The sequence below is a fragment of the Microbacterium forte genome, from assembly GCF_031885415.1.
GTDB lineage: Bacteria > Actinomycetota > Actinomycetes > Actinomycetales > Microbacteriaceae > Microbacterium > Microbacterium forte.
In genome coordinates, this window is sequence record NZ_CP116871.1 from 1,824,548 (window position 1) to 1,939,890 (window position 115,343).

A 115,343-nucleotide genomic window follows, 5' to 3' on the forward strand; every position below is an offset into this window, starting at 1 on the left:
CGGCGCGGGAGGCGGAGGAACGGGAGCCGCGAGATCGGGAGCCGCGGTGTCCGCCCCGGCGCCCGGGTACCCGGGAACCTGCGCCCCCTCGGCATCCGTCACGTACTCACCCCATCGATGGGTATGATCGCGCGCTGCGGCGGCGACCGCTGCCGAGCTCACGCCATCGAGGAGATACAGAGCGTCGTCGCGCTCGAGACCCGACAGATACCCCGTGATGAGGCCCTGCACGGAGTGCACCTGCGCACCTGAGACACGCTGCGCGCGATCGATCGGTCCCTGAGAGAGCGACACGCCCTGCAGTCGTGCCAGCGGGAAGATGGCCAGCTTGCGCCAGACGACTCCGCGCCTGAGCAGCAGTCCGAACTCGGTCAGCGCGAAGCCGTGCCGCTTCCACGACACCGGTCGGCGCCACCATGCGCGCCGCGGCATCGTCCGATAGGGATCGCCCTCGACCGGACCGAGGATGCCGTGCTCCCAGACGAGCGGGATGTCGGCGACCGGAGCATCCGGGAGGATCAGGGCGAGCACCCGTTCGACATCGGCGCGCTTGCCGACAGGAAGCACGACGTTGAACTGCTGTGCGGAGCCCGACGACTGCTGCGCGGCGCTCTTGCCGCTCATGCGGTTGATCCTGATGGTCCACCAGCCGAACGGACGCCACAGCAGCGACTGCGTGACCTCCACGGCGAAGATGCGCCCCGGCGGCAGCGTCTCGGTCACGGTCGTCAGCAGACCGTAGGTGATCCGCACGCCATCGGGCGTCGGAGCGATCGAATAGCGCAGCGACTTCGAGATCTGCGCCCAGGTGATTCCGACGATCGCGATGATCATGGGGATCCCGATGCCCAGCGTGATGCCGAGGCCGAGGAACCCGCCGATCGGATCGCCGTCGATCAGGGAGCCGATCGCGACGCCGCCGACCGCCACGCCGAAGATGATCCCGAAGAAGACGAACCAGATCACGCTCGAGATCAGCTGCGACCCGACCAGGCGACCGGTCGGGATCTTGACCACGCTCTCGGGCTCGACATCGGCGAGGTCGACGCCGCTGATCAGATCGTTGACCCCGGCGTTCACCGACCCGACGAGCTGCGCTCGCGCCGAACCAGGCGCACCGCCGGCGGCACCCGCGGCATCCGAGGGCCGCACTCCGGCTGCGGCATCCGCGGCTGTCAGTCTCGCCGCGCGCGCACCCGAGGCGAGACGCAGGATGTCGGTCCGCACCGCCTCTGCGCGCGGCGTCGCGAGGTACTCGAGCTCGACGTTGGAGTCTGTGCCCGCCCCGACGACCTCGAGCTTCGCGAGTCCGATGATGCGCGCGGGGAACGGGCGGGTGAGGTTGACGCCCTGAACCCGATCGAGCGGTGCGCGCCGGTGCGAGCGGAAGACGATGCCCTTGCGCACCTCGACATGATCGCCGGTGATCCGGAACTGCTGGAACCGCCACACGAACCAGAAGACGAGCACGAGCACGGCGACGAGCGCCAGCACGCTGAGCAGCACCACGATGAGCAGGTTGTTCTCGAAGACCCAGTCGACGGGATCCCCGCCCGAGTAGTCGTCGTAATGCACCTCATCGGGAGTGAAGAACTCGACGAACCAGGCGATGAGCCGATCACGCAGGTTGGCGATCGCGATACCCGCGATGATGATGAGCGCCAGCCCGCCCTTGAAGAGCGGGGTGAGCGGGTGCATCCGGTGCCACTCGCCGTCGGCGAGGGTCGCGTCCCGCTCCGGGGATTCGGCCGGTGCCGGGGGCGATGGGAAGGACTGATCGCTCACAGGCCCGTCCGGCGGGTCTCGGCGACGGCGATCAGGGTGTCGCGCAGCGCCTCGGCGGCAGCCTGGGCGAGTCCGGGGATCTGCACGCCTGTCGTCGCGGCGGCGGTGACCATCTTGAGCTGCGAGACGCCGAAGGCCCGGTCGAGGGGCCCCTGCGTGATGTCGACGAGCTGCATGCGGCCGTACGGCACCGCGATCATGCGCTGCCAGAGGATGCCCTTGCGGAAGACGATGTCGTCGTCGCGGAGCATGTACCCGATCGCCTTGGCCTGCCGGGGGAGGATCACCAGCGTGATCAGGGTGATGAGCACGATGACGCCTGCCGGGATCCACACCCAGGTCTGGTCGAGCACCAGCGCCAGCACGAGGGCGGCCGCCAGCACGAACGCGACGAAGATCAGATTCTGAAGGACCTGCGAGACCACGTAGCGCGGCGAGATCTGATGCCAGGTGCCGTCGAGCTCCAGCCTCGCCTCGTTGCGCACGGTGCGCAGCTGCGAGTAGGTGCCCTGGTCGAGGGCAGCGAGATCGGTGACCTCCGTCGAACTAAGCGGTGCCGGGGTCCCCGGCTCGATCTCTGGGTTCTGAGTCATCAGGATCCTTCGGCAGGGTGCAGAACTGTTCGGCGATGAGCGCGACGACCGCGAGCACGATCGCGCTTCCGATCAGTGCCACCATCGCCACAGTCGACCCTACCGGGGGATCGATCGGCCTGGAGAAAAGGAACGCCAGCAGCCCCGCACCGAACCCGGCCATGATCGCCCCGACCAGGCTCGATGCGCGGGCGAGCGTCACCGCACGGGTCGCGCGGAACGGATCGATGCGGATGCCGTTGCGAACGCTCGCACGCACCGGCCAGGCGACCCCCAGCGAGGCCCCGGCGATGAGCAGCAGCAAGACGGGCAGGAGCAGCGACGGTGTGAAGGTCGTGCGGCCCATCGCCGTCAGCATGTGGTCGAGGACGAAGCCCCCGGCCGCGGCGAGCACGGCGAGGACCGCGAGGAGTCCGAGGGAGGTGCGCTTCATGAGTGCTCCCGGCGACGCAGCCCGGCGACGAGCTCGGCCACGCGACCTCTGCCTGGCAGCACGGCGTCACTGTCGAGCTCGAGCCACGGTTCGAGCACGAACAGCCGCTCGAAGGCACGAGGGTGCGGCAGCTGCAGACCATCGCCGTCGGCCGACTCGTCGCCGTATGCGATCAGGTCGAGGTCGAGGGTTCGATCGCCCCAGCGCTCATGGCGCTCACGTCCGTGCTCGTCCTCGATCGCGTGCAGCATGCCGAGCAGGATCGACGGGGCGAGGCGCGTGGTCACCAGCGCGACCGCGTTCACGTATCCGGGGGCCTCCGGATCAGGCCCATCGAGCCGCAGCGCCACCGTCTCGAACAGCGACGACAGGCGCACGTCTCTGACCAGCGGCAGCCGCGCGATGCGCTCGGCTGCGGCGCGGATCGTGTCCTCGCGATCGCCGAGGTTCGCGCCGAAGGCGACGACGGCCACGGCCTCCTCCCGCCCGGGTCGGGGGCCGGGCAGGCTCGGCGGGTTGGCCAGGTTGCGACTCATCGCGATGCCTCCTCGGCGGATCGCTGCCGCGCCCGGCGCACCGTGACGGCGACATCGGAGAACGTGAGCGGGATCGGGGCGTGCGGCTTGTGCACGGTGACGGTGACCGAGTGCACCCGGGGGTCGGTGAGCGCGACTGCGGCGATGCGCTCCGCGAGCGTCTCGATGAGGTTCACCGGCTCGCCCGCGACGACCTCGGCGACCTTCTCTGCGAGCTCTCCGTAGTGCACGGTGTCGGCCACATCGTCCGATGCCGCGGCGTCGTTCAGCGGCATCCTGAGGCGAAGGTCGATCGTGAACTCCTGGCCGTTCTCACGCTCGTGGTCGTAGACGCCGTGCCGACCGAACACGGTGAGTCCTGTCAGGGCGATCTCGTCGAGGACATCCATGGTCCTACTTCCCCTCCCAGGCGTGCACGATGGCGAGAGCATCACGGGTGGCACCGACATCGTGCACCCGCACGGCCCACACCCCCGCCCGCGCGGCCAACGCGCTGGTGACGGCGGTCGCGAGATCGCGCCGCGCTTCCGAGACCTCCTCGGGGTTCACTCCGATGGTCTCCGCGAGGAATCGCTTGCGTGACGTGCCGATGAGCACGCGCGGGCCGAGCGCGACGATCTCGTCGAGTCCGCGCAGGACGCCCCAGTTCTGTCCGCCTCGCTTCGAGAACCCGATGCCCGGATCGAGGATCAGCCGCGACGGCGCGATCCCCGATGCCGCGGCCTCGCCCATCCGCTCCTGGAGCTCCCCCGCCACCTCGCGAGCAGTCCGACGGTAGATGGCGTTCGCATACATGTCTTCAGGGCTGTCGCGCCAGTGACCGATCGCGTAGTCGGCGCCGGATTCTGCGACCGCCGCGAGCATCTCGGGGTCGGCCAGTCCACCGGAGACATCGTTGACGATCCGTGCCCCCGCACGCACGGCTGCCGCGGCGGTGGAGGCGTTGATGGTGTCGATGCTCACGGGCGCTCCGGCAGCGACGAGGCGCTCGATGACCGGGAGCACGCGCTCCTGCTCGACCTCGACTCCCACCCGCTCGGCGCCGGGCCTGGTCGACTCGCCGCCGACGTCGAGCACGCTGGCTCCGTCGGCCCGCAGCCGCAGGCCGTGCTCGACTGCCCGATCGACGTCGAGATAGCGGCCGCCGTCGCTGAACGAGTCGGGCGTGACGTTGACGATGCCCCAGATGCCTGTCATCCGTGCGCCATCCCCGAGCCCGACGCCCCGATCAGCGCGATGAGCTCGGCCCGTGCGATCGGTTCGGTGTACTCGCCCCGGGCGGCGATCGTGAGCGTCGAGGCCTCCGGCTGTCGTCCGCCGCGCATGGTCACGCAGCCGTGGCTCGCGTCGAGCACCACGAGCACGCCACGGGTGTCGAGATGCTCGGCGATCGTGTCGGCGATCTGCTCGCCCAGGCGCTCCTGCACCTGAGGGCGACCGGCGAGGATCTCGACCACGCGCACGAGCGCCCCGAGTCCGACGACCTGCTCCCCCGGCAGATAGGCGATGTGCGCACGCCCGACGAACGGCAGCAGGTGGTGCTCGCACACCGACCGGAAGCGGATGTCCCTCAGCAGCACGGCACCCGACGGGAGGGTGTCGGGAGCAGGACCTCGAGCGACGCTGATCGTGTGCGCGAGAGGAGCCGCCGGGTCCTCTCCCACGCCCGAGAAGAACTCCGCATAGAGATCGCCCAAGCGGGTCGGTGTCTGCTTCAGTCCCGGACGATCAGGGTCTTCGCCGATCGCCTCGAGCAGTTCCCTGGTGAGCCGTTCGACACGCGCGCGGTCGACAGACACGGGTCAGGCCGTCGCGGGTCGAGCCTGGCCGGCTCCCGCCGATCCGGGCTGCGTGCGGGGAGCCGAAGTGGGCGCTTCGACCGAAGCCACCAGCGAGACGTCCTTCTTCGGGACCTCGATCGGAGGCCGCTCCGAGACGGGGCGGTCCTCGCTCGAGAGCCACAGCGGACGCTCGGGGAGCTTCTTCACCTCGGTGAAGATCTCCGCGATCTGGTTGTGATCGAGGGTCTCCTCCTCGAGCAGCGACAGGGCGAGGCGATCGAGGATGTCACGGTTGGCGCTGATGACCTCGTAGGCCTCGTTGTGAGCCTGCTCGATGAGCGCGCGCACCTCTGCGTCCACCCGCTCGGCAACCCTCTCCGAGTACTCGCGTCCCCTGCCCATGTCGCGACCGGCGAAGGGCTCGCCGCCCTCGCTGCCGAGCTTGACCGGTCCGACCTGGGTGGTCATGCCGTACTCGAGCACCATCTTGCGAGCGATCGACGTCGCCTTCTCGATGTCGTTCGAGGCGCCGGTGGTCGGGTCGTGGAACACGATCTCCTCAGCGACGCGACCGCCCATGGCGTAGGTCAACTGGTCCTGCAGCTCGTTGCGGGTGATGGAGTACTTGTCGTCGAGCGGCAGCACCATCGTGTAGCCGAGAGCCTTGCCTCGGGGCAGGATCGTGATCTTCGTGACGGGGTCGGTGTAGTTCATCGCCGCGGCAGCGAGAGCGTGACCGCCCTCGTGGTACGCGGTGATGAGCTTCTCCTTGTCCTTCATCACGCGGGTGCGACGCTGGGGGCCCGCGATCACGCGGTCGATGGCCTCGTCGAGCGCACGGTTGTCGACCAGCTGCGCGTTCGAGCGAGCGGTCAGCAGTGCGGCCTCGTTGAGGACGTTCGCGAGATCCGCTCCGGTGAAGCCGGGGGTCTTGCGGGCGACGACCTCGAGGTCGACGCTCTTCGACAGCGGCTTGCCCTTGCTGTGCACCTCGAGGATCTTCTGGCGCCCGCGCAGGTCGGGGGCGTCGACGCCGATCTGGCGGTCGAAGCGGCCGGGGCGCAGGAGAGCCGGGTCGAGGATGTCGGGGCGGTTGGTCGCCGCGATCACGATGACGTTCGCGTTCGGGTCGAAGCCGTCCATCTCGACGAGCATCTGGTTGAGCGTCTGCTCGCGCTCGTCGTTCCCGCCGCCCATGCCGGCGCCGCGGTGGCGACCGACGGCGTCGATCTCATCGATGAAGATGATCGCCGGCGCGTTCTCCTTGGCCTGGTTGAACAGGTCACGGACGCGGGAGGCGCCGACACCGACGAACATCTCGACGAAGTCAGAACCCGAGATCGAGTAGAACGGGGCACCGGCCTCTCCGGCGACGGCGCGGGCGAGCAGCGTCTTTCCGGTTCCTGGAGGGCCGTACAGCAGCACGCCCTTCGGGATGCGGGCGCCGATGGCCTGGAACTTGGCCGGGTCCTGCAGGAACTCCTTGATCTCGTGGAGCTCCTCGATCGCCTCGTCTGCACCCGCGACGTCGGCGAAGGTGACCGTCGGCGTCTCCTTGTTGACGAGCTTCGCCTTGGACTTGCCGAACTGCATGACCTTGCTGCCGCCGCCCTGCATCGACGAGAGCAGCCACCAGAACAGCAGGCCGAGCAGCACGAGGGGAAGAAGAAGGGAGAGGATGCCGTCGAACCACGTCGCGCGCGGCACGGCGTCGTTGAAGCCGTCCTTCGGTTCGGCGGCGTTGATCGCCGAGACGACCTCTTCGGCGCGCGCCTCGACGTAGTAGAACTGGACGTTCTCCGAGCCCTCGAACGCCTTCGACAGGGTCATGTCGACGCGCTGGTCTCCGTCGGTGTTCACGACCTCGGTGACCGTCTTGCCGGAGAGCAGCTCCAGACCCTCCTGGGTCGTGATCTGCTTCGGCGCGCCGAGGTTCGAGATCAGCAGGAAGCCGCCGAACAGCAGCAGACCGATCAGAGCGACGTAGATCAGCGGATTCCGAGTGAGCTTCTTGACATCCATGGTCGGATCAGCGTATCGCGCGGGCCCTAGGTGGCCGCTGTGCGTTCACCCACGGCGTAGCGGTGCGCCCCGAGCAGCCGATCAGCTGTAGACGTGGGGAGCGAGCACCGCGACATCGCGCAGGTTGCGGTAACGCTCGTCGTAGTCGAGGCCGTAGCCGACGACGAAGTCGGTGGGGATGTCGAAGCCGACGTACTTGCAGTCGATGACGACCTTCGCGGCCTCCGGCTTGCGCAGCAGTGCGAGCACCTCGATCGACTCCGCACCGCGCGACTCGAAGTTCTCGAGCAGCCAGCTGAGGGTGAGGCCCGAGTCGATGATGTCCTCGACGATCAGCACATGCTTGCCGTTCAGGTCGGTGTCGAGGTCCTTGCGGATCTGCACCACGCCGCTCGACTTGGTGCTCGCGCCGTAGCTCGAGACCGCCATCCAGTCCATCGGGGCGTGGAAGGGGAGAGCACGTGCGAAGTCGGCCATGACCATGACCGCGCCCTTGAGCACGCCGACGAGGATGATCTCCTTGCCCTCGTAGTCGGCCGCGACCCGAGTTGCGAGCTCATCGAGCTTGGCGATGATCTCCTCCTCTGTGACGAGGATCTGAGCAAGGTCGTCCTGGATCTCCGCGGCGCGCATGGATTGATTTTAGGTGACGCACCGGCATGGTCCCGCACAGGATCCGCAGATCGTCCACCAGAATTCCGGGTACAGGTCCGGCATCCGCACTACTGTGGCGCTTGAACGGGCGTGGGCCCGCAGACGGAAGGATTCACCCATGGCACTCGACGACATCCTCACGCAGGTCCCGATCGACGACATCGCCGCGAAGCTCGGAGTCCCCCCCCGACGTCGCCAAAGAGGCAGTCGAACAGGGCGGCGCCGTGCTGCTCGGCGGCCTCGCCAAGAACGCGTCCACCGCGGAGGGCTCTGCGGCGATCGAGAACGCTCTGAAGCGCCACCAGGGCAAGGCCGGGGCGGCGAAGGTAGACGACATCGATCAGGCCGATGGCGGCAAGATCGTCGCGCACATCCTCGGCGACGACGAGAAGCAGGTCACCGAGAAGCTGACGGAGTCGAAGGAGACCGCCGGCATCGACTTCGGCAAGCTCCTCCCGATCCTCGCCCCGATCGTGATGGGCCTGATCGCCAACGCCACGAAGGACAAGTCCGCGAAGCCCGACGCTGCAGAGACGCAGTCGGGTGGCGGCGGCATCGGCGATGTGATCGGCGGGATCCTCGGCGGCGGCAGCTCGTCGGGCGGCGGCGGCATCGGCGACCTGCTCGGCGGCATCCTCGGCGGCGGAAAGTCCTCGGGTGGCGGCGGCATCGGAGACCTGCTCGGCGGCCTGCTCGGCGGCAAGAAGTAGCAGCGGCCCCCGCCTGACCAGAACCCCTGCGGCCCCCGAGGACGGGACCGCAGGGGTTCTCTCGTCGCTGCGGGTCGCGGGATGCTGCGACTCAGCGCGCGGTGAAGACGATGCGTCCGCCCACCCGGGCCGCCGAGCACGACGGCAGGTCGATGGGTCCCTGACCCGCCCAGTCCGTGGCGAGCCGCGCGACCTCGAGAGTCTGCAGGCGCGTCAGGCTCACCCCGAACTCGCTGTCGACCACCAGTCGGATGATCCGATTGCGCAGAGCCGCCGGATTGGCGGCGAGAGCGGCGACGCTGACCGAGATCCCTGCCTCGGCATGCTCGACGATGTCCTCGATCGTCTCGTGGATCATCTCGTCGAACGCCTCGGCGTCTTCCCGCAGCTGTTCGGCCGTGCGCGCCAGAGCCTCGGCGATGCCGGGGCCGAGTTCCGCTTCGAGCACCGGCAGCACGCGGTCGCGCACACGCACCCGCGCGAATCGCTGGTCTGCGTTGTGCGGGTCGTCCCAGACCTCGAGGTCGGATGCCGTGCAGCACGCTCGTGTGGTCTCGCGCCGCACCGCGAGCAACGGCCGCACCCAGCGCAGCCCGTCGTCGTCTTCGCGCACCGGCGCCATCCCCTGCAGGCTCGCCGCCCCGGATCCGCGGGCGAGACCGAGCAGCACCGTCTCGGCCTGGTCGTCGAGCGTGTGTCCGAGCAGCACGGCTGAAGCGCCGGCATCCGCGGCAGCGTCCTTCAGCACCCGATACCGCGCGTCGCGGGCCGCGGCCTCCGGACCGCCGTCCTCGCCCACCTCGACCCGGACGATGAGAGCGTCGAGCCCCAGCGCCGCCGCCGTTCGCGCGGCGCGTGCGGCGACAGCATCCGATCCGTCCTGAAGACCGTGGTCGACCGTGAGACTCCCCGCTCGGAGTCCGAGCTTGGGGGCTTCGAACGCGGTCGCCGCGGCGAGCGCGAGCGAGTCCGCTCCCCCGGAGAGAGCGACGACGACGGTCGATCCCGCGGGCAGATCGGCGAGCGCGGTGCGCACGGCGAGGCGGATCTCGGCGATGGCGGGTGATAGCGACGGCACAGACCAACGGTAGATCACGAGGATGGATCGCCGCGCAGGTCTCGCGCTCTGCGGGCTCTGCGTCCTAACCTGGCGCCGTGACGGATCACCCAGTGCGTTTCAGGGCAGTGCGGTTCAGGACAGAGCGGTTCAAGGCGTTCGTCGATGCCGTCGTCGCGATCGCGATGACTCTGCTGATCCTTCCGCTCATGGAATCCGTGTCCGAGGCCGCCTCCGGCACGCTCAGCACGGCCGAGTTCTTCGTCGAGCATTCGGGTCAGCTGCTGAGCTTCGGGCTGAGCTTCGTCCTCATCGCGACGTTCTGGATGGGCCACCATCGGCAGTACCGCGACGTCGAGTGGGTCACGGGCCCGCTGCTCTGGATCAACATCGCCTGGATGGCGACGATCGTCTGGCTGCCCGTGCCGACCGCGATGATCGGACAGATGGAGACCGACTCTCTGCAGCCGGTTGTCTACATCGGCACGCTGATCCTCACGCAGATCACGACCCTGGCTGGGTGGCTCTATCTGCTGCGTCATCCCGACTTCACGACGACGCCGGTCGACGTTCTGCGAGCTGGCGTGATCGGCGACCTCGCCGCGATCATCCTGTTCCTGATCGCCCTCGCGATCGCGGTGTTCGTGCCGTCGCTCGGCTACGCCGGGCTCCTCGTGCTGCTGCTGACAGGGGTCGTGACGACGCTGCTGAGCCGGGCGTCGCGGCAGGCGCCCAGGCCATCCACCGGCCGCGGGTAGGCTAGTGCGCGGCATCCAACCGTCATTTCTGAGGAGCACACGCATGGGCGCACACGACGCCGTCATCGAGATCCCGCGCGGCAGCCGCGTGAAGTACGAGGTCGACCACGAGACCGGACGAGTGCACCTCGACCGCGTGCTCTACACGACCTTCGGGTACCCCGCCGACTACGGCTACTTCGACAACACCCTCGGAGAGGACGGCGACCCACTCGACGTGCTCGTGCTTCTCGACCACGCGATCTACCCCGGCGTCGTCGTCGAGGTGCGACCCGTCGCCGTGCTCAAGATGAGCGACGAGGCCGGCGGAGACGACAAGCTCGTCGCCGTGCTGTCGAAGGACCCCCGTTGGGCACACATCCAGGACATCGGCGACGTCGCCGAGTTCACCAAGAAGGAGATCGAGCACTTCTTCGAGCACTACAAGGACCTCGAGCCCAACAAGTGGGTCAAGGTCGACGCGTGGGGCGACGCCGCAGAGGCGCAGCGCATCCTCGACGAGGCGATCGTCCGCTTCGGCGAGCAGGGTCACTGACCCCTCGCTGCAACGAGGAAGACCCCCGGATCCGCACAGCGGTCGGGGGTCTTCCTCGTCGTGGACGCGGAACTCAGACCGAGACGCCGCGATCCGCGAGGAAGGTGATGGGGTTGGTGTACGCGCCGTTGATGTAGACCTCGAAGTGCAGGTGGCAGCCGACGGATGCTCCGGTGTTGCCGGCGTAGGCGATGACCTGACCGGAGTTCACCCAGGTGCCGCTGCGGACCGCGAATCCACCGTCCCTGATGTGCGCATAGCCGGAGGAGACTCCGCCGCCGTGCTGGATGCGGATGTAGTTGCCGTAGTTGCCCCGGGGGCCGGCGTAGTCGACGGTGCCGGACTGCGCCGCGTAGATCGCCGCTCCGCAGCCGTTCGCGAGGTCGACGCCGTAGTGGTAGCCGGAGCATGCCGCGCAGGGCTTGGGACGAGGGCCGAACCCCGCGCTGCGGTGGCCGCCGTGCGGTCGGACCCAGCCTCCCGATCCGGGTGACCCGCCGACTCCTCCGCCGCCACCGCCACCGCCGCCATTGCCTGCGGCGGCAGCAGCGGCCTCGGCCGCTTCGCGACGCTTGCGTTCTTCCTCCGCGACGCGCACGCCCTCCTGGTAGCCGGCCACGGTCGTCGCCGTGGCGTCCTTCAGGGCGGCGAGCTGCGCCTGCATCGTCGCGAGGTTGGCCGACTGCTCGTCGAGCGCCGCCTGGGCGGCGTCGGCTGCCGCCTGGGCCTCGATCATCTTCTGCTCGGCGATCTGCTGCAGACGGTCGCGCTCGGTGCGGGCGACGACGGCCTGATCGGTGAGCGCCTGGGCCGAGTTGCGTGCGGCGACCGCGTTGTCGTGCACCGTCTGGTTGTACTGGTAGACCTTGTCCATCGTCCCGAGACGAGAGAGCAGCTGGTCGGCGTTGTCGGCCGAGCCGGCGAAGAAGAGTTCGAGGGCGGTGTCATCGCCCCCGTTGCGATAGAGCTGAGCGGCGAGCTGGGCGGCCTTCTTGGTCGCGTCGTCGGCGACGAGCGCCTGCTCGTCGGCCTTTGACTGGAGCTCATCTGCGACGGCGATGGCGTCGAAGTACGCCAGCTGTGCGGCGTTGTACTCCTCGCCGGCGAGGACGGCCTTCGCCTGCGCGTCTGCCACCCGCTGCTTGAGCGACTGGATGAGCCCCTCGATGCGCGTGACCTCGCCTGCCTTCGCGGCCTCGTTGTTCATCGCGTTCTGGACGTCGTCCCAGCTGGGATACGTCGCCGCGTACGCGGCGGTCACGCCGTTGGAGACGCCGAAGGCGCTGAGGGCGACGACGCTGAGCGCGCCGAGAGTGAGGGCGCCGCGACGGGTGACCGAGCGGTCCTTCCAGAACGCACGGCTCTCCGCGGGCGTCGGCGCGCAGCCGCAGTCGTCGGATGCCGCCGCAGCAGCATTCGTCGTCGAGTCCTTGTCGTTCACTCGGCCCCTTCCGCCGGTTTCACAAATGCCACACTAACAACTTCTTTCACATCCGCACCAGGAGGCGGACAGCGCGAGAGGACACAGCGATACGGGTCCATCGTCCTCCCGAACACGCCCGGGGTACATCAGGCTCGCCCTCGATTCGCGTTTTGCTCAGATCTTCCCTTATGCTTGAGCGTCGGCAAGGAAGTCCTCCGGGACAGACTTCGGCCCCATCGTTTAGCGGCCTAGGACGCCGCCCTTTCACGGCGGTAGCACGGGTTCGAATCCCGTTGGGGTCACTCCTTCCGGTATAATTGAAAACAAGTATGGCCCTGTAGCGCAGTTGGTTAGCGTGCCGCCCTGTCACGGCGGAGGTCGCGGGTTCAAGTCCCGTCAGGGTCGCTCTAAGCGACGGGCCTTTCTCTTCGAGAAGGGCCCTTTCGTCTAGATGCGACAGGTCTAGCCCGTCGCACGGCTCTGTAGCTCAGTTGGTAGAGCGCACGACTGAAAATCGTGAGGTCACGGGATCGACGCCCGTCGGAGCCACAGGGTGATCATTACAGTCACCTTAGGAACCCTCGCCTAGCTTCTACATGGCGGGGGTTTCCGCTTTTCCCGGGCGGAGGCGATCTGAACGCCGGACAGCGCACTTGATACCGTCGATGACATGTTCGTCTTCGGAATCGCTGCCGCTGTCGTCGGGATCGCGATCTTCCACACCGCTCTCGGGATGACTCTTCGAGCCAACGCGACCACGCGAGTTCCGTTCGGCGGCAAGCCTCGGACGACGCCTGAGCGCTCGATCGCACTGCGGGCCGTGGGCGCCGGACTCATCGTGCTCGGCGCCGCGCTCGTGAGCACCGCGGGATGGCACTGGACGATCATGGTGGTTCTGGCCGGTCCCGTCGCAGCGCTCGTCGTGCTGACCCTCCACAACCGGCGCGTCAGCCGCGAGGCCTCGTTCACACGAGAGTGACGACCGCATGGATGCAGTCCATGAGTGCGGCTGCAGCACAGTAGACACGCAGGTCGTCTCTCGCGGTCGATATCCCACCCGACGTATGCGAAGTAATATATCGATATGGGACCTGACCTGCCGGTTGTGCCTGGGGCGCAGCGGAACCTCGGAGCTGAGGAGCTCTTCCGTCGACTGGCGACGTCGATCGCCGACGGCACTTATGCTCCGGGCGCGAAACTGAGCGACAAGGCGATCGCCGACGACCTCGGCGTCACCCGCACCCCGGTGCGAGAGGCAGTGCAGCGACTCGCGCGAGCCGGGCTGATGGAAGTCCACGCGAATCGCTATTCGATGGTCACCGACATCACCGACGAACGCTCACGCATCACCCGCGAGTTCGCCGCGTCTCAGGGCGGCGAGATCATCCGCGAGGCTGCACTCGCGCTGTCCGAGGCGGACCTCGCCATCGCGTGCGAGCTGATCGGCGCGGCGATCGAGTCGGTCGAGTCCGGCAAGGGCTGGATCGAGGCCCATGTCGAGCTCTTCGAATTCCTGACCGACCGTGCGCTGAACGATCTCTATCGACTGATGCTGAGCGACTTCTGGTATCTCGTGTTCCGCGATCTCTACCTCGGAGAGCCGCGAGTGAACACGCGGGAGTCTCTCGAGGAGCTCGAGTCCGCGATGCGCGCTCGCAGCGCGACCGCCGGCGTCAAGGCCGTGCAGAGGATGCTCCGCCTGAAGTAGCGGATCCACTCCGAGGAGTTGGTTCCGGTCCCCCGCGCCCGAACGGGGGGACCGGATCAGTCGATGAGAAGGTCCGCAAGCGCACCCACCCCCCAGTGGGCGCTCAAGACCGAGAGACTCGAGGGCACGTCTGGTTCGACCGACGGAGAGCAGCAGACTGCGGCTCGTCGTATTGCCAGCGTATTGGCGAGACGGGCACTGACGCTGATCGGGGCTCAACCATTGACGCCGAGACGCTCGAACTGCTATGCCGAGACACCCTGCCCGAGCCGCCGGTGACAATGGGGTGGGTCCGGGCTGGATACGCTCGAACCATGCTCGAGACGTTCACCGGATTCGCGGTCGTGGGGGTGGCGATCGCCCTCGGGTACCTGCTCGGGCGGATCGATCTGCTCGGCCCGCACGCCCGGCATGTGCTCGGCCGCCTGATCTTCTTCGTGCTGTCGCCGTTCCTGCTCTTCACCGTGCTCGCCCATGCCGATGCGAAGATGCTCTTCTCCTCGCTGCTCCCCGTCTCGGCGATAGCGGCCGTCGCGATCATCGCGATCTACACGCTGGTGGCGCGACTCTGGTGGAAGCGCCCCGTCGGAGAGACGCTGATCGGCGCCCTGTCGGCCGGGCAGGTCAACTCGAACAACATCGGCATCCCACTGTCTCTGTACCTGCTCGGCAGCGCCGCCTACCCCGCGCCGGTCGTGCTCATGCAGCTGCTGGTCTTCACGCCGGTCTCGCTGACGATCCTCGATGCCGTCACGAGCGACCGGGTCTCGCTGCGCAAGACCCTCGTGCGCACGGCGACCAACCCGATCATCATCGCCTCGCTCCTCGGAACCCTCGTCTCGGTGCTGGGCATCACTGTTCCGCCCATCGTCATGGAGCCCGCGCAGCTGATCGCCGATGCTGCCGTGCCGGTGCTGCTGATCAGCTACGGCATCTCGCTGCACGGCCAGCGCGTCCTCGGAGCCCCCGGACACCGCCGAGACATCATCGTCGCCACATCGCTCAAGCTCATCGCGATGCCTCTGATCGCCTGGGTCGTGGCGGAGTTCGTCTTCGGACTCTCTTCGGCCGAAGTGCTGATCGTCGTCATCCTCGCGGCGCTTCCGACCGCCCAGAACGTCTTCAACTACTCGCAGCGATACGACATCGGCGAGACCATCTCGCGTGACACCGTGTTCCTCACCACGCTCGGCTGCCTGCCCGTGCTGATCCTCATCATGTTCCTGCTGGGGTGAGCACCGCAGCATCCCGCCGGCCGCCGACGCCGGAGAGGGTCAGCGGGAGATCGCGCATCACGACGACGCTGTCGAAGACCGCAGCCCCGGCGGGAAGCGCCTCGAAGAACGACGACCGAAGGTGGTGCAGACGGGCACCTTCGACCTTCCACGAGTCGGACGCGAGCGCGACCGGTTCGACGGTGCGTCGGTCGCGCGCCAGTGACCACCCGATGCGACCGGAGCGGTAGAAGTCGGAGGCCTCGTCGACAGACGCGAACAGCGCACTCGACCATTCGCCGCCCACTTCGACATCGGCGTCGAGGCTGTGCCCGGCCGCCTCCATCGCGAGTGCGTAACGATCGCCGGATTCCTCGATCCGGAATCGCGCCCTCCGATGCACCCCGGGGAACAGTCGCCCACCGAACAGCACCGGATGCCATGCCGAACTGTGGCGTTCGAAGATGAAGACCCCCTGCTCGACGCCGTCGGGGCCGTCCCACTCGACGGCGATCCGATGAGCGGCGTTCTCGGAGCGGAGACCCCATCGACCGCTCGACCAGCCCGGGCGAATCGATTCCAGACCCAGCACGCACACGCCGGCGACCGCAGAGCCGTCGACGATTCGAGGGCGGAACCCCGCAGGCAGCAGCGAGACGGCGACGTCAGGGTCCACCCGGTAGCTGATCAGAAGTCGCCGGCGCAGCTGCGCCCGTACGTCGCGAATGATCCTCATGTTGTGAATCTAGCACTGTAGCTAAATTACTCCAAGGGTGTCGGCGTATCCGCCTCCCGTAGGTTGTATGCGTGGACAACGCGCTCATCTACGTCGCGGTGATCGCCGCGATCCTCGTGCTGGCGATCTTCCTCCCCCGCTGGGTGCGCCGCTCGACCGACGCGGCTGGAGGAAGAGAAGGGCGGCGCTACGCGACGACCCGCCTCACCGGGATCCTCGACGAACTGGACACGACTCTGGTGCTGCATGCGCCGGAAGCCACAGCACGCGAGGTCGTCGACGGTGTCGTGCTGCAGCAGCCGCGCAAGTTCACCCGGCTCGGGGGCGGGGGCTACGGCATCCGATTCATCGAGCCCGACGACGCGATCGTGCGGCTCGTCGACGATGAGCGCGGAACCCGGCTGGAGGTCGAGAGGGTCCGCGAGCACCTGGGCGTGCCGAACACCTCGGAGTTCTGGGCAGACCTGCGCTCCGGCGTCTCCGCGGCCGCGCACGTGAGGGGCATCGATGTCTCCCCGGGACGGCCGACCCACCACCGGCGCGACGAGGCGACGGGAACATGGATGCCGGTCTAGACCGACCGCACGTCGCGTACCGGAACACCGGGTGCATCTCACAGCCGCCGCAACTAGGCTGTGGTATTGCTGATGACGCACCGGCCCCACCACAGCCGGCCTCGCGACGGCACCATTTCTCATCACAGCCCTCAGTCCCTCTGTGACCTGCGCCGGAAAGGCCGACCAATGAGTGAATCCCCCAATAACGACCGGACTCCCGACTTCTTCGACAAGCTGATTGAAGAGACGCCCCGTGAGCAGTCCGGCTTCACAGCGTCGTTCCGCGGCTACGACAAGGCCGAGGTCGACTCGGCTCTGAGCGCGCTGCGCAATCAGCTGCAGCAGGCGAAGGCAGACCTCGCCGCCACCGAGGCGCGCCACGAAGACGCCGTCGAGGCGCTCCGCGAAGAAGAGCGCATCGCCCGCGAAGAACTCGAGGCCGAGCTTCTCGCCACCAAGGCGAAGGCCGCGGAGACCGAGCAGCAGGTCGCCACCCTGACCAACGAGCTCGTCGACACTCCGCGGGCGGACGGCCAGGAGGCGCCGTCGCGCGAGCAGTTCGAGGCCATCCTCCGTGTCGCCGAAGAGCAGGCGAACGTGCTCATCCAGAACGCCGCGGTGCAGGCGGACCGCCTGATGGCCGCAGCTCGCGAAGAGGTCACCACGCAGCGTGCCGAGGCCGATGCCGATGTCACCCGCATCATCGCCCACGCTCAGCACGATGCCGACCAGGTGCGCCTGAAGATCGACACCGAGTACACCGCGCACCAGGCGACTCTCGAGCGCGAGGCCGCGCACGCCGCCGAGCGGGTGCACCAGGCGACGCAGGAAGCCACGGCGATCCGCACCGAGGCCGAGAAGGGCGCTGCGGCGCTTCGCTCGCTCGTCACTCGCGAGACGACCCAGCTGCGTGCCGAGGCGGAGCGCGAGGTGCGCGAGATGAACGCGCGCGTGCTCGAGTTCGAGGAGACGCTCACCCGACGCCAGGACGACGCCCAGCAGGAGTTCCTCGTGCTGCACAACCAGGCCGTCGCCCACGCCGAGCGCATCACGAACGATGCCAACGAGCAGGTCGCCGCGTCGCTCGATCATGCACAGCGCATCTCCGCGAAGGCCGACGACTACGAGCGGCTGATGCGCTCGCAGGCGCAGACCATCGAAGCGGATGCCCAGGTGCGCGCCCGCGACACGCTCGACCGTGCGCGCGTGAAGTCGCAGAAGATCGTCGACTCTGTGACGAGTCACACCTCCGCAGTACTGCGGGATGCCGAAGACCAGGCGCGCCAGCTGCGCTGGCAGCAGCAGCAGCTCGCCAGCTTCATGGCCGAGGTGCGCGAGCTGATCCGCCCGGAGGGGATCTTCAGCGACCAGCAGAAGGAGGACGCCGTCGCGCCGGCGGCCGACGCTGACGACGACGTGCTCGACGTCGACACCCTCGATGCCGAGATCCTCGAAGACGACCAGGACGACACCGTAGAGCCCGTCGAGGAGTTCCGCGGGGACGAGGCCCTCGACGATGAGCTCCTCGATGACGACGCCGAGACCATCGACGGAAAGATCACCATCGAGGTCGTCGAGACCGATGAGAAGGCCTCACGCTGACCTCGATCTCCTGACGAACAGGGGCGTGGGCGGACATTCCGCTCACGCCCCTGTTCCGTCCTCAGCGGGCATCCACCGATCGGTGGATGCCCGAGTCCGTCGCTTGACGGCTACCGCGCGCGCTCTTCCGCGGGCACGCTGGGAACATGACAGACAGCGTGATCGAGGTGCGGGATCTCCGCAAGGACTACGGCGGGTTCGCCGCCGTCGACGGCATCAGCTTCGACATCGGCCGGGGCGAGACGTTCGCGCTGCTCGGCCCGAACGGTGCAGGAAAGTCGACGACCATCGAGATCCTCGAGGGATATCGACACCGCACGTCCGGCGAGGTGCGTGTGCTGGGCGTCGACCCGCAGCGCGGCGGGCTGGACTGGAAGGCACGCCTGGGGATCGTGCTGCAATCCACCGGCGAAGCGGGCAACTTCACCGTCCGTGAGCTGCTCACCGAGTTCGCCGGGTACTACCCCCGCCCTCGCGACATCGACGAGGTGATCGCCGCGGTGGGCCTCGAGCAGAAGCAGCGCTCCCGCGCAGGGAAGCTCTCCGGCGGACAGCAGCGCCGCCTCGACGTCGCACTGGGGATCATCGGTCGACCCGAGATGCTATTCCTCGACGAACCGACCACGGGTTTCGATCCAGAGGCGCGCCGCCAGTTCTGGGATCTCATCCGCTCGCTCAAGGCGGAGGGAACCACCATCCTGCTGACCACCCATTACCTCGACGAAGCGGCTCAGCTCGGCGACCGCGCCGCGGTCATCACAGGGGGGCGGATCGCCGCGATCGGGCCGATCGACGAGATCGGCGGCCCGGACGCACGCACACCGCTGGTGCGCTGGCGGGATGCGACGGGCACGCGTCATGAGCAGCGCACCCCGACTCCTGGAGCGTTCGTCTCGGGGCTGCAGACGACGATCGGCGAACCCGACGCCCTGGAGGTCGTCCGCCCGACCCTCGAGGACATCTACCTCGGCCTGATCCGAGAGCACGATGCCGCATCCGCCGCGGACCCCACGGCAGACGACAGCCTCACCGACCTGAAGGAGCCGGCATGAGCACCATGACCGCACCGACGCGCTTCGGCCTCCCCCGCACGATCCGACTCGGCGTGCGTCGCATCGGCTTCGAGCTGCGACAGTACTTCCGCGCGGGAGATCAGGTCTTCTTCACGTTCCTGTTCCCCACCGTGATGTATCTGATCTTCGCGACCATCTTCACCGGCGACGTCGGCGAGGGCGCTGACAAGGTGAGCATGGCGACGTACTACCTCCCCGGACTCATCGCGGGCGGCATCTTCCTCTCGGGAGTGCAGGGCCTGTCGATCGAGATCGCAGTCGAGAAGAGCGACGGCACGCTGAAGCGCCTCGGAAGCACCCCGATCTCGCCCGCGACGTATTTCATAGGCAAGATCGGCGAGGTGTTCGTGACCGCGATCCTGCAGATGGCGCTGCTCCTCACCGTCGCGGTCGTGCTCTACAAGGTGCAGCTGCCCGTGGATGCAGAGTCGTGGGGCCTGTTCGCCTGGGTGTTCGTGCTCGGTCTGCTCTCGTGCACGCTGCTCGGCATCGCCCTGTCGGCGCTCCCCCGTTCGGGCAAGACCGCGTCGGCCGTGGTGATCCCGGTCGTGCTGCTGCTGCAGTTCATCTCGGGCGTCTACATCGCCTTCTCAGCCCTGCCCGAGTGGCTGCAGAACGTCGCCGCCGTGTTCCCGCTCAAGTGGATCGCTCAGGGGATGCGCGCGGCGATCCTGCCCGACTCGTTCAGAGTCGCAGAACCGGGAGGCGAATGGAACCTCGGTCTCGTCGCGATCATGCTGGCGATCTGGCTCATCGCAGGCTTCATCCTCAGCCGCGCGACCTTCCGCTGGATCCGTCAGAGCGGATGACATCGGCATCGCGGTCGCCCCGGCGCACGGTTCGACGTCATCGCGGCGTCGGGCTGTGCGTCGGGCTGTGCCGAACAGTGGAAGAGTGGTGCGCATGAGCCGCGTGATCCGCCGAGAGCGCCTGGGGTGGGACATCGCCGCGACCGCGCTGCTGCTCGCGGTGGCCGGCCTCTCCCTCACCCTCCCGCAGAACTTCCCCGGGTCACGCTGGGTGCTCGTCGCCATCACCGTCGGGGTCTTCCTCGTCTACGCGTTCGGCGCCCGCTCCTATGTCGGGATTCATGAGGGCGTCGAGGATCCTGCGCCCGCTGTCTCGGCGCTGCTGCAGGTCGCGATGATCTCGCTTCTCGCGGTGGGCGTGGCGATCGAGCCGAACATGCTGCTGCTGCAGACCCTGGTGCTGCCGCTCATCTGGATGACGTCACGATCGACCCTGCAGGCCGTGCTGGTCACGGTGGGCAACGGCGTCGTGCTCGGTCTCGCCTACGGCTACTGGGGCGACTTCACCGCCGATGCGCTCAGCACCGGTTTCCTCTCGTCCGGTCTGTCGACCGCGTTCAGCCTCGCTCTCGGCCTCTGGATCACGCGCATCGCCGAGTGGGGCGTCGAGCGCCAGAATCTCCTGGCGGATCTGACCGACGCACAGGCGGGCCTCGAGACGGCGAGCCGCGAAGCCGGTGCGATCGAGGAGCGCGCTCGTCTCGCTCGCGACGTGCACGACACGATCGCCCAGAGCCTCGCGAGCATCGTCATGCTCGCTGAGCGCGCGCGTATCGACGGCTCGCCCGCCGCGATCGAGCTGATCGAGAGCGCGGCACGAGAGGCGCTCGTCGAAGCCAGGGCTCTCGTGGCCGTGACCTCGCCCGCGCCGTCCGCCGGCTCGCTCGGAGACGCGCTCCGCCGCCTCGGCGCCCGCTTCGCGAGGGAGACCGGCATGCGCGTCGACGTGTCGGCATCGGATGCTGTGCTGGCGCGAGACGTGCAGGTCGTCCTGCTGCGTTGCGCGCAAGAGGGCCTCGCGAACGTGCGCAAGCACTCCGGCGCCGCATCCACTCGGGTCACCCTCGCGATCGCCGATTCCGCGGAGCTCCGCATCCGCGATGACGGCCGCGGACTCGGAGGAGTCTCGATCGACGATGACCGCGGATTCGGTCTTGCGGGGATGCGGGAGCGGGTCTCCCTCGTCGGCGGCACCCTGACCGTCGCAGACGGAACGCAGACCGGCACAGACCTGACCGTGCGCATCCCGCTGCACGCCGAGGCCACGACCGAGGCCGAGTCCACGGCCGAGGCCGAGAAGGAGACGACGCCATGATCCGCGTCATCGTCGCCGACGACCATCCGATCGTGCGGTCCGGCATCGTGGGACTCATCGCCCTCGATCCGGGTCTCGAAGTCGTCGGGCAGGCGGCGAACGGCGCGGAGGCGGTCGACCTGGCCGCTCGTCTGCGCCCGGAAGTCGTGCTGATGGATCTCCGGATGCCCGGCACCTCCGGCATCGAGGCGACGTCGCGCATCGCTGCAGAGCTGCCCGAGGTGCGCGTTCTCGTGCTGACGACGTACGAGACCGACGACGACATCCTCGGTGCGATCGAGGCGGGGGCGAGCGGTTACCTCCTCAAGGCCGCCCCGCAGGAGGAGATCGTCGCGGGGATCCGGGCCGTCGCTGACGGCCATACGGTCCTCGCCCCGACGATCGCCGCCACGCTCGTCACGCGGATGCGCGGCGACCGACCGGGCAGACCTCAGCTGAGCCCGCGGGAACGCGAAGTGCTCCGCCTCGTCGCGGCGGGTCGCAGCAATCCGGAGATCGCCCGCGAGCTGTTCATCGGCGAGGCCACGGTGAAGACTCACCTGATCCACGTCTTCGAGAAGCTCGAGGTCTCCGACCGCACGCGTGCCGTGACGCGGGCGCTCGAACTCGGCCTGATCTAGACGACGACGGAGAACGCGAACGGCCCCCATCCCGAGGGATGAGGGCCGTTCGAATCAGCGATGCGGACTGTCTACGCGCGGACGAACTGCGTGGCTGCGGGGCAGTCGAAGGGATCAGCACCGGCGGCGAGGCCGACCCGGTTGAGGTACTCGATGACGATCGCGTACGAGCGCAGAAGGCTCGTCTCGGTGTAGGGCACGTCGTTCGAGACGCAGTAGTCGCGGACGATCTCGCGGGCCTTCGAGAGGTGCGGACGCGGCATGTTCGGGAACAGGTGGTGCTCCACCTGATAGTTGAGACCGCCCATGAGCCAGGTGGCCCACCATCCGCCGCGGATGTTGCGCGAGGTACGCACCTGCTTCGAGAAGAAGTCGAGGCGGGCGTTCGGGTCGATGATCGGCATGCCCTTGTGGTTCGGGGCGAACGACGCCCCCATGTAGACGCCGAAGACGGCGAGCTGCACGCCCATGAAGGCGAATGCCATGCCGAGCGGGAGCATCAGGAAGACCGGGATCAGAACGATCGCGAACCGGAGGGCGATCAGCCCCAGCTCGATCCAACGGCCCTTGGCCTTCTTGCTGGTCACCAGGTGCTTGACGCCGAGATAGTGGAGGTTGAGCCCCTCGAGCGTCAGCAGCGGGAAGAACAGCCATCCCTGCTTGCGCGTGATCAGGCGGACGATGCCGCGCGACTGCGCCGCATCCGTCTCGAGGAACGAGATCGTGTCGACCTCGATGTCGGGGTCCTTTCCGACCTGGTTCGGGTTTCCGTGGTGCTTGGTGTGCTTGGAGTCCCACCACGAGTAGCTGATGCCGACGACGCCGGCGGCCAGGATGCGAGCGAGGCGGAAGTTCGCCGGGCCCGAGGTGAGGATCTGGCGGTGCGCCGCCTCATGGGCGAGGAACGCCACCTGCGTGAGGACGAGGCCGAGGCCAGCGGCGATCAGCAGCTGGAACCAGCTGTCGCCGAGCAGGATGAAGCCGGTGATGAGTCCTCCGAGGGCGACGGCGAGGCCGGCGGCGACGAAGATGTAGAACCATCCGGCGCGCCGGAGAAGGCCCGTCTCCCGGACGACCTGCGACACCTGCTTGTAAGCGTGCGTCATCGGGGGGATGTCTGCGTTTCCGGAATACGTCTGGCGTACCGGTCCGAGCGTGGCCGCGGTCTTTTCGACCTGTGAAATGGAGATGTTGCTCTCCCGTCGATTGGAGCCCTTGAGCTGTGATAAGCCCAAGGCAGATCGCCCAACGCTTAACTCAACCTAACCCCCCGCACATGCGCCGTGGGGAATACATCGGCACCCCTTGACGATTCACAGGTCCTGTGAATGAAACGGTCAGGCGCGGGCTCGCCGAGGGCGTCTTCTCAGCGCCCGCGGGAGCGCGAACGAGAAGGTGCGTGCGCGGCGTTTCGGGGCGCACGCGCCCTCGAGTGCCTCGCGCGCGTCGTCGAGAGAATCGAAGGCGCCGAGCTCGGTCCCGCGCTGATCACGGGCGAGGTGGGTGGTGCCGTCGAACTCGATGAAACCGGCGAATTCGCCTGATCGGGTCGCGACGTGCACGTCTGCGTCGGCCTGTTTCCAGGTCAACGGGTCAGAAGGAGGAAAAGTGGTCATGCTCATGGTCATACTCATTGCTGTGTGACGGGCACGCGATATCGCGACCCGCAAGATGTGAGATCAAGGGCGGATGCCGCGCGCATCGATGCACGTGGTCCGTAATGGCCCTGATCAGTGGCTCCGTGGACGGCCTAGATAGGGCCAGAACACACGGTGCTCCATCAGTCTAGCAGGTCGGCTTGGCCGGTGCTCGTTTCAGCTTTCGGCCGGGACCCACACACGCCGCGGGTGGCCCGACGACCCCGCCATGATCCAGGCCCCCTCGGGCTCGGGCCGTGCGTCATCGGCCGCATCCGCCGTCGCCGAGTCCTCCGTCACAGCGTTCTCCGTGACAGTGTTCTCCGTGACGATCGGCACCTGCTCCCTCGGCTCCGCGCTCTCCCCCGCCGCCCACGCGTCGCGGATGATCCGCCGAGGGTCGTACTGCCGAGGATCCAACGCCGTCCAGTCCTGGCGGATGCTCGCCACACCGGTCTCCTGCTCGGCTCGCCGCGCCGCGTCGCCTGAGAGCAGGGTGACACGGCGGACGAGCGCCCCGAGACGGCGCGCGTACTCGGGCAGCCGTCGAGGACCGATGATCACCGTCGCGATCAGCGCGACGAGGAACAGCTTCTCGATCGTGAGTCCGAACATCGTCATCCCTCCGTCGCGCGGGCGGTCATCGCAGCAGCGCTGCGGCGCGCTCTGCGGTCATGGAGCCAGGCGATGAGCAACGCCACCAGGAACAGCACGGTCATGGGAACGGCGATCAGGAACATCGACAGCACGTCGGCCGCCGGGGTCACGACCGCGCTGAACAGGACGATGGCGACGATGACGATGCGCCAGCTCCTCGCGATCGCCCCGGACGACACGACGCCCAGCAGATTGAGCATCACGAGGAACACCGGAAGCACGAAGGCGATGCCCGTGGCGAGCACGATCTTGAGGATGAAGTCGACGTAGTACGACGCCTGCAGCAGGGTGCTGTCTTCGGCCGAGGCGAAGCTCGCCAGCAGTTCGACCATGTGAGGGAACAGGAGGAGACCCGTCAGGCACCCGCCGGCGAACAGGGGGACGGATGCTCCGAGGAACCCGAACGTGTACCTCTTCTCCTTCGTGGTGAGGCCCGGGGCGAGGAACGCGAAGAGCTCGTACATCCACACGGGACTCGACAGAGCCACACCCGCGAAGAGTGCGATCTTGAGCTTGAGGTCGAACGCCCCGGTGATGCTGTCGTAGTTCAGGCTCGCATCGCGCGACTCGGCGAGCGCAGTGATGGGTGCCCGCACCACCTCGAGGATCTGGTCCGACAGGACATATCCGGCGGCCACCCCGACCAGGAGCGCTGCCGCCGCGCGGTACGAGCGCGTGCGCGCCTCCCGCAGGTGCGACGACAGCGGCATCCCGGTCGGAGCGGACGACGTGCTCGCCTCGACGGCGTCAGCGACGAGCGCGGACACGTTCTACTCCGCGGCCCGCAGGGCAGGCCTGACGATGTCGGCGGAATCGCGAGCATCCGCAGGACTGCCGACACTCGGTGTCGGCGCGATCCGCGCCTCGCTCGGGGTCTCTGCGACCTCCGACTTGAGGATGCGCATGGACTGGCCGACGCTCTTGGCGAGGGCGGGGAGCTTCGCGGCGCCGAAGATGAGGACGACGATCGCGAGGATGATCAGGGCGTGCCACCCTGTGAGGTTCTGAAGCATGTCTTCCTTCTTTCTCGTATGAGGTGCGTGGTTCGTGATCAGTCGGACGGCGGCTCACCACCGCCGCCTGGGCCGCCCTCGCCGCCCGACGGGGCGGAGCCCGCGCTCGGCGTCGTGGTCGTGTCGACGCCCACCACGAGCGACGCGGAGTACCCGCTGCCGGCGTCACCGGTGACCGTGGCCAGTTGAAGGGCCCCGGAGTCGTCGCCGAAGACGTTGTCGGAGGAGAGGCTCGTCTGCGCGAAGTTCTGCGAGGACCCCGGGTACCGCGAGTCGGCGTAGACGGTGGCGCAGACGTCTTCCGGCAGCGCCAGCTGGGAGGTGGCGATGGCGTTGGCCGAGTCCGTGATCGAGTCGACGTCCGGATAGACCTCGAAGTGGATGTGCGGCCAGCGGCCCGAGTAGCATCCGGGGAAGATCGACGTGAACGAGACCTTACCGTCGGCATCCGCGACCTGCACTCCGCGGAGGTAGGTGACGTCCTCGAGGCCCGAGGAGTACATCGAGTACTCGCCCTCGGCCGTGCAGTGCCACGCGTAGACCGCGACTCCCTCGAACGGGACGCTGCCGTTCGCGAGATCCACGACCTGCAGCTCGAAGGTCAGGGGGATGCCGTCTGCGGTCGCCGACCCGTCGATCGAGGTCGTGATGTCCTGACGCACGATGCCGGACTCCTCGAGGACATCCGGCCCGTTCGAGCCGTCGCCGGGGTACGGCCCTGCGGTCTCATCCGGGATCTCGCCCGTCGCTGTCGTGGCTGTCGATCCGGACGAGCCACCCGTGTCGGTCGTCGCCGTCGAGTCGCTCGTGCTCGACGTGCTGCTCTGCGACGGAGCGCATGCGGCGAGGACCAGCGCACCCACCCCGAGCCCGGCGAGTCCGAGCACGCCGCGGCGGGTCACCAGCGTGCGGATGTCGAAGGCGGCGCCCTGATCGACGACCTCCTCGTCGGCGCGGTCGAGCAGTCGCCCCTCGTAGGTCGGGCCCTCAGGGGTCTGGACGGGTTCGGGGATGCGGCTCATGATCGTGCTCCTCTCGGCGTGGATGGGTGTCGATGTACCCATGGTCACGGAGGGCCCGATCAGCGAGCTATGTCTCGTCTATGCGAAGACTATGACTCCCGGCGGACGGGCGGGTGCAGGACGAGCACGACGACGATCACGACGAGGACGGCCGCCGTGATCGCCACCGGGATCGGCAGGATCGGGTCGAGCAGCACCACCGCCGCACCGAGCGGGATGACCGTGTTCACGACGCTGTCGGCGTGCTCGCGGATCGCGATCCACCAGATGCCGAGCAGGAACAGCGCGATGGGGATGGCCACCGTGAGAGAACCGACGGCGTGCGGGAGATGACTCTCGCCGGTCAGGACGTCGAGCTCGACCTCGATTCCGGCCGAGAAGGCGGCGGCCGCGGCGAAGACGAAATAGTGCGAGTACCCGTAACGGAGCGACCGCCCGAACGTCGTGATCGCCTTGTGGTGCGGCGGCCAGAAGTAGATCCACCACAGCGAGGCGGTCACCACCAGGGTCAGCACGGAGATCGAGATGAGCGGCACGAAGGAGTCGAGCTCGTTCCTCGCATCGATGATCGCGTTGGCGGAGGCGAGGAGGCTCTCACCGAGCACGATGAGCGTGAAGAGGCCGTAGCGCTCCGTGATGTGATGCGGATGCCAGGGCGTCTGCCTGCGGTGCTCGGCGAACACCGGCACGCTGATCTCGACGAGCGCGAAGACGACGAAGGCCACGATCTGGAAAGGCCCCGACGGGATGAACAGGAACAGCACCCACAGCGCCTGCACGCCGGCGATGCCGAACGCGTACCGACGGGTCGCGGCCTTCAGCTCTCCCGCACCACGAGACGCGCGCAGCCATTGCCCGATCATCGCGAGACGCATCACGATGTAGCCGATCACCGGCAGCGTGAAGTCACCGCGCTCGAACGCCGCAGGGATCCCGGCCGCCAGCACGAGGACTCCGCCCATCTGCACGATCGTCGTGACGCGGTAGAGCCAGTCGTCGGTGTCGAATGATGTGGCGAACCACGTGAAGTTCATCCACGCCCACCACACCGCGAAGAACACCAGCGCATAGGAGGTGATGCCGTGGACGAAGTCGCCGTGGCTCAGCGCATGGTGCAGTTGGGCCGAGGCGATGCTCACCGCGACGACGAAGACGAGATCGAAGAACAGCTCGAGCGTGCTTGCGGTGCGATGGGGTTGCGCCGGATCCCTGGGCAGCATGCGGCTGAGATGGAATCGGGTCGCTGAGGTGGTCGTCACGCGGTCAGAATATCGGCGCCGCTGGCCCCGGAGCGCATGTACTGAAATAAAGGTTGATCCACTCGCGTGAATTACCTTCCGCTGAACGTCCGGTTCCGCTAGAGTGAACGAAGTCTGCAGTGCCTGCTGCCAGCACCACCGTGTGGGACGGTGACCGCAACTCGTGATTTGGGATCACGGATGCAGCAGGACCCGAGGGGTCGGGACGCAGACGATGCCATGGACGTGGGGTCCGTGGTCTGGGGAATATCTGGGGAAAACTATGGCGCACTGGGGAATTTTGCGTACATTCACGGCTCAAGGGGCCTCGGCATGACTTCCGTCGAGGATGCTCTGAGCATCACCCGCACGGGTACGGTCTTCACGCCGGTCGCTGCTCCTCGAGCCGCCAAGTCGGTCACGCGCACGGTGGTCACACCTCGCGTGTCCGCAACGCTGGAGCGACGCCGTCAGTGGGAGCGGCGTTATCGGATGCGACTGCGGATCACGGATGCCGGGGTCATCCTGTTCGCAGTCGGAATCACAGCAGCGGTCCAGGTGATGACCGGTGTCGCAGGGGAAGAGGCCCTGCGAACCGGCACTCTGCTGGGCACGCTCTGGTATCTGATGCTCGGCGCGCTGCACACCCGTGACGCAGCGCTGTTCCGCGCCAGCGCCACCGAGTACCGCGGTGTGGCACACGCCAGCGGGCTGGCGTTCGGGATCATCGCCATGCTCAGCGTCGTGCTCGGTTGGCAGACGACGCAGCTCGTGCTGCTCGTCGGCCTGCCGCTCGGTGTTCTCACGCTGCTCGTCACCCGCTGGGCGTGGCGGCACTGGCTGACGGCGCAGCGTGCGCGAGGGCGTTTCGCCTCGCGCACGCTCGTCGTCGGCAACCGCGACGACGTCGAGTACGTCATCCGCACCCTGCACCCGATCGGCGCCTCCGGGTATCAGGTCGTCGGCGCGACGCTGCTCGACGGCAACGCACGCGACGTCGAAGCCCGCGGCGCACAGTTCCCGGTGCTCGGCAACGTCAACTCGGTCTCGACCGTGGCCGCCGAGCTGGGCGCTGACACGATCATCGTCGCGAGCCGTCCCGACGGCGAGCCCGATTTCGTGAAGCACCTCAGCTGGCAGCTCGAGGGCACCGCAGCAGAACTCGTGCTCTCCAGCCGCCTCACCGACGTCGCCGGTCCGCGCATCTCCTTCGCACCGGTCGAGGGGCTTCCGCTCATCCAGGTGCAGATCCCCTCGTACGAGGGCGGTCAGCACGTGCTCAAGCGTGCACTCGACATCGCCGTCGCATCCGTCGCGCTCATCCCGATCGCACTGATCACGCCGATCCTCGCCCTGCTCGTGAAGCTCGACTCGCCGGGGCCCCTGTTCTTCTCTCAGGAGCGCGTCGGCCGAGATGGCCGCACCTTCCAGATCATGAAGTTCCGCTCGATGAAGACCGATGCCGAGCAGCAGCTCGCGACGCTCAAAGAGCAGAACGAGGGCGCCGGCCTGCTGTTCAAGATGAAGGACGACCCGCGTGTCACCCGAGTCGGCCGGATCCTGCGCAAGCTGTCGCTCGACGAGCTGCCGCAGTTCTGGAACGTCCTCATCGGAGACATGAGCGTCGTGGGTCCGCGCCCGCCGCTTCCTTCCGAGGTCACCGCCTACGACGGCACCGTGTTCCGTCGTCTCTACATCAAGCCGGGCATCACGGGTCTGTGGCAGGTCTCCGGCCGCAGCGACCTCTCGTGGGACGAGAGCGTTCGTCTCGACCTGCGCTACGTCGAGAACTGGTCGGTCATGAACGACCTGCAGATCATGTGGCGCACTGCCAAGGTCATGGTGCGGCCCAGCGGGGCATACTAGTCACAGAACACTGTGGTTCGGTCCGCCGGGGAGGCGGATGCAGAACCGTGACGCAGTGAAGTGGGTGCGGAAGCACCCGACATGAGGGGAAAATCACCGTGCCATCAACCGTCCGGATACTTGGCACCCATGGCGTTCCCGCCGCCTACGGCGGCTTCGAGACGGCCGCCGAGAACGTCGGCCTGTACCTGCGCGAGCAGGGGTGGAACGTCATCGTCTACTGTCAGATCCCCGGGGAGGGGCCGACGACGGTGGATGAATGGAACGGCCTGCAGCGCGTTCTGATCCACGAGCCCCGCGAGGGCTGGAAGGGGACCTCGGCGTTCGACCTGACCTCCACCCGTCACGCGATGCGCGCGCACTCGGATGGCGATGTCTGGCTCACCTTCGGCTACAACACCGGCGTGTTCGACGTGATCCCCCGGCTTCGCCGGATCCCCAATGTCATCAACATGGACGGCATGGAGTGGACCCGCAAGCGGTGGGGGGTCGTGAAACAGGGGATCCTGCTCGCCAACGAACGCCTGGCCGGCCTCGTGGGAGACGTGCTGATCGCAGACCACCCGGTGATCGCGACGTACCTGCGTCGGCACTTCGGGAAGAAGCGGGTGCAGACGATCACCTACGGCGCGCACGAGGTCACCGAGGCGCCGACGGGCCCCGTCGAGGCGCTTGGCCTCGTCCCCGATCAGTACGCGACGATCGTCTGCCGCCCGATCCCCGAGAACTCGGTGCTCGAGATCGTGAAGGCGTGGTCGTCCGAGAAACGCGGCATGCCGCTCGTGGTCGTGGGTCCCTACGGAGATGATGATCCATACCATCTCGCCGTGCGCGCCGCAGCCTCCGATGAGGTCCTGTTCCCGGGGGCGATCTTCGAACCCGAGCGTCTGCAGTCGCTCCGCTTCCACTCCGCTCTCTACCTGCACGGGCACACGGTGGGCGGCACCAACCCGTCACTGGTCGAGGCGATGGCCGCGGGCAACGCCGTGATCGCCCATGACAATCCCTACAACACCTGGGTCGCCGGACCCGACAACGCCTACTTCACCGGAACCGACGATCTCGCCGGCCTGCTCGACGATGTGCTCTCCGATGACAGCAGAAGGCGGCGCATGGGTGCCGCCAGCCGTGACCGTTTCCACGCTGAGTTCACGTGGACCAAGATCGGCTCCGAGTATGAACACGCTCTTCGCACCGCGCTCGCGCGTCGCGGGCACGTACAGCAGCAGACAGGGGTAAACGCATGATCGATGTCGCAGTGGTCGGACTCGGGAAGATGGGGCTGTCTCATCTTTCGATGATCAAGGCCCACCCCGACGTGAATCTGGTGGGGGTGTGCGACGCCACCGGGTATCTGCTCGACATCCTGGCCAAGTACACCGGGGTCAAGCCCTACAAGGACCTCGACAAGATGCTCGACGAGGCCCGCCCGCAGGCCATCATCATCGCGACGCCGACGCATCTGCACGCCGGGATGATCCGGAACGCACTCGAGCGCGGCATCCACGTCTTCTGCGAGAAGCCGCTCGTGATCGATCCGGCCGACAGCATCGAGCTCACCGCGCTCGCCGAGCAGAAGGGACTCGTCACGCAGGTCGGTTATCACAACCGCTTCGTCGGTGCTTTCAGCGAGGTCAAGCGCCTGCTCGACCTCGACGCCATCGGCACCGTCAACACGGCCCTCGCCGAGGCGTACGGCCCCGTCGTGCTGAAGCCCGCCGGGCGCACCTGGCGCAGCGAGCGCGCGACCGGGGGCGGCTGCCTCTACGATTACGCGGCCCATCCGCTGAACCTCCTCACCTGGTATCTCGGCACGCCGGACTCGGTGAGCGGAAGCCAGTTGACGAGCATCTTCTCGGCGCAGATCGACGATGCGGTCGCGAGCACGCTGCACTACCCGAACGGCACGGCGCAGATCATCTCGAACTGGTCCGACGAGTCGCAGCGCAAGATGACGACCAAGATCACCCTCTGGGGAACGAACGGGCGGATCTACGCCGACCGGCAGGAGATTCACGTCTACCTGCGCGACACCGCGACCATCCCCGACGGATATCGCGTCGGCTGGAACGTGCGGTACACGACCGACCTGACGGAAGCGCCCTGGTTCTATCTTCGGGGCGAGGAGTACAGCGCTCAGCTCGACTCGTTCGTGCAGCGCGCTCAGGCGGGCGCGTCCGCCGGGCTCAACGACTTCGCCTCAGCGGCGGTCACCGACAGGGTGATCTCGATGATCAGCGAAGATGCTCTGCGCGACGGTTCACGGCTCACCGCCGACGCCGCGTCCGATCTTGCAGTGAACACGGCACCGAAGGGGCGCATCGCGGCAGCACTGACCGCACTGCGCGGAGGGAAATGACCATGACGACACCCACGCGAACCATGGACCGGCTTCTGTTCGGTGACAACCAGTTCTTCGGCGTCAATCACATGTCCGAAGAGAAGGCCCGCGCTCAGCAGATGCGGTTCCAGGACACCGGTGCGATCATGGGGGTGCTCGATGCCGCGTACGACGAGGGCGTTCACACGTTCATGTGCACCACGCATGATCGCATCTCGGAGGTGACCGACCACGTCCGCGCACATCCGGACCGTTATGCGGACATGACGTTCTTCCCGTGCATGCCGTATGCGCACAAGTACGCGAACGCTGTGACGGAAGACGGGTTCCTCGGCGCGATCCGCAAGTTCCTCCCCGAGGAAGGGCTGCTCGACAGCATCGCGCGCGGCACGTCGTCGCTCGCTCGCAAGGACATCGAAGGCGTGACGACCCTGCTCATCGACGCCGAGATGAAGATGTTCGAGGGGCTCGACACCCCCGTCATCTGGCTGCAGAACGTGGTCGTCGATCTGCTGTCGGGTCTGGGCTTCACCGACGCCTTCCGGATCTTCGCCGACCACGTGCGCAAGCGCTACAACGCGGAGCCCGGTTTCATCACCATGAACCTCCCTCGATTGCTCGATGACCTCGACAAGGCCGGCGTCGAGAACCCGATCGTGTGCTCCAACATCAACAAGCTGGGGTTCCGCATGTCCGGCGGAGTCGAGGCGTACCGTGACGCCATGGAGAAGCGCCAGTTCCGTGCCGTCGCGATGTCGGTGTATGCGAGTGGCGCGATCCCGCCTCGCGAAGCCATCGAATGGGTGACCTCGCTGCCGAACCTCGAGTCGATCGTCTTCGGCGCATCCAGCCGTGCGAACATCGCATCGACGGTGAGCCTGGTCGACGAGTACTGGCCTCAGCGCTGACATGCCGAAGGGTGACCCGAACGTCGTCCTGATCGCCAACCCCGGCTCCGACCTCTACGGCTCGGATCGGATGGTTCTCGAGACCGTCCGCGCGCTCGTCGGCGCGGGGCGGAGGGTCGTGGTGACCGTGCCCATGGCAGGGCCCCTCGTGCCGCTGCTCGAGGAAGCCGGAGCCGAGGTCGTCGAGTGCGCGACGCCGATCGTCCGCAAGGGCCTGCTGAACGCACGGGGACTCGTGGAGCTGGTCGTGACGACGATCAAGGCCGTCGGCCCCGGGCTCAGACTCATCCGACGCGTCGACCCCGGCGCGGTGATCGTGAACACCATCACTCCCCCGCTGTGGATCCTCCTCGGCCGCATCAGCCGACGCCGCACGGTCTGTCACGTGCACGAGGGTGAGGGCTCCGTCGCCGGCATCGTGCGCCGCGCCCTGTACCTGCCGCTCGTGTTCAGCGATCGCGTCATCGCGAACAGCGACTTCACGCGTCGCGTCCTGGCGTCCTCCGCTCCTCGGGTCCGCGACAGGACGATCGTGGTGCACAACGCGGTCCCCGGTCCAGGTGAGGTCGTTCCACCGCGAATCGCGCTCACCGCCCCGACGCGCCTCCTCTACGTCGGTCGACTGTCACATCGCAAGGGCGTGCATGTGGCGGTCGATGCGCTCGACGCGCTCGTCCGCGAGGATCGCGACGTTCGTCTCGACGTGGTCGGCGCTGTCTTCCCCGGCAACGAGGCATACCTCGATGAGCTTCGCGCCCAGGTCGCCCGCTGCGGACTCGAGGATCGGGTGTCCTTCCTGGGATTCAAGTCGTCGGTGTGGGACGACCTCGCGCGCAGCGACATCGCCGTGATCACCTCCCTGGTCGACGAGACGTTCGGCAACACCGCCGTCGAGGCCGCTCTCGCCGCGCGTCCTGCGGTGGTGAGTAAGGTCGGTGGTCTGCCGGAAGCAGTGAGTTCGTCGCAGAGCGCGACGCTCGTGGCCCCCGGCGACGCTGCTGCGCTCGCGGCGGCGATCGCTGCCAAGATCGACGATTGGCCCTCGCAGGCAACGCTCGCCGTATCGGATTCCTCGGCAGTCGCGGACGCGTTCTCGGTCGATCGGTACACCGACGGGATCCTCGCCGCACTTCCTCGCTGAAGGTCTAGCGAGATCTATCCACAGGACTCTTGTCCCCCATCCAGTGGACATGATACGATCGCGCTCACTGGGGATAGCGTCATTTGGGGATGACGCAAGCCGATCGACTCGTTCTGAACGGGCCGACATCGGCAACCCTGATTGGGGAATCTGGGGAATCGACAATCATGGTGATTGCGCGTACAAGCATGTCCATCGCGGCCCTCGCGCTCTGCGTGAGCCTGGTCGCCTGCAGCGGCACTGGGGAGCCGTCGAGCGGAGCGGATCCGACGGTCACATCGTCGGCGACTCCCGCTCCTGAACCGTCCGCGAGCTCCGCGCCGTCGGCGAACTCGGGAGCGACCACCCCCGACGAGCCTGTCGCGAAGATCGAGCGTGCGGGGCACTCGGATGCACCGACCGTGAAGGCGGATCCGGCGGACACCTCGGATGCCGTGTCCTACGACGACGGCGTCAGCGTCCGCATCGACGACGTGTCGTTCGGCAAGGAGACGTCGCAGGGACCAGGGAGCTTTCCGGGCCGCGAATACGCCCGACTGACGATCACGATCGACAACGGCTCCTCCGACTCGATCGACCTCGGCACGTCGGTGCTCACGGTGCTCGATGCGAGCGGCGCGACCGCGGTGCGCGTCTACGCCGCCGAAGCGGAGGTCACCGACTTCGCCGGCACGGTGGCCGCAGGCAAGAGCGCCACCGCGACCTACGCCTTCGCGCTCCCCGTGGATGCGCGCGACGAGGTCACCGTGGTCGTCGACTTCGACGGCGACCATACATCCGCCGTCTTCCGCGGAGGGCTCGGCTGACATGTCCACGCTGAGCCCGTCCGCGACCACCGATTCCGACCGCTTCTCGACACGAGGAACCTCCATGACACGCACCGCTCGCGGAGCAGACCGTCTCCGTCGCGTGATCGCCACGATCGCCACCGCCGCGACAGCCCTCGCCGCGATCGCATTCATCGCTCTGCCCACCGAGTCAGCGTCCGCCGACACACCAGGACAGCCCAACACCGTCACCGCTGACGTCCTGCCCACCTGGCAGATCAACGGTGTCGTGTGGAGTCAGGTCGTGGCCGGGAACACGGTGTACGTCACGGGCAGCTTCACGAAGGCACGCCCGCCGGGGGTCGCCGTCGGCGGGCCAGGCGAGATCGACGCGAACAACGTGTTCGCGTTCGACATCACCACGGGAAACCCCGTTCCGAACTTCAGCCACTCGTTCGACGCTCAGGGACTCGTCGTACGAGTCACCCCCGACGGCAAGACCGTCTACTTCGGCGGCGACTTCACGGCCGTCGACGGGCAGGCCCGCGCGCACGTCGCGGCCTTCGACGTCGCCACCGGCGCGATGCTCGACTGGGCGCCCCGCACGGACGGACAGGTGAGAGGTTTCGCCTTCGCGGGCGACACCGTCTACGTGGGCGGCAACTTCCGCTCCAGCGGCGGTCAGCCGCGCAGCGAGCTGGCGGCCTGGAACACCACCTCCAAGACGATCACGTCGTGGGCTCCGTCTGCGGCCGGCGACGGATTCGTGTGGGACATGCTGATGTCGCCCGACTCCTCCCGCGTCATCATCGGCGGCTCGTTCACCACTCTCAACGGGGCACCCGCATACGGCATGGCCTCTGTCGACACCGCGACCGGGGCCGCACTCCCCTGGGCCGCCACCGACAAGATCAAGACCGCCGGGCTCAACGGTGCGATCTCGAGCCTCAGCACCGACGGCACGCAGGTCTACGGCACCGGGTACGCGTTCGGTGCAGGAGCATCTTTCGAGGGGACCTTCGCGGCTGACCCCTACACCGGCCAGATCAACTGGCTCAACGACTGCCTCGGTGACACGTATGCGAGCTTCCCGCAGGGCGGTGTGCTCTACTCCGTCTCGCACAAGCACGACTGCAGCGTTGTCGGCGCCTTCGGCGACACCAACCCGCGCTCGCGCTGGGTGAAGGCGATCGCCGAGAGCACCACGCCCACGGGTGGCGTGATCACCAAGAAGGACGCCTACGGGTGGGACTTCACCGGTCTTCCCTACACGGAGCAGCTCAACTGGTACCCCGATCTCGAGTTCGGCACCTACACGAGCGCGCGTCAAGCCGCATGGTCGGTCACCGGAAACGCGAACTACGTCGTTCTCGGCGGCGAGTTCCCGAAGGTGAACAACGTGGCGCAGCAGGGCCTCGTCCGATTCGGCAAGACGAACGTCTCGCCGCACGCCGTCGCCCCGGTCTACAACGCCGGCCTCACCCCCGCGCCGTACTCGAACGAGTCCGGAGTGGTGAGGGTCCCGTTCACCAGCGTCTGGGATCGCGACAACGCCACGATCACGTACGACGTGTTCCGCAGTCCCTCCGTCAAGATCGCGACCTTCACCCGCACCGACGGCCGGTTCTGGAACCTGCCGAGCCTGAGCATCACCGACAGCGGCCAGACGCCGGGAGCGCAGGTGCGCTACCAGGTCAGGGCCAAGGATGCCGACGGCAACGTGCAGTGGAGCGCCTGGTCGCCCTATGTGACCGTGTCGAGCACGCCGACCGCCACGTACCGCGCAGCGGTGAGGGCAAGCGGTGCCAGCCACCTCTGGCGCCTCGACGAGACGACCGGAACGCGACTGTACGACGACGTGGGGAACGCACCCGGTACGGCCACGAGCCTCACGCTCGGCTCGTCGGGCGCACTGCTCAACGATTCCAACGCGGCGATCACCTCTGCCGGGGGAAGCACGCCCAAGATGACGACGCAGGATGTCAGCACCGCGACGCCGGCCGCGACGGTCGAGGCGTGGGTGAAGACCACCAACACGAGGGGCGGGCGGATCGTCGGCTTCGGCGACTCCGCCACGGGCACGTCGACGTCGGGGATCACCGACCGAGTGCTCTACCTCGACAACTCGGGACGCGCGAACTTCGCGATCAACGACGGCTCCTACCGCACGATCTTCAGTCGCACCGCGGTGAACGACGGCAACTGGCACCACATCGTGGGCACCGTGGGCGCCGAGGGCATGCAGCTCTTCGTCGACGGCAAGCGCGTGGATCGCGATCAGGCACGCACCTCGCCGAGGATCTACGACGGCTACTGGCGCATCGGCGCAGACCAGACGAACGGCTTCACCAACAAGCCGACCAACGCCGGTCTCGCGGGCACGATCGACGATGTGGCGGTGTACCCGTCCGCCCTGACTCCGGCCGACATCCAGTCGCACTACCTCGCGAGCGGGCGTTCGGCCGCGTGGACCGCAGCTCCGACCGATGTCTACGGCGCCGCGGTGTCGACGGACAAGCCGGATCTCTACTGGCGTCTCAACGAGACGGCGGCAGGCACCATCGTCGACTCCGCCTCCGGCGGGACGACGGGCAACCTCGCCGGAACCGTGACCCGCGGGCAGACGTCCGCGATCGGGACCGGAACCGCGACCACCTTCAACGGCACGACCGCGCTCGTGGTCGCGCAGGAGCCCTGGACGGCGCCGACCACCTACAGCGCAGAGCTGTGGTTCAAGACGACGAGCAACAAGGGCGGCACGCTGATCGGATTCGGCAACGCCACCAGCGGGCTCAGCACCCAGTACGACAGACACGTCATCATGCAGAGCGACGGAAAGGTGCAGTTCGGAAGCGGTCAGCCGCAGACGACCCTGGTCACCCCCACCGCCTACAACGACGGCCAATGGCACCACGTGGTCGCCACTCAGGGCGCCGACGGGATGAGGCTGTGGCTCGATACGCAGCTCGTCGGCAGCAACTCGATGGCGGGTTCGGAGAACTACCGCGGATACTGGCGCATCGGCGCGGACAGGACGTGGGGCAGCACGTCCAGCAACTACATCGCCGGAACACTCGACGAGGTCGCCGTGTACCCCTCGGTGCTCTCGGAGCAGCGGGTTCGCGATCACTTCGCAGCGAGCGGCCGCACCGTTCCCGGGCGTGCACCGGTGGCGGCATTCACCTCGGTGGCCGACAAACTGAAGATCGACGTCGACGCGAGCACGTCGACCGATGCCGACGGAGGGCCGCTCGCCTACGCGTGGGACTTCGGTGACGGCACGGTCGCGACGGGGGCGACGGCGTCGCACGTCTACACCGCCGGGGGCACCTACACGATCACGCTGAAGGTGACGGACAGCACCTCGCTCGTCAACACCCTCACCCGGTCGGTCACGGTCGCCCCTAACCAGGCTCCCACCGCGGCGATCAGCGCCACCACGGATCACCTCGACGTCGCGCTCGACGGATCGGCATCGTCCGACCCCGACGGCACGATCGCGTCGTACGAGTGGGACTTCGGTGACGGCACGACCGGCACCGGCGCCACCACGACCCACACCTACGCGACGGCGGGCGACTTCACCGTGACTCTCACGGTGAAGGACGACAACGGCGCCACTGCCACCAAGACGCGGGCCGTCACGACGACGCTGGCGCCGAACCAGGATCCGACGGCGGCGTTCACGACCGCGGCGAACCTGCTCGCAGTGACCGTGGATGCCACGACATCGACGGACCCTGACGGGACCATCGACGTCTACGCCTGGGACTTCGGTGACGGCGGCACCGGATCCGGAGCGACGGCGTCCCACACCTATGCGAGCGCCGGCACCTACACCGTGAAGCTCACGGTGTCGGACAACCGAGGTGGCACGGCGACCGTGACGCATGACGTCACCGTGGCGCCGAACCAGGCACCCTCTGCGGCCTTCACCACCTCGGTGGCGAACCTCGCTGTGGCTGTCGACGGCTCGGGCTCAGCGGATGCGGACGGAACCGTCGAGTCCTACGCCTGGGACTTCGGCGACGGCGGCACCGCTTCGGGAGCGACGTCGTCCCACACCTACGCAGCCGGGGGCACCTACACCGTGACCCTGACGGTGACGGACGATCGGGGGGCGACAGCCACCACGACGAAGTCGGTCACCGTCGCGGCACCGCAGGTGTGGGCGCAGGATGCCTTCACCCGGACGGGCACCAACGGATGGGGCACCGCGACCACCACCGGCGGCGCGTGGACCATGTTCCCGACCAGCGCGACGGCACTGAGCAAGTTCGCCGTCAACGGCACCGGCGGAACCGTCACCCTGTCGGCGGGGAACAACTACTCGGCCTCGCTCGCCGGCTCGACGCCGTCGACGAACACCGAGGAACGGTTCACGGTGGCCTTCAACCAGCCGTCCACTGGTGGCGGGTTCTACTTCTCCGCTCTCGGACGACAGATCGACACTGCCAACGACTACCGGGCGAAGTTCCGCGTGGCGTCGAACGGCGTCGTGTCCCTCTGGCTGACGAAGACGATCGCCGGGGTCGAGACGGTCCTCTCGTCGACGACCGTCCCCGGTCTGACGATCACGAGCGCCGACCAGCTGAGCGTCAAGTTCCAGGTGACGGGCACCAACCCGACGACCCTTAAGGCGAAGGTCTGGCGCACCGCCACCACAGAACCGACAGCGTGGACCCTTTCGACGACCGATGCCACGGCCTCGCTGCAGGCCCCCGGCTACGTGGGCGTGAACAGCTACCTGTCGTCCAGCGCGACGGCCGTGCCTGTCGTCTACACGTACGACGACTTCTGGGCAGGACCCGCACAGTAGTCAGTCATCCGTGACACGAAGGGCCGAGGCGATCACCGCCTCGGCCCTTCTGGGTTGATGACACGCCCTCACCGAAGGTCGGGAGTCGCGATGAGGGGGCACCGGGCCCCGATCAGGGGAACCGGATCGCGATCAGGGGAACCGGGCCCCGATCGTGGGTGTCGTCGATCCGAGGATCGTCGCCACGATCGCCGGAAGACCTCTGGCGGGGGCCGTCACACCCGCGAGCAGCCTTCCAGAGGCATCCGTCGCCTTCCTGCCCTCGACCGCGGTGGAGTTCGCGTCCTGCCCTGTCGTCGTCCGGTAATCCGCCCACGTCGTGAACACATACGGGTTCACATTGGCCGTGCCACGCGACCAGATGACGAACCAAGTGGGCGCCGCAGCGCTGTTCCGCTGCACCACATTTCCGTCCGAGCGGATGTTGAGGTCGGCCGGGGTGTACCGGTGCGTGTAGTCCTCGACGCACACCGTGCAGTTTCCGGCGCTCTCACCGATGACGTTGTTCCCCATCGAGATGTCGCGGATCAGCCACGGCATCGTCGAATCCGGGAACGGGCGCCGAGCGTTGTGTCCCGGGACGGACGAATCCGTGGAGCTGCGGCTGTCCTGCACGATGTTCACAGCCCGGTCACCGCCGATGATCGTGTTGTTCCACAGGTTCACGCCGCCGGTGTTGTTGATCTTGACGCCGTTGCCCGCGTTCCGAAGGACGAGGTTGTTGACGAAATCGATCTTCTGGGACAACTCGAGGAAAGCGCCGGCACCCCTGTTCTCGACGAGGTCGGATCCTGTGATGCGAACGTCGTAGACCGATTGATCGAGCCACACCCCTGGGCCGTCGTTGCGCAGCAGGGCGGAATCGCTCACGGTGACTCCCCGCGACTTCGCGATCTTCACGCCGCCGGACACGGGCGATGTGTTGAAGTGCTCGGCGTTGTTCTCGACGGCGAGGAGGTCATCGATCGTCAGCGCGTCAGCGTAGTTGGCGCCGAGCCCCATCAGGCCGTTGCGAGCCAGCGTCACATCGCGCACCGTCGTGTTCGAGGCGCCGACGAAGAGTCCGGTCGACGCCGTGTCGTAGATCACGACGTTCTCGATCGTCGCCTTCGGCGCTTCGACGGTGACGGCGCCCATCATCCAGACGGACGTCGCGTAGTTGCGGACGCCGATGCCTCGGACGACCGCGCCTTCCCCGCGCAGCGAAAGCGCCTTGGTAAGAGTCGACGCGCGCACCGTACGGCCTGCAGGGTCGCTCCCGAGATAGAGCCGGTCGTTCGCCACGTCGGTGAAGAAGGTGCCCGGCTTCAGTGCCGCCAGCGAAGAGACCTCGGCCTGAGCGGCGCCGTCGATCCAGACCTGCTCGGGGTGCGCGGCCATGGGATACGCCGCGTTCAGCCACCGCCAGCCGGGTTCTGTTCCGTCGGCCTCGCCCTTGGTGAAGGACGGCGTCGAATCGAAGTCGTACTTCCAGTCCGCGCTGAACCAGCGACCGCTGGAAGCCTGCCAGTTCTTCAGGGTCGAGGCGCCGTCGAACCAGACCGCCTCACCCGGATAGGACTGGATCGTGATCTTCTTGCCCGCGGGGATCACGACCGTCTCGTGATACGAACCCGCGCGAAGCACAAGCGTCGAACCTGAAGGCGCCCGGTCGACCGCGGCCTGGACCGTGGCGAAGGGGGCCGCGGAGGTGCCCGAGCCGGCCGCTGTGCCGTTCGGGCTGACGAAGAGCGCTCCAGCGGGAACCGGATACTTCGTGGTTCCGACGAGCGCCGACCCCGCGCCCGTCCTCGCGCCGGCGACGTTCCAGACCGGGGCCGCTCCGGCCGCACCGGCGGGAGCCGTCGGTGTCGTCGGAGTCGTGGGAGTCGTGGGAGTCGTCGGAGTCGTCGGAGTCGTCGGCGGAGCAGGCGTCGTCGTCGCCTTCGCGGTGACGGTGAGGTCATCGAAGAGAGCTGCCAGCGCGGGTGTGCTCCGCGAGACATAGAGCCGCACCCCCACGCGCCCCTGGGCCGCGAGGCGCTTCGCCGAGCGATCCGTGACAGAGAGCTTCCACGTGGTCGGCTTCGTTCCTGCCGCGGTCACCCGTGCATCGACCGTGACTGCGGTCGTCCCAGCGAGGCGGGTCTCGAGGACGAACGGGACGCCGGCCTTCACACGGAGCTCGGGAACCCACGCGTGGCCGAGGCTCGTCTGCACCCCCGCGTTCACGCGGAGCGTCTCGAGAAGCACCACTCCCTTCGGATCCACGCGGACCTGCGTCTGATAGAAGCCGTCGGCCGTGAGTCGCGACTGCAGGCTCACGTACACACCCGAACCGGACTTCGGCAGCTGCGGAAGCGTGAAGACCGTCGACTGAGTGGAGTCGCGGACGGAGAGACCGACCGGTCGCGCGGTCACGGTGGCACCCGGCGCGGCGGCGGACAGCTTCGCCTTGCCGTTCGCGACCGAGATCGAGGTCAGCGGTGAGGCGTCGTACGTTCGGCCGTCGGGCGCGGTCCCCAGGCCCTTGGCGACGGTGCGCGTCATCGAGTCCTGGATGAGGACCACGCCTGAGCTCTCTGCGGCCGCGGCGGGGGCCACGGAGGCGAAGGGAAGGAGTAGTAGTGCGGATAAAGCTGCGATCAGGGGGAGGGAGTTTTTACGCATGGGGGAGGGTCTCCGATGTGCTTCTCGTCACTGCAGGGTCGGGTGTGGCAGCTACGACATCCGACTTCGGTGGCGGATTGTCGTAGACAATAGCCTGAATTCCCTGCGCAGTGGCTGAGGATTCGCTGATACTGGTCTACAGACTGTCAGCGTTCGGAGCGCGTGCGGGCTCAGCCGAGCGCTGACATCTTCCGGAACCATATGGCCAGAGCGGCGGCCAAGTACAGCAGCGCGGCGAGGGCGAGGAGGCTGTATATCAGCATGAAAGCCTGCGGCCAGCCCCACAGCACGAACGCGAAACAGAGGACGCCGTAGTCCGTCGGAAGCCCGAGCAGAGAGCGCCCGAGTGAGAACCCACCGGCCTGAGCCGCCTGCGCAACGCCCTTCTTGCCGCGCAGCAGGTCGTTCAGGATCATCCCGAAGAACGTCACCGTCGAGATGACTGCGAAGCCGAGCGGCACCAGAAGCCAGAGGTCCGACGGCAGCGGGAAGAACCGGTACCAGCCGATGGCGACTGCGAGCGGAAGAGCGACGAGCTTGGTGGAGTCCAGCACGTGGTCGAGCCACTCCCCCGCGAGCGAGCCTCCTCCACGGAGCCTCGCGACCTGACCGTCTGCGCTGTCCCAGGCATAGCCGACCGCGAGGAGCAGCCAGACGATGATCCCGAGCACGATCGACGGCGGGACCGTCGCCAGGAGCACGATCCCCGTGAAGGTGAAGGCCGCGCTGATCAGAGAGACCTGATTCGGCACGAGCCCTGCGGTGAATGCGCCGGCTGCGATGACCCGGCCGACGGGACGGTTGATGAAGACCGAGTACGCAGGAGCCCCGCGTGCACGCCCCTTCTGGGCGGCCGCGAGGCTCCGGTACGAATCTGCGAAAGTCAGGGCGTCACTCCTCGTGCTCGGAAGTCGTCGAATGTCAGGGTGTACGGAACACTGGTGAAGCCGGATCCCGCGTAGGTCGAGATCCCGACGTAACCGGCGGTCTGCAGTGCTGCGGTGGAATCGGTCGTGGACAGCTGCCAGGCAGCCGGCTCCGTCGTTCCCGCCGCCCAGAGCTTACTCCGGAGCGTCGTCGTACCCGTGCCGAATGCCTGCACCCGCACGTTATATACCGTTCCGGCGGCGAACGTGAAGCCCGCCATGTTCTGCGAGACCAATGCCGTGCCACCGCGGGCGAGCTGTGCCGTCACCGATCCGTCGGCACCGATCAGCCACCGCGCCCGGTAGTCATCCGACCCGACGACCCGAGCGAGTGCCGCGACGTAGACGCGCGCTCCGGCCGGCATCGCCGGCGCGGTCACGGTGAACGTCAGATCCGTGCTCGTCGAGGTGGCGGAGTTCAACGATGCCGTGCGAGTCTGCCCCGCCGCCTGCGTCGTGAACTTCGCTGCCCCGTTGTCGATCGCGACGTTCGCCGCTCCGCTCGTCTGCGTCCAGACACCACCGGTCTGGGCCGTCCCGAGCGTGCCGTTCGCCCGACCGAAGTCGTCGGCGGCGAAGGCCGCACCGGCCGGAGCGACCACCGTCACGGACTTCGTCACGGTGTTCACCGCGCCGAGGTTGTCGGTCACCGTCAGCGTCACCGTGTATGTGCCCGCTGCGGCATACGGGTGCGAAGCCGTCGACCCGGTGGCGGTCGCCCCGTCACCGAAGTTCCACGCATACGAGGCGACAGAGCCGTCAGGATCCGTCGATGCCGTGCCGTCGACCGCGACCGTGAGATCGGTCGGAGTCGCCGTGAACGATGCGACAGGGTTCTGGTTGGCCGGGCCCGCCGTCACCGTGACCGCCTTGGTGACCGTTCCGGTTGCGCCCTTGTCGTCCGTGACCGTCAGCTTCACCTGATACGTGCCTGCGGCAGCATATGCATGCGCAGCGGGCGTGACGCCCGTGGCCGTGGCTCCGTCTCCGAAGTCCCAGGCGTACGAGGCGATGGTGCCGTCGGCGTCGGTCGAGGTCGATCCGTTCACCGTGGCCGAGAGCCCGCTCACCGAACTGGTGAATGCGGCGACCGGCGCCTGGTTGGCGGGAGGCGTCGGGCCGCCCGTCGTGGATCCTGCCCAGAAGTTGTCGAACCGGGTCTGGAACGGCACGTTGGTGACCGAGCCGCCGAGATACACACCGAGACCGACGTGTCCGGCCGACTGCAGACCAGCGGTGGAGCTCGTCGTCGACGAGGTCCAGTTCGCGGGCTCAGCCGTGCCGACCTTCCACACCTTGGCCCTGACCGTCGTCGGCGAGGTGCCCGTGGCCTCGGTGCGCACGTGCAGTGCGTCACCGGCGCTCACGGTCAGCCCGGTCGACGCGGTCGTCAGGACGGTAGCCGTCTGCTGCAGCTGCAGCTGGACCCCGCCGGTCGGCGAGACGATGACCCGCGACCGGTAGTCCTCCGTGCCCACACGACGTGCGGCCACCGTGTAGTACGCGCTGCCCCCGGTCGGGAGCTGCGGCAGCACCACGTCGACGTCGACTGCGGTGTCGGTCGAGGAGACTCCCGTGAGGTACGCGTACCGCTGCGCTCCTCCGGCCGGCTGCTGGAACGCCGCGTAGGCGCCGCTGACGAGGTAGTTGGATGCCGTGTTCGACAGGGTCCACGCTCCCCCGGTGTTCGCGGTACCGAGGCCGCTGGCGACCGTGCGGTTGAACGAGTCGGTGGCGTAGGTCACCGCTCCCACCGGTGCCGTGACCGTGATCGACGCCGTCGTCTGCGACGTCGCTCCCTCGTCATCGGTCACGGTGAGCGTGATGGTGTACGTTCCCGCTGCCGCGTACGTGTGGGTCGCGGTCTTGCCCGATCCTGCGGCCGAGCCGTCACCCCAGTTCCACGAGTAACCGGCGATCGTGCCGTCGGTGTCCTGCGAGGCGCTCGCGTCGACATCGGCCTTCAGGTCGGTGGCGGCGGAGGTGAACGAGGAGACCGGCGCCTGGTTCGCGACGGCTTCGACGACGGACGTCGACGTGCCCGTCGCGCCCTTGTCGTCCGTCACCGTGAGGGTCACCGTGTAGGAGCCCGCGACCGCGTAGGTGTGCGTCGCCGTGGCTCCGGTGCCCGCAGGCGTTCCGTCGCCCCAGTTCCAGCTGTAGCTCGCGATCGTGCCGTCGGCATCCGCGGAGGCGCTCGCGTCGACCGCGAGGCCGAGCTTGGTCATGGTGTTCGTGAAGCTCGCCGTCGGTGCGATGTTCGCGGGCGCTCCCGTGGTTCCCAGCGCGTAGTGCTGCGAGACGGTCGTTCCGGACAGCGGCGACAGGTAGACCGCGACCTCGTCGATCGATCCGTCGAACTCCCAGTCGCCCGGACCCCACGTGACGTCGCCGCCCACGTGCCAGTACCCGGTGTAGTCCTGAGCGTTCGTCTGGCCGTTGGACCCCTGCTCCACGCCGTCGACGTAGAGGCGCATTCCGGTGGCGCCCTGCGTGGCGACCACCTGGTGCCACTGGCCGTCGTTGTACGACGCGGAGGTCTGCAGCGTGTCGGCGAAACCGACCCACACTCCGTAGATGAGCTTGCCGTCCGGTGTCATGTAGACGTGACGGTCGTAGCCCGAGGAGTTGCCGTTCGAGCTGTTGCCGAAGCCGATGATCTTGCCACCGGTGGTCGTGCTCGTCTTGAACCATGCCTCGAGCGAGTACGAGCGGGGGTTCGTGTAGGAGTTCTGGCTGATGACCTGGCCACCCTCGAACGAGGCCGCCTTGTTGGTCACACCGGCGAGGGCTCCGTCGGCGCCCTTGCTGACGCTGCCGAAGTAGGTGCCCTTCTGGTTGTAGCCCGAGGCATCCGCTGCGGTGTCGCCCGTCGACTCGCCGAGTCGCCAGTACAGCGCCGGGTCTGCGGCGTACACGGCCGCGCCGTACGCGTCAGCCGGAGCGGTCGATCCCTCGAGCTCACGACCGGATGCCGTGTAGTGCGAAGCGACCTGCTCGCGGGTCAGCGGGGCGCCGTAGATGGCGACGTCGTCGATCTGACCGGGGAAGAAGGCTGCTCCCGACCACGGGCTGTCGCCTCCGACTCGCCAGTAGCCGTTGTACGCCTGCGCCGACGTGACATCGGTGCGCTGGGCGACGCGGACGCCGTCGATGTAGAGCACCATGCCGCCGTCGCTCAGACCCGCCGACACGTAGTGCCACTGCCCGTCGTTGAACGCGCTGGCCGAGCTGATCGTCTGCGACGACCCCGGGTAGACACCGAAGGTGACCTGTCCGCTCGGCTCCATGTAGACGTGGCGGTCGTAGCTGCCGGAGGTGCCGGTGGAGCTGTTGCCGAATCCGACGATCTTTCCACCGTTGGTGGTGGTCGTCTTGAACCAGGCCTCGATGCCGAACGTGTTCGGACCGGCGATCGCCGATGTCGTCGACGCGAAGCCCTCGCCGGACCCGTCGAAGCTCGACGCGCTGCGCGAGTCCGAGAGCATGGCACCGGTGGTTCCGCGGGTCACGCCGCTGCGCACGGCGAGGTCGGATGCGCCGGCCCAGTCATACGAGAGCGTGGCCGACGAGTCGTCGAGGGGCCAGTAGTTCAACGGTGCGTCATCGAGCACCGCGGTGCGGTACGCGCTCGGGGCCGCGGATCCGGATGCCGTCACGGTCGTCGTCCCACCGAGGATCGAGTGTCCCTCGTTGTCGGTGGCACGCACGCGGTACGTGTACGTGGTTCCGTTCGTGACGGTGGTGTCGACGAACGCCATCGGAGGGAGCCCCCAGTCGGCGGACTTCGACCGGACGTTCTCATAGGTCTTGACGACCGCGTTGTCGCGCAGCACCTCGTACTTCAGGTACTCGCTGTCACGGTCGTAGTTGAGCGGCCAGCTGACGCGGACCGATCCGCCCGTGAGGGCGATCGACGAGGCGGGCCAGGCCGTGTTCCAGAGGATCGGTCCCTGCGCGTTGGGCGCCTTCGACGTCACCGCGAAGCGGGCGAGACCCTGCTGACCGGTGTTGTTCACCCGGGTGAACTCACCGCCGTAGACGAGGTACTCGCTGTTCGAGCTGACCGACCACGGGCCCTGCGATGCGCCGCTGACGTTGCCCGCGTTGAAAGCGGGGAACCAGTGCAGCAGCTTGGGCGCCGGGTTGCCGCCGAAGTCGTAGTATCCGAGGTTCAGTCCGTAGGGCGTCGTCCGCGCGACGTCTTTCGAGACCGCGAGACCGCGGTAGAAGGACCAGGGGTCGCTCTGCGGGAAACCGCCTTCGAGGCTGCCGCAGTAGTGCGAGTGACCGGCCGCGTACACGGTGTCGCCCATCGGCTCCACGTCGTACTGGTCGCCGTGGCAGTCGTTGACCCAGACGAGGTCGCCGCTCGACCACGATGCGCGGAAGGAGCCCTCGAGGTTGCCACCGGCGCCGAACACGTAGCCGGTGCCGTAGATGTCGTCGCCGGACGACTTGAGCGAGAGGATCGCCGCGTCGAGTCCGGCGTTGCGGATGACGTTGTTCGCCGAGAACGGCAGCAGGGAGGCGTCGGATGCCGAGACCATGGCCAGGCCGTAGCCCGGGTTCGAGCTGCCGTTGAGAGTCTGGAAGTTACCGCCGAGGACCACCTTGTCGCCCGCGGGAGAGACGGTCACGACACGACCCTGCCGGCCTTCGAGCGCCGGGGCCCAGGGCAGCAGAGCGCCGGCGCGGGTGAACGCTGCGGCGCCGGAACGGTCGTTGCCGGAGACGCGACCGAACGTCCCGGTGATGTACACGGTGTCGTTGGTCGCGGCGACACCCGAGGTGACGCCGTTGGAGTTCGGGTTGAACGCCGCGAGGTTTCCGCTGGGCAGGTCGAACGCCGCCACGCGGTTGCGGGTCTGGGTGTTCACGGTCGTGAAGTCACCGACGATGTAGAGGCGAGTGCCGTCTGGCGACGCTTCGACCTGACGCACCTGGCCGTTGATCGACGGCGCGAACGACGCGATCAGCACCCCGGTGCGGATGTCGTAGGCCAGGAGGTTCGATCGCGGCGTCTCATTCGTTCCGGCGGCCGCCCCTGCGGGGCGTGCGCTGGTGAACTTGCCGGCGGCGTACACGACGTTGCCGACCACGGCCTGATCCCAGACGATGCCGTTGATCTGCACCGTCGGCAGCGAATCAGCGGTGACCGTCGAGGCCTCTCCGGCCGGTGGACTCACGTCCGCCTGCGCGGGCGACATCGTCACCAGCGATCCGAAGGCGACGGCGAGCGTCACCGCGATCGCGATCAATGCACCGCGTCCGCGGCGTCCCCAAGACATTGCTGTAGTGCCCATCGTTCATCTCCCCAGATGATGGACCGTTCGTGCGCGACCCCTACATCGGCACCGAACGATGATTCCCCAGTATTACGTCGCTCGGTGCTGACGACCTAGGGTCGTGGGCCTACGAAGATGACGTTTGGCGCAGAGGCCAATATATCGACGGTAACACGCAGGTCCCCCTCAGGAGAAGAGGGAACTGCAAACTGGAATATCGCTTCTGCGCTGTCGCCCGCTGCGATCGATGCCGGCCAGACCGACGAGGCGTCTCCCGTGAGACCGGCTGCGGGAAGTCTGTCGTCACCGCCGTACGTGAGGGTGACGTTCGCGCCTGCGGTATCGACAGCCTCGTCCGACTCGTTCGTCAGCCGCACCGTCACCTGAATCGCCGGGCCGCTCGGCTCTCCCGGGATGTCGTTGCCGGCAGTGATGGCCTCGAGCGCCGTGACCTCTGAGACGACGCCCTGCACGGGCGGCGCCGGCTCGTCGATCGGCACCTCATCGCCCGCGTCGGGTTTGACGACCGCGTCGGTGGAGCCGGGCGACGGCGTCTCGAACTCAGTGGGCTGAGGCGTCGGTGTCGGCCCCGGGCTGCCCGTGGCGCCGGGGGATGCCGAAGCGCCGGGATTCCCCTCGCTGGAGTCGCTGTTCGCCAGCACACCCCAGACCGTTCCGCCGATGAGGAGCGCCGCGATCACGCCGGCGATCGCCCATCCTCGCCACCCCATCCGCCGACGCGGCTCGTTGAGCGACTCAGACACTGGTCCCCTCCTCCGCGCACCGGTTCTCCGCGTCGATGACACGGATATACCGACATTCTAGGTGAGACTCAGGTGGTGTGACCTGCGCCCGTCGACCCGATCGTATTCGGGTCCCACGGGGTCGTCCGCATGTCGCGACCGATGTGTGAGCAGCGAGGCCACCACGAAGAACAGGATGAAGGCCGTAGCGCTGTCGATCAGCCCGCTCTCGGTGACGGAGCGGATGATGACGAGCGTCAGCAACGGCGTGACGAGCCACCGACGCCGAGACGAGATCAGCGCGCTCGCCACGCACCACACGATGAGTGCCGCGATCAGCGCCGTGCCGATGAGGCCGGTCTGGGCGAGCAGCGACGCCCAGCTGCTGTCGAGCACCTGCTCGTCACGCCACTTGATGTCGACGGGGATCTTCTTGGCCGAGAGCCCGATGCCGATCCACTTCTGCCATTCACCCCAGTCCCAGCCGAGCACGACCCTCCACACGTCGAAGCGCGAGTCGAGCGCGGTGGACGTGTCGTTGGAACCCGCTCTCGTGGCCAGGCTGCCGAACACGTCGGTGAACGAGCCGATGGCGTAACCGAGCGGGAGAGCTCCGAGAAGCAGATAGAGCACGCTGCGGTCGCGGATCCCGTTGACCAGAACGGCGACGCCGATTCCGACGACGATCGCGAGCAGCCCGGTCCGCGATCCGCTGGCCACGGCGATCCCCACCAGGACGACCGCGGCGAGCAGGCGCCACACCCGCACGCCGTTGCGCAGCATCAGGATCACCAGTCCGATGATCGGCGCGGCCACGAGTCCCGCGAGCTCGTTCGGATGGATCTCCGGGATGCCTCCGCCGAGGCGACCACTGGCCGCGAGGCTCGGCAGGCCCGTGACGGCGGCGACGACCGCCACCGAGGCCATCGCTGCGAGGAGGCACACGATGCTCGTCACCCAGGGGACGGTGGTGAGCAGGAAGAGGATCGTGGCCATCACCAGGAACATCCTGCCGACGAGGATGATCGTCGCGGAGTCGTTGCCCGCGAGAACCGAACCCAGCACACTCACCAGCAGGGCGAGGGCGATCACGCATGCAGGGGCGATCCCTACGGCGACCCGCTCGCGTGTCCGCGCGGCCAGGGCGAGGGTGGCGGCGAACGCGAGCACAGCGATGAACGCCTTGGCGACCACCACTCCATCGGCACCGCCGGAGTAGATCGTCGCGCTTCGCCACGGGATCACGCTGACGATGATCAGCACGTAGAGAGCGCCCACCGCCGTCACCCGCGCGGTGCTCGGGTGGTGAGCGGACTGCTGCCGGGGTTGGCGACGGGTGTCAGTCAGAGCGGGCATGCGAGCCTCCGGCGCCCGCGAGAACCGGAGCCGGATCACGGTCGGAGATCCGCCATGACTCGGCGATGGAGCCGAGGGACCTCGAACCCGTGTGCAGCATCACCACGCCCACCGGGCGCACGCCCATGACCCGCAGGCGCGTCGTGACGGCCACCAGATCGGTCGCGGACGTGGAGTTGTGCTTCACGTTGATGATGACACCCGCCCCCGGACCCGCCAGCTTCTCGATGAGCGCCGAGGCCCCGGGATCGCAGACGACGACCACCACGTCGAAGGCCTCATGCAGGGCCGCGATGATGCCGGGAAGCGCCGAGACCAGCTTCTCGAGCGGGATGGGATCGTCGGCGACGAAGACCGCGTCGGTCTCCTCACCCGTCGAGATCGGCTCGCCCTCGAGCACCTCGTTGAGCGTGTGACCGTGGCCCTTCACGTGCGATTCTCTCGTGTCCACGACGCACGCGGTCGCGCCGATCAGCCGCTGGGCCTCGAGCATCCCCGTGACCGCCTCGTCGTCCATCGCGTCGTCTGTGGCCGGGACGACCACGTGTGTGCGCACGCCGCCTCCGGCGAGCGCGACGAGGTTTCCTGCCGCTTCCTCGTAGGCGACCGCCGCTCCGGAGTTCGCGTCCTGGCGCAGACGGCTGCGTCTCGGTATCTGCCCGATGACGGGAAGGCCGGACGAGCGTCGGACATCCGAGATCGTGCGCAGACGCCGATTGGTCGTGGTGCGGTATACGGCGACGATCGCTCCGAGCGCGAGACCCGCGATGCCGCCGAGCCCTGTGATCGCCGTCACCTGCGGCGAGATCGGAGCAAGCGGTGCGACCGCCGGCAGCACCTGATCGAGCGCCACGGTGTAGCGCGCGTCATCCTCGTCGTTCTCGGTCTCACCGATCAACTCGGACAGGTGGGTCGCGGCCGAATTGGCGATGTCCGTTGCGAGCTGGGCGGTCGGCGCGTCGGCGCGGACCACGAGCAGCACGGTGTCAGCCGTGTTCTCGGCCGAGACCATTCGCCGGATGTCGCGGTCGGGGTACTCGTCGTCGTCGAGGTCGAGGTCGTCGCGTACGGCGTCGATGACCTCCGGACTGTCGACCAGCGGCGGATACGACTTGATGCGCGCCAGGCTGAACTGGTTGCGCTCGAACAGCGATGCCTCGGTCGAGTCGACGCGCAGCAGGAGAGTCGACGTCGCCGCATAGGTCTCTGGAAGCATCTTGGTCACGAGCCACCCCATGCCGGCCCCGAACACCGCGAGCACGACGATGACCACCCATCCCTCGCGCAGAATACGTCCGTAAGGAACATCTTCCATCGCCAACCCCCTCAGTCGAAGACAGGGCCTAAACCTACCATTCGCCCCGCGGCCACCTGTTACCGCGGCGGCCTCTCGGTCCGACCGTCGGCGACGACGAGCCACCGCAGCCCCAGACCGCCGAGCATCGACGCCACCGCGAGCGCGAACGGGAGAGTCGACGGTTCCGCTCCCCACGCGAGCATCACGATCACGGCGATGATCGCGAGGATGGTGTCCGAGAGGCGGATCAGGAACACCGCCACCTGCTTGCCTCCGACCGCTCCCAGTGCGCCGTACGGGGTGACGATCGCGACGGACATCCCATACGCGAGCCAGGCGACCACCGCGAGCGGATCGACCTCGACGTCGAAGAGAAGCGGACTCACCCAGGGAACCAGCGCCACGGCGACGACGCTCATCAGGACCGTGCCGATCAGGAGGAAGCCCACGACGCGGTCCGCCTCACGGACGGAGCCTCCCGTGCCTGCTCTGTGCTGGTCGGCGAAGCGCACGAACAGGAACGACGAGAGCCCACCGATCACCAGGATCAGTGGCGATGTGTACGTGCGCGCAGCTTCGAGCAGGCCGACCGCGGTGAGTCCGGCGCCCGCGAGCACCAGCAGGCGCAGCACCGTGAACAGGCTGGGGCGCAGCACCTGCTGCAGCCCCCGCCACATGCCATAGCGCCAGACAGGGGCGATCGCGGCACCGCGGAGTCCGACGAGATGTCGATCGGAGCGGGGCACGAGCAACCAGCCGATGACTGTCGCGACGATCTGCCCCGCAGCGATGCCCGCGAGGAACACCCCCAGCGAGAGGGTGCCGGTCGCATTCACGGCGAGGATGATCGCGAGCGCGACGATGAATCCCGAGATATCGGTGGCGGCGGTGCGCACGAACGACATGTGCGCGATAAGGAGCCGCCGCACGATCTCCTCGACGGCGAATGCGGCGAGGGCGACCGCGAAGATCGCCGCTTCGAGCGCATCCGAGAAGCCCGTCAGCCAGGCGGTCAGGAACGCACCAGCCGCGAGCACCGCCGACGTGATGAGCAGCATCGCCTGCAGACCGGCCCGGATCGCACGCTGCGAACGCTCCAGCACGACGAGTGAATCGCCGATGAGCCCCGTCACCACGGCCGTCGCGACGATCACGACCCCGTACAGGATCGCGAAGCGCCCGTACTCGTCGATCCCGAGCAGTCGCGCGACGAGTATCTGCAGAAGCAGACCTATTCCCGCCTGCGCCGCTTGCGCGATCACGGCCCCCAGAGCCTTGCGTTTCATCTCGCCTCCCCGCCAGACATCCTCGCACGCACGACCGGATCACGAGTTCGGGTCTACCGCGGGGACCCGGCGCGCCGCACAGTGATCCGACTCGACACGACCTCAGAGCTCGCCGGGCTTCATCGCCTCGGCGTCGATCGCCCGGATGATGCGCACGGTCGCGGTGTCCGGCTTCGGCTCGCCCGTCGTCGCGTCCGCCTTCACACGCCGTTTCGGCGCATATACGACCAGGGAGTGGAAGAGGAAGCGCGCGAAGAACGCGACGATGAGCGACAGTCCCGTCGCGAGGACGCTCGAGATATGCCAGGTCTCGACCATCAATGCCATCACCGGGATGCGCAGCGCTGCCTCGACGTTGTTGAACGTGAACGACGCGGCGAAGCGGCCGCCCAGCCCTCGCGCATCCGTGCGCATATCCGCGAAGACGAATCGCTCCTGCAGGATGAAATTGCCGATGATGGTGACCTCGGCGCCGATGATCGCCGCCCAGATGTAGGGCACACCGGCCTGCGTCAGCAGCCACATGATGCCGAGGTTGGCGACCGCCCCGATCACACCGATCATCGCGAAGAGCGACATCTTGCCGAATCGCAGTCTGGCCAGGTGCGCGACGAAGGTCGCCCCCTGACGCAGGCTCGCCTTGGAGGTTCCGTGGCGGCGCTCGCCGAACTCCATCGGCACCTCGGCGATGCGCAGATCGGTGCGGGCGAGGATCTCGAGAAGGATCTTGAAGCCCTGCGGCCTGAGGGCGGAGAGGTCGAGGCGCGAGCGGTCGACCAGGAAGAAGCCGGTCATCGGATCGGTGCTGCGCGCGAGACGGATCGGGAACATCGCTCGCGTCAGCCACGTGGCCGACCGAGAGACTCCGAACCGCACGGCAGTGCCCAGACCGCTCATGTCGCCCCCGCCGATGTAGCGCGAGGCTGCCACGACATCGGCATCGCCTTCGTCGTGCCGGCGCACCAGTGCAGGAAGCAGTTCGGGCGGATGCTGCAGGTCGCCGTCCATGACGATGCAGAGATCGGATGCCGCGGCCTCGAGGCCCACGGCGACCGCTCCCCCGAGTCCGCCGGTGTTGTCCGTGCGGTGGATGACCCTGACCGGCAGCGGGGCGTCGGCGGCCACCCGCTCGACCTCGGCGGCGGTGCTGTCGGTGCTGTCGTCGACGAAGAGGATCTCCGCGTCGTATCCGGCGAGCGCGACGGCGGTGCGTGCGACGAGCTCGGCGACGTTCTCACGCTCGTTGAAGGTCGGCACGATGACGGTGACCGATGTCCCCACTGTGCGCCCCTCCCCTGTGCCGACAGCACTGCGGACTCCATAGTTCCATGTGTTCCTATGCATGAGGAAACGACGACCTGCTAGAGTGACGGGATGCGGCTGTGGGAGTCGCTGGGCGGATGGGGATCCGCCTCTGGGGAAATACTGATCTGGGGAGATCATGGGGACGCGCATCGGCTATGCCGTGGGTGCTTTCGACCTGTTTCACGTCGGGCATCTCAACCTTCTTCGTCACGCCAAGCAGCACTGCGACATCCTCGTCGCCGGTGTCGTCAGCGATGAGATGCTGCGGCAGGTGAAGGGCATCGAGCCCGTCATCCCGACCGCTGAGCGGGCGGAGATCGTCCGTCACATCTCGTTCGTCGACGACGTCTACGTCGAGACCACTCCGTCGAAGATGGATTCGTGGCGAGACGTGCAGTTCACGCACTTCTTCAAGGGCGACGACTGGCGCGGCACCGACAAGGGCCTGCGGCTCGAGCGGGAGTTCGCGGAGGTGGGCGTCGAGGTCGTGTACTTCCCGTACACGGCGCACACGTCGAGCTCGTCGCTCCGCCGCGCGCTCGATGCGATCAGCGCCGGCGCGACCGTCGGCGCTCCGGCGCTCGCGACCCGCTGAATCGGGCCCGCTGACGCTGCGCCCGCGGCGTCAGTTCGCGACGCCGAGCAGACTGCGTGCCATCCGCGCCACGTGCGGAGGCGTATGCGCGCCGAGCCAGACCGTCCATTGCAGCGCGGGCTCCGCGCACGTCCACTCGATGCACCACGAGTGCACGGCATTCGCGAGGCGTTCGCCTTTCGCATGCTGACGGATGCCGTCGCCGCGCAGCAGCCAGCGCACCGACACCCCCTCGGGCACGTCGATGTGGCGGAACTGGATGCGTGCGGCCGCCTCGAGGAGGATGACCCCCTCGGCATCCCAGGGCAGCCGTGCGGCGATGGCGGCGATGGCTCCGGCGTCGGTCGAGTCGCCGGCGATGAGCACGACCCCCTCGATGTTCTCCCAGTCGGGGTCTTCGAGATGCTCGCACGCGCTGTTCATGCACCAAGTATAGGTAAGGCTACCCTTAGTGAGCAATGATCGATCGACGGCATCCCTCCGCTCGGCGCCCGCCCAGCCAGGGCGCTCTACGCTGGAAGCATGACTTCTCCCGCAGACTCCGCGATCACCGTGTTCGGCGCCGACTGGTGCCGCGACTGCATCCGCACCAAGAAGCAACTCGACTCCCTCGGCGTGGAGTACACCTACGTCGACCTCGTCGCCGACCCTTCGGCGGCCGACATCGCGAAGGAGATCTCGGGCCGCATGAACATCCCCGTGGTGCTCTACCCCGACTCCTCGCACCACGTCGAGCCGTCGAACGCGGACGTCGAGTCGAAGCTCCGGGAGCTCTCGCTCATCTGACCTGAAGCAGGCTCTTCGCGCACCGATACACTGGCGCGATGAGCACCGCGGCTCGGCCCGAAGCAGCCTCCGTCCGCCTGTCCGCCCGCACGGTCGCCCTCTACGCGATCGGCTCGCTCGGCACAGGCGGGTACGCGACCCTCCCCGGGCTGGTTCTGACGTACTTCCTCACCGACAATCTGGGTGTCGCCGCCCTCACCGCCGGCCTCATCGTCACCGGGGCGAAGATCTGGGACGTCATCATCGACCCGGTGATCGGCGCCGCGTCGGACCGTCAGTACGCGAGGACCGGCTCGCGTCGAGGATTCATGGTCGCAGGCGGCCTCACTCTTCCGGTGTTCTTCGCGCTCACCTTCGCGGTGCCCCCGTCCTGGGGCCCGACCGCCGGCGCCGTCTGCGTGCTCCTCGCGTTCCTCGCCACAGCGACGTCCTTCAGCCTGTTCCAGGTGCCCTACGTCGCACTGCCCGCCGAACTGACCTCGGGCTACGACGAGCGCACCCGGCTGCTCGGGTGGCGCGTCGTCGTGCTCACCGCAGCCATCCTGCTCTTCGGCGCCGGCGGCCCCGAGCTGAGGGGCGCCACCGCCGACCCCGTCGCGGGATACCTGCTGATGGGCGTGGTGGCGGGCGTGGTCATCGGCGTCGGCATGCTCATCGCGTCACGGACAGCGGATGCCGCCGCCCATCACATGGCCGCGGACGAACGCCCCCCGGCGGTCGCTCCGGCAGGACTCCGGGAGCAGTATGCCGCCGGCGTGCGCACTCTACGACGCAGTCAGCCGTTCCGCGCCCTCCTCGGCACGTTCGTGCTGCAGGCGCTCGCGACCGGGACCATGCTCGCCGGCGCGCAGTACGTCGCCACATGGGTGCTGCGCTCCGAAGACGCCGTGACACTCGTGTTCCTGGCGCTCGTCGGGCCCGCCCTGCTCGCGACGCCGGGCTGGACGGTCGTCGCCCGGCGCCTGGGCAAGGAGCGGGCGTTCGCTCTCGCGAGCATCCTCTTCCTGATCGCCGCCGCATCACTCGTCCTGGCCGTCTGGACGCCGGGCCCCTGGATGTACGGCTCGATCGCGGTGGCCGGCATCGCCTATGCCGGGCTGCAGTCGCTGCCGATGGCGATGCTGCCCGATGTGATCTCACACGACGAGCGCCGCACCGGAAGAGGCCGGGCCGGCACCTTCACGGGCGTCTGGACGGCAGGAGAGACCGTCGGGTTCGCGCTCGGAGCGAGCACGGTCTCCCTCACGCTGGCCGCGACGGGATACGTCTCGAGCGTGGCGGGCACGACCACGCAGCAGCCGGACGCCGCGATCACCGGCATCGTGCTCGCATTCAGCATCCTGCCCGCCCTGCTGATGGCGGCGAGCCTGCTCACGCTTCGCCGCTACCGCCTGCGCCGCGCCGACATCGACGCCTGACCGGAGTGCGCGACATAAGCTGGGATCCCGCCCGAAGGAGACGCCGATGACTTCTGCGACAACGCCCGCCGCTTCGACGAAGACCCCGGAGCTCGGAGAGGCCGAACGCGATCGCCTCGACGCCGCGATCGACGACCTTCAGGGCGGCACCCGCACGTGGTCGGCCCTGACGCTCGCCCAGCGGGTCACCCTGCTGCGCGCCGTGCGCTCGAGCGTCGCCGCCGCTGCGGAGGACTGGGCCGACACCGCAGCCGCGTCGAAGGGCCTCGACGGCCGGCATCCGCTGCGCGGGGAGGAATGGCTCAGCGGACCCTACAGCGTGCTCGGCGCCCTCGATGCCTACATCGAGACGCTCACGCGCCTCGCGAACGGCACCAACCCGCTGGACGGGATCACGATCGACCGGGCTCCCGGCGGACGCACCCGCGTGCGGGCCTTTCCCCTCACCGGCATCGACCGGTTCCTGCTCTCCGGCCACACGGGAGAGGTCTGGCTCGAACCCGGCGTCACCCCCAACGGCGCGCGCGCCGCGGCAGGGCTCGCGCAGCGCACCCCGTCGGACTCGGGGGGCGTGGGACTCGTGCTCGGCGCCGGCAACATCACCTCGATCCCGGTGCTCGACGTGCTCTACGAACTGCTCGCTCACAATCGCACGGCGCTGCTCAAGGTCAATCCGACGCAGGACGCGCTCGTGCCCGTCTACAAGCGAGCGCTCGCGCCGCTCATCGGTCCTGGGCTGCTGCGCATCACGCGCGGCGGGCCCGACGTCGGCGCCTACCTGACCGGCCACCCCGACCTCGTGCACGTGCACATCACGGGGTCGGCCGCGACCTTCGACGCCATCGTGTGGGGCACGGGGGCTGCGGCCACGCGGCGGCGCCGTGAGAACCGTCCGCTGCTGAAGAAGCCCATCACGGCCGAGCTCGGCGGGGTCTCGCCCATCATCATCGTCCCGGGCGAGTGGACGGACGCCGATCTCACGTATCAGGCGGAGCATGTCGCGACGATGCGTCTGCAGAACAGCGGACACAACTGCATCGCCGGCCAGGTGGTGATCATGTCGTCGGATTGGGCGCAGGCCGACGACTTCCGAGCCGCTCTGCGCCGCGCCTACGCGAACGCTCCGGACCGGCCGATCTGGTACCCCGGTGCGACCTCGAGGATGCACCTCGCGACCGATGCGTACCCCGACGCCCTCGTGCTCGGCGATCGTGTGCTGGTCGAGGTCTCCGACGGCGACGACGCGACAGCGCTGCAGAGCACCGAGTACTTCGCTCCGGTGCTGGGCGTCGTCTCGGTGGCGGGCACCGGCCAGGAGTTCCTCGACGCGGCCGTGGCCTACGCGAACGACCGGCTGCAGGGCACGCTCGGCGCGAACCTGCTGATCGACCCGTCGACCGAGAAGGCACTGGGCGCGGGATTCGACCGGGCGATCGCGGCCCTTCGCTATGGCTCGATCGCGATCAACGGCTGGACGGCCTTCGGCTTCATCACCCCGACCATGACCTGGGGAGCGTTCCCCGGCAGCACGATCGCCGACGTCGGCAGCGGCATCGGCGTCGTCCACAACGCACTCCTGCTCGATCGCGTCGAGCGCTCGGTGATCCGCGGACCCTTCCGGCCGTTCCCGCGTTCTCTTCCGGTCGTCAACGGCGGCGGGCGCCTCACCATCCTGCCCAAGCCGCCGTGGTTCGTCTCCTCCCGGACGGGCGCAGCGGTGAGCGAGGGCCTCACGCGGTTCCGCGCGCACGGCGGCACGATCGGGCTGCTGAAGACCCTGACCGCGGCGCTGCGCGCCTGACGCGCGACCGGCCGCCGCGGGCTCAGCCGGCGAAGCGGTCGGTCGCGGCGCGCAGCGCGCGCTGGATGCCGGGCTCCGTCGCCGAGTGTCCGGCATCGTCGATGACGACGAACTCGGCCTCCGGCCAGGCGGTATGCAGGTCCCAGGCGGTCATCATCGGAGTGCACACGTCGTGACGCCCCTGCACGATGACGGTCGGGATGTGACGGATGCCGTCGACACCGGCGATGAGCTGCCCCTCGGTCCACCATCCGCGGTTCACGAAGAAGTGGTTCTCGATGCGGGCGAAGGCGGTCGCCGTGTGCGGGTCGGACATCGCCTCGATCTGCGCGGCATCCGGGCGCAACGTGACCGTCGAGGCTTCCCACCGCGACCAGGCGACAGCCGCCGGTTCGTGCACGGCCGGATCGGGGTCGAACAGACGCCGGTGATAGGCCTCGATCATGTGCGAGCGCTCGAGCACCGGGATGGGCGCGATGTACTCCTCCCAGAGGTCGGGGAACAGAGCGGCGGCGCCGCCCTCGTAGAACCACTCCAGCTCTGCCCGACGGAGTGTGAAGATGCCCCGCAGGATCAGCTCGCTGACGGCATCCGGATGAGCCTGCGCGTAGGCGAGCGCGAGTGCACTCCCCCACGACCCGCCGAACACCTGCCACCGCTCGATGCCGAGGTTGCGGCGAAGCAGCTCGATGTCGGCGATCAGGTGCGCGGTGGTGACGAAGCGGAGGTCGACATCGGGGGCGCTCGCGTGCGGAGTGCTGCGCCCGCACCCGCGCTGGTCGAGGAGCACGATCCGATACACCTCAGGGTCGAAGAACCGACGCTGCCACGGCGACGTGCCGCTGCCGGGGCCGCCGTGCAGGAACACCACGGGTTTGCCCTCGGGGTTGCCGCTGGTCTCCCAGTACATGCGGTGCCCGTCGCCGACGAGCAGTTCACCGGAGTCGTACGGTTCGATGGGCGGATACAGCGCGTCGAGTTCCATGGTCAGAGTTCTCCGGGCGCCGCCGTGAGCGGGTCGGCGCACACATCGAGTCCGTACTTGTAGCCGCTCGCGAACCACCCCTGCCGCTGCTCGCTGGTGCCATGCGTGAAGCTCTCGGGGTTGACCGAACCGGACGACTGCTCCTGGATGTTGTCGTCGCCGACCGTGTTCGCGGCGTTCAGCGCGTCGGTGATCTCCGCCTCGGTCGGCTCCAACAGGTAGGGGACACCGTCCGGGTCCTTCTCCTGGGTCATCTGCCCGATCCAGGCGCCCGCATAGCAGTCGGCCTGCAGCTCGATGCGCACGCCGTTGCTGTCCGGGCCGGTGCCGTTGTTCGGATACTGATTCATCACGTCGGTGATGTACTGGATGTGGTGGCCCCACTCGTGACCCACGATGTAGAGCTGAGCGAGATCGCCGGCGGATGCCCCGAACTGCTGCTGCATGAGGTCGAAGAACGTGGGATCGATGAAGACCGTCTCATCGGGCGGGCAGTAGAACGGGCCGACCGCGTTCGACGCGGTGCCGCACGAGGTCGAGGTGGCTCCGTCGACGATGATGAGCTGCGGCGGGCGGTAGCCCTCGACGTGGTCCTCCCAGTAGCCGTCGAGCGCCAGCTGCGAGGCCGCCACTCGGCAGTCGACGTTCTCGTTGGCGTCCTCGCCGGTGAGGCAGTTCTCGATCACGCTGCCGCCCGCAGGCTCGGTGCCCCCGCCGGTGCCGCCACCGCCGCCCAGCAGGCCGGTCAGGTCGATGCCCAGCAGTGGTCCGGCGATCAGGGCGATGATGCCGAGCAGGCCGACACCGCCCGCTCCGGCGACGACGGCGCCGCGGCCGCGTCGGCGGGCGGTGTTGCCGGAGACATCAGCGTCAGGGTTGAAGGTCATGCCACGAGGGTACTCTGCACGGCGGCCTCTTCACGGTCGTAGGCTCGAGTCATGACGACCACCATCACGCTCACGGGTGCGGGCGGACAGATCGGCTACGCACTGCTGTTCAGAATCGCCGCCGGAGACATGCTCGGCCCCGACGAGAAGGTGCGACTGCGGCTGCTGGAGATCCCCCAGGGGCTCGGCGCCGCCGAGGGAGCGGCCCTCGAGCTGCAGGACGGCGCCTTCGGCCTGCTCGAGCACGTCGAGGTCACGGACGACCCCGCCGTCGGCTTCGACGGGTGCGACCTCGCTCTGCTGGTCGGCGCTCGTCCACGAGGACCCGGGATGGAACGCGGAGACCTGCTCGCCGCCAACGCCGGCATCTTCGGCCCGCAGGGCGCCGCGATCGCGGCCCACGCGTCGTCCGACGTGCGCGTCACCGTGGTGGGCAACCCGGCGAACACGAACGCGCTGATCGCCGCGGCCGCGGCCGACGGCATCCCTGCAGAGCGATTCACCGCTCTCACCCGACTCGACGAGAATCGCGCCAGGGCACAGCTGGCGCAGACGCTCGCAGTGCCGGTCGACACCATTCGTCGTGTGCCCATCTGGGGCAACCACTCGGCGACGCAGTTCCCCGACGTCTCGCACGCGACAGTGGCAGGAGAACCGGTCGCGAAGGCTCTCGAGGCCATCGTCGGCGATGTGCCCACGTGGCTCGATGAGACCTTCATCCCTCGTGTCGCGAAGCGAGGGGCCGAGATCATCCGGGTGCGCGGCTCGTCTTCCGTGGCGTCTGCCGCGAACGCCACGATCGAGCACGTGCGCGACTGGGTGCACGGCACCGACGACTGGACCTCTGCCGGGGTCGTCTCGCACGGCGAGTACGGCGTTCCCGCTGGTCTGATCTCGTCGTTCCCGGTGCGGTCGATCGACGGAGAGTGGCAGATCGTCGAAGGGCTCGAGATCAGTGAATGGGCCCAGGCTCGCATCGACGCCTCCGTGGCCGAGCTCGTAGAGGAACGAGAAGCGGTACGCGCGCTCGGGATGCTCTGAAAGGTCACCGCGCCGGCTCCGATCAGGGCAGAATGGATGCCGGAGGTGCGCGATGAGCGAGACGATCGATCCCATGAAGGCGACGGCATCCGTCGACGAGGCCCTGACGAGTCCGCTGCATCTGCCGCACGCGGCCGCGGAGTGCCCCAAGTGCTTCACCGAACTGCAGCAGAACCGCGACTTCTGGCTCGCGCGCCCCGACGGGTCACGCCTGGTCGGACTCGTCGTCTCCCGCGAGGGCATGCCGTCGGTGGTCGAGCAGCGCGACGACCTCACCCGGTTCGGGGTGCCGATCGAGGGGTTCCGTCACCCCGCTCCCGACATCCTCGAGAGCTGGAGCGATCGACTGTCGCGCCTGATCGGCACGCTGAAGACCGGAGACGTTCTCGTCGTGGCGAACATCAACGCTCTGGGGCGCGACGCCGAGGAGGGTGCTCGCACCGCCAAGGAGCTGCGTCGCCACGGCATCATCGTCAAGGTGCTGAGCCACGACGCACGTCACCTCGCCGACGCGACCCGCTGAGCTCAGGCGGCCAGTCGGCGCACTCGCCCACTGACCGCCCCCGCCAGATCACTGATAGCTCGGCGGCACCCACAGCAGCTGTGCGGCGACCAGCCCGCGGTCGCGGCTGACGATCTGGGCACGGCCGGGGATCGCCGGGATCGCCTTGACCTTGCCGATCAGCTGTCCCTCCTCGGGGTTTCCCGAGAGCAGGATGCCGGTGGCGCCCAGGTCGGTCATGCGCTGGATGATCGGATCGTAGGCGGCACGGCTCGCTCCACCGGTGCGACGCGTGAGGATCACGTGAAGACCGAGGTCTGCCGCCTGCGCGAGCAGCGGGGCGAGCACCGCGACGGGGTTGCCCTGCGACGTCGACACGAGGTCGTAGTCGTCGATCAGCACGAAGCCCTCTGCGCCCTTCCACCACGACCGTGAGCGCAGCTGGTCGGGCGTGACGTCGGGGCCGGGGATGCGGCTCTGGAAGAACTGGGCGAGCTCGCTCATCCCACCCTCGGTCATCTCGTGCGAGGTGAGGTAGGCACCGAGGTAGTCCTGCGGGATCTCACCGAGCAGCGCGCGACGGTAGTCGACGACGAAGATCTTCGCCTCGGTCGGACCATAGAGACGCGTGATCTCGTGCACGACACCGCGGAGCATCGACGACTTGCCCGAATCTGCGTCGCCGTAGAGATAGAGCAGCGGCTCTTCGAGCGGGTCGATCGAGAACGGCGCGAGGTTCGCCTCGTCGATGCCGAGCAGGATCTCACGCGGCTCCGAGCCGTCCGCCGACGCGGCGGCGGCCACTGCCCGGAGGTCGGCGTGGCTGATGCGCGAGGGCAGCAGACGCAGCTTGGGGCCGGCGGGGCCGTGCCATGCGGATGCGACGCGGGTGACGAGATCGTCGATGCCGCCGGCGAGCGAGGATGCGTCGTCGACGCCGTCGATGCGCGGCAGCGCCGTGAGCATCTGCAGGCCGTTCTCGTTGAGACCGCGACCAGGGATCGCCGTGACGTTCTCGGCGGCCTTGCGGTTGACCTCGGAGTCCGTCGGGTCGCCGAGCCGCAGCTCGATGCGGGTGCCGATGAGGTCCTTGATGTTGGCACGGACCTCCATCCAGCGCGACGCCGTGATGATGATGTGCACGCCGTAGGTGAGTCCTCGCGCGGCGATGGCATGGATCTGCGGTTCGAGCATCTCGAACTCCGCACGCAGGGTTCCCCAGCCGTCGACCATGAGGAAGATGTCGCCGTATCCGTCATCGGCGAGTCCTTGGGCGCGGCGCTGTCGGTAGGTGTCGATCGAGTCGATGCCGTTCTGCCGGAAATACACCTCGCGCGCGTTGAGCAGGCTGGTGACCTCGGCGACCGTGCGGCGCACGATGTCGGGCTCGGAGCGCGTCGCCACGCCGCTGATGTGCGTGAAACGCTGCAGTCCCGTGAAGCTGCCACCGCCGAAGTCGATGACGAAGAACTGCACCTCCTGTGGTGTGTGCGTGAGGGCGAGGGCGACCAGCGCGGTGCGGGCGAGGGTGCTCTTGCCGCTGAGCGGCGCACCGACGATCGCCATGTGACCGGCCGCGCCCCCGAGCGAGATCGCGAGATTCTCGCGCCGCTGCTCGAGCGGCACATCGACGATTCCGAGCGGCACGGTGAGCGCCCCAGCACCTCTCCACCGCGGCGAGATGAGTCCGAGGGCGGGGTCTTCGACGAGATCGCCGAACAGCTGATCGAGGGTGGCAGGGGTCTCGAGCGGCGGCAGCCACACCTGGTGGGCCGCCGGCCCTCGTCCGCTCATCATCTCGACGGCGATCTCGAAGCTGTTGCGCTTCTCTTCGGGCTCGGCGTCGACGACGACCTCGGGCTCCTCGACCGTCGTCTCGGCTCGCCACACCGGCGCCGCGGTGAAGAGCTCGACCGCGGTCGAGCCCGTGCTCTGCGCAGAACCGGATGCCGCACGGCGCCGACGGCGGGGCGGGGGTCCTGACACGTAGGCGGCACGGAACTGCGTCATGGTCTCGGTGTCGGACTTCAGGATTCCGGCGCCGGGCTGCGTGGGCAGGTGATAGGCGTCGGGGACTCCGAGGACGGTGCGCGATTCGGCGGCGGAGAAGGTGCGCAGACCGATGCGGTACGACAGGTGGGTGTCGAGTCCGCGGAGCTTGCCCTCTTCCAGACGCTGCGACGAGAGCAGCAGGTGCACCTGCAGCGAACGGCCGAGTCGGCCGATGTTCACGAAGGTGTCGACGAACTCGGGCTTCGCCGACAGCAGCTCCGAGAACTCGTCGGCGACGATGAGCAGCGCAGGAAGCGGCGCGAGGTCGGTGCGGCCGCCACGACGGGCCTTCTCGTAGTCGGCGACGTTGGCGAAGGGTCCGGTCGCCCGGAGCAGTTCCTGACGCCGAACCATCTCACCCTGCAGCGCATCCTGCATGCGGTCGACCAGCGAGATCTCCTCGCCGAGGTTCGTGATGATCGCCGACACGTGCGGCATGTCGGCCATGCCTGCGAAGGTGGCTCCACCCTTGAAGTCGACGAGCACGAAGTTGAGCTGCTCGGGCGAGTGGGTCATCGCGAGCGCGAGCACGAGCGTGCGGAGGACCTCGGACTTTCCCGAACCGGTCGCACCGATGATGAGGCCGTGCGGGCCCATGCCCTGCTGAGCCGACTCTTTGATGTCGAGGATCAGCGGGCTGCCGTCTTCCGTCTGCCCGATGGGCACACGCAGCCGATCCCGCTCGAGACGCGGCGACCAGGCCGCATCGAGATCGAGATCACGGACGTCGGGGAGGCCGAGCAGCTCGACGAGCTCGGCCTGATCGGTCGCGCTCTTCTTCTTCGTGATCGTCGTGCCGCCCGAGTAGAGGGCGATGAGTCGCCGGGCGGTCGCCTCGGCTTCGACGATGCTGATCGCGTCGGCCTCGAAGGGGCGAGCAGGCACCTGCAGACTGACGAGCTCGGCTCGGCTGCCCTTGTCGCCCGGCGCGAACGCGATGCGCAGGGCGTTCGGGTCGTCGAGATCGCCCCACCGGGAGGGGAGGTCGATCACGGTCACCCCCTGCACGCCGTCGCCGCTCGCCAGCACGTCGTTGAACGAGGTGGTGATGCCATCCGTCAGGATCACGATGTGCGGCGCCTTGACGCCGGAGCCGTCGCGGGCGAAACGCGGCCGCTCGCGCACCTCAGCGGGGAGCATGTCCTCGAGCTCTGACAGCTGAGAGCCGATCATGCGTGCGGCGCCGAGACCGTCCCTGACCGTGCGCGAATGCGTGTGCGGCATCCACTTGGCCCATTCCCACTGGGGCAGCACGGCCGCGTCAGCGGCGATCACGATCTGCACCGTGTCTGGGTCGTGCATGGTCGCGAGGTGCAGCAGCATGGCGCGCGCGAGGCCGCGGGATTCGGTCTCGTCTCCCGTGATCTCGACACGGGCGTAGTCGCGCAGCGTGATGCCGAGCGAGAGGTTCTTCTGGATCTCGTGCGTCAGCATGAAGCGATGCGCGGCCGATGCGGCGACCGGGTCGAGCTGCGCGAGCGGGGGCAGCTCGGGCGCCTCGAGCGAGATGCACAGCGGCTGGTCGCTCGTGCCGACGCGCACGGAGAGGAAATCGGGGTCGTTCACGCCGCGCTCCCACACCCTCGTGCGCTCTTCGGCGATGTAGGGCAGGGCCGAAGGCGCAGGAAGGTGCCAGTTCGCCGCGCGGCGCTGCTGCCGCGCCGCGACCCTCACTGTCTGGCGCAGCTCGGTCAGGTACGCGAGGTACTCCCGACGCTCGCCGAGAGTCGCAGCCTGACGCTGCGATCGCTGACGCCAGCCGTTCACCGCGACGAACCCGAGCGACGACAGCAGGAACATGCCGCCGGTGAGCAGACCCGTCACCGACTGGTTCGACATCGTGACCATGACGATCGCACCCACACTGCCCAGCATCGGCAGCAGGGATCCGAGGATCCCCATGCCGCCGTCATTGGGCTGAAGCTCAGGGGGCGCCTGAACGGGGAGCTTTCCGGAGGGGACGCGGGGCGGCGCGAGACGGGGTCCTGTCATGCTCTCTCTCCGGCGCTGCTGTCCGTGGCCAGCAGGAGGCTGATGGTGAAGCTGCGGTTGCCGATCCTGACGCGATCCGCGTCGTCGAGCAGGACGCGCTCACCGGCGACGAGCTCGGTCGTCTGCCCGTCGTCGGATCGGATGTCGGAGCCGTTGGTGGATCCGAAATCGGTGACCCAGGTGCGGCCGCGCGAGTGCTCGAGGCGCAGGTGCGTCTTCGACACCGAAGAGTCGGGGTCGGTCACGATCACGAGTCGGTCGTCGTGCACACTCGCCGCAGGTGCGCGTCCGAGGTTCGCCGCGAGCGGCAGCCCGAGCTGCACGCGCTGCCCGGTGTCGAAGATCAGGAGCAGCGCTCCGGACTCGGATGCCTGGGCGGCGGGATCGGACTGCTGTGCTGCGGCCGGGGCGACGGTGAAGAGCGGCCTGTTGTCCCCCTGCGACACGGGTGCGGGCGTCTCGGTGCGGTGCGAGGCCGCGCGAGAGTCGGTCGGCTCGGAGTCCTCGTCGATGACGGACGGGTGTGCGCCCAGAGGCACGACCTGCGGAGGCGCCAGAGGGGCGGCGGCCTCGGCGACGGAGACCTTCTGCTGTGCGTCCGCGGCGGCACGAGGCGGGACCGAGACCACGACGGTGCCGGCGACGCGATCGGCCCAGGACTGACGGCGACCACCGCGATCCCACGCGCTCGACGCGACGACGACCCAGCTGCCGACCGCCACCAGGAAACCGGCGCCCGTGATGATCGCGCGCACGAACTGGCGCCCGACGCCCGGCGAGTAGGGCCGGTCGCCGCGGGCGGCGCGCAGACGAAGCACGGCGTTGCCGAGGGTGAGTCCGGTGCGCGCTTCGAGCACGCAGAGGAAGATCGCGAGCTCGGCGGCCGTGAGCCCTGCGAGCAGCATGCTGCGGGTGGTGATGAGCACGATCGCCGCGCTGAGGATCACTGCCGCGGCATCGAGTGTGAAGGCGGCGATCCGCGCTCCGGTCCCCGCCGGCGCGCCGACGAAAGCCGGGCCGAGCCCGTCAGAGGGGCGTCTCGTCCTGGCGCGTGTCGAGACGATCGGCGTCGGTGCGGGAGGCGTGGATCCCGACCGCAGCGGTGCGCCGTCGACTCCGGGCGGAGCCGCGATCAACGCCGGCGGCAGCGCGGGGATCTCACCAGGCTGGCCGGGTCCCGGATGCACGGGTGGGATGGTGCCACCGCCCGGCCAGGGCTGTGGTTCGCCGTTCCCGATCATCCCGCCATCATTCCACGAAGGAGGGACAGCGCATTCGCGTAGAGGAGCGCCGCGGGGAGGGCGAGCGCGACGGCGAGCCATTCGAAGGCGTCTCCGAAGCGCGACCAGACGAGCGAGCTCGCGCCGCGCGAGATGGGGATGATGACCGCGACCGCGGTGAGACCGACAGCGAACAGCACAAGGGCACCGAGCACCTGGAAGCCGTCGCCCATCGCGGCGGATGCCTGCAGACCGGCGACCAGGAACACGACGGCGGCGGCCGCACGGGGAAGCCAGCGGAGGATGCGCGAGGTCGTGTGCCGGGGTGTCAGCAGCAGCGCGAGGCCGACGCAGACGAGAAGTGCGATGCCTCCGGAGATCACGAAGGGGTCGTCCGGCCACGGACGCAGGAACGCGAGGGGGGTCATCAGAGCGGCGACGATGCTGAGCACGGCGGTTCCGGCGATGAGTCGTGCCGAGGAATCGTCGACGACGGCGATGATGCGCTCGGGTCGCAGGAGACCGACGGACTCGGGGATGGCTCCGCGGACCGTCCAGCGACTGGTCATGAAGTGCTTGTAGTCGATGAAGTACCCCTCAGGGAGGTTCACCAGGCTGCTCGGCAGAGCGCGCAGTCCGAGCGGCACGAGTCCGAGCGAGATGGCGGCGGCCTCGGCCGGTCCCCAGCGCAGCAGCAACGCGAGCCCCCAGACCGCGGCGACGCCGACGAGGAGCACGGTCGCGGTTCCGGCGGCCGCCCGCATCGGACGCGCTCGGGCAGAGACGGCGATGACCGCCGTGGTGATTCCGGCGGCGAGAAGACCTGCGGCGGCGGAGAGGTGCGCGCTCGCGTCGAGTTCCGCCGGGATCAGGAGAGCGCCCGCGGCGAACGAGAGGAGGACCGGGGCGAGGACCCCGAGGATGCCGCGCACCCCTGCCGCCGAATCCCGGCGCGACCATGCGACCGCTCCGCTGACGGCACCGACCACGAGGAAGAGACCGATCAGGAGTCTGAGCAGCGGATCTCCGGCCCCCTGTGCGAAGACGGCGACGAGCAGCAGCCCGCTGACCGCGAGCATCCACCATCGAGCACCGTGGTCTGCGCGTGACGCCCGTTCGTTCGTCACCGCAGGTCGGGCCTGCGGCGCCAGCGCCGTGCGGTCGATGAGCGCATAGAGACCGCCATCGACGAGGTCTTCGCACTCGGTGTCCCCGGGGATCTCGAACCCGCCGGGACCGATCGTCACGAATCGATCAGCCGTGGACAGTCCGCTGAGGATGAGTGCGTCGTCGAGGGTCTCGTCGAACGGAAGCGAGAGATCGAATCGACGATCCTCGCTCTGAAGAACGATCCGACGCCGCTCTACCGTTTCGACTGACATACCTGAACCCTATCGACCGTGTGCGGCTCTCGCCGCGGCCCATCCGACCACTGATCACCCTGATGCCGAGGGCGTGCACGGCATCCGCCGCCCACGCTCTCCGCCGCCCCGTGGATCAGTCTGTGTGCTCGTCACGGGAGCCGGCCTGCGCGCTCTTCGCACGCGGACCACGCTCCTCTTCATCTTCGAGCTTGGGGGCGATCGGGCCTCCGAGTCCGGAGCGCTTCGCCTTGTCCTCCTCGTCGGCTCCGCCGGCGCCCATCATGCCCATGCCGGGGCGACCACCGGCCGCACCGGACGAACCGGCACCGGCCGAGCCCGACGCAGAACCGGGGCCGCCCGCGCCGCCCACGCCACCCACGCCACCCACGCCACCGACGCCACCGCGAGCAGTGCCGCCCGCGGCCGTTCCGCCGGCAGCGCCGGACGCGGAGTTGCCGAGGAGCCCGCCGCCCGACTTGAGCCCTGCGCCGGATGCCGAGCCGCCGATTCCTCCCATGCTGCCGACACTGGCGATCTTCGAGCTGGCGGCGATCGCCGCCGCTCCCGCACCCCCTCCGACGACGCCACCCAGGCCGCCACCGCCACCGGGCAGGAACGCCCCAGGAAGCGAACCGCCCGGGGACGCACCAGAACCAGGGCCGCCGGCCCCACCGGGGTAACCGCCACCACCCGTGCCGATGGGCGCCCCGGGGAGCACCCCGCCGCCGGGGTGATCGACCGAAGGGTCGCCGTCTCCGCTGCCCGAGCCGTCGGGGTCGACGCCTTCCACCCCACCGGGATAGGTCGGCTCCCAGCCGCCGGGATACGTCGGCTCCCCACCGCCGGGGTACGTCGGCTCCCAGCCGCCGGGATACGTCGGCTCCCAGCCGCCGGGGTTGAGGCCGCCGCTTCCACCCCCGCCGCCGGGGTGCGTCGGGAACGTCGGCGTCGAGGGCTGCTGCCCGCCGCCGCCGGCCCCGGGACCCGAAGGCGACGACCCTCCTCCGGGATAGGTGATCTGCGGACCATCGATGCCCGTCCCTGGGTCGACCGGCTTCTCAGGCGGGGTGGGTACTGCGACGCGCGGATCGAAATCCGCCAACGTCGAGGATGCCTTTGTGAGCGACTTCGCCGACGGCGAGAGGTCCCTCTCGATCTGATCGACGATCTTCTTCGCTTCCTCCTCACGCTGGTTGCCGAGGAACCCGCCGATCACATCGAGGGCCTTGTCGGCGGCGAGCGGGCCGAGCACCGGGTGCACGACGACGGATCCCACCTTGGCCGCGTTCGCCCAGAACGGATCGACGGTGGCTGACGGGAGCTCCGCGGCCGCGGCGTTGCGGCGGTAGGTGTTGGCGTGTTCGATCGTCTCGGTGAGATGCCCCACGTACGTCTCGATCATCCGGAAGTTCTGCTGCAGCCGAGCCAGCGCGCTCCGCGCAGCCTCTGCAGAGCTTCCCTCCCACGCCGCCGACTCGAGCACAGTGCCCAATGCGCGGTCCAGCGTAGTGAGTGCCGTCCGCAACGACGCCGCCTTCGGAATCCGCCAGTCCTCGAGCCCCCGGATCCGTTCGAGCTCGGTCTCGTAGGGCCCTGCCCCTTGACTACTCACGATGGTCTCCCCCTTGTTGTGTCGTCTGTCGCCGAGACGATCTCGTCAGGACCACGGCGAGCACCACGCCGCCGATGACGAGAATCGCGATCACGACTCCCCCGCCGACCAGGAACGGCATCGCGTCGACGCCCTCCGACGACGCCCCGCCGGCCGGATCGCTCGTCGGCTGCGAGGTGGCTTCCGCCTCGAGCAACCGGGCTTCCTCGTCCACGGTGGCCTGATTGGGAAGAGCGTCCTCGTTCTCCGCGTCGAAGAGCGGATTCACATCCGGATACTTGGTCGGGTCGACCGCGAGCATCCCCGTGAGCGAGATCGCTCCGTACCCACCGCTGTTGTCCCACTTCGGCTCGTGTTCGCCCTTTGTGCCCGTGTTGTGGATCAGGCTCTGGATGAGCTGATTCGAGGTGGCATCCGGATATTTCTGCTTCACCACAGCCAGGAAGCCCGCGGCGATCGGGGCAGCGAACGACGTGCCTGACCGCAGCTGCTGTGCGTCCCAGGAATCAGCGGTCCCCTGCGCGATGACGTCGAGTCCGGGCGATGCGATGATCACGTCGTCGCTCAGATTGGGCGACGGCTCTGCGAGCGCCGGGTCGTACGTCGAGTACTGGATCTGCCCGTCAGGACCGAACGCCTGAACCGCGATCACCCCGTTGTAGCTCGACGGCCAGTCGCCCACTCCGCCGACGTTCGGGAGAGAGCCGAGCACCACCACACCGGCCGCGTGCGCCTTGGCCACCGCATACGACGCGTCGACGAGCCCCCCCAGAGAGACGGAGATGATGTCGGCGCCGTCATCCACCGCATCCGAGATCGCCTGGGCCAGGCCCGACGCGAGGTTCCTCTCTTCCCGGGTGTCGCCGTCGCCGATCAACTCGCCGTTCTCCTGAAGGCATGTCGAATCGACGTCGTTGCCCTGGGGCGCACTCGAGGTGACCATCGAGTTGTAGTAGAGCACCTTCGCGCCGGGCGCCACGCCCCTGATCGGCGTCCCGCCGACGGCTTCGCCGGTGCCCAGGATCATCGACGCCACATTCGTGCCGTGGTTCGCGGCCACATAGTCGGACGACACCGCGTCGTACCTCTCACCTGAGGCATCGAAGCAATATGACTCCTCGCGCACCTCGAGGTCTGCTCCCCGAAGTCCTGGCGCGTCAGGATTCACCTGCGTGTCGACCACAGCGATCGTGACTCCGGCCCCGTCGAAACCCGCATCGATCGCCGCCTGCACCTTGCCTCGAGTGAAATACCAGAGCCCGCCTTCCGACGCGTCTGTGGCGGCGGCAGCCGGGACCGCGACCGCGATGCTCAGCGCGACCACGCCGATCACTGCAGCGATCGACCGCCGCACTCGGGTCATCAGTAGTCCATCTCCTCAGGCTCCTCGGCGGCGGCATCCGTCTGCCCGCCGACCGGCGTCTGCTGGCCTGCCGGCGTCTGCTGGCCTGCCGGCGTCTGCTGGCCGGCGGAGTCGAGCAGGGTCAGGATCAGTTTCGCCTCATCCGCGAGCGCGGCATCCTGCTCTGCGATCTCCGTGACCGCCTGTCGGATCGCCTGGTTGGCGTCGTTGAGAGCGGCGATCGAGTTCTCCGTGACGGCACCCATGCCCTGGGCGACCTGAGTGACGGCCACCCGGAACTCGGCGGTGGCCTTCGATGACCCGCCCTCAGACACGGCCACCTCGGATGCGGCAGGGAACTGCTGCATGTCGCGCTCGATGCGCTTCAGCTCGGCGAAGATCTGCTCGAAGTCGAATGCGATGGCCATCGACAACCCCTCCCTGTTGACTACGGCGATTCCCGTGACATCTGCTGCGCCCTCCGACTCGATCGCCGAACAGCACAGCAGACGGCGCGGGCCCGGCGCATCTCTGCGTCGGGCCCGCGCCGGAGATCAGGCTCCGAAGCGCCCGGCGGCCGACTTGTCGGTCTGGACGTACTGGCCCGAGATCTCCTCGGTCTTGCCCGCGATCTGCGTGAGAAGCTGCTGCATCTCACTCAGCGAACGGTTCCACTTGGCCTGAGCCTGGTCGTAGGCCTGCTGCGCGGAACCATCCCACGCCGCACGCAGCTTGCCGACCTCGGACTCGAGACGGTCGAGCTCTGAACGGATACCCTGCGACCCGCTGCGGATCTGCGCTGCCAGAGCGTTGACCTGCTCCGGGCGAACTGACATCGACTGCATCATGTTCTCCTTGAAATCTCTGTGGTCGTCGCTCAGGAACCCATCATCGAGCCGAGGCCCGAGATGGTCTGCTGGTGAGCTTCTTCGGTTGCGGCCTGGTCGCGCTCGGTGCCTGCGAGGGCATCCTCGAGCGTCACGAGGACCTCGTTCAGCTGACGAGCCTGCTCGTCCCAGCGGGACATCAGCGTCGTGAACGATGCGGCAGCCGCACCCGTCCAGAAGCCGCGCAGCTGCTCGATCTCGCTGCGGACCTTCTTGGTCTGCTGGTCGATCCCGGACTTGGTCTCCCGCACCGCCTGGGCTCCGCGGCGCAGAGCCCCTTCTTCTGCGGAGATGACATCAGCCATAACTCACTCCCTCCGGTCCTCACGGACACACGTGCGGGGGAGCGCATCCCTGTGTTGGGACGACTTCGAAACAACCCCCCACGATTCGTTTCAGGAGCCAGGCTAGATCACATCGGCGGGATGCGCCATAACACCAGCTGTATCCGCACAGCATTCGTGCGTTCGATGGAGAAATCGTCCCGCCTCGCGACTACGCGTTGCCGCACGCCTCAACTAGGGTGAAAGGCGGAATGCGCAGCCACGGGTCTCCTCCCGCTCGGTTGCACACCATGGAGGGGGCATCGTTCCATGACTCAGAGCGCAACGGCAGGCACCGTGCTGCGGCTTTCCGTCGTCAGCGACGACCGCCGGCTTGATGTCGGCGTGCCATCGCAGATCCCGCTCGTCGAGATCATCCCCGGCTTCGCTCGGAGTCTCGGCGTGCTCGACCCGACGCTCACCCATGGCGGCTACTCGCTGCAGCGAGCCGACGGCACACCCCTCGACCCCGCACGCGGAGCCGCAGCGCAGGGCGTGCACGACGGGGAGCTGCTGACGCTCGTGCGGGGCGGCCTGATGCAGGAGCCGCGTGTGTACGACGACGTCGTCGAAGCGGTGATCGACGCCACGGCCGAGCAGCACGGCTCCTGGACGCCGGCAGACAGTTCGCGCACCGCCCTCTTCGTCAGCCTCACCTTCCTCGCCCTCTGCGCGCTCCTGCTCGTCGCGACCCCGCCCACCTCCCTTCTGCCCGCGATCATCGCGGCGTCGGGGGCGGTCGTCCTCAGCGTCGCGGCCGCCGTGCTCATGCGCCTCCGTCAGCCCGAAGCCGGGCACGCGCTCGGACTCACCGCCGCGGCCTACGGCGGACTCGCGGGCTACCTCGCCGTTCCGGTGCAGAGCATCTGGGGCTGGCCGCTCGCCGCGATGGGACTGGGCCTCGTCATCGTCGGCGGCCTCGGCCTCGCCGTGACCCAGGAGAAGCCCGAGATCCATCTCGTGCCCATCGCACTCGGCGCCTCGATCGGCATCACCGCGACCACGGCCGCGATCTTCGGCGACGCACTCGCGCCCTACGCGATCATGCTCGCGACCACCGCACTGCTCGCGAACGGCATCCCGTGGCTCGCGCTCAGCTCCACGCGCATCCGGGTCATCTCGCCGCAGAGCGACGCCGACATGTTCGCGGCGCCGGAGCCGATCGACGCGGACGAGGTCAAGCGTCGCGCAGCGGCAGGGACGCGCACCCTGATCGCACTCCGTGCAGCGCTGGGCCTCGCGGCCCTGACGGCGACGCCGTTGGTCGCTGCGAGCGGCGTCTTCGGCGCCCTGCTGTGCGTGCTCGCGTTCGTCGGGATGATGTTCCAGTCTCGGCAGATCTACGCCCGCCTCGGCGTGCTCGTGCTGATGGCGATCGGCGCGATCGGGCTCGCCGTCACCGGTGTCACGGTGGCACTGGCCCTGCCCGACGTCCGCACCTGGATGCTCCTCATCCTCGTCGTCGCCACCGTGATCCTGGTCGGGCTCACGCTGCTGACGCCGAAGGCGCGTCTGCGGCTCACGAGGCTCGGCGACACGGTCGAGGTCATCGCCCTCGCGCTGCTGCTGCCGCTCGGCGTCACGACGGCCGGGCTCGTCTGACCCATGGCGACCAAGAAGGATCTGATCGAGGCCCAGGGCTTCAGCAGGCGACGACTGCTCTCGGCGTTCACCGGTGGAGCCCCCGGGGGCAAAGAGCTCGACCCCGCGAAGCCGCTGCGCGCGGTCGTCGCCGGAGTCGCGCTCACGATCGGCGTCATCCTCGTCGGGGTGTTCTGGGGGATCATGCAGCCTGGACTCCCGGGCGACTGGCAGAACAACCGTCTGATCGTCGCCACCGACACCGGGGCCCGCTACGTCTCGGTCGAGGGAACGCTGTACCCGGTGATCAACACGGCGAGCGCACGACTGCTGATCCCTGCCGGCGAGTTCAAGGTCGTGCGCACGGATCAGGCCGCACTCGACGGCATCCCGGTCGGCCCCTCGATCGGCATCCTCGGCGCACCGGACGACCTGCCGGCCCCGAGCGCCCTGATCAACTCGTCGTGGACGGCCTGCATCGACGACACCGCTGGTGCGTCTGTCTCGCTGTCGAGCACGCCGATCGCCGAGATCTCCACCGGGACCGGCGCCGTCGTCCAGCGCGGCGACGAGCTGTTCGTGATCGCCGACGGTCTCCGATACGCCGTTCCGTCGGACGACGCCAACGCCGTGCTCCGCGCCGTCGGACTCGGCACCGCCGACATCCTCGAGGTCGACGGGCGTTGGCTCAATCTCTTCGAGTCGGGCGAGGATCTCGAGCCGATCAGTCTCAACGCGATGGGAGCCTCGGTTCCCGGCACCGATCTGACGGCGGGGACGATCGTGCACACGCAGGGCAGCCCCGCGGAGGAGCGCTATGTGGCGCTCGCGACCGGCGAGATCGCTCGCCTCAGCCCGCTCGCCTACCAGCTCTACCTTCTCGGCAGCGGGCAGGAGGCCGGCGCCGAGCAGGAGGTGTCTCCCGCGGAGATCGCAGACGTGGAGACACGTCCGTTCATCGGCGGTGAGGACTGGCCGACTCTCCCGCTGACGACGCTCGCTGCGGGCGAGACACCGTGCGCGATGGTCACCGATGATGCTCGCACCGTGCTCGGAGCGACCACGACCGAGCTGCCGGAAGAGCGCTCCGGCGTCGACGTCTCGGTCGGCGGCGGCGCCCTCGTCGAAGTGAGCGGAGCGTCTGACGACGCGGCGGGCCTGGCCGTGCTCATCGACGAATCAGGCACCGCGTTCGCGATCCCCGGTGCCGCCGCGGAACAGAGCGCGGAGGACGCGGCGAGCGGCCCCATCGCTCAGCTCGGCTACTCCCCCGACGACGTCGGGCGTGTGTCCGACGCGTGGATCGAGTTCTTCGCCGCCGGCCCTGCACTGACCTCCGAAGCCGCCAGAGAGTCGCCCGGCTCAGGGACGAAGTGATGCGTCGACGCAGAACCGCCCTTCCCGCCCTCCTGGTGGGCGCGATCGCGCTCGGCGCCGTCTTGACGAGCGCGCCGGCATCGGCGGCCACACTCGGCTCGACCGTGCCCGCAGCCACTGCCGGAGAGGCCTGCACCCCGGGCACCAGGGTGTTCACACCCGAGGCCCCGCCGGCCCTCGCTCTGCTCGGCGCCGAAGACGCCAACCGCGTCGCCACAGGCAGAGGAGTCGTCGTCGCCGTCGTCGACTCGGGCATCGATGCGGGAAATCCGCATCTCGCCGGAGTCGTGATCGGCGGTGTGGATCTCGTCGGCGACGGCGAGCGCGCCGATGGTCTGAGTGACACCACCGGGCACGGCACCGCGATCGCCGGCCAGATCGCGGCACAGCCGGTCGACGGTTCCGGGGTCGTCGGGCTCGCGCCGGACGCCCGTCTGCTCTCGGTGCGGGTGTTCCGCAGCAACCAGCAGCAGGACAAGGACAAGGGCTTCGGACCGACGTCGCAGCGCATCGCGGACGGCATCCACTGGGCGGCCGACAACGGCGCCGACATCATCAACGTCTCGATCTCGCAGGAGACCGACTCCCCCGACCTCCGTGCGGCGGTGGAACACGCGTCAGCCGTCGGAGCCCTGGTCGTGGCGAGCGGCGGCAACAGGGCATCGGACCCCGATGCGAAAGACGGCGCTCGCTACCCCGCAGGTTACGAGCAGGTGCTCGGAGTCAGCGCCGCCGACGCCAGCGGCCGCGCGAACGATGCATCGATCCATGGCCCGCAGGTCGGCGTGACGGCTCCCGGGATGAATGTGCTGAGCGCGGCGCTCGGCGGTGGAGACTGCATCTTCGCCGCCGACGCCCCCGCATCGAGTTTCGCGACCGGATACGCCAGCGCGGCCGCGGCTCTGGTGGCCGAGGCGCACCCCGAGGATCCACCGGCCGGATGGGCATACCGGCTCACCGCCACGGCCCTGCGAGACGACGCCGACAACCGTGACGACGTCAACGGATGGGGATTCATCCAGCCGTTCGCGGCCATCGAGCTGCTCCCGGACGAGACGACGCGAGGGCCGGTTAGCCCCTACTTCGACACCAGCGAGAGCGCGGCGCGCCCGCCTGCCGCCGCCGTGAATCCCGACCACGGCGCATCGCCGTTCCTGCTCACACGGGAGGCCGCACTCTTCACGACCATCGGCGGAGCGACCCTGCTCGGTGTGCTCGGCATCCTCATCGTGCTGCGCCGCCGCAGAGAGCAGCCTGCCGTGGATCCGGTGGAGATCGAACGTGAGGGCGGGCTGCTCAACGTGCCCGGGCCGGGCTCCGCCGATACGGGCAGATCTCTCTGAACCGAGCGACGCGCTCGAGGCCCTAGGGCGGGGGCAGTCGGATCATGTACGGTGGGACCGTCGGACGACGCTCACCCGGGGGGGAAACTGCATGGCTCACGACAACGACGCGATCTACGAGCTGCACGATCAGCTCATGAAGAAGACAGTCCAGATGCGCGAGGCGCTCGAGCAGACCGGCTCCGAGACCGCCGAGGATCCGACCGGACAGGTCTCCGTCCGGTTCGACGATCCGTCGATCGAGATCACGATCGGCACCTTCTGGCGCGCATCCATCCGCCCAGAAGAGTTGTCCGGCGTCATTCTCGAGACCGTGAACACGGTGCTCCTCGCTCGTCTTCACGCGTGGGGAGCCAGCTTCAGCGACGACGCTCCCGAGGTCGCGGCGCCGCCCGCGCCCTCGCCCGCCATCGCCGCGAACGAGATCAACGAGCTCGTGGAGTCTGCGGACGGCGACGTCTTCCACCGGAACGTCAATCGATTCATCGAGACATTCTCGACGCAGTTGAACTCGACCCTGTCTCAGCTCAGCGAGCGCGCCGCTCAGGTGCACGGCGGCGAAGACAGCCGCGGCAACGCTCAGGTCGATCTCGACAGCAGGGGCACGATCGTGGGGCTCCGACTCGACGAGACCTGGCTGCGCACCGCCGACGGCCGAGACGTCACCGACGCGATCCGCTCCGCTCTCTCGAAGGCCCAGACCTCCGTCGCCGCGGCGACGCCGGCACTCCCCTTCGAGGGCACTCCGCTCGCGCAGTACGCCGAGGGAATGGCCGATCCGGTCGAGATGATCAGAATGCTGACAAGGGGAGGCTGAGACGATGCTCTCACCGGAAGAGATCAGGGTCGCATCCGAAGCTCTCAGCAGCGATGCGACGGTGTGGGATGGCGTCTCGGCGACGCTCTCGACAGCAGCATCCGCCACGGGATCGATGCGTTCCTCGGATGCGGCGTTCTGCTGGAAGGGTGACGAGCTCTACGCTCAGTACACCGAGATCGTCGACGCGGTATCGACATATCTTGCGGACGGATCGTCCGCGGCGGCTGACGGCGCTCAGGTCCTCCGCGAAGTACGCGACCTGTTCATCGCTCGCGAAGACGAGACGGTCAGCACGATCAACGGCGCATGGGACGTGCAGCTGTGAACCAAGTCCGAATGAACCTGCGGGTCGACCGCAACGTCTGGAGGCGTCAATGTCCATCCCTGTGAGTGGTTCGGGAACCCCCGATTGGGGTCAGCTGGTCGAAGACATCGAGCAGCGAATCGAAGAGGCACGGAACAACGTCAACAACCTTCTCTCGAACGTCTGGGATTGGCTGCAATGGGCGGCCGACCGCCTGTTGGACGCCTGGAACTGGCTCACCGAGCGTCTCGGCGAGTTCTGGGATGTCATCTCCGCCCCGTACGAGCGCCCCGGCTACCGTGAGCAGATCCGCGCCCTTGCCGGCACCTGGCGCTCGGACCTCGCCACGCCGCTCTCGAACGCGAAGGATCAGATCGATCCTTCCGCTCTGCAGACCGACGAGGAGTGGGGCGGAAAGGGCGCTGAGCGCTACGAGCAGACCACCGCCGCACAGCGGACGACTCTCTCGGACTTCGAATCCGCCATCGTGAACCCGGTGGCGGGCGGACTCGAGAAGCTGGCAGGCGGCCTCGACACCTTCACGACGCTGATGTGGACCACGCTGGGAACGCTGGTCGCCGGACTCATCTCCGGCATCGCCGCTCTCGCGACGCTGATCGCGGCACCCGCCGGGATCCTTGCGATGGTCGGCGCGCTCGCCGCGGCGCTGATCCAGATCGCCAGCGCCAACGTGCAGCTCGACAACGCCATCGACTCGGCCAAGAGCCAGATCGCGGGCGTCGCCGCGAAGGCGACCGGATGGCCCGACTTCGCAGCCAGCTGAGGCGAGCTGTTCCGCAGAGGAGAATCGCATGACGTCTTCCACGAGTTCTCCGCCTGACCGAGTTCGTCGTTCCGCGCGTCTGCGGGGTATCGTCGCGGCGATCCTGGTGGTCGTCAGTCTCATCGGCGTGCTGCTGACCCTCGACCTCTGGAAGGAGACAGCGGCGCCGGGGATGGTCTCACTCCCCAGCAACCTGCTGCTCAGCGCCGCGTTCCTCGTCGCCGCGGTTCGGGCCTTCGTTCTCGCTGCGAGAGGCGGGCACACAGAGATGAGCGCGGCGACGGACCGCCTGATCGCGCTGGTCGGGCTGGTGGTGGTCTTCGCGATGGTCTTCTCCGCCATCACCGCCGTGGGCTCCGACGGATGGGCCGTGCTTCTCGTCTATGCCGTGGTGCTCTCCGCTGCTCTCGAAACCCTCCTGATCCTCAATTGGAAGGCGCGCTCCCTCCAGGGCCCTCTGGCGGCCCAGCGGCCGGTGGGAGAGCCTCGGCGCTGAGCGATGCGCCCATCCGGGTGAGGGTGTCAGGCGAAGACGACGAAGCCCAGTGCCACCAGTCCGGCGACCGAGACGACACAGGCCGCTGCGAACGCGAAGAGGGTGGTCACGCTCCAGCGCAGTCCCTGCTTCGTGACCGAAGGCAGCTCCGGGTCCACCGCGCGGGTGGGCGCGGCGGCGCCGATCACCACGGGCGGCGCGGAAGGGCCCAGTGGCGCGGGACGCGGTCGGTAGATCGCCGGCTCCGGAGCATCGGTCGGCGCCTCGAACGAGACGGCTGCGGCACTCGGATCGGTGACGGGATCGGTGATGGGATCGGTGACGGGGGCGGGATCGCCGACGGCGTCGCCCTGTTCGGGCCGTTCCGATCGCTTCCTGCGCACACGGCGCGGAGTCCGAGAGACGAGCACGGTCGGCTCATCGGGGAGCTCCTGCTCCCGTTCCGCGTCGCGAGCACCGTCCGGCACATCCGACCTCGAATCGGACCTCGACGGGCTCCGGTCGACGACGACGGTCGCCTCATCGAGAGGATCGGCTGGTTCCCCGAGGGCACCGGCTGGTTCGTCGACCGCGATCGGATGGCGGTCGACGACGACAGTCGCCTCATCGACATCGCCAGGCGCCTCAGAATCGTCGGCCGCGGTGGAATCGTGGGTCTCCGCTGCGCCGTCCGCGACAGCCGCCTCCGATTCGCTCGGCGCTGCTGGCGAACCGACGACCACCCCGCCCCGGCGCCGATCGCGACGGGTGAGCATGACGGTCTCGTCGACCTCGGACTCGTCGTCGGTCATCTGGCGCGGACCGGGATCGTCGTGCCCTCGAGGCTCGAGTCGGTGAGAGAGGCGGATGCGGCCTCGCGACCGGCCGTGCTGTCGTCCGGACGCGTGTTCGCTCCTCCCGAGACCACGTCGATCACGACGACCGACACGTTGTCGCGACCACCCGCTTTGAGCGCCCGGCTCACGAGAGCCGCAGCGGCCGACTCGGGTCTCCCGTTCATGGTCAGGGTGGCTCGGATCGCTTCGTCGCTCACCTCGCCGCTGAGGCCGTCTGAGCAGAGCAGCAGCCGCTCACCGTCGACCACCGGCAGCAGCCAGCTGTCGGCCGTGCTGTCCGGCGCCCCGATCGCCCTGGTGATGACGTTGCGCTGCGAGAACGACGAGAGATCCTCTGCGCGGAGCTCACCGGCATCCACCAACTCCTGCCCCAGCGAATGATCGATCGTCAGCTGGGTCAGCTCGTTGGCGTGGTGCCGGTAGACGCGAGAGTCGCCGACGTTGAAGACGAGCCAGTGCGGTGCGCCTTCGTGGTCGACGAGCGCGACACCCGTCACCGTGGTGCCCGCCCCGCGCTTGTGCTCGGCGGAGATGTCGTCGACGACGGCCGAGGCTCGGCTCAGCGCGTCGCCGATGTCGGCGACCTCGATCACCGACCCGCGAAGAGGCTCGAACGCATCGACCACCGCGGCGCTCGCTCGGTCGCCGGCCTCATGCCCGCCCATGCCGTCTGCGACGAGGAAGACCGGGGATGCCACGAGCAAGGAATCCTCGTTCGCGGCGCGTTTGAGCCCCGTGTCGGTCAAGGACGCGACGTTCAGTACGACCGACGAGACCGTCACGAGTCGCGCTCCGCCATCACGTGCATTCCCACTTCGCCGAGGATGAACCGGCCGTTGCCGGTCACGCTCTCGCCCGGATCGAGCAGCGTCTCGGTGCCGTTCTCCTCGACCACGACGACGCCGTTCGTGGCGTGCAGATCGGTGAGGCGCCACTCGTCGTCGTGCACGACGAGGCGAGCGTGCGTCTTCGACAGCGTGCGGGTGGTGTCGGAGATCGCGAGCCGCTGCTCGCCCGGCTCGCCGATCGGGTTGCGTCCGATCACGACGCTCGCCCCCGACAACGAGAACTTGCGTCCGTCGTCGAGCACCAGCGAGCGACGCACACCGCGCCTGCGGGCGACGACGACCGTCGCGTCGAGGTCGTCGACGACGACGTCGTCCGTCGGGCGCGGGGTGACGACCGTCTTGTCGACATCCGCCGCGAGCCCACCCGACGGCATCCCCTGAGACTGTGGGGCAGGCACGGCAGGCGCATCAGGCGCATCAGCGGCGGGCGCGGGCGGTGCCTCTGCGACCGGGACGTCTGCGGCGGCAGGGACATCTGCGGCGGATGACGGGACCGGACGGATCGTCGGCATCTGCGGTTGTTCGGCCGAGTGCCCGCCGTCGCGGAACGACGGCGGCGCGGGTCGGACCGCGCGCTGCGGTTCTCCGACGGGCGGCGAAGAAGGCGCGTGCTCTCCCGACGTCCCGAACGGGGCCGCAAACGCGGATGCGGGTGCCGGAGACGCAGGCGCGGATGCGGGCGCCGGGGACGCAGGCGGCTGCACCGCGATGTCGCCAGGGGCGGGTGCAGGAGACGCAGGGGGCTGCGGCGTGCCCGCGGCCACGGGGTCGCCGCCCATTGCCGCCATGATCCCGGTCGTCGGGTGCGGATCGGCAGGAGTCGCAGGCGCAGGCGCAGGGGGCTGCGGTGCAGGTGCTGCCACAGGCGCAGGAGACTGCGGTGCCGGAGGCTGCTGCCCGTAGGCGGGAGCGGGTGGCTGCTGCCCATAGGCAGGAGCGGGTGGCTGGGGCGGCGCGAACGACGCAGCGGGCGCACCGGCGGTCGGGGGCTGCCCGGCGACGGGAACGGGCGGCGCTCCGGGAACAGGCGGCGCTCCAGGAGCGGGCGCAGCCCCGGGAACAGGCGCAGCCCCGGGAACGGGCGCAGCCCCGGGAACGGGCGCAGCCCCGGGAACGGGCGGGGGCCCGACCGGCGACTGCGGTCTCTGCGGCGGCGCTCCCCACGCAGAGGCAGCGACGGCGTCGGCATCCGAGGGAGCGCCGGGCGCAACGGCGACGGCGTGCGCGTCAGACGGCGCGTTCGCACGGGTCGGCGCGGCGTAGTCGGGGAACACGAGCGCGGGGGCATCCGGCTGACTCGGAGTGTGCGGAGCCAGCGACGGGATCGTGTACCCCGACGCATCCCTGGCAGGCGCGGCAGCGGGCTGCGCGGTGCGGCGAGGACCAGGCTGCAACGCGGCCAGTCGTTCGCCCTCGGGGTGCGGCGGGGTGCCCCAGGCGAGGATGGTCGCCCAGACCGGAGGCAGAAGGATGGCGAGCACCGTCATGCCGGCGCCCCTGCCGAACCTCCGATTGATGCGGTGGGTCGCGACGACCTTGAGGTAGATGCCGTACAGCTGCACGATCGGGATGAAGTAGAAGACCACCGACCACGCAGGAACTCCGCCTCGCGCCAGGATCTCGGCCTCGTTGAGGACGGGCACCCAGCCCTTCCACCCCTCTCCGTCGATGCGCGGGAACAGACGCGACAGCGCCAAGGCGTACCAGACGTAGACGGCGAGGCCGACGAGCACGCCGACACCTCCCACGATGGCGAGCATCGTCACGTAGCCGCTATCCACGGGTGCGATCATGAGTTCCCCTTCTTCCGGTCGCCGAACGACCCGGTGAATCCGAGCGTAGCGAGAGCGGGCCTGGCTCCGGTGTAACCTCCACCGCTCGCAGCCCGCATGCGTCCCATGAACGACGTCGGCCGCACACGCCTGACGATGCGGTGCCACCACTTGCCGGATGCTGCCAGCTCAGCCCGCTCGGCATCCACGATCGCCCAGGCGGCGCTCGCATCGTCGTTCGTCGGAGGATGCTCGGCGAAGACCGCGCGATCGACGAGCACCGCCAGGCGGTCAGCGGCCTCGCGGTCGGTCGACAGCGCGCGCTGGGTTCGGGTGCCCTCGGCGTCCATCGCCACGTCGTGATCGGCGTATACGTCGACCAGCTCCTCCCAGGCTCCGGCCAGCCGCACCTCGGGGTCTTCCGCCGTGCGGCGGGTTCGGGCGCGCTGTCTCTTGGCGAACAACAGCACCAGGAACGGCAGAGCGAGCAGCGCGAGAGCGAGCAGGCTGAGTCCCACGGCCCTGAGGATCGGCAGCAGGAAGGCGAGCACCTCCGACTGCGGCGCCTCGAGCGGGGGTGCGTCGTTGTTCGAATCGCTCTGCGCCTGAGGCGGGTCGAGCGCCTCGGACCGCGGCTGCTCGGGCACGGTCGGGTGCTCCGGCAGCTGCTCGCCCTCGGTGATGGAGCTCGGCAGCATCGCGTACTGCGGCGTGGTGTCGACCGGCATCCACTCTCCACCGGACCCCCTGACCTCGACCCAGGCGCTCATGTTGGCGCCCGTGCAGGTCTCGGTGCAGGCCGGAATGCCCGGAACCTCTTCTGCCGCCGCGAGCCGTGCCCCGATCACGACTCGGGACTCGAGACCCCAGTGCTCGGCGAGCAGTGCAGCCGCCACCGAGAACTGCTCGTCGTCGCCGACGGCGGACACCAGCAGCTCGGGTGCGGCGTCAGACCCCGCCCTTCGCTCCTGCTCGACCATGTCGGTGAACAGCTCCTCGATGCGAGCGGCGGAGTGCCCCGCATAGCTCGGCGCGAACGCGTATCCCTCGGACTCTTCGAGCGAGGCGATCCACCCCGTCGCGGCGTCGTCGTCGATGAGCGCATGGCTGAGGTAGCCTCGCGCTCGCAGACGATCGATGATCTCGAGGTATCCGGCTCCCGTGCGAGGCTGCTCCTGCATCTCGGCCCACTCGGTGAGCGCGGGATACAGGTCTGTGTCGAGGTTAGAGGCGGAGCCCTGAAGCGCGGCGACCTCGCCGGGGGCACCGGGGGCGTCCACGAGCACGGTGTAGCGGTCACCGGGGACGAGCCCTTCTCCGCCGCCCGGCGCCTCTGCCACGGTGATCGCGGTGTCGCCGCCGGAGTTCACATGGAAGCCGTCGGCGAGTGCATCCGCCCGCGCGCCGGTGAAGTCGGGCGCCTCGGCGAGACCCGCGGGCGACGGCACCCAGATGCCGCGGTACGCGTCGCCGATCGTGATCTCGAGCGACATGCGACCGGCGCCCGGCATCGCCGTGCGGGGCAATCTGCTGAACCGGTCCTCGGGTGCGATGTGGAAGTCCTGGCCGTCGTACGAGTCGAGGGTGACGAGCCTGAGGCGCTCGATCGCGCCGGGGTCGCCCTCCATCTGCACGACAGTGTCGTCGAGAGTGCTGCCGGCGAACCACGAGCGGTAGGCGCTGAGCGGGCTCGCCTGCTGCTGCACGACGACCATGGGCTCGATCTCGTCGCGCAGAACCGAGCGATCGTTCCACCCGGCCGCTGCGGGTGCGATCGCGAACCCGGCGACCAGGGCGACCACGGCGAGCCCCGCCGACAGCAGATGACGCCGGATGGTCAGCCACACAGGCGTCGCCCGACGCGAGATGTTCGCCGCGGCGACGGTGCGCAGCGCCTGCGCACGCTGCAGCCGCGAGCGACCGACCAGCCAGACGAGAGAGGTCACGAAGAGCGCGACGCCGATCAGCCATTCCCGCGGCGCCGGAAGCGCCACGCCCAGCACAGAGACGGGAGCCGTCGTGCCGCTCACCCCGAAGGCGATGCCGAAGACGCTCATCGCGGTCACGACGGGAACCGCGATCGTGGCGCGACGACCGCCCTCGAGCACGAGGAGGGTCGCGATGAACGTGCCGAACAGCATCACGACGAGGAACGGGATCAGCACCGCCTGATACTCGCCGAGCGGCGGGTTCAGCGTCAGCATCTGCTTCCACCCGAGTGCGATCCCGAGCACGGCATCCCGGAGTCCGCCGAGGAAAGCAGGGATCGACGAGAGTGCCGAGGGGATCGCGAGCGGAACCGCGACGACCAGATAGGTGCCGGCCGCCGCGAGAGAACCGATCAGCATGCCCCACCGGAGCACCCGCGTCAGCACGGCGACGGCCATGCCGAGCAGTCCGCCGATCAGGCCGACCGCCAGAGCGCGCGGGGCCTCGTAGACCGGCCACGCGGCCGCCGTCGCGAGGCCGACGCCGACCAGCACGTATCCGAGAGCCCAGACAGTCAGGGCCGAGAGCGCGAACGAACGTCGCGACCCTGCGACGCCGCGCCGGGGGCCTGCCGCGCTCATCGCAGCGCTCCCCGAGCCAGCATCTGCGGAAGATCGCCCAGCGCGCCCAGGGTCATCACCGCGAGCTCGCGTGCCGTGCGCATCGTGGGCTGCTCGCCCAGCTCGCTGCGCACCGCGACAGCCTCGACCGCCGCCGGCAGCTTGACCGCGGCATGACGCAGTCGCTCGAGCGGCATGCGCGAGCCCGTCATCAGGAACCCGATCGACAGGTCGGGGTAGGACTGCGCGGTGAGTGCGGCGACCGCCTCGAGGCGCATCACGCGGTCGGCAGGGTCGATGGTCGACGTCGCGTCGAGCAGCGCCTTGGGCGTGACAGTGGGAAGTGTGCGGATCGACAGCACCTCGGCACGGCTGTGCTCGGGGATCTCGTTGCTCACCGAGAAGAGCACATCGCGGCCGTCGCGCACGCCCTGAAGCGCCAGGGATGCGGCAGCGCTGACCGTGTTCTCGAACTCGTCGTCGCTCTCGTACGACTCGGTGTCGAGGTCGAGGATGATCGCGATGCGGGCATGACGCGACTCCTCGTACTGGCGCACCATGAGCTTTCCGGTCTTCGCGGTCGACTTCCAGTGCACGTGCCGCTGCGAGTCACCCACCACGTATTCGCGCACCGCATGGAACGAGAGGTCGGCATCGACCAGTGTCGAGCTCGGTGTGCCCTCGAGATCGCGGATCAGACCCGCGCTCGTGCTGGGCAGAGGAACCGTGACAGGGTGCACATGGATGCGCTGGACGTCGGGCCACCGCAGCTCGCGTCGGAGGATGCCGATCGGGTCGCCTCGGGTGATGGTCATGGGTCCGACGTCGATGACACCGCGGCGGTGCGCGGCGATCGTGAGCTGCTCGCGGTGGTGGGCGGCGGGGCGCAGCAGTGGAACGTGTGCTTCGACCAGCCCCTCCCCCACGGGGACGTCGACGATACCCGGCAGCGAGAGGCGCTCGCTGTTGTTGCGCACATCGAGCGTCGCGCCGATCTCCGCCCCCGCGACCACGCGATCGCGGTCGAGCGTCAGCTCGATGCGATAGTCGTGGGTCCCCAGGATGAAGGGGACGCACGCGATCAGCAGCACGAGCGCGATCGCAGCCACCGCCCATGCCTCGACCCACCCGAAGAGCAGTCCGGCGGCGATGCAGAGCACGAGCGCCACGACGACCAGCATCCCGGCCGACGTGACCGTCTCGCGCACCCACGCGACAGCCGTGCGGGCCGCGCGACGCGTCGTGCGAGCGGCACGACGGACACCGAAGACGGCGCCGCGGACGGGCCCTCGTCGTGTGCGGTCGTATCGCGTGACCGTCGACGTACGCGTCGACGTGCTGGTGCCCGCCGTGGTGCGCGTCAGACGGGACTCGGTGCTGAAGCTCACGCAGTGCCGTTCTCGCGCGGCGGCTCGACGTCGAGCAGGATCTGCCCCACCACGGCGACCGCGGTGACGCCGTCGAATTCGGCCTCCGGTTCGAGCACGAGGCGGTGGGCGAGTGCCACGACCGCGAGCTCTCGGACGTCGTCGGGGGTGGCGAACGTGCGGCCGTTCTTCGCCGCCCACGTCATCACGAGGCGCGAGAGCGCGATCGCACCTCGCACGCTGGCGCCGAGGCGCACCTCGGAGGCGCGACGCGTCGCATCGACGATGCGCATGATGTAGTCGGACACCAGCGGATTCACATACACGCCGCGCGTCATCTCGGCCATCGTGAGGATGGTGTCGGTGCCGACGATGCCGTCGAGCACATGCTTCGGCTGTGCGGCGCCCTGGAGGATGCGCATGGTCGCGGCCTCGTCGGGGTAGCCGATCGACGTCTTGATCATGAAGCGGTCGAGCTGCGCCTCAGGCAGGCGGTAGGTGCCGCCCTGCTCGATCGGGTTCTGCGTCGCCATGACGAGGAAGGGCGAAGGAACAGGACGCGTGACACCGTCGACCGTGACCGTGCCCTCTTCCATGACCTCCAGCAGCGCCGACTGCGTCTTCGGGCTCGCCCGGTTGATCTCGTCCGCGAGCACGATGTTCGCGAAGACGGGGCCGGCGTGGAACTCGAACGCCCCTTCCTTCTGGTCGTAGACGGTGATGCCTGTCACATCGCCCGGAAGCAGGTCGGGGGTGAACTGGATGCGCGTGCTCGTGCCCGTGACGGTCTGGGCGATGGCTCGGGCGAGAGCGGTCTTGCCGGTGCCGGGGAAGTCCTCGAGCAGCACATGCCCGCCGCTGACGGCCGCGGCGAGCGCCAGCTCGATGACATGCCGCTTGCCGAGGATCGCCTGTTCGACGTTGGCGGCGAGGATCGAGAACGTCTCCGCGAACCAGGAGGCCTGTTCGGGAGCGATGGTCACGGGAGCGACGGAGGGAGCAGGCATAGGGCAACCGTATTCGTCTCGGGCACCTGCGCGGTGCAGGGCGGTGGGGTGTAGGGAGTCGTCATCTGAGCGCGCTCATCCCTCGGGGTCGGCCGGTTCGGCAGGGCCTGACGGGACGGGGGCAGGCGGGTCGACCGGATCCGGCTGCGTGCACAGCGGCGCGCGGTGCGTGATCGACTTGAGCGGAGCGTAGGCCCCCGTCCAGGTGATCCTCGCGTCGATCACGGAGGTCCCGTCGACGATGTTCGGGGTGAGGATGGTCGAGTACGAACCGCGCGCAGCGCGGCTGACGACGAACAGGTCACCAGGGTTCGCCGGTACGCACTCCTGGAACTGCACGACCACCACCGTAGGCACGGTCCTCGCGGTGATCTCGATCGGATCGGAGCAGTAGGTGGTCAGCACCGAGTGGCAGGAGCGCGCGACGACCGGCAGCGGCGAAGCATCGGGGCTCAGCTCGAAGTTCTCGAACCACGATCCGTACAGGTTGTACCGCGCGATGAAGCCGTCTCGCGCACCGATCTCGGGCGGCGACTCCAGGCCATAGGAATAGCGGTTGCCCTCGACCGAGGGCTGGGTCGCGACCGTGTAGTTGGTCTTGCCCTTCGGGCCCTCGACGAAAGTGAAGGTGAAGACCTGCGTGGTGTTCGACTCGGACACGCCGAACCCGTTCGAGGCACAGGCCTTGACGTTATAAGTGGAGTATTCGGCGAGTCCGGTCAACGCGGGAGAGGACGACTGCGCCTCCGCGCCCGAGATCCGCAGCCGCCCGTTTCCGTCGGCGCTGCAGCTCGCATCGCCCGAGCGCCACGCAAGGTAGACGACGTCGATTCCGAGGGCGCTGCCGTTGGGCTGCGCAGCGACGCCGGAGACATCGATCGACGTGTTGGAGGTCGCTTTCGCCTGCGTGCCCGCGGGGTCGAAGTAGACGGTTCCCGCGGCCGTGACCGACGTGCGGAAGGCGCCGCCCTCATTGCCGCCGTCGCCCGTCGGCGGCTGGAACTGGCTGATCGGCACGATCGTGATGTTCTGCGGGCCGGGAGACAGCGCGATCTCGGCCGAGGTCGTCGCGCCGGTGCGGTTGATGACCTGGCCGGTCTCCTCGATGCGGAAGGACAGCGAGTCGTCCGACGCGGCGATCGCGAGTTCGACGATGCCGCGTCCGCGTTCGGTGCCGTCGGGGCGGTAGACGGGCGTGGCGGTCGCGTTCGACACCTCAGGGGCGGCATACGCCCAGCTGGTGTGCGGTGACGTGGCCGCTGAGGTTCCGACCGCGTTGACGGCCGCTGCGGTGAAGACATGCGGCGCTCCGTTGACGAGCCCGTTCACCGTACAGCGGTAGACGCCTCCCGCCGGGCTGCATGACGCGTTCGCCGGGGAGCCGTCCTGCAGGATCGTCACACCGGTGACGCCGGGGTGCGCGCGCCCCGCTTCGCCGAGCGGCACGTCGAGCACCACGGTCGAGCGGGTGAATCCGACGGTCGTCACGCTGGCGGGCGCTTGCGGGAAGCCCTGCAGGTCGAGGGTGAGGGTTCCGGTGCCGGTGCGTCCCTGCGCATCCGACACGATGAACGGGATGATGCACTGGCCCCCGGGCGCCTGCCCTCCGCCGGGCCAGGTCGCAGTGATCGACGTGCTTCCCGAGGTCGAGACCGATGCGACATCGCACCGCGAGCCCCCGCCGAGCGACATCAGTCGGAGCCCGGATCCGGGCTTGCCCGCGAACGGGTCGTACTCCCCCGCGACGTCGACGACATCGATCGTGCAGCTCGGGTTCGTGACGATGCACTGCGTCGTGAAGGTCGCGCCCCGCGGCGCATCGGGCGGCGCCGCGCCGACGACCAGGCGGACGGATGCCGACGGCTCACCGTACTGCGGCACGGTGACGCTCACGTTCTCGGTGTTGCCCGGTCTGGCGTCCGCTCGCGCTTCGATGGTCAGTTGAGAACCGGTGCGCGTGACGATGAAGGCCGACCCCGAATACACGATCCGGTACTCGAGCGATCCGGCGTCGCCCTCGCGGCCTCCCTCCCAGGCGGCCATGTTCGAGTACATGTCGACCGTCTCGGTGGTTCCGGGAGCGATCGTGTGCGAGATCGACGACAGCAGCAGCTGAGGCTCCGCAGGGCGGATGCTGATCGGCACATCGATGAACGACCAGCGCTCCTGCCCCTGCAGCCGCACCTGAACGAGGCAGGTGTCCGACCAGGGCGCTTCCCGGCCGGCTCGGTAGGTCACCTCGCCCGAGCCCTCGGCTGAGCACGACGCCGCCGCGCGCTGGGCGCTGAACTGGCCGGAGCCCACCTCGACGGCATCCGAGGCGATCAGGTCGACATAGTCGGCCGCATCGAACGAGACAGACGCGTCCTCGTCGACCACGACGGGGGTGGTGCCGGGCTTCAGCTGCACCTGCATGTCGTCGAAGGCGGGAATGCGCAGGAACCCGTAGGCGACCACGTCTCTGCCTCCCGACCCCTTGCCCTTGAGCTGGAACGGCACCAGCGCGCCGTCTTCCGGCGCTGCGCCCACGATGCGGTCGCCCTGCACCGTGAATCCGGGCTGGTCACCCCACAGACTCAGCGTGAGCGAGGAGGCATCGCCCGACGGCCAGCTCACACGGTCGGTCACGACGTCGATCCCCCGCTCCGGGAGGTCTTCCCGGTCGCGCGCGGTGAGCACGGTGTCGGCGACGCTCGGCTGATCGGCGACCGCGCCGTCGGTCACGGTGACCACGATGAGCCCCTGCGACGTGCTCGACGTGCGCGAGGACTTGACGGTGTAGAAGTAGGAGTTCGTGCCTGCCGTGTCTCCCGCACGGAGAACGACGCGGCCGTCTTCGAGAGAGGTGTCCGAGTCGATCAGCGCATTCAGGCGGTCGTACAGCGGGTTGCCCTTGACCGGAGGCGCGTTGGGCACGAGTTCGGTGATCTCGAGCTCGCTCTGCGCCGGGTCGAGGTCGTTGAGACGCGGGTCCAGCACGATCGGAGTGGTCGATCCTGCCTCGACCCGCACGTAGTCGCTGAAGGTCACGGGAGCCGCGTCGTCGATGTCGGCGTCGAGCACGCCGACGCGGACCACGCCTGTCCCCTGCTCGCCCTGAGGGTCGCGCACCGTGTAGCGGAACGTCACCTGACCGCCGTCGACGCCGGCCGCCGGTGCCCGGTAGACGATCGCGTCTCCGTCGGCCGAGATCGTCGCCGTGCCATAGCCCTTCTGGGGCTGGTCGATGCCCGCGAGGACCACGCGGTCGCCGTCGCTGTCCATGCCGGTCGCAGGCACCGGCAGCGACACCGTCTGACCGCTGAGGACCCGACCTGTCAGTGTCGAGGGTGTCGGCGCGCGGTTCGTGCCCGGAGGAACGACCGTGACCGTCACGACGCCGTTGTCGGAGAGAGCAGGATTGCGCTCGAGCGACACCGAGTACGTGAGGCGGTAGGTGCCCGGCGTCGTGGGTGCGAGGTATCGCAGCGCGTTGCGATCGGCGAAGACGAGCTCTCCGGACTCACCTGAGCCGGTCACCTCGGGGAGCACGACCAGGGGTTCACCGCGCGGGGCCACGTCGTTCGCCGCGACGTTGATGCGCGTGAGTGAACCGGCACGGACGGTGATCGCATCGGGGAACACGATCGGCCGGGTGACGGTCGACGGCGGAGTGAGGAAGACCGTGACCGTTCCCTGCACCGCGGCTCCGGTTCCGTCGGCGACCGTCACGGTGGCCTTGCCGATCACTCCGGGCTCGCCGTCCTCCGTGGTGCCGTTGACGCGGATGCTCTCGTTGCCGACCACACGCACGCCGAGCTGCGGCGTCGAGCTCACGGCATCTGCCAGCATGAGCACTCGCCCACTGGTGTTCTGCACGGCACGGAGCACATCGACGGTCGTGTCCTCGCCTTCGCGCACGAACGCGGTCAGAGGTGCCATCGCGAGGCCTGCGGATCCGTCGACGGCCGTGATGCGGATGACCGCCGACTGCTCCGCCTGGGTCGAGACGTCCTGGGCGGTGTAGGTCACGACGTACTGACCGGGTTCGGCCACCGTCATCTCGACGGTGCCCGACGCCGCGTTGGGGTTGACCTCGAGGCCCTGAGCGGTCGCGGCGGTCTGCACGGCGTCGACCAGACGGTACGAGCCGGATCCTCCGGACAGGTGGTCGGAGATGCGGACCGACTGCAGCTCTCCGACACGGGCGGTCAGCGCCACGGGCGAGGCGACCAGGGCCGGGCTGCCGGTGACCTGGACATCGAGGGTCTTCTCGGCCGTCGCACCGTGCACATCCTCGACGACGACGGTGACCGAGATCACCGCATCGGCGGCGTTGGGGTCGGTGTGGCGGATGGCCACCCGTCCGTCTGCCATGGGCACGACCATGACGGGCGACGAGGAGTCGGTCTCGTAGGCATCGCTGAGCACGAACGGGTCGCCCTCGGGGTCGACCCAGCCCGACAGCGCAGAGACGACGGTGCTGCCACCGGGAAGGAGCTGCGGTGTCGGCCACTCCTGCTGGCACGCGTCGACCCCGCACCACACGGGCGCGGAGTTGGCGTCCTCGTCGACGACGGTCAGCGTCACTGTCGCCGGCGACGACACGGCGGCACCGTCGGTGACCGCATAGGTGAAGCTGGCCTGCCCCGATCCCGCCGTGACATTGACGACGAGCGACTGCCCATTGGCGACGAGAGTCAGGTCGCCGAACGCGGGATCGCCGAGTCCGCCCGACACCGAGTCGGGGTCGATCGACAGCACGTCCTTCTTGTTCGGATCGTGGTCGTTGAGCAGCACCGGCAGGATCACCTGTTCACCCGCGCGCACGCCGAACGCGTCGTCGACGGCGACGGGCGGCATCTGCTCGGCCACGTCCTCGACGATGATCGTGCCCTCCTGCTGCTCGGTATCGTCTTCGATCGCCCACTGCTCGAGCGGGATGAGGACGCCGTCGGGGGCCGTCCAGATGAGTCCGGTGCCGATCTCGCTCAGCACCGCGCGATCACCGTTCTCCTGGAACACCGGTTCGATCGTCGACGAGTCGAGGGCCCCGTCCGGAACACGCAGCGGCACGCTCTCGCCGTCCGCCCACAGGGTTCCCGCACCGGTGTCGAGCCAGGCCGCGTAGGTCTCGCCTGCCACGACGACAGGAGTGGCCGGGACGCCCGACGCCTCCGCGACGCGCTCGGGCTCACCCGAGGCGAGGTCGACGGACACGAGGCCGTCGGAGTCGGCGATCACCACGACCTCGCCGGAGTCGGCGCCCTCCTGCAGGCGCGCATCCTCGGCGACATCGAGCTCGATCGGCTCGTCGCGCCCCTGGAGCCACAGCTCGCCGGTGCCCGTCTGGAGCATCGCCCAGCGGTCTCCCACGACCGTGAGGGTCAGACCCTCGGCGGCATCCGGAGCTGCGGAGACGGACTCGGGATCGCCGAGGAAGCTGTGCTCGTCGATGTCGAACCGCCGGATCGCGCCCTCGTCCGAGGAATAGAGCACCAGCAGTCCTTCGGGCGACAATCCGATCGCGTCCGCCGTGTATGTCGGAGGATCTTCGCCCTCTTCGACCTCGACGCCCGCGAACGGGTCGACGAGAGCGGTGGCCGCGCCGGCGTCGAGCGTGGTCACCGACACCTGACCGGTGTCGGTGCGATAGGCCACGTAGGCCCCGGCGGAGAGGATCTCCCGCGTGCCCGCCGGTGTGGGCTCGGAAGCGATCGGCGTGCCCTCCTCCGACGAGTCGGAGAGCAGATCGGCGGGGCTCGCAGGGTCGACGTCCCAGCGCTGCCTGTTGCCCTGCGCATAGACCACAGCCGCGGAGCCGTTCTGCCAGACCGCCTCCGGGTCGTCGACGTTGCGCACCGTGTCGATCTCGGCGAGCTCGGTGTTGACGCGTGCGTACTGACCGCTGTCGCGCATGACCCAGACCGACGACTCGAGCCGGGGCACCTCCTGCGACTGGTAGCCCTGCGCGGTGATGGCGAGGGTGAGCACCACCGCCAGAGCGGCGATGCCGGAGATCGCCGTGATCAGGCGTCCCCGTGATCGGGGGTTCGCCTCCGCACGCGCGCGATCGCCGATCGCCATCACAGAACCCCGGTGAGGTGGAGGGCGCCGAGACCGACTGCGGCGAGCACCGCGGCTCCGATCAGCGCGCCGATGACACCGGCGACGAGTGGGGAGCGGGTCTTCGCACGCGCTGCGGGCAGGTCGTCGCGATCGCGCGGCATCGCCTGCTGCCGTGCGGCACGTTCGGCACGTCGCGAGTCGGGTGCGACCGTCGTGATCACCGGGCCACGGGCCGTGGCGTCCGAGAAGCTGACGGGAGCCGCGGCGGCCCACTCGGCGGATGCCGCCTCGAAGGCCGTCGGGTGGAGTCCGAGCTCGTACTGCGCCCAGCGGAGTCGTTCGGCGAAGTCGGCCATGCTCGCGAACCTCTTGGCGGGATCACGGTGCATCGCGGTCGCGAAGATCTCGTCGATGATCGGGGGGATTCCGTCGACGGGCACCGCCGTGTAACGCGCCTTGATGATCCGATCGGTGAGCTGATCGCGTGAATTGGAGCCGCGGTCCGCCCTCTCGAACGGGCTCCTTCCGGCGAGCAGCGTGTACAGGGTGGCGCCGAGGCTCCAGATCTCGCTCGGCACCGACCCGGAGACGCGCTCCTGCAGCACTTCGGGCGAGCTCCACGGCACCGACATCGCGATCGTCTCCCCGTCGCCCTCGTCGATCACGGCTGCGGCGATGCCGAAGTCGGCGAGCACGGGAGCCCCGAGGGAGTTGATGAGCACGTTCGACGGCTTGATGTCGCGATGCAGGAGCCCCGCCCGGTGCACCGTCTCGAGCGCACCGGCGATACGCACCCCGGTGTCGAGCACGTCCGCGAGCGCCAATGGCGCCTTCTTGTAGCGAGCGCTCATGGTGTCGGGGCAGTACTCCATGGCGAAGTACGGACGGCCGTCGGCAGAGATCGACGCCTGATAGATCGTCACGATCGAGGGGTGTGCGCTGAGCCTCGCGGAGATGTCGGCCTCGACGTTGAAGGTGCGCAGCACCTCGCGGTTCACCGCATCCGCCAGCAGCACCTTCACAGCGGCGACGCGACGCGGCATGTCCTGTTCATACAGGAAGACGTCGGCGAACCCACCGGAGCCCAGCGGGCGCACATAGCTGTACCCCGCCAGCGTCGGCGGTGTCGATGCCATGCGCGTGGCCACCCATGCTCCTCACGGTCGGATGGGAGACCGCGCTCTGCATTCGCCCTGCGCGCTGCGCTGGACGATCCCCCCGATCAACGAGTATATCGAGGGCATGGATGATCTCGAAGGCGGTCTGGGCCGATGCTGCTGGTCAGGCGCGCCAGCATCCCACCACATGGTCGTCGACCATGCCGGCCGACTGCATCAGGGCGTACATGGTGGTCGGCCCGACGAACCTGAAGCCTCGACGGCGCAGCTCTTTGCTCATCGCCGTCGACTCCGGCGTCACCGCCGGAACATCTGCGAAGGACGCGGGGCGGATGCCGGGCGCCGGCGCGAACGACCACATCAGCTCATCGAGCTCGCCCTCTGCCATCGAGCGGACGATACGCGCGTTGCCGATCGTGGCCTCGATCTTCGCCCGATTGCGGATGATCCCCGCATCCGCCATGAGGCGCTCCACGTCGGACTCATCGAACTCGGCGACCAGCTCAGGGACGAATCCGGCGAAGACCTCGCGGAAGCGGGGGCGCTTGCGGAGGATGGTGATCCACGAGAGCCCCGCCTGGAAACCCTCGAGCGCCATCTTCTCGAACAGCGCCCGATCCCCATGCAGGGGCGTGCCCCACTCTTCGTCGTGATACCGGCGGTATTCCGGGTCGTCGCCAACCCAGCCGCATCGCTCGCGTCGGTCGGGGCCGGCGATCAGTGACGTCATGTGTCCACGCTAGCCGTCGCCACGGACACCCGGGACGGATCGCTGCGCCGGCGCTCGCATGCCCTCAGAAGAAGATGTCCGGGGTCTGGGGTTGCGGCTGAGCGGCGGTTCGCGCGGTTCCGGATCCGAGCGCGTCGATGAAGGATGCCGAGAACGCGTCGAGTGCTTCAAGGGCCGCGACGGGCTCCTGTCGCTCGATGGCGTCGAGGGCGCCCGAAAGGAGGTCGCGGCGCGAAGTGCGATCCGCGTCGAGGTCCACGCCGTGACGACTCGCGGTCTGCGAGTCCACGAACAGCCGGAGGGGGTCGATGTGATCGCGGACGATCCTCGTGCCGAGGCGGCCGAGTTCCCGCGAGATGAGGTGTTCGGCGAGTTCGAGGTATCCGAGCAGTTCACAGGCGCCTTCGGCGAACCGAGGAGCCTGTTCGCGCATCGGCACGGGCGGGCCGCTGCACGTCTTCTCGACGATCAGGCGACCGACGACGTGAGCGCGCTCGACCATGTCGACGGACGACCATTCTGCGACGCGGGTCCCTGCGCTCGGCGACACCTGCACGAATCGCATGTCGACCAGTCTCTGCAGAGCCTCGCGCACCGGGGTGCGCGACACAGCCCAGGCATGGGCGAGCAGGTCGAGACGCAGCCGCTGCCCGGGAGGAAGACGGCCGCTCACGATCTCGGCGAGCAGTCGCTCGTAGGCGAGACCGCTGAGAAGCTGCGGCCTCAGCTGTTCCTCGAGGGAGCCCGTGGGCATGGTCTTGCCTTTCTCATGGTGCCGAACACCGGTGGGGGGGATCGTGCCGGATGCGCTGTGACAGTCACCAGCCAACCCGCCGGGCTCGGCTCTAGGACACCTTGTGACGTCAGATACGAATGTGGAGAGCCGACAACCAGTGGTCGCTGTGCGGCGATCAGTGCTCGGTGTTCGGTGCTCGGTGTTCGGTGTTCGGTGCTCGGTGCTCGGTATTGGGTGCCACGCAGTGGTGACAGCCACGTGATGATGAGTGTCACGCGAGGGAGGGTGTCACGCGAGGGAGGGTGTCACGTGACGGCGCGCGTCAACCGATGGGTTCCGGGCTCGTGTTCTACCGCTTCTACTCGAAGTTCATCGAGCGAAACGCGCTCAGATGCGAAGTGAGGTGCGGCGCACTCGAGCGGGTGACGGCAGGCTGAGTCGTGGGGTGCGCCACTGCTGGGCGGGATCCCACCATGCCGGTCCGCGCACTTGCGGGAGGCCGTCGTTCATGCGGATCTCCCACCCCGAGGTGCCGAGGGAGCGGTGGTGCCACCAGCACAACGGCACACCGTTATCGGTGTGCGTGGGGCCGCCCCTGGCGTGCTCGGTGACGTGGTGGATCTCGCACCATGAGGCGGGGACGTGGCATCCGGGGATCAGGCACTCTTTATCGCGGGCGATGATCGCCCGCCGTTGATGCACGGTGAAGATCCGATCCGTGGTCGTGATCCCGATGATCCGCCCCTCGTCCATGAGCACGCGCTGAATCGCTCCGCTGCACGCGACCTGCGCCGCGACGGAGACGGGAACATGAGCACCGGATCCGGGGATCGTCGCCCACCCACCATTGCCGCGCGCCCCGGCCGCAGCGCCGGCACCTCCGAAGGTAGCGCCTCTGAAGGCGGCACCTCCGAAGGCAGCACCGGTGGCAGCGCCTCCGAAGGCAGCACCGGTGGCAGCGCCTCCGAAGGCAGCGCCGGTGGCCTGAGTGGCGTGGTGGGCGAGGTCGTTGGCGTCGACGGTGACGACGACGACCGGTGATGCCCCGCCGAGGGTGGGCATGTCCTTGTGCCGGGCCGCGATCCCGAGAGCTGCGGTCAGGGCGTCGTGGCGTTTCTGAGCCGCGGTGCGGTCGTCGAGCACAGACCGCGGGTCGGAGTTGAACGGATCGGTCTCCTCCGGATCGCGCCCCCTCTCGGCGTCAGCGTCGACGCCAGAACCGGCACCAGCACCAGCACCAGCAGGAGAAGAGTCGGTGTCCCAAGAATCGGTGTCGGCATCGGTGCCCCCGGTCGGGGCGAAGAACACCCCCGGCATCGGCGGCCCGTCGCCCTTGGGGTTGAGGATCGCGTCCAGGATGAGCTGCAACTGGGCCGCGGCGTCCGGGGTCAGGTAGCCACGGATCGCATGCATGCCATCTTTCACCCGGCCGATCGTGATCCCCCGACGACGCCGCGCATCCTCGTCTTTCGGTTCCTCACCATCCGGATCGAACATCGACGCGAGATCCTCCGCCAGAGCCTTCAGATCCTGCGCCGTCGGCGACGGACCCGCCGTGTCGTCATCCGCATCCGGGACCTCATCGACATCCGCATCCGTATCCGTATCCGCCTCGAGGCCGTGACCGCGGGCGCACCCCGCCAACGCGACATCCGCCGCCAACCGCTGATCGACCGTGAGCCGATCCCAGACCTTCTCGATCGGCGCCGTTGCCGCCAGAAACCCCGCGACCCCGACTACCCCGTCCAACAGCGCCAGTCGCATCTCCGCCCACCGCGCCGGCATCCTCTCCCCCGCCAGACTCATCGGCCGCCGCACCAGATCGACCACCCTGTCGACCCGGGTCGCACCCCGCACATCCACACCCACCGTCCGCTGCAACAGCTCATTCAGCCCCCGGCAGCCCGCCGAATGCGGAAAGTCGCCCGGATCCCCCGTCGCGATCGTCTCCACGATCACCGCCTCGGCACGCCGGAACACGGCCCCCGCCCCCTGCAACACCGCGACCCGGTCCGCATCCGACAACCCCGCCAGCGCATCATCGGACAGCACCGCATCGAGGTCGGCGACGACCCGATCCAGAAGCTCCGCAGTGCTGTTCATACCCCCCAGTCAACCGGGGACCACCGACATTCGAGACCCGCAACGGCCCGCTTTTACCCCAGATCAACGCCATATTCCAATCTCTCAATACAGCGCACCGATGCCGCGCACACCACAGCCACGGGAGCGTCGGGAGAGCGAGAAAGAACGGCGAGGGAGAGACACATGGAAATGGACACGGAGACACGACTCGAAGGGAGAGCACCCGGAGGAAGAGGGCACTCCGACGACGAGGAGAGCGCCGGGCAGGAAGCGAACACCCGGCGAGGACGGACCTCAAGAGGGTGAGAGCGCCCTGACGACGTGGAGAGGAGAGCAGAGGAGCAGAGACGACAGAAGGAAAAGAGAAGACGGAGGAGAGAGAAGAGAAGACGGAGAAGAGAGAAGACGGAGAAGAAGAGGAAGAAGAAGAAGAAGAAGAACAGAGAAGGACAACAGAGAAGGACAACAGAGAAGGAGAACAGAGACGAGAACAGAGAACGAGAACAGAGAACGAGAACAGAGAACGAGAACAGAGAACGAGAACAGAGACGAGAACAGAGAACGAGAACAGAGAACGAGAACAGAGACGAGAACAGAGAACGAGAACAGAGAACGAGAACAGAGACGAGAACAGAGAACGAGAACAGAGAACGCGGTATAAGAGAACCCGGGAACAACACCCTCGGAGAACGCACCCGCGGGATGGAGACCCGCAGAGAAGAAAACCCCGGGGAGAACGCCCCGGAAAAACACCCGGAGACAGCGAGAAGCCCCGGGGTGTGACACCCCGGGGCTTCTCTCCGACCGTCAGTCCGCGAAGGTGGCGGCGTCGATCACGAAGCGGTAGCGCACATCAGAGGCGAGCACGCGCTCGTAAGCCTCGTTGATCTGCGCGGCCGAGATGACCTCGATCTCGGAGGCGATGCCGTGCTCGGCGCAGAAGTCGAGCATCTCCTGGGTCTCAGCGATGCCGCCGATGTTCGATCCGGCGAGCGAGCGCCGTCCGCCGATCAATGACGAGACGTTGACCGAGAGCGGTTCTGCGGGGGCTCCGACGCAGACCATCGACCCACCCACATCCAGCAGACCGAGGTAGGCACGGAGGTCGACGACGGCACTGACGGTGTTGAGGATGACGTCGAACGATCCGCGCAGCGAGCGGAACGTGTCGGGATCGCTCGTCGCGTAGTAGTGGTCTGCCCCGAGGCGAAGCCCGTCGTCCTTCTTGCTGAGGGTCTGCGAGAGCACGGTCACCTCGGCGCCGAGCGCGTGGGCGATCTGCACGCCCATGTGGCCGAGTCCGCCGAGCCCGACGACCGCCACCCGCGTGCCAGGGCCGACGTTCCAGTGCCGCAACGGGGAGTACGTGGTGATCCCCGCGCAGAGAAGGGGTGCGGCGACGTCGAGCTCGAGGGCGTCGGGGATGCGCACGGCGAACGACTCGGTCACGACGACCTGCTCGGAGTATCCGCCCTGCGTGATGGTCCCGTCGCGATCGACGCTGCCGTAGGTGAAGACAGCGCCGTTGGAGCAGAACTGCTCGTCACCGCGCTGGCAGTTGCGGCACTCTCCGCACGAGTTCACGAGACATCCGACCCCGACGCGGTCTCCCACGGAGTGCTTCGTGACGTCGGCCCCGATGGCGGCGACGGTGCCGGCGATCTCGTGGCCCGGTGCGAGCGGGTAGCTCTGCGGACCCCAGTCACCGCGCACGGTGTGGATGTCGGAGTGGCAGATTCCGGCGAATGCGATGTCGATCAGGATGTCGTTCGGGCCGAGTTCGCGGCGCTCGATGACGGTCTTCTCGAGCGGTGCGGCTTCGCTGGGTGCGGCGTAGGCGTTGACACGGGTCATCTCGGACTCCTCGGGTCGGGTCGGGTGGGCCAGATCGACACTACTCGCGGCGCCCTGTGCGCCACCCCTGTGCGCCACCCCTGTGTGATCGATACGTTGGGGCTACGACTCCGGAGGGGAAGTCCCATGCACCGCTCGACCTTGACCGCCCGACTGATCACCAGCGTGATCGCTCTCGTGCTCACTCCCATCGCCCTGATCCTGCTGTCTGTCGGCGGACAGACCATGATCCTCACGTTCTTCGCGTACGCCAGCGACGGCGACCTCGCGTCGCTGACCGGACCTGTGCTGCTGCAGATCCTCGGTCTCGCGCTGCTCATCCTCGTCGTGCTCACCGGCGTGTGGAGTTCAGCCGGCCTGATCGCCATCGGCATCCTCAGCATCGTGCCGCTGATCGTCGCCGTCTTTCCCGTGACCCTGTCATGGCTCTACGGCATCGCACCCAGGGAGTGGGTCGACGGCTTCGTATACGGCCTCCCTCTCGTGGTGCTCGCCGCGCTCGGGGCGATGGGCCTGGTGCTCGCCCTCGTCCGCCGGGATCCTCGACCGAAGGGTGCCGCGCTCGGCGTGGTCGGCCTGATCGTCGCCCCACTGCTGCTCGCTGCGGGCGCCTGGTCGATCACCTGGGGAATCGCCGAGGGTACGCTGTTCGCCCTGCAGCGGTTCGAGTTCGACGTGCGCCCCGGGCCAGGCTTCGCAGTCGTCGCCGGGGCTCTGCTCGTCATCGCCGGTATCACCGTGACCCGCTGGTCGCGATTCGCACTCGTCGTTCCCGCCCTCGTGCTCCTCGTCGGCAGCATCCTGCTCGTCGTGGCCCGCGATGCCGTGATGCCTGCGCTCTTCGAGCTGCCGCGAGGCATGAACACCGTCGCACCGAGCCTTCTTCTCTACGGCGGAGGAGCCGCGGCCGGACTCATCTATCTGACCTTCACAGTGGTGCTGCTGCGCGTCGTCGCTCACGCGCGATCGGCCGGAGCGCCCGGAGCGCCCGGAGCGACGACACCCGACACCACGGTGCACGCGCAATACCCACACGCGCAATATCCACAGACGCAGTACCCACCAGCGCCGATGCAGCATCCGTACCCGCCGGTCCCCGGTCAGCAGCCGCCCGCTGCGCCGTACCCGCCGCAGCCCGGCCCGTGACTCACCGAGCCGCCGCGCGACGGCGGCTCCGACAGAAAGGAACCGGCCGGAATCCCACGATTCCGGCCGGTTCCGAGCTCTGCGAAAGCCGCGTCAGCGCTTGGCGTTCTTCTTCAGCGTCTTCTCCAGCACAGGTGCATCGCCGGATGCTGCGAGCGCCGCGTAGTACTCGCGGGCCTCGTCCTGGCGCTCTCGCTCTGCACCGGACGCGATGGGCGCTCGGACGTGCTCGGGCTCGTATGCGAACGCATCGACCAGGTCGAGGGCGTACGGGCGAAGCCGGGCGCACAGACGGTCGATGTACCGCGAGACCGCAGCGGCGCGCTGCGTCGAGAGACGTCCGTTGATGAGGTGCCACGCGAGGTGCTTCTCGATGAGCTGCAGGCCGAAGAGGTCGCGCAGCCAGGTGAGGACCTTCTTCGTGTCAGCGTCATCGACTCGGTGGACGGCATCGGTGAACGCCTCCCACTGCAGCAGCTCGCCGTGTGCGCGGGCCGCCTCGATCAGCTCGGCCTGGTTCTCGTTGAACAGCTTCGCGCCGAGCACCTTGTCCTTGCCCGCAGGGCGCAGACGACCGGCGATGTCGGCGACCATCTGCTGCACGCGCTCGGCGAGCAGCAGGTGCTGCTGCTCTTCGCGCAGGCCGTTCTCGACGGAACGCGAGACCTGCCCGAGGTCGACGACCGACTGGCCGAACTGACGCAGGCCGGCACCGTGGAAGAGCTTGCCCGCGGTCATCCCGACGGCGAACTTGGCCAGAGCCGCAGCATCCTTGCCGGTGAACTGCTTGGCGTAGTCGGTCAGCAGCCGCTTGCCGACGAGCTGAAGCAGCACGTTGTTGTCGCCTTCGAACGTGACGTAGATGTCGAGGTCGGCCCGAAGACCCACGAGGCGGTTCTCGAACATGAAGCCGGCGCCGCCGCAGGCCTCGCGCGCCTCCTGCAGTGTGTCGAGCGCGTGCCAGGTCGACAGCGGCTTGAGTGCAGCGGCCAGGGTCTCGAGATCCTCGCGGTCGTCGGGGGTGTCGGTGCGACCCGAGAACACCCCGTCGAACTTCTGCAGGAACTCGTCGTGCGCGAAGATCTGCGCATACGTCGTCGCAAGCCGCGGGAAGAGGCGTCGCTGGTGCTTGCCGTAGTCGAGGAGCACGACCTCCTGCCCGTCTGCCCCGTCGAACTGACGGCGCTGCGTGGCATATGTGATCGCGATCTTGAGCCCCAGAGCGGATGCCCAGCAGGCCGCGCCGTCGAGCGAGACCCGACCCTGCACGAGCGTGCCGAGCATCGTGAAGAAGCGACGGCCGGGGCTGTCGATCGCGCTCGAGTACGTGCCGTCGACCGCGACGTCGCCGTACTTGTTGAGCAGGTTGGTGCGGGGAACGCGCACGTGGTCGAAGCTCAGACGGCCGTTGTCGATGCCGTTCAGTCCGCCCTTGAGCCCGTCGTCCTCTCGTCCGATGCCCGGCAGGTCGATGCCGTCATCGCCGCGCAGCGGCACGTAGAAGCAGTGCACCCCGTGGTTGACGCCGTTCGTGATCAGCTGGGCGAACACCGTCGCCGCGACGCCGTGCAGTGCGGCGTTGCCGAGGTACTCCTTCGTCGCGCCGCGAAACGGCGTGTTGATGACGAACTCCTCCGTCGCGGGGTCGTACGTCGCGGTCGTGCCGACTGCGGCGACGTCTGACCCGTGCCCGATCTCGGTCATCGCGAAGGCGCCGGGGATCGAGAGATCCATGACTCCCGGCAGCCACTTCTCGTGGTGCTCGGTCGTGCCCAGCTGCAGGATCGCTGAGCCGAACAGCCCCCATTGCACACCCGATTTGATTTGCAGGCTCGGATCGGCGACGACGAGCTCCTCGAAGCCGGCGATGTTCCCGCCGTTGTTCTCTTCGCCGCCCAGCGACTTCGGGAACGCGCGGTGCACGGCCTTGTTGTCGACGAGCAGGTGCAGCTGGCTGAGCACGCGCTCGCGGTGCTCGTCCTTGCCCAGTTCGTCCTTGCGCCAGAACGCCGAGTCCTTGATCATCTCGCGCGCCTCGCGGCGGGTGTCGGCCCACGTGCCCATCAGCAGGTCGGTGACCCGAGCGACGTCGATCCGCAGGTTCGCGTCTGCGTTGTCGGTGTGGGGGCGAGTCGTCTTCGGACGGACGGCGGCGTCGACCATGAGCGTTCCTCTCAGAGGGAAGTAGTGATACGCCCATGGTAGGTGTGCCACAACCAGGAGCGAACTGCTGTGTACGCATCCTCCAACTGCCTGCGGGCACATCGCCCCGACGGATTGTCGTCAGACCACAGTCCGCGCGAGACCGCGACCTCAGGCCTCCACGCCCGACGGCCGGGGCGGGGCCGTCTGCGCCTGCTCCCACCGCCGTCTCGTGCCGGAGCTCAGACGCGCCCAGGTCCGATCACGGATGAAGATCGAGTCGATCGCGATCATCGTGAGCGAGAACCAGGGCAATCCCATCAGCACGCCGATGCCGATGTGGAACGAGAGGATGCCGACGAGGCCGATGAGACGCGTCGGCCGCGTGAGCAGCATCAGTGGGAACGCCACCTGCAGGATGATCGATCCCCAGGTCGCGGCGACGACCATCGGCCCCCACGTCGTGACGAGGTCGCTCAGAACCGGCCACGTGCCGAACCGGGCGGTCTGCAGCGGGTTGTACACCGCGTAGCCCTCTTCCCAGGGCGCACCGCCGGCTTTGTACAGAGCGCCGGAGGCGTAGACGAAGCACACCTGGGCGGTGAGCGCCACGAGGGCCAGATTGTGGAAGACGGTGCCCAGAAGAGCCGGCTGGCTCCCCGGAGCGAACCACTCGCCGTTCTTCGCACGACGTCTGGCGTCGAGCGACCACCGAGCGGCGGGGTCTGCGAAGAACATCAGCAGCAGGGCGATGCGGAACATGTTGTCGCCCTGGTCGCCCACCATGTCGTTGGCTTCGATGAACCCCACCCAGAGGCAGAAGAACACCGGCAGGACGATCCGGAAGCGCCAGCCCAGCACGAACAGAACGGCCAGCACGCCGAGCAGCAGATAGAGAGCGGTATAGAGGACGTCATTGCCCATCGCCGCATGGAACGCGCTGAAGATTCAGATCTTCGGGAACTCGCTGACGGGTTCGGCGAGCTCGCCGTTCCACGCCGACCCCGAGCCGAACGTATAGAGACGTGTGCCGAAGTTCGATGCGAGCAGGCCGATCGCCGTGATGCCGAAGAGGATGCGGGTGACCGCCAGGCCGTAGAGGGCCTTCTTGCCGTTGAAGAGCCAGTCCCCCACGAACGCAGAGATCCGGTCGATCGCCGAGAGGACCATCGACCACAGCCCGCCGATCATCGACGAGACGAAGCTCAGCAGACGCGTCACGAAGGAACGGGGCGGCTGCAGCTGCGGCTGTGGTGTCGCAGAGGGAGAAGGAGCAGGCGAGACCGACGGAGCAGGCGCCGGAGGGGCGGATGCCGGCGCCGGCGCTGTCACCGTCGAGCGGGAGGTCTGAGACCCGGCATCCTTCTTCTTCTTCGCGTCTCGCTTGGGCGCGGTCCTGATCGGCGCGCTCACGGCTGGATCCTCTCGAACTGGGCGCGGAAGGTGTCGGCGAAGTTCTCGCGACTCTGCCCTTCCTCTTCTATAGGCAGCCGCCACCCGGTGGTCGAGAACGTGGGATCGGGGCGCTGCGCGCTCGGATCGTTGCGGTCGGCATAGGGGACGACGTTCTGGCGGCTCACGCGGTACTGGACCTGGACGACTGCATCGGCACCCCAGATCGCATAGGCCACCTGAGTGGCATAGGCGGTCGACAGGTGCTCCTCGGCCATGTACGCCTCGGTCGACGGCTTCTCGCCCTCGAGCTCATCGAAGGAGCGCACCATCCACTCCTCCCAGCCCTCCTCGGTGAAGTCGAGTCCCACGACGGCCTTCTGATCGTCGTCCAGCTTGTTGAACGCGTTCATCTGACCGCTCGCGACCTCACTCGACTGGATGCCGGCGCGAGGCGGGAACAGGTTGTAGCGGATCATCGAGAGCTCGACGTCGGTGGCGCTCACCCATCCGGTCTCGATCTCCTGGCCGTCCTTCTCTATGACGGCCCGGACGTTGAAGTGGTAGTCGCCGTTGATCGGCTCGGGAGCGAAGACGCTCCACGACTGACCGAACATGGGCAGCATGTAGCCGGCGAGTACCTCCTGAGTGGGGATCTCTCGCAGTGCCGAATACGGTGCGATCCAGAGGAACGACGCACCCACATGCCACAGGGTCAGCAGACAGGCGGCGAATGCGATGAGCTTCACCCACCAGGTCGGGCGCGGTCGCGGGGCGGCCACGGCAGTCGCCGCATCCTGCACTTCCGGTGAGGTCTCAGTCATCGTGCTCATCCACATCCTTCTCACCGCTGCAGGTCGGGGCCGCCGCAGCGACGGCCCCCGACCTCTCAGCGTTCCTGCACTGCGTTACTCCGTCTGGGCGAGCGGCCGTCGGGAACGCGCGACCCTCGTCATCCCGAGCCCGAGCATCAGCAGCAGCGCCGCCAGCGCGATCCACCCACCCTGGATCTCGCCACCGGTGGTGGCGAGGCCGGACGCCACGACCTGGAACGAGGCCGAGACGCTGCCGGAGGTCGCTCCGGTCAGGGTCACTGCATGGGTTCCGAGGTCGGTGCCGGACGGGATGGTCCAGGTGAAGGTGACCGTGCCCTGCGCATCGGCGACCTTGGTCCCCAGTGCGATCGGCTCGGAGGTCATCACTCCGGTGACGGACTCGCCGGGCTTGAACCCGGTGCCGACCGCCGTCTGCTTCTCGCCGCGCTCGAGTGAACGCAACCGATCGGCAGGTTGATCGCGCCCCTCACGTTTCGACGGACGAAAGGCCATCCCGACAGCATGCAGCCGCGAGCCCTCGGAACGACGAAGACCGCCCCGCAGGTCGATGCCTGCGGGGCGGTCTCAGAGGGGCGGGCGAGTGCTAGAGCGTGAGCCCGTGACCGAATCGGAAGAGCGGATCTGCGGTGTCGAAGGGCACGTCCGGACGCGAGGCGACGACCGCCGCCATCGACCTCGGCAGGTCGAACGGCAGCCTGCCCTGCGCGCCGGCGACGCCACTCAGCACGTCGAGCAGCGCGGCCGCGGAGACGCCCCAGTTGACGGTGACGGCAGCCGCGGCATCCGTGATCGGCTGGAGGATCGGCGGACGATCGGCGAGCACGTCGACCACGGTCGGCACGGCACCCGCGATCGCACGCACGTGATCGAGCACCTCGTCGGGGAACTCGAGCGAGCCCGCGTGGAAGAAGTTCTCGAAGATGGTGTCGCGCTGCTCGAACGGGGCCTGCAGGCGGATGACCGCGAGATCGGCCTCGTCCGGCGTCGCGACGACCTCGCCGTAGGCCGCCGCGACCTCGGCGTCGATCCCTTCGACGTAGAGCTTGAGCCCGGTGGCGAACGGCAGCGCGCCGTCGTTCGTCAGCACGGTGACGGACGCTCGTTGAGCCGCCTCTCCGGCGGCACGGAACTCGGCGCGGCCGACGATCTCATCGGCCGCGTCCTCGTCGACGAACGGATCCTCGAAGAGCCCGAGCTCGAACTTCTCCCGCAGGATCCGTCGTGCCGAGACATCGAGTCTCTCCTCCGAGACAGAGCCGTCGGCGAGGAGCTCGAGCAGCAGCTCCGGGCAGTCCTCGCCGCCGAACTGATCGACGCCGGCATCCAGCACCTTGAGCATGCGCTCGCGCGGCGTCAGGTCTTCGACGCCCCACGCCCGAGCGGGGAACGGCTGCCCGAAGATCTCGGCGTCGTTGATCAGTCCCCAGTCGGTGCACACGACCCCGTCGAACCCGAAGCGCTCGCGCAGCAGGCCCGTGATGACCGATCTGTTGAAGCCGAAGCCGACCTCTTCGTATTCGGTTCCCACGGGCATGCCGTAGTACGGCATCATCTGTCGGGTGCCCGCGGCGAGGGCGTCTTCGAAGGGCTTGAGGTGCAGCTCGAACTCGTCGCCCGGGTAGACCTGCTCACGGCCGTAGGGGAAATGCGGATCCTCCCCGTCGAGTTGCGGCCCTCCTCCCGGGAAGTGCTTCGTCATCGTCGACACGGATCCGGGGCCGAAGGAGTCGCCTTGGAATCCACGGATATATGCCGCTCCGAGAATGCCTGTCAGTTCAGGGTCCTCCCCGAAGGTCGCGGTCTGCCGTGCCCACCGTGGTTCGGTGGCGAGATCGACCTGCGGATGGAGCGCCACACGCAGACCGACGGCCGTATATTCCTGTCGAGCGATATCAGCGAAACGCTCCACCAGCTCAGGGTCTCGAGTGGCTGCGAGACCGAGTGTCTCCGGCCACTGCGAGAACGGCCCTGCGAGGATCGATGCCCCGGGGTTCTCGCTGAACGAATGCCGCGGGTCGGTCGACAGAGTGACCGGGATGCCGAGTCTCGTCGAGGCGGCGAGCCGCTGCAGCTCGTTCTGCCACGCCGCGATCTCGCGCCCGGTGGGCGCGGCACCCAGCAGATTGAAGTGCGTCATGTTCTTGACCTCGACGAACTCGCGCGCGCTCGGGGTGCCGAAGATCGGGTTCGCCTCGTCGAGGTCGCCGATCGCGATCATCGTGTGGAAGAACAGCCCGGCCTTCTCCACGATGGTCATCTCATCGAGGAGCAGCTGCACGCGCTCATCGATCGCCAGACTCGTGTCGAGCCATGGTCGCGCGGTGATGACATCGGTGTTCGTCATGGTCACTTGACTCCCTTGATGCGGTAGACGAGAACGGCGCCGGCGAGCGCGACGAGCGCCCCGAACAGGTACCAGGTGGTGTATCCGCCGAGCGGGGTCGCCGCCCCGAGTGCGATGATGCTCGGCGCGATGGCGGGAGCGATCGACTGCGGAAGAGCGTTCGCGATGTTCAGCACGCCGAGGTCCTTGGCGACATCGTCGGGATTCGGCAGCACCTCGGTGGCGAGGGCGAGGTCGACCGACAGGAACGAGCCGGCACCCAGGCCGATGATGGCCTGCGCGACGATCACGACCGGGATCGAGGGTGCCAGGGCCAGGATCACGAGGCCGACGACCATGATCACTCCGGCGATCGCGACGAACGGTCGCCGCTTGCCGATCCTGTCGGACAGGAACCCTCCGAGCGGGGCGGAGATGGCCATCGCCGCCATCGACGCGAGGTTCGCGATGAGGATCGTGCCGACCGCCCCCTGCTCGTCGAGCTCGAACTTGTTGACGAGGTACAGGGGAAGGAAGGTGGCGATGCCCGCGTAGCCGAACATGACGAAGAACTTGGTCAGCCAGGTCCAGCCGAAGTCCGGGTGCTTGCGGGGGTTGAAAACGAACGAGCCGAAGAACGTGCCAACAGTGAAGCGTGTGGCCGGCTTCTCGGTGAGTCGACGATCCTTCAGCGTGAGCACGAACACGACGACCAGGATCAGCGCGATCGCACCGGGGACGAAGAACCGCTCGAAGTCACCGGGGAGGAAGTTCACGATGAAGCTGCCGGCGAGGATGCCGATGGGTGTCGTGATGCCGATGATGCCCGAGACCTTGCCGCGGCTCGAGACCGGCACCTGGTCGGGCAGCGTGGCATTGGCTGCAGCGAGCACCGCGTTCATCGACGCCTGCACGAGGCACCAGGCCAGCAGCACGACGAGCACCGAGGTCGCGGCGCCGATGATCGCGAAGCCGCCGAGACCGACGATCGCTCCGCCGAGGATCCAGGGGCGGCGCATGCCCCACTTCGAGGTCGTGCGGTCGGAGAGACGCCCCACCAGCGGGTTCGCGATGAGCGCGAATGCAGCGCCGACTCCCATCACGAGGCCGAGGCTCGCCTCGGTGTTCGTGGGGTCGAGGCGCTGGATCTTGAACGCCATCGACACCATCACGGGGGTGAGAAGCGCCAGGTAGACGCCGAAGTTCACGGCGGCGAGTCCGGGCGTATATCCGCGGGGCGTCTTCAGCGGCGTGGTGCCGGGGACTTTGAAGCCGGTGGTACCGACGGCAGCCGCAGTCGCGGCCGATGACAGCTCTGTCACGGGGGATCCTTTCGGGCAAGGTTCGTCGGTCATCTGCGACCGGACGTGAGGAAGACGATACACGAATCTCGACCGTTTGGTAAGTGAATGTCTACCGACTGGTAATGAGAGAGAATGAGGGGGAAGGGGGAGCGATGACGACAGCGACGACGACAGGCTCGCGTCAGGCGCGCGCCGCGGCCACGCGCCAGCGGATCGTGGACGCCGCCCGCGAGTTGTTCATCTCGAACGGGTACCGCTCGACGTCCCTGCGCGACATCGCCGCCGCGGCATCCGTGAGCCACCCCGGCCTCCTCGGCCACTTCGCCTCGAAGGACGACCTGCTCGCCGAAGTCGTCGCCGGATTCGAGGAGGAGAACGAGAGGGCGTTCGATCTGGTCGGGGCGGCATCGGACTCGGGCGAGCTGATCTTCGCCGACGTTGCACGGCGCAACGCGCGCACCCCGGGTTACCTGGAGCTCTTCGCCGCACTCACGGGCGAGGCGTCGGCCCCCGAGCATCCGGCCCACGAGCGGATGCGACAGCGATACGCCCGTCTGCGTGAGCTGAGCTCGGAGGTGCTCGAGGACGCGGCGCTGCACGGTACCATCGACGCCGGCAGAGATGTGTCAGACGAGACCACCCGTCACATGGCCGGCTGGGACGGGCTGCAGCTGATCTCGCAGTACCTTCCCGACCGCGTCGATGTCGTGCAGATGCTCGAGGAGCGCGAATCGCTGTGGGCGCTGCCCGTCGGTTGGCGCGACCCTGCCCAGCCCGCACCCGCAGACGTGGCCGCGGGTCCGTTGCCCGCCATGTCGGCGGCGCTCGTCGAGGGCGCTGGCGACAACGAGCCCGGTTATGCAGTCGGTCGACGCCGTCGGGCGCAGATCCTCGCGGACGCGATGCATCTGTTCTCGCGGGGAGGATACGGCGACACGAGTCTCAGCGACATCGCCAAGGCTGTCGGGGTGTCGAAGTCGACGCTCCTGCACCACTACCCCTCGAAGGAGCTGCTGCTGAGCGCCGTGCTCACCGAGCGCGACCGCGCCATTCAGGAGCGCAGCGAGGACGAGCATCCCGAACGCGCCGGGGCCGCACTGCGCGATCTCCCCACCGGCGCGCGCGTCAGCGCACTCGACGAGCCGGGCCTGATCGAGGTGTATGCGGTGCTGTCGTGCGAGGCCGTTCCCGCGACGCACCCCGCCCACGACTACTTCGCCGAGCGCTTCGAGGAGGTCATCGGCTACTTCGCCGAGCTCTTCCGGCTCGCGCAGGTCGACGGGGACCTGTCGGAGCATCGCGACCCCGAGCACGAGGCCGTCTGGCTCGTCGCGATGTGGGACGGGCTGCAGTATCAATGGCTGTACGACAGGGACGCGGTCGACATCACCGCCCACCTGCGCGCCCATCTCGACGACGTTCTTCCGCTGCGCTGACGCGTGCGACGTCCTGCCGGAGGCCTCAGACGGCGTCAGGCCGCGGCGATCACCGCGAGCACGCCCTCGCCGTAGGCGTCGCGCTTCTTGGCGCCGATGCCGGTGATGCCGTCGAGGTCGGCGAGCGAGGCCGGCCGGTGCTCGGCCAGAGCGCGCAGCGTGGCATCGCCGAAGACGATGTAGGCGGGAACCCCCTGCTCCCGTGCGGTCTCGGCACGCCACGCGCGCAGCGCCTCGAACAGCGGACGGTCGCCGGCGTCGAGAGCATCCGCCGCACTCGCCTTGCGGACCCGCGGTGAGGACGCCGGTCGCCCGATCGTGTCCTTGCGCAGCGGCACAGGGGTCTCGCCCTTCAACACGCCGACCGCCTGCTCGCCGGGGGCGAGCGTGCCGTAGTCGCCCTGCGCCACGATGATGCCGCGCGCGAGCAGCTGACGGACGACGCTGCGCCAGTCCTGATCCGAGAGGTCGGCGCCGATGCCGTAGGTCGCGAGCTTCTCGTGGCCCTGCTGGCGGATGCGCTCGGTCGAGGCCCCGCGCAGGATGTCGATCAGGTGACCGGCGCCGAACGACTGGTTGCGCTCGCGCTTGAGGCGCACGATCGTCGAGAGCAGCTTCTGCGCGGGGACGAGCCCGTCGAAGGTCTCGGGCGTCTCGAGGCAGGTGTCGCAGTTGCCGCAGGGCTGGGATTCCTGTCCGAAGTAGCCGAGCAGGTTCTGGCGACGGCATTCGACCGTCTCGCACAGCGCGAGCATCGCGTCGAGGTGCTGTCCCATCCGCATCTTGAAGGTACGGTCGCCCGGGCTCTGATCGATCATGCGCCGCTGCTGCACCACGTCGCCGAGCCCGTAGGCCATCCACGCGATCGACGGTTCGCCGTCGCGGCCCGCACGCCCGGTCTCCTGGTAGTACCCCTCGACGGACTTCGGCAGGTCGATGTGGGCGACGAAGCGCACGTCGGGCTTGTCGATGCCCATGCCGAAGGCGATCGTCGCGACCATCACCACACCGTCTTCGCGCAGGAACCGCGACTGGTTCTTCGCCCGCACCTCGGCGGGAAGGCCCGCGTGGTACGGCAGGGCGTCGAAGCCCTGCGCCGCGAGATACGTCGCCGTCTGCTCGACCGACTTGCGGCTCAGCGCATAGACGATGCCCACCGAGCCCTCCGGCTGCGCGCGGATGAAAGAGACCAGCTGCTTGCGCGGATCGACCTTGGGCACGATGCGGTATTGGATGTTCGGCCGATCGAAGCTGGCGACGTAGTGCTTCGCCGTGTCGAGCCTCAGTCGCTCGGTGAGCTCTTTGTGCGTCGCACGGGTGGCGGTCGCCGTGAGCGCCATGCGCGGAACGCCGGGGAACCGCTCGCCGAGGTCGCCGAGTGCGAGGTAGTCAGGGCGGAAGTCGTGGCCCCACTGCGACACGCAGTGCGCCTCGTCGATCGCGATCACGCTGAGTGTGCCTCGTTGCAGCAGCGCCGTGGTCTGCGGCGAGGACAGCCGCTCGGGGGCGACGTAGATGAGGTCGAGCTCACCGGCGACGTACGCCCGTTCGACCTCGCGCCGCTCGTCGATCCCCTGCGTGGAGTTGAGATACGCGGCGTTGACGCCGTTGGCCCGAAGGGCGTCGACCTGGTCGTGCATGAGGGCGATGAGCGGGCTGATCACAAGACCCGTGCCCTCGCGCACGAGAGCGGGAACCTGATAGGTGACGCTCTTTCCGCCACCGGTCGGCATGAGCACGACCGCGTCGCCGCCGCCGATGACCTGATCGACGATCGCGGCCTGGTCGCCGCGGAACTCGTCGTAGCCGAACACCGTGTGCAGCGCCTCGGCCGCCGACGGATAGCGGCTGGGGGTGGCACGCCGCACCGCGGGAGCGGATGCCGCAGAGGACGTTGCGGCGGATGCCGTCGCGCGGGACGCCGACCGCCCGACCTTCGTCGTCACGGGCGTCACGGGACCGGGACCCCAGTCGAGCGGAGGCTCGAACCCGGCGCCCTGCGGCTCCCAGTCCATGGGCTCCGGCGGCTCGGAGGGCTCCCATCCTGCGCCGTCCCAGGGCTCGTCTGCGTACGGCAGATCCTCGTACGGGTCACGGGGAGTCTGCGGCATCCCTCCAGCGTAACGACCCCCGCCGACCTCGGCCCGCCCCTCCACAACTCCACGGGCGTAGGTTGGACGCAGACGCCTGAAGGAGATCCCGATGACCGACATCACCGTCACCCGCGACGACGCAGAATCCCGCTACGAGATCCGCTCGGACGGCACGCTCGCCGGCTACGCCGAGTTCGATCTGCGCCCCGGCGCGATCCGCTTCATCCACACCGAGATCGACCCCGCATTCCAGGGGCAGGGCCTCGCCGGCATCCTCGCCGAGAGGGCGCTGACGGATGCCGCCGCCTCCGGCGATGCGATCGTGCCGCTGTGCCCGTACATCGCGAAGTACCTGACGACGCACGAGATCGCCGGCGCCGAGATCCGCTGGCCGAAGCGCCCCGGTACCGCACCGGCCGAGGCGTGACCGGATTCGGACCTGGGCGAATGGCCTGGCGGGAATGGCCTGATGGGGATGACCTGACTCCAGGGCTCGACTACTGCAGACAGGTGCCCATGTAGTACTCGAACAGGGCTTCTCCTGATGCTTTGGCGTTGTCGTCGTACGCCTCGATGACCGCGGTGGGATCGTCATCGATCGATTCCGCACCCACCGTGAGGTAGTCGGTCCAGGCCGTCAGGTCATCGGCGAGCTCCGGGGTCGGCTCGAGCTCCTCGACGAGGCTGAGCCGCGTCTGCACGTCCGCTTCCGTGTTCATCCCCGGGACCAGCGCGACGAACGCGACCGCCGCCGCCTCATGCTCGTCATGGAGCGGGCCGCAGAACCCGGCATCGCCGCCTGAGGCGCAACCCGACAGCACCACCGCCGAGGCGCCGAGGGCGAGCAGGATAATGGGAGAACGTCGAGACATCATGGGGCGAGCCTAGGAGTCCACCGGAGTGCCGGTGCGCAGACGCCCCTGAGCGAAGGAGAATCGGATGACCGTTATCGCGACCCCATCCGATGACGTCCACGGCGAAGCACGGATCGGCGAACGTCGCATCGTCCTCGAACCGCGCGAGGTGCCTCTCGGCGGGGTGCGCGGCATGAATGTGCTGCGTGTTCTGCCGCACCGCAACCTGCCGACGATCGGGGCCTGGTGCTTCCTCGACCGGTTCGGACCGGCCGACACCCGCATGCGGGTCGAGCCGCACCCCCACATCGGATTGCAGACGGTCACCTGGCCGCTGGTCGGAGAGATCCGTCACCGCGACTCGCTCGGCAGCGACGCCGACCTGCGACGCGGGCAGCTCAACCTGATGACCGCCGGCAACGGCATCTCGCACTCCGAGTACTCGATCGGCGATGACCCCATCCCCCTCGACGCCCTGCAGTTCTGGGTGGTCCTGCCCGACGGCGCACGCCAGGGAGCGGGCGGCTTCGAGCGCCACACCGATCTCCCTCAGGTCTCGCTTCGGGCCGACGAAGGCTCGTCGGCCACGGCCACCGTGGTTCTCGGTGAGTTCGCCGGCGTCACCTCACCGGCCACCGTGCACACACCCATCGTCGGCGCCGAGATCGTGGTGCCGGCCGGCACCCGCGTCCGGCTGCCGCTGCGCCCCGAATGGGAGCACGCCCTCATGCTCGTCGAGGGAGATGCAGACGTGGCGACGCACGGGATGACCCAGAACGAGATGCTCTACCTGGGCGACTCGCGCGGTGCCGTCGAGGTGACGAGCGTGCAGGGTGCGTTGCTCTTCCTCATCGGAGGCGAGCCGTTCGCCGACGAGATCGTCATGTGGTGGAACTTCGCCGGACGTGATCACGACGAGATCGTCGAGGCGCGCACCGAGTGGGAGGCGGCATCCGCTCGCTTCGGCGTCGTCGAGGGGCACGACGTGCGCATCCCCGCACCTCCCCTGCCCGACGTGCGGCTCATGCCCCGCGGTCGGAAGATCTGACTCCACAGCGCATGACGACGCCCCGCGCTCCGAAGAGCACGGGGCGTCGCCTGTGACTGCTACTGCGCGTCGACCGTCACGATCGTGCGCACGGCGGACTCACCGTATTGCACGAGTCCGAGATAGC

Annotated in this window: 97 protein-coding genes and 3 tRNA genes (2 of these 100 running past the window's edge); 40 read left to right on the forward strand and 60 right to left on the reverse strand. The window is 68.3% G+C overall.

Going from position 1 to position 115,343, the window contains the following annotated elements:
- The 9 genes from OB895_RS08790 to hpt form a co-directional block, all read right to left on the reverse strand.
- On the reverse strand, positions 1–1,785 hold the 5' portion of the coding sequence (locus OB895_RS08790) for a PH domain-containing protein (protein ID WP_079112211.1). 225 nt of this gene lie to the left of the window's left edge; 1,785 of the gene's 2,010 nt are visible here — the first part of the coding sequence; the start codon lies at positions 1,783–1,785; its stop codon lies beyond the left edge, outside the window.
- Positions 1,782–2,378, reverse strand: a complete 597-nt coding sequence (locus tag OB895_RS08795) for a PH domain-containing protein (RefSeq protein ID WP_079112210.1) — start codon at positions 2,376–2,378, stop codon at positions 1,782–1,784. Before OB895_RS08795 ends, OB895_RS08790 begins: the two co-directional genes overlap by 4 nt.
- The gene (locus tag OB895_RS08800) at positions 2,332–2,811 is read right to left on the reverse strand and encodes a DUF3180 domain-containing protein (protein WP_079112209.1); all 480 of its coding nucleotides are present in this window, start codon (positions 2,809–2,811) and stop codon (positions 2,332–2,334) included. The genes OB895_RS08795 and OB895_RS08800 overlap by 47 nt, the downstream gene beginning before the upstream one ends.
- Positions 2,808–3,347: a 2-amino-4-hydroxy-6-hydroxymethyldihydropteridine diphosphokinase gene (gene folK, locus OB895_RS08805; RefSeq protein WP_079112208.1), complete on the reverse strand. Its 540-nt coding sequence runs from the start codon at positions 3,345–3,347 to the stop codon at positions 2,808–2,810. Before folK ends, OB895_RS08800 begins: the two co-directional genes overlap by 4 nt.
- Positions 3,344–3,736: a dihydroneopterin aldolase gene (gene folB / locus OB895_RS08810; protein ID WP_079112207.1), complete on the reverse strand. Its 393-nt coding sequence runs from the start codon at positions 3,734–3,736 to the stop codon at positions 3,344–3,346. Before folB ends, folK begins: the two co-directional genes overlap by 4 nt.
- A 4-nt stretch (positions 3,737–3,740) precedes the next feature.
- Positions 3,741–4,544 carry a dihydropteroate synthase gene (gene folP, locus OB895_RS08815; protein WP_079112206.1) on the reverse strand — a complete coding sequence of 268 codons (804 nt, stop codon included), beginning with the start codon at positions 4,542–4,544 and terminating at the stop codon, positions 3,741–3,743.
- Positions 4,541–5,146 (reverse strand): GTP cyclohydrolase I, encoded by a 606-nt coding sequence (folE, locus tag OB895_RS08820; protein WP_079112205.1) that lies wholly within the window; start codon positions 5,144–5,146, stop codon positions 4,541–4,543. Before folE ends, folP begins: the two co-directional genes overlap by 4 nt.
- A gap of 3 nt (positions 5,147–5,149) precedes the next feature.
- Positions 5,150–7,150, reverse strand: a complete 2,001-nt coding sequence (gene ftsH, locus OB895_RS08825) for an ATP-dependent zinc metalloprotease FtsH (protein WP_042536976.1) — start codon at positions 7,148–7,150, stop codon at positions 5,150–5,152.
- 81 nt (positions 7,151–7,231) lie between these two features.
- A complete protein-coding gene (gene hpt / locus OB895_RS08830) occupies positions 7,232–7,783 on the reverse strand; it encodes a hypoxanthine phosphoribosyltransferase (protein WP_042536974.1) in 552 nt (183 codons plus the stop codon).
- Between the two features lie 245 nt (positions 7,784–8,028).
- On the opposite strand from hpt, the gene OB895_RS08835 reads away from it, so the two are divergent.
- On the forward strand, positions 8,029–8,514 hold the full coding sequence (locus OB895_RS08835) for a DUF937 domain-containing protein (RefSeq protein ID WP_311879843.1): 486 nt from the start codon (positions 8,029–8,031) through the stop codon (positions 8,512–8,514).
- A 91-nt stretch (positions 8,515–8,605) separates the two neighbouring features.
- On the opposite strand, the gene tilS is transcribed toward OB895_RS08835, so the two are convergent.
- Complete coding sequence (gene tilS / locus OB895_RS08840; RefSeq protein WP_042537183.1) at positions 8,606–9,592, reverse strand: tRNA lysidine(34) synthetase TilS; 987 nt, start codon at positions 9,590–9,592, stop codon at positions 8,606–8,608.
- 77 nt (positions 9,593–9,669) lie between these two features.
- Here tilS and OB895_RS08845 point away from each other — a divergent pair, with 77 nt between their 5' ends.
- Both OB895_RS08845 and OB895_RS08850 read left to right on the forward strand, forming a co-directional pair.
- Complete coding sequence (locus tag OB895_RS08845; RefSeq protein WP_052492825.1) at positions 9,670–10,329, forward strand: TMEM175 family protein; 660 nt, start codon at positions 9,670–9,672, stop codon at positions 10,327–10,329.
- A gap of 43 nt (positions 10,330–10,372) precedes the next feature.
- Complete coding sequence (locus tag OB895_RS08850) at positions 10,373–10,864, forward strand: inorganic diphosphatase (protein ID WP_042536967.1); 492 nt, start codon at positions 10,373–10,375, stop codon at positions 10,862–10,864.
- A gap of 73 nt (positions 10,865–10,937) precedes the next feature.
- On the opposite strand, the gene OB895_RS08855 is transcribed toward OB895_RS08850, so the two are convergent.
- Positions 10,938–12,305, reverse strand: coding sequence for a peptidoglycan DD-metalloendopeptidase family protein (locus tag OB895_RS08855; protein ID WP_042536966.1), 1,368 nt, complete (start codon positions 12,303–12,305; stop codon positions 10,938–10,940).
- A 211-nt stretch (positions 12,306–12,516) separates the two neighbouring features.
- Here OB895_RS08855 and OB895_RS08860 point away from each other — a divergent pair.
- From OB895_RS08860 to OB895_RS08885, 6 genes are all read left to right on the forward strand, one after another.
- Positions 12,517–12,589 (forward strand) — tRNA-Glu (locus OB895_RS08860).
- Positions 12,590–12,618: 29 nt separating this feature from the next.
- Positions 12,619–12,692: transfer RNA gene (locus OB895_RS08865), tRNA-Asp, on the forward strand.
- Between the two features lie 71 nt (positions 12,693–12,763).
- Positions 12,764–12,836, forward strand: a tRNA-Phe gene (locus OB895_RS08870).
- A 121-nt stretch (positions 12,837–12,957) separates the two neighbouring features.
- Positions 12,958–13,266, forward strand: coding sequence for a hypothetical protein (locus tag OB895_RS08875; RefSeq protein WP_311879846.1), 309 nt, complete (start codon positions 12,958–12,960; stop codon positions 13,264–13,266).
- A 105-nt stretch (positions 13,267–13,371) separates the two neighbouring features.
- Positions 13,372–13,995 (forward strand): GntR family transcriptional regulator, encoded by a 624-nt coding sequence (locus OB895_RS08880; protein WP_311879848.1) that lies wholly within the window; start codon positions 13,372–13,374, stop codon positions 13,993–13,995.
- A gap of 314 nt (positions 13,996–14,309) precedes the next feature.
- Positions 14,310–15,230 carry an AEC family transporter gene (locus OB895_RS08885; RefSeq protein WP_042536962.1) on the forward strand — a complete coding sequence of 307 codons (921 nt, stop codon included), beginning with the start codon at positions 14,310–14,312 and terminating at the stop codon, positions 15,228–15,230.
- Here the strand turns inward: OB895_RS08885 and OB895_RS08890 are convergent.
- A complete protein-coding gene (locus tag OB895_RS08890; protein WP_042536960.1) occupies positions 15,211–15,945 on the reverse strand; it encodes a DUF2071 domain-containing protein in 735 nt (244 codons plus the stop codon). The genes OB895_RS08885 and OB895_RS08890 overlap by 20 nt on opposite strands.
- Before the next feature lie 71 nt (positions 15,946–16,016).
- On the opposite strand from OB895_RS08890, the gene OB895_RS08895 reads away from it, so the two are divergent.
- The 6 genes from OB895_RS08895 (at position 16,017) to OB895_RS08920 (ending at position 21,921) form a co-directional block, all read left to right on the forward strand.
- Positions 16,017–16,520, forward strand: a complete 504-nt coding sequence (locus OB895_RS08895; protein ID WP_042536958.1) for a hypothetical protein — start codon at positions 16,017–16,019, stop codon at positions 16,518–16,520.
- 168 nt (positions 16,521–16,688) lie between these two features.
- Positions 16,689–18,104 carry a coiled-coil domain-containing protein gene (locus OB895_RS08900; protein ID WP_079112202.1) on the forward strand — a complete coding sequence of 472 codons (1,416 nt, stop codon included), beginning with the start codon at positions 16,689–16,691 and terminating at the stop codon, positions 18,102–18,104.
- A 146-nt stretch (positions 18,105–18,250) separates the two neighbouring features.
- A complete protein-coding gene (locus tag OB895_RS08905) occupies positions 18,251–19,156 on the forward strand; it encodes an ABC transporter ATP-binding protein (RefSeq protein WP_042536953.1) in 906 nt (301 codons plus the stop codon).
- Positions 19,153–19,986, forward strand: coding sequence for an ABC transporter permease (locus OB895_RS08910; protein WP_042536950.1), 834 nt, complete (start codon positions 19,153–19,155; stop codon positions 19,984–19,986). Before OB895_RS08905 ends, OB895_RS08910 begins: the two co-directional genes overlap by 4 nt.
- Before the next feature lie 94 nt (positions 19,987–20,080).
- Positions 20,081–21,301 carry a sensor histidine kinase gene (locus OB895_RS08915; RefSeq protein WP_153302130.1) on the forward strand — a complete coding sequence of 407 codons (1,221 nt, stop codon included), beginning with the start codon at positions 20,081–20,083 and terminating at the stop codon, positions 21,299–21,301.
- The gene (locus OB895_RS08920; RefSeq protein WP_042536948.1) at positions 21,298–21,921 is read left to right on the forward strand and encodes a response regulator; all 624 of its coding nucleotides are present in this window, start codon (positions 21,298–21,300) and stop codon (positions 21,919–21,921) included. The genes OB895_RS08915 and OB895_RS08920 overlap by 4 nt, the downstream gene beginning before the upstream one ends.
- Positions 21,922–21,992: 71 nt before the next feature.
- On the opposite strand, the gene OB895_RS08925 is transcribed toward OB895_RS08920, so the two are convergent.
- The 7 genes from OB895_RS08925 to OB895_RS08955 form a co-directional block, all read right to left on the reverse strand.
- Positions 21,993–23,111, reverse strand: a complete 1,119-nt coding sequence (locus OB895_RS08925; RefSeq protein WP_042537176.1) for a fatty acid desaturase family protein — start codon at positions 23,109–23,111, stop codon at positions 21,993–21,995.
- 147 nt (positions 23,112–23,258) lie between these two features.
- Complete coding sequence (locus OB895_RS08930) at positions 23,259–23,543, reverse strand: hypothetical protein (protein ID WP_311879854.1); 285 nt, start codon at positions 23,541–23,543, stop codon at positions 23,259–23,261.
- 192 nt (positions 23,544–23,735) lie between these two features.
- Complete coding sequence (locus tag OB895_RS08935; protein WP_311879857.1) at positions 23,736–24,173, reverse strand: Sec-independent protein translocase subunit TatA/TatB; 438 nt, start codon at positions 24,171–24,173, stop codon at positions 23,736–23,738.
- Between the two features lie 2 nt (positions 24,174–24,175).
- A complete protein-coding gene (gene tatC, locus OB895_RS08940) occupies positions 24,176–24,982 on the reverse strand; it encodes a twin-arginine translocase subunit TatC (RefSeq protein ID WP_311879859.1) in 807 nt (268 codons plus the stop codon).
- Positions 24,983–24,985: 3 nt separating this feature from the next.
- Positions 24,986–25,228, reverse strand: a complete 243-nt coding sequence (locus tag OB895_RS08945) for a twin-arginine translocase TatA/TatE family subunit (protein ID WP_042536944.1) — start codon at positions 25,226–25,228, stop codon at positions 24,986–24,988.
- A 38-nt stretch (positions 25,229–25,266) separates the two neighbouring features.
- The gene (locus OB895_RS08950; RefSeq protein WP_311879863.1) at positions 25,267–26,250 is read right to left on the reverse strand and encodes an intradiol ring-cleavage dioxygenase; all 984 of its coding nucleotides are present in this window, start codon (positions 26,248–26,250) and stop codon (positions 25,267–25,269) included.
- An 89-nt stretch (positions 26,251–26,339) separates the two neighbouring features.
- The gene (locus tag OB895_RS08955) at positions 26,340–27,470 is read right to left on the reverse strand and encodes a low temperature requirement protein A (RefSeq protein ID WP_079113896.1); all 1,131 of its coding nucleotides are present in this window, start codon (positions 27,468–27,470) and stop codon (positions 26,340–26,342) included.
- Between the two features lie 351 nt (positions 27,471–27,821).
- Here OB895_RS08955 and OB895_RS08960 point away from each other — a divergent pair, with 351 nt between their 5' ends.
- The 7 genes from OB895_RS08960 to OB895_RS08990 all read left to right on the forward strand — a co-directional run bounded on the left by OB895_RS08960 (position 27,822) and on the right by OB895_RS08990 (position 39,330).
- Positions 27,822–29,354, forward strand: a complete 1,533-nt coding sequence (locus tag OB895_RS08960; protein WP_042536941.1) for a sugar transferase — start codon at positions 27,822–27,824, stop codon at positions 29,352–29,354.
- Positions 29,355–29,452: 98 nt separating this feature from the next.
- Complete coding sequence (locus OB895_RS08965; protein ID WP_311879867.1) at positions 29,453–30,601, forward strand: DUF1972 domain-containing protein; 1,149 nt, start codon at positions 29,453–29,455, stop codon at positions 30,599–30,601.
- Positions 30,598–31,713 (forward strand): Gfo/Idh/MocA family protein, encoded by a 1,116-nt coding sequence (locus tag OB895_RS08970; RefSeq protein ID WP_042536937.1) that lies wholly within the window; start codon positions 30,598–30,600, stop codon positions 31,711–31,713. Before OB895_RS08965 ends, OB895_RS08970 begins: the two co-directional genes overlap by 4 nt.
- Before the next feature lie 2 nt (positions 31,714–31,715).
- A complete protein-coding gene (locus OB895_RS08975) occupies positions 31,716–32,603 on the forward strand; it encodes a hypothetical protein (protein ID WP_197065936.1) in 888 nt (295 codons plus the stop codon).
- 1 nt (position 32,604) lies between these two features.
- Positions 32,605–33,744: a glycosyltransferase gene (locus OB895_RS08980; protein WP_311879870.1), complete on the forward strand. Its 1,140-nt coding sequence runs from the start codon at positions 32,605–32,607 to the stop codon at positions 33,742–33,744.
- A 188-nt stretch (positions 33,745–33,932) separates the two neighbouring features.
- Positions 33,933–34,550 (forward strand): DUF4352 domain-containing protein, encoded by a 618-nt coding sequence (locus OB895_RS08985; RefSeq protein WP_311879872.1) that lies wholly within the window; start codon positions 33,933–33,935, stop codon positions 34,548–34,550.
- 64 nt (positions 34,551–34,614) lie between these two features.
- Positions 34,615–39,330 (forward strand): PKD domain-containing protein, encoded by a 4,716-nt coding sequence (locus tag OB895_RS08990; RefSeq protein ID WP_311879874.1) that lies wholly within the window; start codon positions 34,615–34,617, stop codon positions 39,328–39,330.
- Between the two features lie 132 nt (positions 39,331–39,462).
- On the opposite strand, the gene OB895_RS08995 is transcribed toward OB895_RS08990, so the two are convergent.
- The 8 genes from OB895_RS08995 to OB895_RS09030 form a co-directional block, all read right to left on the reverse strand.
- Positions 39,463–41,913 (reverse strand): right-handed parallel beta-helix repeat-containing protein, encoded by a 2,451-nt coding sequence (locus OB895_RS08995; protein WP_311879876.1) that lies wholly within the window; start codon positions 41,911–41,913, stop codon positions 39,463–39,465.
- A 236-nt stretch (positions 41,914–42,149) separates the two neighbouring features.
- Positions 42,150–42,731 (reverse strand): CDP-alcohol phosphatidyltransferase family protein, encoded by a 582-nt coding sequence (locus OB895_RS09000; RefSeq protein WP_311879877.1) that lies wholly within the window; start codon positions 42,729–42,731, stop codon positions 42,150–42,152.
- Between the two features lie 131 nt (positions 42,732–42,862).
- Complete coding sequence (locus OB895_RS09005) at positions 42,863–48,211, reverse strand: PKD domain-containing protein (RefSeq protein WP_311879879.1); 5,349 nt, start codon at positions 48,209–48,211, stop codon at positions 42,863–42,865.
- 95 nt (positions 48,212–48,306) lie between these two features.
- Positions 48,307–48,957 (reverse strand): hypothetical protein, encoded by a 651-nt coding sequence (locus OB895_RS09010; RefSeq protein ID WP_157550032.1) that lies wholly within the window; start codon positions 48,955–48,957, stop codon positions 48,307–48,309.
- 57 nt (positions 48,958–49,014) lie between these two features.
- On the reverse strand, positions 49,015–50,292 hold the full coding sequence (locus tag OB895_RS09015) for an O-antigen ligase family protein (RefSeq protein ID WP_311879884.1): 1,278 nt from the start codon (positions 50,290–50,292) through the stop codon (positions 49,015–49,017).
- Positions 50,276–51,607, reverse strand: coding sequence for a YveK family protein (locus tag OB895_RS09020; RefSeq protein ID WP_311879886.1), 1,332 nt, complete (start codon positions 51,605–51,607; stop codon positions 50,276–50,278). The genes OB895_RS09015 and OB895_RS09020 overlap by 17 nt, the downstream gene beginning before the upstream one ends.
- 59 nt (positions 51,608–51,666) lie before the next feature.
- On the reverse strand, positions 51,667–52,875 hold the full coding sequence (locus tag OB895_RS09025) for a lipopolysaccharide biosynthesis protein (protein ID WP_311879887.1): 1,209 nt from the start codon (positions 52,873–52,875) through the stop codon (positions 51,667–51,669).
- Positions 52,876–52,977: 102 nt separating this feature from the next.
- Complete coding sequence (locus OB895_RS09030) at positions 52,978–54,219, reverse strand: glycosyltransferase (RefSeq protein WP_376708809.1); 1,242 nt, start codon at positions 54,217–54,219, stop codon at positions 52,978–52,980.
- A gap of 97 nt (positions 54,220–54,316) precedes the next feature.
- Here OB895_RS09030 and OB895_RS09035 point away from each other — a divergent pair, with 97 nt between their 5' ends.
- Positions 54,317–54,775 (forward strand): FAD synthase family protein, encoded by a 459-nt coding sequence (locus tag OB895_RS09035; RefSeq protein ID WP_042542251.1) that lies wholly within the window; start codon positions 54,317–54,319, stop codon positions 54,773–54,775.
- Positions 54,776–54,805: 30 nt separating this feature from the next.
- On the opposite strand, the gene OB895_RS09040 is transcribed toward OB895_RS09035, so the two are convergent.
- A complete protein-coding gene (locus OB895_RS09040; RefSeq protein ID WP_042542250.1) occupies positions 54,806–55,198 on the reverse strand; it encodes an SIP domain-containing protein in 393 nt (130 codons plus the stop codon).
- 99 nt (positions 55,199–55,297) lie between these two features.
- Here OB895_RS09040 and OB895_RS09045 point away from each other — a divergent pair, with 99 nt between their 5' ends.
- Genes OB895_RS09045 through OB895_RS09055 form a run of 3 tightly spaced genes read left to right on the forward strand, consistent with a single transcriptional unit; the run spans position 55,298 to position 58,780 of the window.
- Positions 55,298–55,561, forward strand: coding sequence for a glutaredoxin domain-containing protein (locus OB895_RS09045; RefSeq protein WP_042542249.1), 264 nt, complete (start codon positions 55,298–55,300; stop codon positions 55,559–55,561).
- Between the two features lie 38 nt (positions 55,562–55,599).
- The gene (locus tag OB895_RS09050) at positions 55,600–56,979 is read left to right on the forward strand and encodes an MFS transporter (protein ID WP_079112188.1); all 1,380 of its coding nucleotides are present in this window, start codon (positions 55,600–55,602) and stop codon (positions 56,977–56,979) included.
- 46 nt (positions 56,980–57,025) lie between these two features.
- Complete coding sequence (locus tag OB895_RS09055; protein ID WP_079112187.1) at positions 57,026–58,780, forward strand: aldehyde dehydrogenase family protein; 1,755 nt, start codon at positions 57,026–57,028, stop codon at positions 58,778–58,780.
- 22 nt (positions 58,781–58,802) lie between these two features.
- Here OB895_RS09055 and pip read toward each other — a convergent pair whose 3' ends face one another.
- Together pip and ypfJ are read right to left on the reverse strand one after the other, a co-directional pair.
- On the reverse strand, positions 58,803–59,765 hold the full coding sequence (gene pip / locus OB895_RS09060) for a prolyl aminopeptidase (RefSeq protein ID WP_042542246.1): 963 nt from the start codon (positions 59,763–59,765) through the stop codon (positions 58,803–58,805).
- Positions 59,766–59,767: 2 nt separating this feature from the next.
- Positions 59,768–60,652 carry a KPN_02809 family neutral zinc metallopeptidase gene (ypfJ, locus tag OB895_RS09065; RefSeq protein WP_042542245.1) on the reverse strand — a complete coding sequence of 295 codons (885 nt, stop codon included), beginning with the start codon at positions 60,650–60,652 and terminating at the stop codon, positions 59,768–59,770.
- 51 nt (positions 60,653–60,703) lie between these two features.
- Between ypfJ and OB895_RS09070 the strand changes: the two genes are divergently transcribed.
- Positions 60,704–61,693 (forward strand): malate dehydrogenase, encoded by a 990-nt coding sequence (locus OB895_RS09070; RefSeq protein WP_042542244.1) that lies wholly within the window; start codon positions 60,704–60,706, stop codon positions 61,691–61,693.
- A 52-nt stretch (positions 61,694–61,745) separates the two neighbouring features.
- A complete protein-coding gene (locus OB895_RS09075) occupies positions 61,746–62,216 on the forward strand; it encodes a recombinase family protein (RefSeq protein WP_052493032.1) in 471 nt (156 codons plus the stop codon).
- Between the two features lie 48 nt (positions 62,217–62,264).
- On the opposite strand, the gene OB895_RS09080 is transcribed toward OB895_RS09075, so the two are convergent.
- The 8 genes from OB895_RS09080 to OB895_RS09115 all read right to left on the reverse strand — a co-directional run bounded on the left by OB895_RS09080 (position 62,265) and on the right by OB895_RS09115 (position 72,969).
- On the reverse strand, positions 62,265–66,239 hold the full coding sequence (locus tag OB895_RS09080; RefSeq protein WP_042542243.1) for a type VII secretion protein EccC: 3,975 nt from the start codon (positions 66,237–66,239) through the stop codon (positions 62,265–62,267).
- On the reverse strand, positions 66,236–67,480 hold the full coding sequence (locus OB895_RS09085) for an FHA domain-containing protein (protein WP_042542242.1): 1,245 nt from the start codon (positions 67,478–67,480) through the stop codon (positions 66,236–66,238). Before OB895_RS09085 ends, OB895_RS09080 begins: the two co-directional genes overlap by 4 nt.
- Positions 67,477–68,841 carry a hypothetical protein gene (locus OB895_RS09090; protein ID WP_042542241.1) on the reverse strand — a complete coding sequence of 455 codons (1,365 nt, stop codon included), beginning with the start codon at positions 68,839–68,841 and terminating at the stop codon, positions 67,477–67,479. The genes OB895_RS09085 and OB895_RS09090 overlap by 4 nt, the downstream gene beginning before the upstream one ends.
- Positions 68,842–68,956: 115 nt before the next feature.
- On the reverse strand, positions 68,957–70,435 hold the full coding sequence (locus tag OB895_RS09095; RefSeq protein WP_153302123.1) for a WXG100 family type VII secretion target: 1,479 nt from the start codon (positions 70,433–70,435) through the stop codon (positions 68,957–68,959).
- Positions 70,428–71,798 (reverse strand): S8 family peptidase, encoded by a 1,371-nt coding sequence (locus OB895_RS09100; RefSeq protein ID WP_079112185.1) that lies wholly within the window; start codon positions 71,796–71,798, stop codon positions 70,428–70,430. Before OB895_RS09100 ends, OB895_RS09095 begins: the two co-directional genes overlap by 8 nt.
- Entirely contained in the window at positions 71,798–72,205 is a 408-nt protein-coding gene (locus OB895_RS09105; protein ID WP_079112184.1) for a hypothetical protein, read from the reverse strand. Before OB895_RS09105 ends, OB895_RS09100 begins: the two co-directional genes overlap by 1 nt.
- A gap of 126 nt (positions 72,206–72,331) precedes the next feature.
- Positions 72,332–72,613, reverse strand: coding sequence for a WXG100 family type VII secretion target (locus tag OB895_RS09110; protein ID WP_079113895.1), 282 nt, complete (start codon positions 72,611–72,613; stop codon positions 72,332–72,334).
- 41 nt (positions 72,614–72,654) lie between these two features.
- Positions 72,655–72,969, reverse strand: a complete 315-nt coding sequence (locus OB895_RS09115; RefSeq protein WP_042542236.1) for a WXG100 family type VII secretion target — start codon at positions 72,967–72,969, stop codon at positions 72,655–72,657.
- A gap of 288 nt (positions 72,970–73,257) precedes the next feature.
- On the opposite strand from OB895_RS09115, the gene eccD reads away from it, so the two are divergent.
- The 7 genes from eccD to OB895_RS09150 all read left to right on the forward strand — a co-directional run bounded on the left by eccD (position 73,258) and on the right by OB895_RS09150 (position 79,692).
- Entirely contained in the window at positions 73,258–74,589 is a 1,332-nt protein-coding gene (gene eccD, locus OB895_RS09120) for a type VII secretion integral membrane protein EccD (RefSeq protein WP_042542235.1), read from the forward strand.
- A 3-nt stretch (positions 74,590–74,592) separates the two neighbouring features.
- Complete coding sequence (gene eccB / locus OB895_RS09125) at positions 74,593–75,945, forward strand: type VII secretion protein EccB (protein ID WP_042542234.1); 1,353 nt, start codon at positions 74,593–74,595, stop codon at positions 75,943–75,945.
- Positions 75,945–77,288: a S8 family serine peptidase gene (locus OB895_RS09130; RefSeq protein WP_079112183.1), complete on the forward strand. Its 1,344-nt coding sequence runs from the start codon at positions 75,945–75,947 to the stop codon at positions 77,286–77,288. Before eccB ends, OB895_RS09130 begins: the two co-directional genes overlap by 1 nt.
- Before the next feature lie 91 nt (positions 77,289–77,379).
- A complete protein-coding gene (locus OB895_RS09135; RefSeq protein WP_079112182.1) occupies positions 77,380–78,105 on the forward strand; it encodes a hypothetical protein in 726 nt (241 codons plus the stop codon).
- A gap of 4 nt (positions 78,106–78,109) precedes the next feature.
- Entirely contained in the window at positions 78,110–78,433 is a 324-nt protein-coding gene (locus tag OB895_RS09140) for a hypothetical protein (protein WP_042542232.1), read from the forward strand.
- A gap of 49 nt (positions 78,434–78,482) precedes the next feature.
- Positions 78,483–79,196, forward strand: a complete 714-nt coding sequence (locus tag OB895_RS09145) for a hypothetical protein (protein WP_042542231.1) — start codon at positions 78,483–78,485, stop codon at positions 79,194–79,196.
- A 28-nt stretch (positions 79,197–79,224) separates the two neighbouring features.
- Positions 79,225–79,692, forward strand: coding sequence for a hypothetical protein (locus OB895_RS09150; protein WP_042542230.1), 468 nt, complete (start codon positions 79,225–79,227; stop codon positions 79,690–79,692).
- Between the two features lie 26 nt (positions 79,693–79,718).
- Here OB895_RS09150 and OB895_RS09155 read toward each other — a convergent pair whose 3' ends face one another.
- From OB895_RS09155 to OB895_RS09205, 11 genes are all read right to left on the reverse strand, one after another.
- Positions 79,719–80,483, reverse strand: coding sequence for a hypothetical protein (locus OB895_RS09155; protein ID WP_079112181.1), 765 nt, complete (start codon positions 80,481–80,483; stop codon positions 79,719–79,721).
- A complete protein-coding gene (locus tag OB895_RS09160) occupies positions 80,480–81,310 on the reverse strand; it encodes a PP2C family protein-serine/threonine phosphatase (RefSeq protein WP_042542228.1) in 831 nt (276 codons plus the stop codon). Before OB895_RS09160 ends, OB895_RS09155 begins: the two co-directional genes overlap by 4 nt.
- Positions 81,307–83,169 (reverse strand): DUF5684 domain-containing protein, encoded by a 1,863-nt coding sequence (locus OB895_RS09165; RefSeq protein WP_079112180.1) that lies wholly within the window; start codon positions 83,167–83,169, stop codon positions 81,307–81,309. The genes OB895_RS09160 and OB895_RS09165 overlap by 4 nt, the downstream gene beginning before the upstream one ends.
- Positions 83,166–85,718, reverse strand: coding sequence for a transglutaminase domain-containing protein (locus OB895_RS09170; RefSeq protein ID WP_079112179.1), 2,553 nt, complete (start codon positions 85,716–85,718; stop codon positions 83,166–83,168). Before OB895_RS09170 ends, OB895_RS09165 begins: the two co-directional genes overlap by 4 nt.
- Positions 85,715–87,085, reverse strand: coding sequence for a DUF58 domain-containing protein (locus OB895_RS09175; RefSeq protein ID WP_042542225.1), 1,371 nt, complete (start codon positions 87,083–87,085; stop codon positions 85,715–85,717). The genes OB895_RS09170 and OB895_RS09175 overlap by 4 nt, the downstream gene beginning before the upstream one ends.
- Positions 87,082–88,047: an AAA family ATPase gene (locus OB895_RS09180; RefSeq protein ID WP_042542259.1), complete on the reverse strand. Its 966-nt coding sequence runs from the start codon at positions 88,045–88,047 to the stop codon at positions 87,082–87,084. Before OB895_RS09180 ends, OB895_RS09175 begins: the two co-directional genes overlap by 4 nt.
- 99 nt (positions 88,048–88,146) lie before the next feature.
- Positions 88,147–94,137, reverse strand: a complete 5,991-nt coding sequence (locus tag OB895_RS09185) for an Ig-like domain-containing protein (protein ID WP_079112178.1) — start codon at positions 94,135–94,137, stop codon at positions 88,147–88,149.
- Positions 94,137–95,267 carry a serine/threonine-protein kinase gene (locus OB895_RS09190; RefSeq protein ID WP_228385641.1) on the reverse strand — a complete coding sequence of 377 codons (1,131 nt, stop codon included), beginning with the start codon at positions 95,265–95,267 and terminating at the stop codon, positions 94,137–94,139. The genes OB895_RS09185 and OB895_RS09190 overlap by 1 nt, the downstream gene beginning before the upstream one ends.
- 133 nt (positions 95,268–95,400) lie before the next feature.
- The gene (locus tag OB895_RS09195; RefSeq protein ID WP_042542223.1) at positions 95,401–95,967 is read right to left on the reverse strand and encodes a DNA-3-methyladenine glycosylase I; all 567 of its coding nucleotides are present in this window, start codon (positions 95,965–95,967) and stop codon (positions 95,401–95,403) included.
- Positions 95,968–96,031: 64 nt separating this feature from the next.
- Positions 96,032–96,721, reverse strand: a complete 690-nt coding sequence (locus OB895_RS09200) for a GntR family transcriptional regulator (protein WP_052493029.1) — start codon at positions 96,719–96,721, stop codon at positions 96,032–96,034.
- 369 nt (positions 96,722–97,090) lie between these two features.
- Complete coding sequence (locus OB895_RS09205; RefSeq protein WP_079112177.1) at positions 97,091–98,806, reverse strand: HNH endonuclease signature motif containing protein; 1,716 nt, start codon at positions 98,804–98,806, stop codon at positions 97,091–97,093.
- Between the two features lie 303 nt (positions 98,807–99,109).
- Here OB895_RS09205 and OB895_RS09210 point away from each other — a divergent pair, with 303 nt between their 5' ends.
- Positions 99,110–99,571 (forward strand): hypothetical protein, encoded by a 462-nt coding sequence (locus tag OB895_RS09210; protein WP_153302122.1) that lies wholly within the window; start codon positions 99,110–99,112, stop codon positions 99,569–99,571.
- Between the two features lie 24 nt (positions 99,572–99,595).
- Here OB895_RS09210 and OB895_RS09215 read toward each other — a convergent pair whose 3' ends face one another.
- Positions 99,596–100,642, reverse strand: a complete 1,047-nt coding sequence (locus OB895_RS09215) for an NAD(P)-dependent alcohol dehydrogenase (RefSeq protein ID WP_042537918.1) — start codon at positions 100,640–100,642, stop codon at positions 99,596–99,598.
- A gap of 126 nt (positions 100,643–100,768) precedes the next feature.
- On the opposite strand from OB895_RS09215, the gene OB895_RS09220 reads away from it, so the two are divergent.
- Positions 100,769–101,788, forward strand: coding sequence for a hypothetical protein (locus OB895_RS09220; protein WP_079112176.1), 1,020 nt, complete (start codon positions 100,769–100,771; stop codon positions 101,786–101,788).
- Positions 101,789–101,881: 93 nt separating this feature from the next.
- Here the strand turns inward: OB895_RS09220 and OB895_RS09225 are convergent, their stop codons facing one another.
- The 7 genes from OB895_RS09225 to OB895_RS09250 form a co-directional block, all read right to left on the reverse strand.
- Positions 101,882–103,951: an acyl-CoA dehydrogenase family protein gene (locus OB895_RS09225; RefSeq protein ID WP_042537923.1), complete on the reverse strand. Its 2,070-nt coding sequence runs from the start codon at positions 103,949–103,951 to the stop codon at positions 101,882–101,884.
- A gap of 150 nt (positions 103,952–104,101) precedes the next feature.
- Positions 104,102–104,854, reverse strand: a complete 753-nt coding sequence (locus OB895_RS18240) for an HTTM domain-containing protein (RefSeq protein WP_376708810.1) — start codon at positions 104,852–104,854, stop codon at positions 104,102–104,104.
- Between the two features lie 24 nt (positions 104,855–104,878).
- Entirely contained in the window at positions 104,879–105,343 is a 465-nt protein-coding gene (locus OB895_RS18245; RefSeq protein WP_376708811.1) for a hypothetical protein, read from the reverse strand.
- Complete coding sequence (locus tag OB895_RS09235) at positions 105,340–106,155, reverse strand: DUF5819 family protein (protein ID WP_042537925.1); 816 nt, start codon at positions 106,153–106,155, stop codon at positions 105,340–105,342. Before OB895_RS09235 ends, OB895_RS18245 begins: the two co-directional genes overlap by 4 nt.
- A gap of 75 nt (positions 106,156–106,230) precedes the next feature.
- A complete protein-coding gene (locus OB895_RS09240) occupies positions 106,231–106,650 on the reverse strand; it encodes a hypothetical protein (RefSeq protein WP_311876936.1) in 420 nt (139 codons plus the stop codon).
- 91 nt (positions 106,651–106,741) lie between these two features.
- Positions 106,742–108,502 carry a glycoside hydrolase family 3 protein gene (locus OB895_RS09245; protein WP_194286001.1) on the reverse strand — a complete coding sequence of 587 codons (1,761 nt, stop codon included), beginning with the start codon at positions 108,500–108,502 and terminating at the stop codon, positions 106,742–106,744.
- A gap of 2 nt (positions 108,503–108,504) precedes the next feature.
- On the reverse strand, positions 108,505–109,803 hold the full coding sequence (locus OB895_RS09250) for an MFS transporter (protein WP_042537930.1): 1,299 nt from the start codon (positions 109,801–109,803) through the stop codon (positions 108,505–108,507).
- Between the two features lie 134 nt (positions 109,804–109,937).
- On the opposite strand from OB895_RS09250, the gene OB895_RS09255 reads away from it, so the two are divergent.
- The gene (locus OB895_RS09255) at positions 109,938–111,221 is read left to right on the forward strand and encodes a TetR/AcrR family transcriptional regulator (RefSeq protein WP_042537931.1); all 1,284 of its coding nucleotides are present in this window, start codon (positions 109,938–109,940) and stop codon (positions 111,219–111,221) included.
- Positions 111,222–111,256: 35 nt separating this feature from the next.
- Here the strand turns inward: OB895_RS09255 and recQ are convergent, their stop codons facing one another.
- Entirely contained in the window at positions 111,257–113,332 is a 2,076-nt protein-coding gene (gene recQ, locus OB895_RS09260; protein WP_079112174.1) for a DNA helicase RecQ, read from the reverse strand.
- Positions 113,333–113,423: 91 nt separating this feature from the next.
- Here recQ and OB895_RS09265 point away from each other — a divergent pair, with 91 nt between their 5' ends.
- The gene (locus OB895_RS09265) at positions 113,424–113,741 is read left to right on the forward strand and encodes a GNAT family N-acetyltransferase (RefSeq protein ID WP_079112173.1); all 318 of its coding nucleotides are present in this window, start codon (positions 113,424–113,426) and stop codon (positions 113,739–113,741) included.
- A 70-nt stretch (positions 113,742–113,811) separates the two neighbouring features.
- On the opposite strand, the gene OB895_RS09270 is transcribed toward OB895_RS09265, so the two are convergent.
- Entirely contained in the window at positions 113,812–114,189 is a 378-nt protein-coding gene (locus OB895_RS09270) for a hypothetical protein (RefSeq protein WP_042537935.1), read from the reverse strand.
- 64 nt (positions 114,190–114,253) lie between these two features.
- Between OB895_RS09270 and OB895_RS09275 the strand changes: the two genes are divergently transcribed.
- The gene (locus OB895_RS09275; protein ID WP_079112172.1) at positions 114,254–115,216 is read left to right on the forward strand and encodes a pirin family protein; all 963 of its coding nucleotides are present in this window, start codon (positions 114,254–114,256) and stop codon (positions 115,214–115,216) included.
- A 59-nt stretch (positions 115,217–115,275) separates the two neighbouring features.
- Here OB895_RS09275 and OB895_RS09280 read toward each other — a convergent pair whose 3' ends face one another.
- A protein-coding gene (locus OB895_RS09280) for a S8 family peptidase (RefSeq protein ID WP_194286000.1) crosses the window boundary here: on the reverse strand, positions 115,276–115,343 show its final stretch. It continues 2,965 nt past the right edge of the window; only the last 68 of its 3,033 coding nucleotides appear in the window; its start codon lies off the right edge, out of view; it ends in the stop codon at positions 115,276–115,278.

Excerpts from the sequence above, each read along its gene's own strand:
- OB895_RS09080 (WP_042542243.1), bottom strand. The coding sequence starts at position 66,239 with ATGACAGGACCCCGTCTCGCGCCGCCCCGCGTCCCCTCCGGAAAGCTC.
- OB895_RS08800 (WP_079112209.1), bottom strand. The coding sequence starts at position 2,811 with ATGAAGCGCACCTCCCTCGGACTCCTCGCGGTCCTCGCCGTGCTCGCC.
- OB895_RS09275 (WP_079112172.1), top strand. The coding sequence starts at position 114,254 with ATGACCGTTATCGCGACCCCATCCGATGACGTCCACGGCGAAGCACGG.
- OB895_RS09025 (WP_311879887.1), bottom strand. The coding sequence starts at position 52,875 with ATGAAACGCAAGGCTCTGGGGGCCGTGATCGCGCAAGCGGCGCAGGCG.
- OB895_RS09070 (WP_042542244.1), top strand. The coding sequence starts at position 60,704 with ATGACGACCACCATCACGCTCACGGGTGCGGGCGGACAGATCGGCTAC.
- OB895_RS09030 (WP_376708809.1), bottom strand. The coding sequence starts at position 54,219 with ATGCATAGGAACACATGGAACTATGGAGTCCGCAGTGCTGTCGGCACA.
- OB895_RS09140 (WP_042542232.1), top strand. The coding sequence starts at position 78,110 with ATGCTCTCACCGGAAGAGATCAGGGTCGCATCCGAAGCTCTCAGCAGC.
- OB895_RS09150 (WP_042542230.1), top strand. The coding sequence starts at position 79,225 with ATGACGTCTTCCACGAGTTCTCCGCCTGACCGAGTTCGTCGTTCCGCG.
- OB895_RS09100 (WP_079112185.1), bottom strand. The coding sequence starts at position 71,798 with ATGACCCGAGTGCGGCGGTCGATCGCTGCAGTGATCGGCGTGGTCGCG.
- OB895_RS09195 (WP_042542223.1), bottom strand. The coding sequence starts at position 95,967 with ATGACGTCACTGATCGCCGGCCCCGACCGACGCGAGCGATGCGGCTGG.
- OB895_RS09110 (WP_079113895.1), bottom strand. The coding sequence starts at position 72,613 with ATGTCAGTTCGCCCGGAGCAGGTCAACGCTCTGGCAGCGCAGATCCGC.
- OB895_RS09055 (WP_079112187.1), top strand. The coding sequence starts at position 57,026 with ATGACTTCTGCGACAACGCCCGCCGCTTCGACGAAGACCCCGGAGCTC.
- OB895_RS08920 (WP_042536948.1), top strand. The coding sequence starts at position 21,298 with ATGATCCGCGTCATCGTCGCCGACGACCATCCGATCGTGCGGTCCGGC.
- OB895_RS09040 (WP_042542250.1), bottom strand. The coding sequence starts at position 55,198 with ATGAACAGCGCGTGCGAGCATCTCGAAGACCCCGACTGGGAGAACATC.
- OB895_RS09155 (WP_079112181.1), bottom strand. The coding sequence starts at position 80,483 with ATGACCGACGACGAGTCCGAGGTCGACGAGACCGTCATGCTCACCCGT.
- OB895_RS08960 (WP_042536941.1), top strand. The coding sequence starts at position 27,822 with ATGACTTCCGTCGAGGATGCTCTGAGCATCACCCGCACGGGTACGGTC.
- OB895_RS08880 (WP_311879848.1), top strand. The coding sequence starts at position 13,372 with ATGGGACCTGACCTGCCGGTTGTGCCTGGGGCGCAGCGGAACCTCGGA.
- OB895_RS08905 (WP_042536953.1), top strand. The coding sequence starts at position 18,251 with ATGACAGACAGCGTGATCGAGGTGCGGGATCTCCGCAAGGACTACGGC.
- ypfJ (WP_042542245.1), bottom strand. The coding sequence starts at position 60,652 with ATGACCTTCAACCCTGACGCTGATGTCTCCGGCAACACCGCCCGCCGA.
- OB895_RS09270 (WP_042537935.1), bottom strand. The coding sequence starts at position 114,189 with ATGATGTCTCGACGTTCTCCCATTATCCTGCTCGCCCTCGGCGCCTCG.
- OB895_RS09240 (WP_311876936.1), bottom strand. The coding sequence starts at position 106,650 with ATGGCCTTTCGTCCGTCGAAACGTGAGGGGCGCGATCAACCTGCCGAT.
- pip (WP_042542246.1), bottom strand. The coding sequence starts at position 59,765 with ATGGAACTCGACGCGCTGTATCCGCCCATCGAACCGTACGACTCCGGT.
- recQ (WP_079112174.1), bottom strand. The coding sequence starts at position 113,332 with ATGCCGCAGACTCCCCGTGACCCGTACGAGGATCTGCCGTACGCAGAC.
- OB895_RS09105 (WP_079112184.1), bottom strand. The coding sequence starts at position 72,205 with ATGGCCATCGCATTCGACTTCGAGCAGATCTTCGCCGAGCTGAAGCGC.
- OB895_RS09220 (WP_079112176.1), top strand. The coding sequence starts at position 100,769 with ATGCACCGCTCGACCTTGACCGCCCGACTGATCACCAGCGTGATCGCT.
- OB895_RS09090 (WP_042542241.1), bottom strand. The coding sequence starts at position 68,841 with ATGTCAGTCGAAACGGTAGAGCGGCGTCGGATCGTTCTTCAGAGCGAG.
- OB895_RS09205 (WP_079112177.1), bottom strand. The coding sequence starts at position 98,806 with ATGAACAGCACTGCGGAGCTTCTGGATCGGGTCGTCGCCGACCTCGAT.
- OB895_RS09225 (WP_042537923.1), bottom strand. The coding sequence starts at position 103,951 with ATGGTCGACGCCGCCGTCCGTCCGAAGACGACTCGCCCCCACACCGAC.
- OB895_RS08970 (WP_042536937.1), top strand. The coding sequence starts at position 30,598 with ATGATCGATGTCGCAGTGGTCGGACTCGGGAAGATGGGGCTGTCTCAT.
- OB895_RS08850 (WP_042536967.1), top strand. The coding sequence starts at position 10,373 with ATGGGCGCACACGACGCCGTCATCGAGATCCCGCGCGGCAGCCGCGTG.
- OB895_RS09245 (WP_194286001.1), bottom strand. The coding sequence starts at position 108,502 with ATGACGAACACCGATGTCATCACCGCGCGACCATGGCTCGACACGAGT.
- OB895_RS09200 (WP_052493029.1), bottom strand. The coding sequence starts at position 96,721 with ATGCCCACGGGCTCCCTCGAGGAACAGCTGAGGCCGCAGCTTCTCAGC.
- OB895_RS09045 (WP_042542249.1), top strand. The coding sequence starts at position 55,298 with ATGACTTCTCCCGCAGACTCCGCGATCACCGTGTTCGGCGCCGACTGG.
- OB895_RS08975 (WP_197065936.1), top strand. The coding sequence starts at position 31,716 with ATGACGACACCCACGCGAACCATGGACCGGCTTCTGTTCGGTGACAAC.
- folB (WP_079112207.1), bottom strand. The coding sequence starts at position 3,736 with ATGGATGTCCTCGACGAGATCGCCCTGACAGGACTCACCGTGTTCGGT.
- OB895_RS09235 (WP_042537925.1), bottom strand. The coding sequence starts at position 106,155 with ATGAGCACGATGACTGAGACCTCACCGGAAGTGCAGGATGCGGCGACT.
- OB895_RS08915 (WP_153302130.1), top strand. The coding sequence starts at position 20,081 with ATGAGCCGCGTGATCCGCCGAGAGCGCCTGGGGTGGGACATCGCCGCG.
- OB895_RS18240 (WP_376708810.1), bottom strand. The coding sequence starts at position 104,854 with ATGGGCAATGACGTCCTCTATACCGCTCTCTATCTGCTGCTCGGCGTG.
- eccB (WP_042542234.1), top strand. The coding sequence starts at position 74,593 with ATGGCGACCAAGAAGGATCTGATCGAGGCCCAGGGCTTCAGCAGGCGA.
- OB895_RS08875 (WP_311879846.1), top strand. The coding sequence starts at position 12,958 with ATGTTCGTCTTCGGAATCGCTGCCGCTGTCGTCGGGATCGCGATCTTC.
- OB895_RS08955 (WP_079113896.1), bottom strand. The coding sequence starts at position 27,470 with ATGCTGCCCAGGGATCCGGCGCAACCCCATCGCACCGCAAGCACGCTC.
- ftsH (WP_042536976.1), bottom strand. The coding sequence starts at position 7,150 with ATGGATGTCAAGAAGCTCACTCGGAATCCGCTGATCTACGTCGCTCTG.
- OB895_RS09215 (WP_042537918.1), bottom strand. The coding sequence starts at position 100,642 with ATGACCCGTGTCAACGCCTACGCCGCACCCAGCGAAGCCGCACCGCTC.
- OB895_RS09015 (WP_311879884.1), bottom strand. The coding sequence starts at position 50,292 with ATGCCCGCTCTGACTGACACCCGTCGCCAACCCCGGCAGCAGTCCGCT.
- OB895_RS08900 (WP_079112202.1), top strand. The coding sequence starts at position 16,689 with ATGAGTGAATCCCCCAATAACGACCGGACTCCCGACTTCTTCGACAAG.
- OB895_RS09005 (WP_311879879.1), bottom strand. The coding sequence starts at position 48,211 with ATGGGCACTACAGCAATGTCTTGGGGACGCCGCGGACGCGGTGCATTG.
- OB895_RS09115 (WP_042542236.1), bottom strand. The coding sequence starts at position 72,969 with ATGGCTGATGTCATCTCCGCAGAAGAAGGGGCTCTGCGCCGCGGAGCC.
- eccD (WP_042542235.1), top strand. The coding sequence starts at position 73,258 with ATGACTCAGAGCGCAACGGCAGGCACCGTGCTGCGGCTTTCCGTCGTC.
- OB895_RS09135 (WP_079112182.1), top strand. The coding sequence starts at position 77,380 with ATGGCTCACGACAACGACGCGATCTACGAGCTGCACGATCAGCTCATG.
- OB895_RS08930 (WP_311879854.1), bottom strand. The coding sequence starts at position 23,543 with ATGAGCATGACCACTTTTCCTCCTTCTGACCCGTTGACCTGGAAACAG.
- OB895_RS08980 (WP_311879870.1), top strand. The coding sequence starts at position 32,605 with ATGCCGAAGGGTGACCCGAACGTCGTCCTGATCGCCAACCCCGGCTCC.
- OB895_RS09185 (WP_079112178.1), bottom strand. The coding sequence starts at position 94,137 with ATGGCGATCGGCGATCGCGCGCGTGCGGAGGCGAACCCCCGATCACGG.
- OB895_RS09265 (WP_079112173.1), top strand. The coding sequence starts at position 113,424 with ATGACCGACATCACCGTCACCCGCGACGACGCAGAATCCCGCTACGAG.
- OB895_RS09020 (WP_311879886.1), bottom strand. The coding sequence starts at position 51,607 with ATGGAAGATGTTCCTTACGGACGTATTCTGCGCGAGGGATGGGTGGTC.
- OB895_RS08945 (WP_042536944.1), bottom strand. The coding sequence starts at position 25,228 with ATGCTTCAGAACCTCACAGGGTGGCACGCCCTGATCATCCTCGCGATC.
- OB895_RS09085 (WP_042542242.1), bottom strand. The coding sequence starts at position 67,480 with ATGATCGGGAACGGCGAACCACAGCCCTGGCCGGGCGGTGGCACCATC.
- OB895_RS08885 (WP_042536962.1), top strand. The coding sequence starts at position 14,310 with ATGCTCGAGACGTTCACCGGATTCGCGGTCGTGGGGGTGGCGATCGCC.
- OB895_RS09145 (WP_042542231.1), top strand. The coding sequence starts at position 78,483 with ATGTCCATCCCTGTGAGTGGTTCGGGAACCCCCGATTGGGGTCAGCTG.
- OB895_RS09130 (WP_079112183.1), top strand. The coding sequence starts at position 75,945 with ATGCGTCGACGCAGAACCGCCCTTCCCGCCCTCCTGGTGGGCGCGATC.
- hpt (WP_042536974.1), bottom strand. The coding sequence starts at position 7,783 with ATGCGCGCCGCGGAGATCCAGGACGACCTTGCTCAGATCCTCGTCACA.
- OB895_RS08795 (WP_079112210.1), bottom strand. The coding sequence starts at position 2,378 with ATGACTCAGAACCCAGAGATCGAGCCGGGGACCCCGGCACCGCTTAGT.
- OB895_RS09035 (WP_042542251.1), top strand. The coding sequence starts at position 54,317 with ATGGGGACGCGCATCGGCTATGCCGTGGGTGCTTTCGACCTGTTTCAC.
- OB895_RS09050 (WP_079112188.1), top strand. The coding sequence starts at position 55,600 with ATGAGCACCGCGGCTCGGCCCGAAGCAGCCTCCGTCCGCCTGTCCGCC.
- OB895_RS08990 (WP_311879874.1), top strand. The coding sequence starts at position 34,615 with ATGACACGCACCGCTCGCGGAGCAGACCGTCTCCGTCGCGTGATCGCC.
- OB895_RS08950 (WP_311879863.1), bottom strand. The coding sequence starts at position 26,250 with ATGAGCCGCATCCCCGAACCCGTCCAGACCCCTGAGGGCCCGACCTAC.
- OB895_RS08890 (WP_042536960.1), bottom strand. The coding sequence starts at position 15,945 with ATGAGGATCATTCGCGACGTACGGGCGCAGCTGCGCCGGCGACTTCTG.
- folK (WP_079112208.1), bottom strand. The coding sequence starts at position 3,347 with ATGAGTCGCAACCTGGCCAACCCGCCGAGCCTGCCCGGCCCCCGACCC.
- OB895_RS08935 (WP_311879857.1), bottom strand. The coding sequence starts at position 24,173 with ATGTTCGGACTCACGATCGAGAAGCTGTTCCTCGTCGCGCTGATCGCG.
- OB895_RS09165 (WP_079112180.1), bottom strand. The coding sequence starts at position 83,169 with ATGATCGCACCCGTGGATAGCGGCTACGTGACGATGCTCGCCATCGTG.
- OB895_RS08985 (WP_311879872.1), top strand. The coding sequence starts at position 33,933 with ATGTCCATCGCGGCCCTCGCGCTCTGCGTGAGCCTGGTCGCCTGCAGC.
- OB895_RS09255 (WP_042537931.1), top strand. The coding sequence starts at position 109,938 with ATGACGACAGCGACGACGACAGGCTCGCGTCAGGCGCGCGCCGCGGCC.
- OB895_RS08910 (WP_042536950.1), top strand. The coding sequence starts at position 19,153 with ATGAGCACCATGACCGCACCGACGCGCTTCGGCCTCCCCCGCACGATC.
- OB895_RS09075 (WP_052493032.1), top strand. The coding sequence starts at position 61,746 with ATGAGCGAGACGATCGATCCCATGAAGGCGACGGCATCCGTCGACGAG.
- OB895_RS09170 (WP_079112179.1), bottom strand. The coding sequence starts at position 85,718 with ATGAGCGCGGCAGGCCCCCGGCGCGGCGTCGCAGGGTCGCGACGTTCG.
- folP (WP_079112206.1), bottom strand. The coding sequence starts at position 4,544 with ATGACAGGCATCTGGGGCATCGTCAACGTCACGCCCGACTCGTTCAGC.